The following is a 111,569-nucleotide window of genomic DNA, read 5'->3' on the forward strand; positions in this document are numbered from 1 at the left end:
GTGCTGGATGCGCTGTACATGCTTGATGCGGAGAACGCGTTGTCACGGGCGGACATCGCCAACTATGTTCAACTGTTCCCCTATAATCCCGTTGTTTTTCTTCTGCCGCCATGGGAAGACATTTACGGTACAGATTCAGAGCGTGATCAAACGTTCGAGGAGTCCCTCAAGGTATTCGAGGGGATGAAAAGCTGGTATTCGCAATGGGGTTACAAAACGCTGGAAGTGCCGCGTGACACTATTGATGAGCGCGTGAAGTTCGTTTTACAGCATGTAAATAGCCTTTAAATTGTCATTGTTGTTGACGGTTTTCTTCTCCACGCTTTACCAAGACTGCTGAACTACAGCATCATCACTATCGATATGCGCCGAGCCAAGAGAATCCTCTCGCTGGATGCCACCTCCATCCACCAAGCGAGCGTTGCCTAAAAACGCACAGCCTAAGGCTGGAGGAATCAGGTCAAGGAAGTGAATATGCCCACGACTGCTGAGTAAGGTCATGAAATATCCAGAGATCGGCCTGCACATACGTACCTATGATGATGAAGTTAAAAGTCACTCCCACGACCATCATCAACTGGTATTGCCACTGGTCGGCACGCTGTTCCTGTCAGTAGACTCCATGGCGGGGGAGGTGGCACAGCACCGTGCGGCCATCATCCCTTCAGGAAGCGGCCATGGGTTTGCTGCAACAGAAGATAATCGGTTTTTGGTGGCTGATTTGCCTGAGGGGCTGGCTCCTGCGTTAGATAAGCTGCCTTGTTTCGTGGAGCTTGATTCGGCTTTGCGCCATTACGTCCAGTTCCTACATGCTCAGGTCATGAGCGGGGCTGGAGCGGATGCTACCCAGCATCACATGCTGCTATTGCTGCTACAACTGCTGCAGGAGCGCCATGGAAGTCAATTGAAACTGGATCGCAGGGTTCACGCAGCGCAACAGTTTCTGGATGATCACTTCCACCAACCTATTTCCATGGCTGAGGTTGCTAACGTGGCCCATTTGAGTATTCGGCAGTTGAACGATCTTTTTCGCCATCAGGTGGGCGTGACGCCTCATCAATACCTCACAGAAGTGCGAATGAAAGAGGCGGTTCGGCTTCTGGAACAGTCAGGCCTCAGCGTTCAGCGGGTGGCTGATGCGGTAGGCTACTCGTCGTTATCAGCCTTCAGCGACCGCTTCAGACGTCACTTTGGCAAACCGCCTAGCCACTTCCGCCGTCTCTCGACATAATTCCGCCAGGATTCAAAAGATCCTCATTGATGCCATGGATACGCTCTCCCGCAACCGCTAACGCATGAGAATCTCGGGGAGAGTGACATGGCAACCGTGAATGCCGCTACCTGGATCGGATCCATTTCCGTTCTGCTTTGGGGTACGTTGGCTTTGCTGACCAAGCTATCCGGCGGAGATATTCCAGAGTTCCAGCTGATGGCCATGACTTTCGGCATTGCGTTTCTGTTGATGGGTGGGCGTTGGGTCTTGGCTGGCCATACGGGCGTTCGGTATATACGCCAGTCGCCGTTTGCCTGGTGTATCGGTATCGTCGGGTTATTCGGTTATCACTTTGCATATTTCAAGGCGATGACGCTAGCACCGGCGGTGGAAGTCAGCCTGTTGGCTTACCTCTGGCCGCTACTGATCGTTCTGCTGTCCGCCCTATTACCGGATGAGAGGATGCAAGCTCAGTCTATCGTTGGCGCCTTGGTGGCGCTGGTGGGTTGTTGGTTGTTGATCAGCCGAAATGCAGGCGGATTTGCTTGGGAGAACCTGCCCGGTTATCTGGTAGCGCTGGCGTGTGCATTGATTTGGTCTTCTTACTCCGTGCTCAGCAGATTGGTGCGTTCAGTGCCAACCGATGCCGTCGGTTGGTTCTGCGGCGTGACGGCGCTGCTGGCTTTAGGGTGCCATATGCTGTGGGAAAAGACGGTGTGGCCGGATGGCTTGATGCAATGGGTAGGCGTGGTTGGGCTGGGCCTCGGGCCGGTTGGATTCGCATTTTTTACCTGGGACTATGGCGTCAAACACGGGAACATCCAGCTACTTGGCACCCTAGCCTACAGCGCGCCACTCATTTCGGTGATGCTACTGATCCTGGCGGGATACGGCGAGGCCACGGTGGCCGTATTGAGTGCCAGCGTGCTCATCGTCATTGGTTCTTTGATCGCAAGTCGCGCGAAGCACCGGGGCGCGCAGCGCTAGAAATGATGGCAGACTGATAACGCTGGTGCTGCAAAAGACGACTTTCTGGCGTTATCGCCAACTCCGTTAAGGCAGAAGTGGTCACCGAGATTCAGCGTTCAAGTGGATAAGTAGTTGGTTGCAGGGGCGTGGTATAGCAAAACGTCATGGCAGCGGTTAGCCTAAACGGTTTGTTGATGACGCTCATTGAGCAAATAGGCGCAGCCATGGAACATTCATCCGCAGTCACGCTGGCGTTGGCAGACGCATCGGCATTTGATGCGTTCAAGCAAGAGCTAAAAGCCTCGTTTAGCGTGGCGGTAGAAGAGACCTTTGGCGCGGTGGAGCCGAGCTTGATTCCCTCTGACGCAGATATCGAGAACTCTCTTAATGCGCCAGATGCCATGGTGCATCACATCCTTTTAGATGGCGTTAAAGTGGGGGGCGCGATTGTAGTCATTGACGAATCCACTCAACACAACTCGTTGGATCTGTTCTATCTCTTGCCCAGCACCCACGGGCGTGGCGTGGGCTACCGTGCGTGGAAAGCCATCGAGCAGGCGTACCCCAAGACGCGGGTATGGATGACCCATACGCCTTACTTCGAAAAGCGAAACATCCACTTTTATGTCAACAAGTGTGGTTTTAAGATTGTCTCCTTTTACAACCGCTATTACCCCTTACCGGATGATGAGGAGGCAGGCGGTAAGGCACACAAGCTAGAGTTTTTTGGATTCGAAAAAGTCATGATGTAAGCCCCAGAAAGGGCGGGTATGAGCCGATAGCAACGGGCTCTCAAAGAAAAAAGGACTTTAGAATGACCGTAAGAGCAGCAGAAAAAAACGATATTGCCGCCATCGCCGAGGTGTACCAAGCGTGTTTCCCCCGTGAGAAAAATCACGCGCTGTGGATTGAGTCGTCGTTTAACACCTATCCACGGGGCGTTTACTACGTGGTGGAGGTGGAAGGCCAGGTGCGTGGCTATATCCTTTGGTGCGTTAAGAACGGCTTTCGGGAAAAAAGCATCATCGAGCTGGAGCAAATCGGCATTCACCCGGAAGCAGCAGGTAGGGGGCTGGGTAAGCGGCTCATTGTGGAGTCGCTAGCGCCGTTCAAGGCCCACGTGCGTCGCCAGGGCTGCGATGTGGGGGCGGTGATGGTGACCACCTCGGAAGGCAACTTCGCAGAGAAGCTGTATCAATCCACGCTGGGAGTCTCCCGCGCGGCCGTGATTAGCGGCTATGGGGCTGGAGATGAGGTGATCTTATATAACGCCAGCGTAGAGTAGCGCGAGAGCGGTTGCGTGCGAATTGGTGACGCAGCAAGCGGAACACAAACATTATTACAAGATACGGAGGTAGGTAATGTCAGGAGTGGAAATCCGGCAAGCTACCATTGAAGACTCGGCTTTAATCCATAAATTTGTCATAGAACTTGCGACTTATGAAAAAGCAGAACATGAAGTGTTAGCGACAGTCGCGGATATAGAAAACGCTTTGTTTGGCGATAATACGACGACTAAGGCCGTTATCTGTTATTTCAATAACGAACCTATTGGCTTTGCGGTCTATTTCTTCAATTTCTCAACATGGCTCGGTAAGCATGGGCTATATCTTGAAGATTTGTACGTTACTCAAAAATATCGTGGCGTCGGGGCTGGCAAAGCACTTTTGAAGTATCTTGCTAACATTGCAATATCGAAAAAATGCGGCCGTTTCGAGTGGAACGTACTTGACTGGAATGAACCTGCGATCCAGTTCTATGAGTCAATAGGCGCAAAACCGCAAAATGAATGGATAGGCTACCGTTTGACAGGAAAAGCGCTTGAAGACTTTGCAGTTAGTTAACAAGATATAACAAGTCGCAGCAGTTCGCGTCTGGTGGCCGCCCTTTCCTTGGCTTCTTCGTCGCCACTCCATAGGGCGAAACCCTGGAACATGATAAGGGCTAGGCCCAGCGTGGTAACTGCTGTGGGGGCGGCATGAATGCCGAACACTTCCGCCAGGTGCCAGGTGCCGCCGCTTAGCGGCGCCATCAGCGGCATTATGATCAGGCCGAAGAGGCTGATGGCTATACCTATAGCAACTGGTGAGTTTGTTGCGCGTGGCGCGTTATCCATTCCCCATCCCGTTAACGCCATCAATACCAGCAGCATGGCCTGGGCAATGAAAGCGTCTCCAATATAGCCCGGCCCAGTTGAGCGCTGCATAGCGCTGAAAGAAAAACGCGACGGCGACAAAGTCCTAAAGCGGGGCGGGTAGCAGGCAGTCTTCGTAAGAATCCTAGCTACGTTGTTGCGTCCGATACTCAGTAGGACTGACACCTGTCTCTGCACGAAAGCGGTTGCTGAAATGACTGCTGGAGCCAAAACCGCAGCGTAGTGCGATCTCAGTCATATTTAGCGATGTTTCCGCCAACAAGTATTGCGCCCGGATAAGACGACGGTGCAGCACATAGCGATGTGGTGGGTAACCAGTGGCTTGTTTGAACATGCGGGCGAAGTGGTAGTCACTTAAGCCAGTGATACCCGCCATGCATGCCAGCGTAAGGGGTTGGTTCAGGTGATGCTCAATGAACTCCACCACTCGTTTTAATTGCCACGCAGGTAGTCCACCGGTTGGGCGCAGAGTTGGCAGTCGGTGCTGGCTATAGTGGCGTAGGGTGTGTATCAATGCCGTTTGGGTGGCGGAATCCAGCGCTAATTGATCCAGCGGGTCTTGCCAGTTGCTCTGGCCAAGGGTGGTGCAAAACAGCTGAGTGAGCAGGGCATCCTGGGCGAAGTCGATTTCGTCCAGTTGCACGCTTCGGCCATCTTTATCCCATACCTGTTCGATCAACTGACTCAGGTGAGTGTCGCTGAAATAGAAATGCAGTAGTGAGATAGGCCCATGCACGTCCCAACTTGTGATCAGATTGGCGGGCATTAAACACACGCTATTGCTGGTCTCGCTGGCAATGGTTTGTGATCCCTGCCTGCGTAGGGAGTTCTCCGCGCCGTTCAGATAAACGCTCAGAGTGTGGTGGTTTGAGTGAATTTTCTCAATACGGTCTTCTTGGTTACTCCAACGGGCCAGCGCCATGCCATTTTTTAGCTGGGTGCTACTTACTAGACGCGCCTGTGTCTGTTTCATCCTGGGATAGTGGCTCAAAGTGTCGGTGAACATGGGCGGCTCCTGGGAACTGCGTTAACAGTACTCAGGCTCAGCACGAAACTCAATTCAGCGAACCATTCAACCGCAAGAATAGACAAACTGGCGCAAACGCAGGCAAGCTAGCCAGCCGGGGTGAGCCGATACTATGGCTGACACTAACCACTCTGGGAATGGCAAGCCATGAATAGTCTTCTGTATATCTCAACAGTTCTTATCTGGGGCTCGACCTGGCTGGCTATCGCTTGGCAAGTGGGCGAGGTGGCGGTGCCGGTCTCGGTATTCTATCGTTTTCTCATCGCCGCGCTGGTGCTGTTGGCCGGGCTTACATTGTTGCGCCGACGCCAGGCTCTGCATACCAGGGATCATCTTTTCTGCCTGTTGCAGGGGGGCTGTGTCTTTGGTTTGAATTTCTACTGCTTCTATACCGCTGCGGGTTATCTGCCCAGCGGCCTAATTGCCATCCTGTTTTCTATGTCGATACTGTTTAATGCGGCCAATGGCTACCTGTTCTTTCGCACACCGGTTCCGCGGGTATTTTACCTGGCTTTGGCCCTTGGTCTGCCGGGCATGGCGCTGATTTTCTGGCAGGATCTGGTCACAGTTGAGGCTACGTGGGAACTGCTGGGCGCCATTGGTTTGACGTTGCTGGGTACCTACGGGTTTTCGCTGGGTAACATGGTGTCGGTCAGGCACCAGCGATGCGGCTTGAAAATCAACACCACCAACGCCTTTGCTATGCTGTATGGGGGGATGTTGATGGGGCTGATTGCCTGGGCTCAGGGAGCCAGTTTCAGCCTGCCAGCGGAACCGAGATATCTAGGTGCCCTGGTTTATTTGGCGGTAATAGGATCGGTGGGAGGCTTTGGTGCCTACTTTATGCTGGTCGGCCGTATTGGTGCCGGTAAGGCGGCTTATGCGACGGTATTGTTTCCTTTGGTTGCGCTGGCGCTGTCAACGGTGTTCGAGGGTTACCAGTGGCATGCGGATGCACTTATAGGGTTAGCAATGATTGTGAGTGGCAACCTGCTGATGTTTAATGCCCATCGTTTGGTTTGGCGGTGGCGGCAGCCTGTTTAGTGACTAATAAAGAGGGCACTGCATTTCAGTTGCGGTGGTTGGAGGCGCCGAGCCATACATGGGCGAAGATTCGATCAGTCCGCCGTCATGCTCGAAGAATGCCTTAACTACTTCGGTACGCACATCGAGCAGCTTCGGATCACTGCCAACGTTGAATGTTCGCCAAGTGCCCATGCCGATAATGGCAGCGTTTTGTCCGTGCCCGCAAAGGTCTTCTGTTGCATCCCGCCCGTGTTGGCAAGAAGTGATACGGTTGGGAGCGTCATGGCGGTGAGCGTGGCGCCGATGAGCGTAAGGCTTTGTCTGCGCGTGATGCGATGCTTGATGTGATGCTTCATAGCGGTCGCTCCTTCAGGTTTTTTTGAACCGGCACCGTGGCAGCCAACACCAGCACAAAGCATGTCAGCACAAATACCTTATTCACAAACCAGTTGGTACGCCAGATCGACCACTCAGGGTCGGCGAGAAAACGGACGAACAGGGTACAGATGATGAGGATTTCAATGACGGACATGCCCACGCCAATGCACGCGTATAGCTAGGCCGTTCGAGCAGCGCCCAACCTAGCCAAACGTGCGCCAGTGGCCATAGATCCCAATAGATATGCCTTGCCCAGGGCTCGCCGTATGCCAGCCCGTACCCAATGGGAAACAGGTATTTAATGAACAGCGTCCACGCCGCCAGAATAAACAGCAGGTGGGCGAGAAAGCGAATCCAGGCGTTTGGTTGTGGGGCGGGCAGTGACATGACATCACTCCAGTGCTGGGCTGTTAATGACTCTTCTTCAAACCATCTTCAGAGACTGCTTGCGCATTGGGCGAGGATAGGCGGCATCGATCTGTGCCAGATCATCTTCGTCGAGTCTGACGTTATCTGCATCAAAGTTCTGTCTGAGGTGATCCAGTTTCACGGCTTTAGGAATAGCAATCACACCAGGGTGGCGCAGAGCCCAGGCGAGGGCGACTTGCGCGGTGGTGGCGCTGTGTTTGCCGGCGATGCGTTGCAGGGCGGCATCATGCAGTAGCGCGCCGCCTTGCCCGATCGGGCAATAGGCCATGAGCGGCATGTTTTGTTGTGCTTGCCAGGGCAGCAGGTCGTATTCAATGCCCCGTGCTTCGGGATTGTAGAGCACCTGATTGGTGGCGCAAGCTGGCTCGTTGAGCTCTGCTAAGTCGTCAATGTCGAAGTTCGACACACCCCAGCGCAGGATCTTGCCCTGCTCACGCAGCCGTTCGAAGGCTTCCACTGTTTCGCTCAGCGGGTACTGGCCGCGCCAGTGCAGCAGGTATAGATCGATAGTGTCGGTGCCCAATCGGCGCAGGCTGCGCTCGCAGGCAGCCTGAACACCCTTGGTGCTGGCGTTGTGCGGGTAGACCTTGCTGACCAGATACACCTCATCGCGCCGGTCACGGATCGCTTGGCCAACGACCTCTTCAGCACCGCCCTCGGCATACATCTCGGCGGTATCGATCAGCGTCATGCCCAGATCCAGCCCTTCGCGCAGCGCCCTGACCTCAGCCTGCCGCTGCCCTGCATTCTCGCCCATATGCCAGGTGCCCTGGCCGATACGGGGTACGCTTTCTCCGCCTAGTTTGATTGTCTGCATGTTCTCCTCCTGGTTGTTGGGTAAATGGATGAGAGGTGGGTTCTCGTCCTCTATATCATGCGAGAAGAGCGGAAGCATCGGGCGTACATGCTTAGGAGCAGCTAGCCAGGCGCGTCACTCGAATGCCTCCGCTTCGATACGTCAAAGTCATCGCTGCGCTTCAGGCAGGCCGTATAGCCGGGCCTAGGGGGAGCTTTGAATCTATTCCGGATCACTATGAGTTAATGCAGCTTGAACTCATTAAATTATTCAAGGAAAGAGTTCCAGAGTATGTACGATTAGCGACAGTCGAAAAATAGCTAGGTTAGCCACAGTGACCACTACCCTGGCAGCTAACCTCAGGTGGTCATAATACGATCAGTTCGGGTAAAGGTTGAGCTACTACAGCCTCTCGACAGCCAACGCCAAGTTGAGTGCCAAGGGTAGCCGCGGTATCAGTGTGGCCTGGTAAGCGTGGTAGAGATCGGGCTTGATGTCACCTTCGGCAGTGTCGATCTGCAGCTTACCGTCGAGCTCCTGATACCAGCCGCCCCGCGCGCGATCAATAAAGGTGGTGTCGATGAAATCCCAAAGCCGCCGATACCAGCGCTCGTAGTGGGCCTGATCGGTGCGTTGTAGAAACGCGGCAGCGGCGGCCAGTGCTTCGGCGTGAGTCCAGTGGCGACGCCGCAGGGAGTTTGGGCGACCCTCCCAATCCACGGTATACACTAGCCCTGGGGTGCCGTCGGTGGCCCAGCCGTCACGCAGGCTGGCGTCAAATAGCGCCGCAGCGTCAGCGAATAGCCAAGAAGGAGCTGCGCGGCCGCGAGATTCAAGCGCCGCCTCCAGTTGCAGCATCAGCCGCGACCACTCGAAACCGTGACCCGGCGTGGCGCCATAGGGATAGAACCCGTCGTCGGGGCAGTCGGCGTTGTGCTCCGGCCATTCTGACCAGTCGCCATGAAAATGCTCGAGGATGCGGTAATCCCGGGGAGCCGCGTGGTGGTGAATCAGCCGTTCAACGATGGCTAGCGCCCGGTCAAGCCATAGCGGTTCGTCGCGCACATCGGCTAGCGCCAAGCACAGCTCTACGCCGTGCATGTTGCTGTTACCGCCGCGGTAGTCGCTCAGTTCGCTCCAGTCCTGGCTAAAACTCTCGACAAAAGCTTGCTCATCCATCGACCAGAAGCGGGTGTCGATCACCCCAATGGCCTCTTCGAGCAGAGCAGCCGCGCCGGGAATGTCGGCGTGGGTCGCAGTGGCGGCACCGAGGGCGACGAAGTGATGGGTATAGCACTGCTTAGTGCGGTCGTCGCTGGTGGCGGGATCGGCCCCGAACCAGCCTCCGTGATGCTCGTCGCGCAGCTTGCCAGACAAAGCGCGAATGGCGTGCTCGGCCAGTGCTGCAGCACCTGGTAGGCCTTGTAGTGCCGCCAGGGCACAGCTGTGCGCCATGCGTGCGGTGAGCATGGTGTCGGCGCTGGCGCCGTCGGGAATGCGCCCGTCACCATCGAGTAGTGCGAAACCACCAGAGGCCAGACGCGCCTGGCGATGAAATTCGAACAATGCGAGCCCTTCGCGGGTCAGCCAGTGGTGATGGGTGGCACTATTGAGCCAGCGCCGGGGTTTTTGATCGGTGTCGTGGTTCATCGCAGCCATGCCTTATGTGATCGAGTGGGATCTTACCTCAGCCATTGACGATGGTGCCGCCGGTCTGACAGCTGGAAGGCTATAAGCGGTGCTTTGCTCAAGGGGCGTAGGTTATGTTTAATTGAGACACCGAGCCCTTTGTGGCCGCATACACAATCCATGCGCCAGATGCCAAAGCTACGTTATATGCTATGACCATGAATCCGACTTATAGAAAATGCAATCATAAAGACATACAACCTATCGCACCGTCAGGTGGCGCACTTCTCAGCCTGGTTCGCTTTTTTCATCGTCGCGCTTCGTTAGTTTCAGCGCAAAGTCTTTGCGCCAAAACAGTTGGTCAAGTATCGAATACCATAGCTTCTACATTTCCGCGTTTTTGCCACCCGTGAGAAGCGGCATTAAATATATATTGGAGTGCTATGTTTAGGCTCGAAGTCGCGGCATTAGTTACTGGTTTAGCAAGTATTGCAGTTGCTTTGCTCATCCCTTTTGCCTGGAGTTTGTTTCCCGAAATAATGCGCGCCTACTTTCTCGGTGGCGAGCCAGGGGCGATAGTCGTTGGAGTAGGTGTTTTAGTTGGGATAGTAGGAAGTATGCTGTTTGTTATAAACCTGTTTCGCAGGCAGTTCACTCTGTGGTGGGTGAGGCTATTAGCGGTGTTGGCTCTTTCCCTGGGCCTCGCCACGGTCGGTGCAACTGGAATTTAACAAACGTAAGCAGCAGACAGCTATCCGCAAATCACGAGCTTTTTTAGCGTGTGATTGGCTCTCCTTTACGCGCTCCACCAAGTTAGCCATAAAATGAACATCGTCTAATTTCTAATTGATTGATATTAAGCTTTATTAGAGTATGAGAGCGAATCGATTAGAATTGGACATATGATTAGCAACTTTACGATTGCCGGGTGGGGCAGCTATCGCCCTCACACCCTGTTAACTTCGCGCGCCCTGGACGAGCGTCAAGGTCAATCGGCCGGCTGGACAGAACGCCAGTTTGGCATCGCTGCGCGCCATGTCGCGAGCGAGGATGAGACCACCTCGATGATGGCGACTGAGGCAGCCCGTGAGGCGCTGAACCGCGCTGGCTGGGGCAATACACCGCCCGACGTCATCATTGGCGGTTGTGGCGTTATGGAGCAACCGATTCCGTCTACAGCCGCTTTAGTCCAGAACCGACTCGGCTTTGGCCAGTCCGGCGTGCCTAGCTTTGATGTTAACCAGACCTGTTTATCCTTTATGGTGGCACTGGATATCGCCGCCATGGGCATTGCCTGCGGGCGCTGGCGGCGCGCGCTTGTATTTGCGAGTGACATCGCGTCGGCAGGGCTTAACCCTGAGGAGCCGAAAACGCGGTCCATCTTTGGCGATGGCGCAGCGGCGCTGGCGATTGAGGCGACGTCAGACCCAACCTGCGGAATGCGCTCAAGCGTTACGGTTACCCATGGTGCTCACCACGCGCTAGCGCAGCTTCGGGCGGGCGGCACAAAGTTGCGCATCGCTGAAGGTTACCAGGCGCTGGTCGCCGGTTCCTATTTCGAGATGGACGCCTTTGGCATCTTCAAGGCCGCTGCCAAAGCGTTGCCTGGCGTCATTGAGCGTGCGCTCGAACAGGCGGAAATAAGCAAGGATGATCTTGCCTGCGTGATTTGCCACCAGGCGAGTGCGCCAGGGGTCGAGCATATCAAGCGGCTTTTCGCGCCCAACAGTGACCGCGTGGTCAATATCTTCCCAACGACCGGTAACCAGATCGCCGCCTCAATCCCGAGCGTGCTCGCCCACGCACTCACGACGGGGGTCGCCAAACCGGGTGACTATATCCTGCTGTTGGGCACCGCCGCGGGGATCAGTGCCAGTGCCATGGTGCTCAAACTATGAGTCAACGGCGCATCCTTATCACCGGGGCGACCGGCGGGCTGGGCATGGCACTGGTGCGCGAGGCGCTAAAACGCGGGCATGCTGTGCGTGCCACAGGGCGTTCGCAGGCGGCGGGCGAGGCGCTAACGTCACTCGGCGCGCAGTTTGTTAGGGCGGATCTTACCCAGCCAGAAATTGATTTTCGCGGGCTCTTAAAGGATGTCGATAGCGTGATTCATGCCGCCGCCTTATCGGCCAGCTGGGGCCCCCGGCGAGCATTTGAGATTCACAACATTCAACTGACCGAACGCCTGCTTGAAGCGGCCAGCTGCTCGAGCGTTGAGCGTTTCGTATTTGTTTCTTCGCCGTCAATTTTTGCTGCGTATCGTGACCGGATAGCCATCGGCGAATATGACGGCCCCGCGCTTCAGCCACTTAACCACTACGCACGTACCAAGCTGGCGGCGGAACGTCGCGTGCTTGCGCCGCGGGAAGACGCCATGGCCTGCTGTGCCATTCGCCCTCGCGCACTGGTGGGGCCGGGCGATCGGGTGATCTTGCCCAAGTTGGCCGAACTGGCGGGGCGCGAGCGGATGCCGCTTCCGCGTGGCGGCCGGGCGCTGATTGAGTTGACCGATCTGCGCGACGCCGCATGGGCCATCTGCGCCGCTGAGGAGCAGGCAGTTGGGCTTGCCGGAAAGGCAATCAACATATCGGGAGGTAACCCTATTGCGGTACGAGAGGTGGCTGGTAAGCTCGCCGATGCGTTAGGCAAAACACCGCAGCTTGTCTCACTGCCGGTTGGCTTGGCGCGTGCTATCGCTGTGCTCAGTGAAAACGCTGCGCTGCTGATGCGCTCCGCCCGCGAGCCGATGCTGACACGCTACAAGCTGGCGACGCTGGCCTACTCTCAAACCTTTGATCTTGAGCCTGCTCAACGATTACTCGGCTACCGCCCCCAGCATGATGCGATGGCAACCCTGCTGGCCGAAGCGCGGCAGCTTGCCATGCAGGAAAAGCAGCCATGATCCGCGTCGGATTTCGCTGGCTTGAACGCGGTTTATGCCGCCATCCAGAGATCGCCACTTTCTCAGGTGGGAGCCTATGTGCGGTTGATTTTCCCGCCATGGTGGGGGTGATTGATCACCCGACGCGGGGTATTTTGTTGTTCGATACCGGCTATGATCCTGCTTTTATCAATGCAACCGAGACGTTTCCCGAGCGGTTCTATCGCTGGACAACGCCGGTCAAAATCGATGCACAGCAGGCGTGGAGCGCCTGGCTCGCGACCCATGGGATTGAAGACAGCGCGATTGTCGGCACCATCATCTCGCATTTTCATGGTGACCACGTCTCGGGAATGAGCCACCTTGCCCAGCGGCCGGTCTATTGCGCCCGTGTGGGCCTTTCCGAATTGCGTCGGCCGGGTCGCTTTGGCCGCGTGCGCCAGGGCCTGCTGCCTGCGCTGGTTCCCCAGGCGGCCGATTCTAACGCTCGCTTTTTCGAAGATGCGCCAGCAGTGTCACTACCCAGCGGGTTCGCCCCTTCAGCGAAGGTCGTGACATCCTGGGTGATGGTAGCCTGATCGCCGTCGAACTGCCCGGTCATTGTGTCGGCCACTGGGGGCTGGCACTGCGCACCACCGACGATCGCCAGGTCTTGCTGGCTGCCGATGCGGTGTGGCTTGGCAAGTCAATCACGCAGCGCCGGCCACCGCCACGGCTTACTACCGCGCTTCTTGGCGATACCCGGCGTTATCGCGCAACGCTAAACCTGTTGAGCGAGGCAGCGTGCTGCAATGGCGACTTGGTCATCCTACCTTCGCATTGCGCTGCCAGTGCCAAGCGTTTTGGTGACCATGATGCGAACTGACCGGGTCTTAGCCGCGTGGATACGAACGCGGCGTGCGCTGAGCATGTCGTCGGGGCAACTGGCTGCGCGGCGAGCCAGCATGTGGCGCAAACTACAGCCTGTCATCGCCCGTACTCCCGCACTGGCAAGATATGCCGGTCGTGATCTGGCGGAGTTTCCAGTCACTGACATCGAGGATGTTCGTGCTGATTACGGCGCTTGGAATAGCCTAGGCATGAGCGATGAGGAACTGCGCGGGTTGGCCGCCGCCTCAGAGCAAGGCACAGCCGTCGGCGAATTGTCAGCAGGCTGGTCGACCGGAACGGGAGGCGGTGCGCGAGGGCTATTTCTCTCCAGCTCCGCAGAGCGTGCCGACTACATCGGCCAGAGCTTGGCCCGGCTGCTACCGGCGCGTGCTTTGCTCAAGCGCCAACGGCTCGCCCTGCATTTGCGCGCCAGTAATGCGCTCTACAGCGATGTTGGGCGAGGGCGGTTTACGTTTGCCCATTTTCCGCTCGAAGCGTCGATTGAACAGAGCATTGCAGAATTGGCGCAGTTCGAGCCGACGATCCTGATCGCACCGCCCCATCGGCTGGCCGCTTTCGCTGAAGCAGGGGAGCATTTCCCCTCGCTGCAGCATCTGTTTTGCGGCAGCGAACCCGCCGGTGAAGCTGAGCGCCACTTCTTTACCGAGCGGTTAGGGGTAAGGCCACGCCAAATATACCAAGCGACCGAAGGGTTTCTGGCCGCTGAGTGTGCCAACGGCAGGCTGCATCTCAACGATCATGCGATGGCTATCGAGCTTGAGCCGGTTCCCGGCACGCCCGGCTATCGACCGATCATTACCGACCTTCGCCGCACCAGCCAACCGATTGTCCGTGTTCGCGGCGACGATTATCTTGAGCTCGACGCTTGTTCCTGCCCGTGCGGTTTTGCGGGTCGCGTCATCCATGCGCCTCAAGGCCGGGTGAACGATATCTGGCGCTTTGCAGATCAGAGCGTTACGCCACCCCAAGTGGTAGCCGCGCTTGAGACGGTGCTGGGGGGCGACAAGATCTGGCAGGCTGAAGCGGGGCCTGAGCGCGTCGTGCTTCATCTGTCGCCGCCTTGCCCAGCCTCGATTTCCACCCCAAGCGCAACGACTGCTGCTCGGGCGCTGAGCCAGGCATGGGATTTGCCGGTGCCGGTTGAGGTCTTTCATGATCTAAGCGCGTGGAGCGGCCCGAAGCGCCGTAAAGTGGTGTGGCGCGATGGCTAGACGCGTACTTATCACCGGCGCCCGGGCAGTTGCCGCGCTGGATATTGCCCGGGATTTCGCCGCGGCCGGATGGGAGCCGCATCTGGCTGACAGCGTACCGGTGCGCATGGCGCGCTGGTCGAAAGCACCTGCGCGGGTTCACCGCTATCCCGCGCCACGGCAGCAGGGCGAAGCCTTTCACGCGCGTATTGTCGAGCTAGTCGATACCTTCGGTTTCGAGCGGGTGGTGCCGACCTGCGAGGAGGTTTTCCATCTTGCGGCGCCCGCCCTTCAGTGCCGATTGGGTGAGCGCCTGTTTGTGCCTAACCTTGCCACGTTACGCCAACTACACGACAAGCTCGCCTTTGCGCGCCACTGTGGCGAATGGGGCTTGCCCGTGCCGGAAAGCCATCCGATAGACTCCGTAGAAGACTTGACTCGCTTCGCTAGCAGAAGTCGCGAGTGGGTGTTCAAACCGCGCTTCAGCCGATTTGGTGATAGCGCGCTGGTCGCCCCTGACCGGCCTGCGTTGGCCGCTATTACACCCAGCCCCGACAAACCCTGGATGGCACAAGCGCGTATCCATGGTGAAGAAGTTTGCTTTCATGGCGTGGCGCATCGGGGAGAATTGGTTGCCTTTGCAGCCTACCGTTCCAGCTGGCGCCTGGGCGGGGGAGCTGGCTATGCTTTCGATCCTGTCGCTGATCACCATCGCGAAGCGCTGCGAACAATAGCTGCTCGCCTGGCGCAGTGTGCCAATATCCACGGGCAGTTCGCCTGCGATGCAATGTTCGATGCAGCTGGCGCTGCCTACTTGCTTGAGTGCAATCCGCGCGCGACTAGCGGCGTGCATCTGCTTACTGGTGCCGGTCATCTTGCCCATGCAATCGGTGACGGGATCGCCGCACCTGATGCCGCGCCACGCACTCTTTATCTTGGCCCGGCGATGGTCGCATTTGGCCTGCCGCAGGCGGTGTGTGGTGCGCGTATGCGCGATTGGTGGCGCTGCGTTGCTACCGGGCGCGACGTGGTGTCTCGGCCTGGCGATCGCTGGCCTTTGCTTGGTGCGCTTTGCGACGCCGCTTCCTTCTCCCTGATGGGTTTCAAACACAATATCTCGACTAATGCCGCCGCCACTGACGATCTCGAGTGGAATGGTGAGGAGCTGCCTTAATGACATTTCCCCAGTCAGTCCGCGATGCCTGGCACCTGGTTGCCTTATCGAAAGACCTGAAACGCGGCAAAGCGCAAAAGGTCATGTGTTGCGATACACCGATTGCACTCTTTCGCAGCGAAGAGGGGATTGGCGCCTTGGTTGATCGCTGCCCGCACCGCAATTACCCACTTTCTGAAGGGCGTGTGCACAAGGGGGCACTCGAGTGCCCTTACCACGGCTGGCGCTTCGCAAGCGATGGAACCTGTATCGAAGTGCCTGGTTGTTTGGTCGATACGGCCCATGATCAAAAGCTGAAGGCCGACGCACTGCGCGTAGTCGAACGGCACGGCGGGATCTTTGTGGCGCTTTCTGACGCGGCACCGCCCGAGCCCGTGTTACCGCCTGATTTTGGCAACCCTGAACTTGATCATTTCTGGTGGCAACAAGGCACCTGGGTGGGTCGCGCCTACGATGCGGTTGAAAATGTGATGGATCCGTTCCACACCAATCATCTGCATCATGGTTTTATTCGTCGCCGGGATCGACGCTTGCCAGTGGAGCTGATTGTTACCAGCCACGGCGACGGGATCGATATGGCCATCGAGCAAACCCAGCCTGACTATGGTCTGATGTCGCGCTTTTTGGAGCGCGACCGCTCGCGCAGTGTATCGCGCTATTATCCGCCCACTACGGTTCAAGTGCGGTGGGAAGGTGAGACCAAGCTAACCCTGTGTGTCACCGCCATTTTCACGCCAGCGACGGGAAACAGTTTCACGCCTTTCGCGCGCTTTTCGACACCCAAGGGGTTGGCGCCAAGCTGGCTCAAACAAGCAGCCATACGATTGTTCCTGGCCCCAGTGGTCTCGCAGGATCGTCGTGCACTAGAGCGCCAACACGAAGTGATGACTCACTTCGGACAACCTAAATTCATCTCTGGACCTGGCGATATTCTCAAAACCCGATTGCATCGGCTCTGGGTCGGTGAGCAGTTAGAGCCCGGCACTGATCCAGCCGTGGAGGTAAGGCTTTAGCCCCCGCGTAAACCGTAGTCAATGCGGGGAGCAGCCACCTTAATCAATCCGAACATCGCTTGCCTCTGCGCGGGCTTGTATTTGTTGCCTGACGCTTTCGAGGCTGGGCTGCAAGCTATATAGGCAGATACCACTCTGATAGGCGTTTAACGACCCTGGTATGGGCTGTAAATCGGTTGACGGTTTGGTATTTCGACAGCCGTCAGCATTTTCATCCTGCGCTGCGCCTAACTCAGTCAGCGTGCCTAGATGCTGCCAGCCTGCATTGTGCTCGGTATAGACCTGTCCATGCGAGCTGTAGGACGCGTAGATAAGCCATTGTAATTCATGCTCATTGCTTACCTGAAACGCTTGGCAGGGTTCAACTTGGCTTAGGCAGGCTGAGCCCTGCTCAATTAACAAGGCGAAGCAGTGGCTCGGGTAGCGTGGCGTCTTCAGGGTTCACGCTAAACTGCTGGGCGACATCATCCAGGTTGTGGGTATCCACGAGAGGATCCTGGTTCCAGCGATTGGTTTGCTTTAGCGAGAGATCAATACGCCGTATCAGCTCAGGTCGCGATTGGGCAAACTCGCTGTCAGCAAGTGCTTGTAATGCCAAACTGCCCGGCTGGCCGAGGTGAAAGCGTAGATAGCGGTAGTCGAAAGCATCCACAGTGGTGCGTCCGTCTATCAACCGCTTGACCTGATGCTGGGCCACCCAGTGGCGCATATCCGCCAGCGGCGTATTAACCACGATCAGCGCCCCGGCCACCAGCAGGGCCAAGCCAACATTGGCGCGCTGTAGATTGGGTAGTGCTGCTTGCCGTCGCCAAAGCAGAATCAAACTATAGCTGAAGGTAAAGGCCGCGGTTAGCACTTGCAGCAGTGCCGCCCAGAGCCTATCCAAGCTGAGTCCATATTGGTCGATTCGTAGCCAGAGCGCCCAGGCGGCCAGCAGGCTACCTATCGGCAGCAATACGACGGCGAGCATAATGGCGCTGCGTAACCATATAGGATAGGGCAGCTTGTTATCGGTTTGATAGAAAACGGCGTTGAAGAACAACAGCAGGGTCAACATCAGCGCCATAAGTATTTGCGCGGCTCTGCCGGTATCCCATATCGGCTGCAGGCCGGTCCAGGGCAGCACGGCAAAGAACATCAATATGATTAGGGCAACCAGCGGCAGTAGCGCCTTGATAAGCGCTTCGCACATCAGTCTTACGCTCGCGATAAAACGAAAGCGATTGCGGATCATCACCAGCCCCATGCCAATCACCAGCCAGGTGACTGGATAGAAAAAAGCGGGTGTTTGGAACAATGTTTTGAAAAAGTCTAAGCCAATGGCTGAAAAGAGCGCTGCCCACAAAGATAGCAAGCTCCAAAAAACGCCAATGAACAGGCCTAGTTGGGCGATTGTCAGGGCGTGCTCCCATGAATAATCCAACATGGGCTGATAGGTTTTTGGCCAAGTGCCACTGGCGGCGCTGCTACGAAAGAACAGCGCAAGAATAAACAAGGCAACTCCTACGGCCATGCAAAAGGCAAAGGTAAACGGGTGACCTCCCCACTGCTGTGGCTCGGGCACCTGCTCGACCCAGCCAAGGTGCCAGCCCAGCCAAAACAGTAGGGGGAGCTAGCAGCAGCGGTAGGAAGTTGATGCGATCACGCAGTCGTACGATGCTGATCAGATAAAAAGCTGGCAAGGCGACCGCGACGGTGTAGAGCGCCTTAAGCCAGCGCTGGTCGGCGACCAGCCAGTACTCATGGTCGATAGCCAAATGCAGCGCATAGAGCGCGCAACCCTGTACAACGGCGAAAAAATCAAGCCCAGGCTAGTGGCCCGATCCAGGGTATTTAGGCGATTATCGTCCATGACAGCTCTTCTACGGTTGAGTGGCGGCGTGAGGCCCGTAATTCTTCTAAGCAGCTAACGGGCTCTAAATAACTAGCTGGCCCTAGGTAATTAACTAGCCCTAAGCAACTATAATAACGCGAGGAAGTTACAAAGGTTGCAAAGTGCAAAGGTAGACGGCACGAAATACTGCTAATTAATTATGCTGTGCTTTAGGCACGTCGTAAAGCCGGGCCAGGGAGGAGTTTTGAATCTTCTGTTTATATGCAGCGCAAATAGACTCCGCAGTCCGACGGCTGAACGTGTCTTTTCAGCTTACCCCGGTATTCAAGCAATCGGAGCTGGGACAAGTTCGAGTGCTAAAACGCCCGTTTCTTGGCGCTTAATTGAGTGGGCTGACATCATCCTAGTGATGGAAAAGAGTCACCGGGATGAAGTCGCCAAGAAGTACGAGCAGTTACTCAAGGGGAAGAGATTAGTCTGCTTGGATATTCCCGACCACTACGAGTTAATGCAGCCTGAACTCATCACCTTGCTCAAGGAAAGGGTTCCGGAGTATGTGCGGTTGTCGGCAGTCGAAACATAGCGAGGAGCTGGTGCGCCGTAGTATTGATCATAGCGATGAAGAGTCGTTCTCCTCCCATTTCAGGTTTATATGAAATTATACTTATAAAAAACCTGGTTTTTTAAAGCTCTGGTCAGGTAAAGTTTACTTGGAATGCTATGAGCCATAACCAGGAGGGAAGCATGTATCGAGTAGTGATCGTTCTATGTATTTTTTTAGCGGGCTGCACCACAAAACTGTGGGAGCCCAAGCCAGAGAGAGTGATGGCCGTCAACGGCTTCTACGTTAATAAAGAAACGAACGATTTAGTGGTCACCACGCGGCGTGAAGCTTTTTTGTTTCCCTCTCAGCAGCAACTTGGCCAGGCGCTGATGCTTAGCCGAGAAGTTGAGTTTCTTCCCGAATTTAGCGGCTTCTCGCTCTCTAGCTCCAATGTGGTGACCGGCAGCATTAAGCTCACACTGCATAAACAGAACCCTTCAGCCGAACTTGTCAGTCAATTAGCCGCATTGGGCTTTACGAAAAACCCCGTCAACGATAGCTTTCACTTGATACGGGAGATTAGAGGCGAGCGATATACCATTGAAGGAAGTTTGCCGCTTGAAAAGCTCGAAAAGGAGTATCAAGTCAGTATGAGCATGCCCAGGGGCCCTATCGATACAGCCGGGCGTGTTATCGCAACGCCTGTTGCCATTACATTTGATGCGGCCGCAACGGTCGTGGCAATTCCTCTCTTCGCACTCTTGCGGTGTCACAGGGTTTGTTTGGGCCATAAGTAAACAGAGCGTCTTAACGAGCTCACAGGGGAAGTTTAAAAACAGTTGCCTACAGAGTCTGACTAATGCCTAGGCTTTTTCTGAAAAGTCGGCGTGCGCAGGCCAGGTAAGGACACAGCCTATTAAAAAGAATCGGATTCGCGTGCGAATTTACGGGTTGTAAATGAGTGCTTTGATTGGACTCGTGCACGAGCCGATTTTTAATAAGAGTATGGCCAAGCGTAATAGTTAACCAGAGGTTTCCTGGTATTTATTAAAGAACGGAGGTTAAGGGTGGGACTACTCGATAACTTTAAGAAGAAGCGTGCTATTAAAGGCTACATAGAGAAACTGCCTAACGTCTTGGTCAACGATTATGGCCGCCAGGAATATTACACACAGCTGCAGGTAAGGCGGAGTATTGAGCGTGCGGGGCTAAATAGCCAGCATCAGCACTACGCGCTGGCGATGTATGCTAATCGTCCAGAATTTGTCGCTTATCAGAGCGAGATACATGAAAATTTCAGCTATGAAAAACTGCGTGAAGAGGTCGGCGGTGCCTACTTTTCGGGTAGTACTGAGTTCAACTGTTCAAGCGTAATAGCAGCGTCAGCGAGTTTTGGAGGTGACGCGTCTAGCATCGATTGCTCTGGCGGCGGAGGAGATGGCGGCGGTCAGTGAGCCAGTAATAGCCCATGGCGAGGCTACTTGCATCTGTTTTAGCCAATATGTTAAAGCTGCCAATGCATTGTTCCAGCAAGCCGATAGCCATCTTAAAAGCTAAAGCTGTTTGAAAAGTCGTGTGTGCTGCCGCATCAAGCAGCCAGTGCTGGTCATCACAAAGCCGCCTATAAGCTCAGTCCCGTGGCCGATGAACTTGTCCAGCTTGTTTTTCATTAGGCCACTGTCCTGATGAATTATCTGCTCGTGATGCGTGAGAACATTCCTACTTTGGCTATGTAGATTGTGAAGGTTTCGCCGAGATTGTTCACGACTATCAGCGTCGTGGAGTTAATATCTTTTAGAGAATCACTGATAAACCGTGGGGCCTGCATGAGTTTGGGGTAGTAACACCCGAGGTCATAAGCTTATGTTTGATGAAGATATTGGGCCACCTAAAAACTCAAAAACACTCTCTATCTGGTTCGATTTTTACCATCGCCGCATTTCGTCAGTGTAGGAAACTACATTCCAGCAAAAGTGGTGTGACCCGTGATTCCATATGAAGCACAACAAGCGCAATCCATCGCGGAAGACGTGCTTGGCGAGTCGATTGTGGGTATTTATCTTTTTGGTTCTGCCGTTGCCGATGGCTTACAGCGTAACAGCGATGTTGATGTTCTGGTGGCAGTGAGCGACTCACCAACCTGTAAGCAGAGGGAGGCTCTGGTTGCGCAGCTGATGAAGGTCTCTGGCACGATTGGCAATGCACAAGCTACCAGGCCAGTAGAGCTGACGGTCATCACGATCTCTGATGTTGTGCCCTGGCGGTTCCCGCCGCGGGCGGAACTTATATACGGTGAGTGGTTGCGGGATGAGTTCGAGGCAGGGCACATCCCGAAACCAGCCTGTGATCCTGATCTGGCGATTGTGCTGAAAAAGGTGATCGATAACAGCCTGCCGCTATATGGGATCAACGCCGCTGAGGTGTTTGAGCCAGTGCCAATGGCTGATGTCCAAAGAGCGATTCGTGATTCCTTGCCTACGTTGCTGGCAGAGACAGCAGGTGATGAACGCAATGTGCTCTTAACCTTGTCTCGCATGTGGCTGACCGTAGCAACGGGTGATATTGCTTCAAAAGATGTGGCAGCAGAGTGGGCAAAGGAACAGCTGGCAAAGGAAGATGCGGCTTTATTGGACTACGCTAAGCAAGGCTACCTCGGAAAGGTCGTCGACCAATGGCAGGGGAAGCAGGGGGAGTTCCAGGCGCTAATTTGTTCCATGCGGCAATCCATCGAAACGTGCCTTGCCACCCCGCATTGATAGAAGCGCTGACCCTTACCGAAAGGGAGGTGACTATGGTGCTACTCAAGCACTGAGTCGGCTATTGGTATCAACCCATGAATTAGATCTTTCTGCGGAGCGAGAACAAACGGGCTTTAAAGAAGAAGGGCCAAATATGCCAACAACTAAACACCCTTTACCGCAAGTTGTCTCCCCTGAAGAGTGGGAGGCGGCACTCAACCGATTGCTCATTAAAGAAAAAGAACACACTCGGGCACGCGATGCCTTGAGCGCTGAGCGGCGCAAGCTACCCATGGTGAAAATGGAAAAGCCTTATGTCTTCCAGGGCGATGAGGGCAGTGTGTCCTTCCTTGACTTGTTCGCTGGGCGACGTCAACTGATTGTTTACCATTTCATGTTTGCCCCCGATTGGAAGGCGGGGTGTGATGGGTGCTCGTGGGTGGCCGATGCCATGACGCACCCGGCGCACCTCCATGCACGTGACACTTCGCTGGTCATGGTGTCACGCGCTCCGCTAGAGAAAATCAATCAATATAAGACGCGCATGGGCTGGACGATTCCCTGGTACTCCTCTTACGGAAGCGACTTCAACGAGGATGTCGGCGCAACGACAGAGGAGGGCGAAAGGCATGGCGAGTGTCTTCCTCCGCGATGAAACGACATTTATCGTACCTACTTTACGGTGCCCGTGGCGTCGAATATTTAGGTAGCCACTGGACATACCTGGATTTGACGCCGTTTGGTCGCCAGGAAACCTGGGAGGACTCACCGAAGGTTGGCCACAGACGAAGCCGTATGTGTGGAACCGCCGCCACGACGAGTATGGCGGCTGAAACTCATATGTGAGCTAAACAACCATTGAAGTGAGGCGTTTTTTTGCAGATTGTGCATGTGTTTCAAAGGCCGTTCTGTTCAAGCGTTAGTTTGCAATCAATGGCAATTTAAGAACACCTTCCCTCCAAATGAAATCGAGGAGTGAGGATTGCCCGGGGCCGCTTTTATCTAGAGCTTTGTTATGCAGCGTAATACGCAACCCTCCTTTAACACCAATCATCTAACGCTCCGGCCACGGAGGCTAAGTGATCTCGAAGAGTGTTTGAGAATGGATCGTGATCCAGAGGTAACGCGGTTCGTCCAGGGGCCTTGGCATAAGCCTAGCGCTCATAGAAGCTTTGTGGTTGAGCGGATTGAGCAAGTGTATCCCTCTGGGCTGGGCTATTGGACGATCCGTGATCGTGAAACAGAAAAATTCTACGGTTGGGTTCTTTTAATTCCTTACCATGTGCTAAAGCCTGAAGTAGAGATCGGTTGGCGCTTAGTCAGGGATGCGTGGGGTAAAGGGGTCGCTACAGAGGCAGCGAAGATTATTCTTGAGCATGGGCTCAACACCGTTGGGCTTCCTCGCATAGTTGCGGATATAGACCCACAGAATATTGCGTCAGCTCGCGTAGCCGAAAAAATTAGTATGAAATATGTCGAGGATCGCATCTTAGGTGGCAGTAAATTTCTTTCGTTTCAAAGCAGATCTATAGTAGCTGTATAACCTGAAGCTCAGTCTGATCACCTCGGTTTGCAATCTTATAAGGAACCGAAAAAACTAAGCCTTAAAAAGCTCTTCAACCATAATATCAATAAATACCCGTAGCTTGGGGGCCAAGTGTTTGCTGGAGGGCCATAGCTTATAGTGATCACCACTCTCCTAACGCAACCTCTCTCATCACCCAAATGCGTTGGCACGGAGGTCACCATCTATGACCCCGATCTTGATTCCTTAGGAGTGTGCGCTGATCGAATTGTGGCGTGTCTCACTGAAGCCTTTTCGACAGGTTAAAAATGTCTAAAGAGAGCTATGACAAAAAATGCTAACGCCCCCGAGCCTCCATACCATGTGGTTATTTTTAGCAGCCATCGCACTGAGGGAGGAAACGGAGGCGCGGAAATGGCTTCTTCGGATTATTGACACTTACTGATTTTCCCGTCGCAACGCCCAGACAGGATGTTCAGCTAGGCGCTCTTCCAGAAACGCTACAAACGCCCTTACCCGAGGCGGCACCAGCTGCCGCTGGGGCATCACCGCGTAGATACCGGTTTCCGTTAATCGGTAATCCGGCAATACCACGCTCAATTGACCGCTGCGCAGGTATTCGTGGATGTGCCACACCGAGTGCTGTGCGATGCCCAGGCCGCCGAGTACCGCCTCGGTGAGCATTTCACCCTGATTGCTGCGTATGCGGCCGCCTACCTGTACCGCCTCGCTTTGCCCTTGTTTGTCGGTGAGATGCCAGATGTCCTGCCGACGCCGACTGCTGGAAAGTACCAGGCATTGGTGATCGGCCAGGTCGCCGGGGTGTTGTGGGGTGCCGTGGCGTTTCAGGTAGTCGGGAGAGGCGCACAGTACCCGCTCGTCGTCGGCCAGGCGTCGCGCCACCAAACTGGAATCTTCCAGAATGCCGATGCGAATGCCCAGATCGTAGCCCTCGCCCACCAGATCCACTACTTGGTCAGTCAGGCCGACACACAGATCCAGCCGGGGATAACGGTTAAGGAACTCGGGCAACAGCGGCGAAATGTACTGACGCCCGAAGGAGTGGGGTAGGGTGACGCGCAGGGTGCCGGTGACGTTGTCGGCGCCGCTGCGTAGATCCTGAGTGAGTGCTTCCAGCCCCTCCACTAGATCGCGGCCCTGTTCCGCCAGTGCCAGCCCCTCGGGGGTGGGGTGAAGGCGTCGGGTTGTGCGGTGCAGTAGTCGTACATTGAGACCCTTTTCCAACCGCTGCAGACGTTGGCTGGCCAAGGCCACCGAGAGGTCAAGGCTGCGGGCGGCGGCGCTGATCGTACCCAGATCCACCACGCGAAGAAAGAGAGCGATGTCGCTTAGACGATCCATGATGGTCTCATTATCAATAAAATATTGAAAGTCATTAAAGATCCTAAAGGTATCAAGGAGGGTGATGCAGGTCTAGCATTCGCCTCATCATTCCCTGATGGACGTTTTGATGATGACTTCAACCTCTTCGCGCCCGATCCCCTGGGCGCTCTACGCTTTGACCATTGGTGCCTTCGGCATCGGCACCACCGAGTTCGTGATCATGGGGGTGCTGGAGCAAGTGGCCGCCGATCTGGATGTGAGCATCCGCCAAGCGGGCCTGCTGATCTCCGGATATGCCCTGGGTGTGTTCGTGGGCGCGCCGTTGCTCACCATTGCCAGTGCCCGCTGGCCTCGCAAGAAGGTGCTGGTGGCGTTGATGGTTATTTTTACCCTCGGCAACCTGGCCTGCGCGCTGGCTCCGAACTACTCGATGCTGATGGTTGCCCGGGTGGTGACCTCCCTAGCACACGGCACTTTTTTCGGCGTCGGTTCGGTGGTCGCCACTGGCCTGGTGGCGCCGGACAAACGGGCCAGTGCCATCGCCACGATGTTCACCGGCTTGACCGTGGCGACGCTGCTGGGCGTGCCCGCTGGCGCTTGGCTGGGGCACGAATATGGCTGGCGCACCACCTTCTGGGCAATCACCGGTGTGGGCGTACTGGCGACCCTGGTGATCGCCCTCATGGTGCCTCGCGACAGCGGTGACGGAGAGGTATTGGGTTGGCAAAAGAGTCTGGCGTCGATCGGTCGACCCACGGTGTTGCTGGGGTTGCTGATGACAGCGCTTGGCATCGCCGGGGTGTTCACCGTGTTTACCTACATCCAGCCGATGCTGACCGGCATCGCCGGTTTCTCCCAGGATGCGGTGTCGCTGATTCTGCTGGTATTCGGCGTTGGCATGATCGTCGGTAACCTGCTCGGCGGGCGTCTCGCGGATCGGGGGCTGGCACCGGCCCTGATTATCACATTGGCAGTGCTGGCGGCGGTGCTGGGTCTGTTTCCTTTTGCGCTCGGCTATCAGTGGACAACGGTGGTCTTCGTCGGCCTGCTGGGCATGGCCGGTTTCGCTACGGTGGCGCCCTTGCAACTGTGGGTACTTAACCGGGCGGAAGGCGCGGCCAGCCTGGCGTCCAGCTTCAATATCGGTGCGTTCAATCTGGGCAATGCCATTGGTGCGGGCTTGGGCGGTGTGGTGATTGAGCGCAGCGGCAGCTTTACCGCCGTGCCTGGCGCCGCCGCACTGGTTGCTCTTACCGGACTGGCGGTGGCCGTTTGGGCCATCAAACGTGAGCATGGCGAGTCCCTTCGGCCCGCCCCGGCAATTTCCTGCGAACAGGAGTGAGTGTGATGGAATATCGTTATCTAGGGCGGTCTGGTTTCAAGGTGCCTGCATTGGGTTTCGGGGCCGGCACCTTCGGTGGCAAGGGGCCGCTGTTCAGTGCCTGGGGCAATACCGATGTTGAGCAAGCGAAGCGGCTGATCGATATATGTCTGGACGCTGGGGTCAATCTGTTCGACTCCGCAGATGTTTATTCCGATGGTGCATCGGAAGCGATCCTTGGTGCGGCGATCAAAGGCCGTCGTGACCGGGTGATCGTGTCCACGAAACTGTCACTACGCAGCGGGGATGACGCCAATGACGTGGGCAGCTCTCGACACCACTTGATCCGCGCCACCGAGCGCGCACTAAAAAGGCTGGGAACCGATTATATCGATGTGCTGCAACTGCATCACTTCGATGCCATGACCCCGGTGGAGGAGGTGATGTCCGCACTGGATGATCTGGTGCGGGCTGGCAAGGTTCGCTACCTGGGGGCGTCCAATTTCTCTGGCTGGCAGTTGATGAAGTCCCAAAGCGTTGCTGAGCGTTATGGCTATGCGCGCTTCGTGGCGAACCAGACGTATTACTCCCTGGTGGGCAGAGATTACGAGTGGGAGCTGATGCCATTGGGGCAGGATCAAGGCCTGGGTGCTCTGGTGTGGAGCCCGCTGGGCTGGGGCCGCCTGATCGGTAAGATTCGTCGCGGCCAACCACTGCCCGTCGGGAGCCGTCTTCACGAGACCGAAGGATTCGCGCCACCTGTGCCGAATGAAAGACTGTACCGGGTACTGGACGTGCTATTCGAGATCGCTGACGAAGTCGGCAAGAGCGTGCCCCAGGTAGCGATTAACTGGTTGCTGCGCCGTCCGACGGTGTCATCGGTTTTGATAGGTGCCCGGGACGAAACCCAGTTACGGCAGAATCTTGGTGCGGTTGGCTGGCGCCTTGATGAGTCTCAGGTTGCACGATTAGACGTGGCGAGCGCGGTAACTCCACCTTACCCCTATTATCCCTATTGGAACGGCCAGTTCGCTGAGCGTAACCCACCACTGGTATGACTGAAATAAACTGAAAAAGCCGGGCCCACGACAGGCACGGCGACTGAGGGGGGACCACCTCGGGTGAACGTTGCACTATTTATTACAACCAGTTACAACCGGTGGACGGTTAACGCTAGGTTGGGGGCTAAGGGCAACCGTGGCAGCAACGTGGACTGGTAGGCATGGTAGAGATCGGGTTTGACGTCGCCTTCGGCGGGGTCGATCTGCAACTCACCGCTGAGCTCCTGGTACCAGCCGCCCCGTTTACGATCGATAAAGAGGGTGTCGATCGCATCCCAGAGTTGCCGATACCAGTGCTCGTAGTGGGCCTCGCCGGTGCGCTGTAGGAACGCGGCCGCCGCGCCCGCCGCCTTGGCGTGGGTCCAGTGGCGTCGCCGCAGGGAGTGCGGGTTACCCTCCCAATCGACGGTATATACCAGCCCCGGGGCGCCGTCGGTATTCCAGCCGTCGCGCAGGCTGGCGTCAAATAGCGCCGCAGCGTCGGTGAACAGCCAGGCAGGAACCGTTCGGCCGCGGGATTGCAGCGATGCTTCCAGGTGCAGCATCAAACGCGACCACTCAAAGCCGTGCCCCGGCGTAGCGCCATAGGGGTAGAAGCCGTCGTCAGGGCGGTCGGCGTTGTGTTCCGGCCACTCCGACCAGTCGCCGTGAAAATGCTCGAGGATGCGGTATTCCCGGGGAGTCGCGTGGCGGTGAATCAGTCGTTCGACGATGGCCAGCGCCCGATCAAGCCACAGCGGTTCGTCGCGCACATCGGCTAGCGCCAAGCACAGCTCTACGCCGTGCATGTTGCTGTTACCGCCGCGGTAGTCGCTCAGTTCGCTCCAGTCCTGACTGAAACTCTCGACGAAAGCTTGCTCATCCATCGACCAGAAGCGGGTGTCGATCACCCCAATGGCCTCTTCGAGCAGAGCAGCCGCGCCGGGAATATCGGCGTGGGTCGCAGTGGCGGCACCGAGGGCGACGAAGTGATGGATATAGCACTGCTTGGTGCGGTCGTCGCTGGTGGCGGGGTCGGCGCCGAACCAGCCGCCGTGTTGCTCGTCGTGCAGCTTACCTTCCAACGCGCGAATAGCATGCTCGGCCAGCGCGGCAGCGCCCGGCACGCCCTGTAGCGCTGCTAAGGCACAACTATGCGCCATGCGCGCGGTAAGCATGGTGTCGGCCACGGCGTCGTCGGGTATGCGCCCGTCACCATCGAGCGGTGCGAAGCCGCCGGAGTCCAGTCGCGCCTGGCGGTGGAACTCAAACAGCGCGAGCCCTTCGCGGGTCAGCCAGAAGGGTGGGTGGCGCTATCGAGCCAGCGCCGGGGCTTTTGATCGGTGTCATGGGGCTTTGTGCCGTGGTTCATTGCATCCATATCTTTATGTGATCAAGAGGGCGCTCGCCTCAGCCATTGACGATGGTGCCACCGTTGGGGTGGATCGTTTGGCCGCTGACGAAGGCGGCCTTGCTACCGGGCAGTGTCTGCGACTGGGCGTGGATCCTGAGCTTGCTAACAATATTCACCTCCGTGTGATGCGTGAAGGCACGGCAACAGGCTGCGCCTGCATCCAACGTAGACCTTGATCTATATCATCACAAGGTCGATGATCTCTTGAAGGCTATGCGCGTTGCGTCGCTCAGGTGTGCGGATCGAAAGTAACCGTTCGCTTTGAGACTGATTAATTCCAAAACCTAACAAGCCTGTTGAGCGACATTAGTCGCCCAAGTCCTAATTATTATTTACTGGATATGTTTCATGGCGAAGAAAGTAGTTATGTTTGAATACGAGAAAGAAACCAAAAACAGCGTTCGCTATAAAGAAGTGCCTGATGAAGGAACGGCGCCTATCGTGGGCACTCTGTATGTTCAGAAATGGTTTGCTGGCGATAGCAAATCGATTGAGGTAACGATAGACAAAAAAGACTAGCTGGCTGGCCATTTTTCAGTATAGTTAATGATCTTAACTATTTGAAAAATTAGTTATTTTTCTCCAGTCCTAAATAATGCTCTATGCCTGTTATCTGATCTTCCGCGTGGTGTTGACGTAGAGCACGGTGGTTTCTGAGCCCTGGCAGATTTTCTCGATCAGGGCGAGGACCAGTTGGCGGTTTATGTCGTCCAGGCCAAGGCAAGGTTCATCTAGAATCAACAGGGGCGGATGTTTGACCATGGCGCGGGCAATGAGTAGCAGGCGCTGGTCGCCGTACGAGAGCTTGTTAAATGGCTGGTCGGCGCGGTCTTTCATGGCGAGTAGTTCTAGCCATTGGTCGGCAATTTTTTTCTGGCTGTCAGTGGGCTTGGTGTACATGCCGATGCTGTCGTAGAAACCGGAAATAATCACATTTTTGCAGCTGGTGCTAACCCGGTATTCCCACTGCAGGTTAGTGGATACATAGCCGATAAACTGTTTAATCTGCCAGATGCTTTCGCCGTTACCGCGCTGGAAACCAAACACGAAAATATCGTTGGTATAGCACTGCGGATGATCGCCGGTGATCAATGATAAAACGCAGGTTTTGCCGCTACCGTTAGGCCCACTCAGTTGCCAATGCTGGCCCCGTTCTATCGTCCAATCGAGCTTATCGACAATCACAGTGTCGCCGTATTGGATGGTCGCTTGCGTTAGTTTTACTAATGGCTGGCTCGGGTTGAGAGCGGGTAGCTTACTGGTGGGATCGGCCTCCGGCACGCTTAGGTCGGTGGTTTTCAAATGCAGTAACTGGTAGAGCTCATTGAAGGTGGCGTCATCCAGACGATCTACCGTGAGCTTCAAGCGGCCTTTGTCGCCACTCTGTTTATCCCCTCTCTTTTTATTCCCACTATTGTTATCCGAACGGTCTTTATCCCCACGTTCTTTATCTAAGTAGGCCACATGGGTGATGAAGTCGGGCATTTCATCAAAGCGATTCAATACCATGACCATGGGAACGGTGTCGATGATAGAGGCTAGATGTGCTTGCAGCATGGCGAGCGTGTCTACATCCAGGCCATCGAACGGTTCGTCTAAAATGAGTAAATCAGGCTTGTTGGCCAGCGCGCGAATCAACATGACTTTGCGGGTTTCACCGGTGGAAAGTTTACGAAACGCGCGATCGAGCAGTTTCCCTAGGCCAAACTTTTCGACCAAGGATTGGGCAAGTTCAGTGTCTTGGCAATGGTCGAAAATCATTTCACTGACGGGAGTGCCGAGTGAAATGACGTCCATAATGTCGGCGTCGTCTTTTTCAACTCTTGGGCGATGAGCTCTGCCTGTGCTTCAAAAGAGACGATTTCCACGTTGTTGGGAAGGCCTTGAATGCTTCCGCTCTGGATGTCACCAATGCCCGCGAGCGCAGCCGCTAGGGCGGATTTACCCGTGCCATTGGGGCCAGTGATAACCCAATGTTGTTCTGGCGTAATGGTCCAATCAATCTCGCTTAGTGTGAAACGATCATCAAAGCTAACCGTCGCTTTTGATAGGCGAATATTGTCTAGGCGGGTTAACGAATCCATTACTCTCTTCCTTACGCTGTTCGGGGAACCAAAAAGCCGAGCATATCGTGATGATATCTCGGCTTTTTTTGACGGCTTAGGTTTTGATGACCTGAACGTCTATCGTTTAATCAGGCGATTAAACGATTTTTTTCATGTCAGCCATGTAGCCACGAAGAACCGAGCCAACGGCTTCTACGGGGTGTGAACGAAGGGCAGTGTTAACTTCGATCAGGCGTGCGTTATCAACGCCGTTGTCGTCTAGCGAAAGCCCTTTACCGATCACGTCGGATTTGATGCCTTTCATAAAGTCTGCCAACAGCGGCACACAGGCGTGGTTGTAGAGGTAGCAACCGTATTCCGCCGTATCAGAGATAGTCGCGTTCATTTCGTACAATTTCTTACGCGCGATGGTGTTCGCGATGAGCGGCGTTTCGTGTAGCGACTCGTAGTAAGCCGATTCAGCGATGATGCCCGCCGCTGTCATGGTTTCGAAAGCAAGTTCAACACCGGCTTTCACCATAGCGACCATCAAAATGCCGTTGTCGAAGAACTCTTGCTCAGAGATTTCTACATCGCCAGCGGGTGTTTTCTCGAAGTTCGTCTCAGCCGTTTCTGCACGCCATTTTAGAAGGTTCGCATCATCGTTCGCCCAGTCTTCCATCATCGTTTTAGAAAAGTGACCACTCATGATGTCGTCTTGGTGCTTGTTGTACAGCGGACGCATGATGTCTTTTAACTCTTCAGAAAGATCGAACGCTTTGATCTTCGCTGGGTTAGAAAGACGATCTAGCATGTTCGTCACACCGCCGTACTTCAGTGCTTCGGTGACTGTTTCCCAGCCGTATTGAATCAAACGTGAGGCGTAGCCCGGGTCGATACCTTCTTCGACCATCTTGTCGAAGCAAAGCAGGGAGCCCGTTTGCAGCATGCCGCAAAGGATCGTTTGCTCGCCCATCAGGTCGGATTTCACTTCCGCGATGAAAGAGGACATCAGCACGCCCGCTTTATGGCCGCCAGTACCTACTGCGTAAGCTTTGGCGAGCGCAAGGCCTTCGCCTTTGGGGTCATTGTCTTCGTGAACAGCGATCAAGGTGGGAACACCGAAACCACGCACGTATTCAGCGCGAACTTCAGAGCCAGGGCACTTCGGTGCCACCATGATGACGGTTAAGTCGTCGCGAATTTTCATGCCTTCTTCTACGATGTTGAAACCGTGAGAGTAAGACAGGCAGGCGCCTTCCTTCATCAGCGGCATCACTGTGTTCACTACTGAAGTGTGCTGCTTATCAGGGGTGAGGTTCAAAACAACGTCTGCGGTGGGGATCAACTCTTCGTAAGTTCCTACCACAAAACCGTTTTCAGTGGCGTTTTTCCAGGACTGGCGCTTTTGCTCAATGGCTTCAGGACGCAGTGCATAAGAAACATCTAGGCCGCTGTCACGTAGGTTCAAACCTTGGTTAAGGCCTTGTGCGCCACAGCCGATAACCACCATTTTTTTGCCTTTTAGCGCTTCGACGCCATCAGCAAACTCAGCGGTGTGCATGAAGCGGCATTGCGCTAGCTGAGCCAATTGCTCGCGTAGCGGTAACGTATTGAAATAGTTAGCCATCGTTAGCATCCTAATTTTATGATCAATGTGTCGGTGTAAGGTACACCGATATTAAAAAGGTGACACCGTCGCTAGGGAGAAACGCTAGCGCCATGTCAGTAAGAGCATGTGATGAGAGGTAATGTATAGAAGAGTGACTCTTTCTTAAATTGATATATTTGCAATAACACGTCCCATTTTTCGCAACTGTCGGTTAGTATTCGGACATCGCCACAAGCGCAGTCGCGGAGCGTCGGTCTTATTATGAATATTAAACTTTTAAAACAATTCCTTGTCCTGGCAGAAACGCTGCATTTCGGACGCGCCAGCGATGAATGTCATATCAGCATTTCTGCGCTGTCGCGCAACATTCGTCATTTAGAAGACGAGCTGGGTGTACCGCTGTTTAATCGCGACAATCGAACCGTGGCATTGACCCAGGAAGGCCAGAAATTTCTTAAATACGCGCGCGATACCAGCAGCCAGTGGAACTTGATCCGCCATGAGTTAACTGACAACTCTGATCAATTAAGCGGTGAAATCAGCTTGTACGGTTCAGTCACCGCGAGCTACAGTTTTCTGTACGAGCTGCTGCGTCGCTTTCGTATCGCCTATCCTGCGATTGAAATAAAGCTGCGCACGGGGGATCCAGAACACGCGATTGCGCATGTTCTGGACGGTAAAGAAGACCTCAGCATCGCGGCACGCCCCGCAAACTTACCTCGCGGGTTAGCATTCAAGCCCATTGCCACATCGCCTTTGTTATTTATCGCACCACTTGAGCAGCAAGTGCCAAATATTCCCACGACCTCGCCAACCGCACCCGGAGAGTGGGCGAATATCCCGATGATTTTATCTGAAAGCGGTGTCTCAAGAACTCGTGTGGACGAATGGTTTCGCCAACGCGATATTGCCCCGCGCATTTATGCACAGGTCACGGGCAATGAGGCGATTGTAAGTATGGTGAGCTTGGGATTCGGCATTGGCGTAGTGCCAAAAATTGTGCTTGATAACAGCCCATTGAAGGATCGTATTCGGGTGCTTGATGTGAAGCCTGAGCTGGAACCCTACGATATTGGCTTGTTTACGTTAAAGAAAAACTTAAAAAACCCGCTGGTCGATGCATTTTGGAGCTTGATGTAGGCCTGTAAGCCTGGATTCATAGAATAACCCCCTTATAAATCGATTCACTATAGGCTTGAAGATGGCCGAGCGATTGAGGTGCAATTTATAGAAACACAGCATGGCGTTTAGCTCATAGAAACGTTTGAAGTTGAAGATGAATATTCAGCGGATCTGCAAAAGCAGGGTTGGCTCGGTATTCTTAACAATGTTAAGAAGCACGTTGAGAGCAAAAGCAATTAACAATGGGGCTCGCCCTTGAGCGGCTGCTCCAAACAGAATGGCCCGGATATTATGGCGTAGGTAGCCCCGGTAATGCGCGCCGAGATCTTATGGCGTATTCAAACCGCAATCAATTGCCTGTCGGCCTCGTGGCATTTGTCGGCTCGGAACCTTGCGGTGTTGTAGCGCTTAAGTCAGAGTCCATCACAACACACAGACATCTTTCGCCGTGGGTAAGTGGGGGTATGGTCGCACCGCAGTACCGGCGCCACGGTATTGGTGCCTGTATGGCCTCTACCCTTGAGAAGGTAGCCCGCAACCTCGATTTCAAGGCTATCAATATCGATCCCCGGCGTCATCCTGCCCAACGCCGCTTCGGCCCTCTTCACTTTTCCGTGAGATTACAGACGATGGTCTCCGGCAAAGTCGTCTGCCAGGTGGCGCATCACCAGCTTGATGCGTTCCACCTGGCGCAGATCCGGGTGAGTTAGCAGCCACAGGTTCGATGTCTTTCCTGGCGGTAAAGCGAACAGGGCTTCCAGTTCTGGTCTCTGCTGATCGTTCGGCAACAGGGCCAAGCCGTGGCCACTCTGGGCTAGTGAAGACATAGCCACCAGATCGTCGCTGCGCGCCGACACACACTGCGCCAAATTGCGTTCCACCCAGACGAAAGCCGGTAAGTGCTGCATACCACCGCTGGCACCGATTAGGCGATGATGCTGTAAAGCGTCCAAGTCGTCCGGAAAGCCGTATTTTTCCCTGTAGGCCGCACTGCCGTAAACACTCCAACCTATAGACCGCACTTGTCGGCCAACTAGATGCTCTGGCGGAGCATCGGTAACGCGAACTGCAATGTCCGCTTGCCGACTGTTCATATTGACCTCGAGATTACTGACCAACAATTCGACCTTGATATCCGGATAGCTCCGATTGAAGTCGGCTAGATAATCCGGCAGGTACCTGTACGCGAGATTGTTGGGCGCGGTGATCCGTACTTTACCTTTCGGCTGCACGTCGCGACCCGCAATGTGACGCTCCATATCGTTGAAGGCGCCATCGACGCGATTGGCGATATCTCTCAGCTCCTCCCCCAGAGGTGTCAGCGCATAGCCGCCGGACTGGCGTTCGAACAGACGGGAGCCCAGATCCTTCTCGAGGGTGTTCAACCGGCGAAACACGGTCGAATGGTTCACACCCAGCGCCCGAGCCGCGCCAGCCAGAGACCCCGCCTGTTCGATGGCGAGAAATATCTTCAGTGCATTCCAGTCCATCAGGGTTTTTCCCAGTGTTTGCAAAAATGCAATTTTAACTTGCTGGTATCGCGAATTCCATTCGCCAGATGCAAGAGCGATATTGAACCCGAAACCAATGCCAAGGAGAACGCAGATGTTAGACAGATTAACCCCCCAACTGGCCGCCCTGATACTGCGACTATCACTCGGGTTGGTGCTTCTGGCTCACAGCCTCTATCTGAAAATGGTGGTCTTCACTCTGCCCGGTACCGCCGAATTCTTTGACAGTGTCGGCCTGCCTGGCCTGCTGGCGTACGGGGTATTCCTGATCGAAGTCCTGGCCGGAACAGGCCTCATCGCAGGCTGGCACAGCCGGGTATGGGCATTAGCGGTAATACCCGTCTTGTTGGGCGCTACCTGGGTACATGCCGGCAATGGCTGGCTTTTTACCAATACCGGAGGTGGCTGGGAGTACCCGTTGTTTCTGACCGCCATGGCCGTGGTTCAGCTGTGTCTGGGCGACGGACAATATGCGCTCAACGCCCGACAATCTTTTGTTCACCACAAGGAGCCTCACCAATGAGCCCAGAATTCGAACTCATCACCCATGTACTTTGCCCCTACGTACAACGCTCGGTCATTGTGCTGCATGAGAAACAAATTCCTTACCGTCGCACGGACATCGACCTGGCCGACAAGCCGGATTGGTTCCGGCAAATTTCCCCGCTGGGCAAGGTGCCGGTACTGGTGGTCGGAGCACGGCAGTCCTTGTTCGAGTCTGCTGTGATCTGCGAATACCTGAATGAGGTTACTCCGGGCTCACTGCATCCGGAAGATCCATTGGAGCGTGCCGATCATCGCGCCTGGATCGAATTCGGATCCGGCCTGCTGAGCAGCATCGCTCAACTCTATAACGCCCCGACACAGGAGAGGTTCAGTGCCGCGCTCGCGATGTTACGGAAGCGGCTTTTACAACTGGATGAACGGCTGGGCAATGGCCCCTATTTTTCCGGACATAACTTTCGGATCATCGATGCCGTTTATGGCCCGATTTTCAGGTATTTTGACGTATTTGATTCGGTAATAGGGCTGGATTTGTCTCGGGAAGCGGGGAACGTTCAGCGCTGGCAAGGCCATCTGCGATCTCGCGAGTCTATCCGGCAGGCTGTCACCGTTGACTACCCTGAGCGCCTGTTGGCCTATATTCAGAACCGGGGAAGCTATATGTCCACGCTGGTAACAGGCGTGGCTCATGAGTGATTGGGAACTTGCCAGGTCTTATGACTATATTGAGGATGCCGGACACTTGATTATTGAAGAGACGCCTGATGAATTGGTAAAGGAAATTCTGGATTTCACTCAGGCTTAGAAATACGTTGTTAAGAAAAAATTATTTCAAATTCCTAGTGACTGGAAAGTTGATGAAAAATTATTAAGAGATCTAGTAATAGCTCGGCTTGCTGAGCTGGAATGATTTTGACTCAACTTTCGTTTAAAGCGAAGTCAGTCCATTCCAGTCTTAATATTCCATACAATGCTGCTATGCAGTGCGGCTGAAATCGGATTTTAGGGTAATGAAAGCTACCAGCGAATTTATCGCAAACCTCAGCGACGTATTTGCGCTATTTGGTGCAATAGAAACTAAGCGCATGTTTGGAGGATATGGCGTTTATCGCGATGGTCTTATGTTTGCGCTCGTCGCCGATGATGTTCTTTACCTCAAAGCGGATGAAAGTTCGGTAGGCTCCTTTATCGAATTGGGCATGGAGCAGTTTGAATACGAGAAGAGGGGTAAAAGGGTGAAAATGGCTTATTACGCTGCACCCGAGGAAATCTTTGAAAATCCAGTTCATGCCAGGGAATGGGCCGATCGTGCTTATGAAACTGCATTGCGGGCGAAACGCCTGAAGGGTAAGGCCAGAGTCAAGAAAAGTAAATAGGTAATTATATCTCTATCAAAGAGTAGAATAGACTAAACATCCGTCCAAATTTTCGTTGTAATGACCCATATAAGCCGACACCTTTTAGTTACATCGTGGACTTATTCCGGAGCAGTATAAGCAACGGCTCGCTGCGCCATAACAGGACTCTGATGTAATCAGCATCTGCGTACCCGCGTAATATAGCAAGTTTCGGGTCGGCGCTGGGTAAACGACCTCTTATGATCTTCGCTGTTGGTGGAGGGTTGTTCCTTCTTTTGAACAGTGATGGAGGTCACAAAGATGAAAGTACTCGAAAATAAAGTCGCCATTGTTACTGGTGCCAGCGCAGGCATCGGTTATGCGACTGCCCGACTTTTCGCTAAGGAGGGGGCTACTGTAGTGGTAGCTGCCAGAAGAGAGGCAGAGCTGGATGCGTTGGTCGACGCTATAAAAGAGGAGGGTGGCCAAGCGTTAGCGGTTGCTGGCGACGTAGGTGATGAGGATTTCGCCAGAAAGCTCGTTGACGAGACGCTCGCGAGGTTTGGTCAATTGGACGCGGCATTTAACAACGCAGGCATTTTAGGTGCGATGGGGCCGGTGCCCGAGATGTCGTTGGCCGATTGGAATCAGGTGATCACGACCAATTTAACGAGCGCTTTTCTGGCAGCTAAGTATCAACTGCCGGCCATGCTAACGAGTGGCGGTGGTTCGTTAATTTTCACTTCAACATTTGTTGGCTATAGCGCTGGAATGCCAGGCATGGCTGCTTATGCGGCCAGTAAAGCGGGATTAATCGGGCTGACGCAAGTACTCGCTTGTGAATATGGCTCTGATAACATTCGAGTGAATGCGCTACTACCGGGAGGCACGGATACTGCTGCAGCCAGGGAGTTTGCCAACACTCCCGAAGCATTAGCGTTCGTAGCCAACCTACATGCAATGAAGCGGACGGCAAAGCCTGAAGAGATTGCTCAATCCGCACTCTACCTGGCTTCAGATGCATCCAGCTTTACGACCGGAACGGCACTATTGGCAGATGGTGGAGTATCAATAAATCGCGTCTGAATATAGGGCCTCACTCTGACTATAATCAGGATTAGGGGCCTTGAGCTATGCAGCAGCATGCCACAGGCAGCCCGTTCTGAAGGAGGGGCTGCCCCTTTTGATTGGAGTACTGTTAACTGCCACACTAAAAATAGGATACAAAGAGCTATGACATCTCAGTTTAAAGCAACGCTTCTTCGGCCCGCCAAGCAGGATAGCGATAATTCATGGGCTTTTGTCGTGCTGCCCAAAAGCGTGAGTGAGAAGCTCCCACGGCGAGGCAGGACAACGGTAGAGGGCACTCTCAATACTTATGCCTTCCAGGCTACTCTTGAACCGGACGGCCAATTGAGCCATTGGTTGCGGGTAAGTAAAGAGCTGCTTGAATCGGCAGGCGTTAACAGTGGCGACGATGTCACCTTTGAGATTACGCCCGTAGAGCAGGAGCCTGAACCCGAGGTGCCCGCTGATTTGCAGGATGCCCTTGCAGAGTCTCCAGAAGCTCAAGCCGTTTGGAGCGATACCACGACGATTGCTCGCCTGGACTGGATTCATTGGATTACGTCCGCCAAGCAGTCCAAGACTCGAGCGAAGCGGATTCTCGATGCTTGCGACATGCTTGCTTCTGGAAAGCGCCGCGTTTGCTGCTTCGATCCATCTGGCTATTACAGTAAAGCGTTTAGCCCACCTAAAACGGCAGGTTAGCGTTGCAGTTTCTGTATTACTGTTCAAGATTAATAGCTTTTAAGCAGGGCAGCGCATATTGCACTGCCCTACTACTGCTTAAGGATTTATGCTTTGCTAGCCAAATCAGTCGCTAGTAATCCTGCATTTTTAAGCGCATTAGCAACTGATTCCTGATGCCTTTCGTCCCCAAATTCTTGGTACTCTGACGTTATTTCATAAAATGACTCGACACCCAAGTATCTGCCCAATGTTTTAATGTGTGGCCCGAGGTGATTCATATGCTCACGTTCACCTCCTGGCCCAAACCCAAATTCTCCGCATGAGGTCACTAAAATAAGTGTTTTTCCAGACAAAAGTGGCTCTATAGGATGGTCGCCACGAGCCAAGTCAAAGCTAAATGTTTTATTTATACGCATTACCTGATCGAACCATGCTTTAAGAGGGGCGGGCATGCCGTAGTTGTACATAGGTGAAGATATTAAAATGACATCCGCTTGAGATAACTCGTTAAATAGCTGATCTGATAAAGCCAGTTTTTCGCGTTGCTCAGAACTTTTTCGGTCATCCGGAGTAAACACAGCGCCTATCCAGTCTTGGTCAATGAAAGCTGGTGGATTTAAGCCAATATCACGATAAATGTAATTATCTGTACTTTTAGCAGACCTCCATTTATCAACAAACTGCATAGCAATGCGCTTTGATATTGAGTTGTGGTCGGGGTTTGGGTTGGACGTCTTGCGTACGCTGGCGTCTATATGAAGTAATGTGTGCATAGTGGGCTCGACGGATAGTGATGTGGAGTGGCTATGCTGCCTTTTTGCCAATACTGCGGCAAATGAATAAACTGGCTCGATAGATGAGTAAAACTTACCTATTGAGAAACGAGTTTGAGTCCAAAATGGGAGGCTGGCGGTGAAGGCTTCATTGCAAGCGATTAAGGTGTTTGAAGCAGCAGCTCGACTGGGGAGCTTTAAAGATGCCGCTGAGGAGCTGTCGATAACGCCAGCAGGTGTGTCGCACCACATCAGCAACCTTGAGAGTAGGTTGGGAGTGCGGCTGTTTAACCGAAAAAACCGAAAAGTGATATTAACTTCAGAGGGGCACCAGCTCGCTGAGGCAACAACAGCAGGTCTGCAGAAAATTCAGACTGCGCTAGATAATATAAAGTCAGGGGCATCACGACTGAATGTTGATACCACTTCATCCTTTGCTGCCCTGGTGTTAATTCCGTTATTACATGATTTCAATAAAATCTATCAAAATATTGATGTTGAAATATCAACAGGTGAAGTGGTGGCATCTAAAATTAATGCCCTCTCTATCCGTTTGGGAGACGTAACCCGTGTTGATGAGTCAAGCTTATTGAAAAAAGAACGTTTTAACGTGTATGGAGGCTCTTCTTTTATCAACTCTATCACAGCGGATAAGCCTCCTATTGTCTACCTGACTAAATGGAAGAATAGTAAATTACCGGATTCACCTTGGGAAAGCTGGTTAATGGAAAATGGGGAGTCTCTTCCAAACTTTGAAATAAGATATTTTGATCAGGAGCTCTATGGCGTGTATGAAGCTATTGCTGGGAAAGGGCTGGTGTTTTGTTCAGAGACTCTGGTTTCTGACTTTGTGAAAGCTAACACATTGCAGCCAATGTCGTATCAAGGCGTTGATTCAATGCTGTGTTACTACATCCCGACCCAAAGTTGGCAGCATAGCGCCAAAATGCAGACCTTTGTCGATTGGCTTAAGTCTAAAGTTAATTAAATTTCACATTGTGTTTGCTAAATCTACCCTTATAAGAGTGAGTAAGGCATGGCAATTCAACACATACAAGCGAGCCTACATGCAGGCCCTTGAAAGCCTTTTGTTAAATAAAGGTGCGCTTACCAGCATTGAGCGAGCAACTGGTCTGTTGATTGCAACGTTTGAACGGAAAGGCCGTGTTCACTCTTGTGGTGGCGGGGGGCAATGTGCAATGCACTTTGCCGAAGAGCTTGCTGAGACAACGCTGGAAAATCGATGGTGTTGTCTCAGATTCCGCGCTATATGGAAAGACCCCCTACAACACACTGTTGGGCTCAGCTTGGTAGGCTTTATGAAGCAGACTGATGAACGGGTTATTTCTGCAAAAGCAGTGGTAGCAATGGCAGTGACTGCGATCCCAGGTGTCCATGAATTCATCACCGCGGCACCGGGCAGTTCCTGAAGACGCTCAATGGTGATCTCCTCGTGGCGCTGGGCAATACCGAGGCGGTTCAGTTGGCGTTGAACAATACCCATCATGGTGCCCTGCAATATCGTTGCCTGTGGCCAGATCACCGTCTCACCGTCCCAGAAGGCAAGGTTCCAGATGGTTGCCTCGCTCAATCGCCCATGGCGGTCGACAAAGGCTGCATCGTCGAAGCCCTGGCGCAGAGCTTGATGTAGATAGTAGGTTTTGCCCGCCTCACCAACGTGCTTGATAGAAGCCAGAGGTCGCTCGTGATCTACCCTACTCAGCCTCAACGGCCCTTTAGGGCCATTAGCCGGTGCGCTGCTACGGACGAGCACGTCTGGCTCTGCATCCATGCTGGCCGCGGTGAATTCACCGTGGCTGGAGAAGAGAGTAACCGTTAATGACTGGTCTTTCGGGCCTTCATCAATAGCTGTTCTGATGTAGGAGATTAGCTGCTCTTCGGGAAGCATCTTTCCAAAAAACTCTTTTGACGCTTTCTGCAGACGGGCAAGATGAAGATCTAGCCCTTTGATCTCTCGATCTCGTACCTGCATGGCCGTGAAATGGGCAAACCCTGCAAAGGCCAGGGGTATCAGCTCTGAAAGAGTGGCTGGCTGCCCATTAATATGGGCCTGAAAATTGCTGGCGTTAGTGGACATAGCAGTGACTCCTGATTGAACTTGCAGTGAAGAATCACTACCCTAAACCCTAACAGCGCTGTAAGAGTCAATAGAGTGAAATGAAAATAGGCGAGCTGGCAAAACGCACCGGAGTAAGCATTCGCATGCTGCGCTACTATGAAGCGGAAGGTTTGCTTAAGCCAACGCGCGCCACCAATGGGTACCGTCATTACGGGCAGGGTGAGATTCGCACTGTCGAGCGGATCAAACTGCTCGGTTCAGCAGGCATGACTCTGGCAACCATCAAGCAATTCCTACCGTGTGTGAGAGGGGAGGGCCCAGTCTTCGAGCCCTGTGACGAACTACGCAATGTCTTGCACGAACAAATTGAGTTTGCCGACCAGAAAGCAGCCAAACTGGCCCAAAGCCGTGCCATTCTGGAGAGTTTCCTGTGCGATATTGAACGGTGATGAACAGTGGGTAACGGGAACTGCAAGAGGCATGTAACGCTTGAATCACCGCATTTCCGCTGGGTGGTCTAGTCAACTGAGGAGCCGGGAAGTCTCACTACTCCCGGCTCTCTTGCTATCAGGCCGGGCCTTGTGAGCGTGGCCCAAATGACAGCACAAGCAGGGTTCCCAGGCTGGTAGTGATCAGGGCTAATAGGGGCCCACCCAGCGCGCCGAGGTAATCCACTAGTATGCCGCCGCCTATAGCGCCACTGGCGATAGCAACCTGAAAGGCGGCAACTATCAAGCCCCCTGCAGCTTCAACTTGATCCGGCGCGGCACGAACTATCCAGGTTTGAAATCCGATGGGAAAAGCGCCGAAAGCAAACCCCCACAGTGCGATAGACACGGCAGTAACGCTGGCCAAACTACCCGCGAACAGTAGCGTAATGGTGATCGCAATAATGAGTGCCCCACCAAACATAATGGCGTTGCGCTCGCTACGCTCCGCGATAAATGCACCGGCGAAATTGCCAAAAAAACCACCAATACCAAAGCCGAGCAGTACCGCAGAGATTGCACTGACGGATAATTGCGCCACCTCTTCAAGGAGCGGTCGTATGTAGGTAAATCCGGCAAAATGGCCTGAAATCATCAGCACTACGGCTAACAGCACAACGCGAACCTGCGTGCGTTTAAGCAGTTGGAAGAGAATGCGCAGGCTTGGGTTGTCTTTTGGCGGCATAGCGGGAATGGTGAAAAGCTGAGTCACGAGCGTTATTAGACTAAGGAAACCAGCGGCAATAAACGCACTTCGCCACCCCCAGAGACCACCGATATAGGCGCCCAAAGGTGCTGCACAAACGGTAGCGACAGACACGCCGGTCAAAACAATAGACATGGCGCGTGCAAACAGATTGTCGGGCACCATGCGCATTGCCAGGGCAGCGGCCATCGACCAGAACCCTCCCAAGGCAATTCCCAGCAGTACTCGAGCAAAAATTAAAACAAAAAAGCTATTCGCCGTTGCCGCCAAAGCGTTGGAAACGACAAGCAGCAGCGTTAAAAAAAGCAGCACAAACCTGCGATCAAAATTGTGGGTCAGAAGTGGGATTGTTAGCGCGGCAAGCGCAGCTACTGCAGCAGTAGCCGTGACCGCTTGGCCCGCGGCGCCAACGGAGATGTTGAGATCCGCTGCCATGGCCGTCAGCAGGCTGGCCGGTAAAAATTCGGCAGTCACTAAACCAAAAACCCCAGCGCGAGGCTGACAATGCCCATCCAATTGGCTGAGGTAGGTTCAGCGGTGGGTGTTGCCGTTAGTAATGACGGGCTAGCGGAGCAAGTAGTGTCGTTCATTGCAGGCCTACTAAAGTGTTAGTTGAAGCTGCAGTGTAAAATTAAGGGTTTGGCTTTTCTATGATATAAAATCCGTAAAGAATGACTATTTGTCCAAACCGGGTTCATTAATATGCGCGACACCTTAACTGAAATTCTGCTCGGCCTGCGCCTTGAGGGCGTGGAGTATGGGCGCTGCCTGCTGCGCGCCCCTTGGGCCGTCGCAACCTCTGCCCAGCCAGCAGCACTTTTTCTTTTTGTGGCTCAAGGCGGGTGTTGGTTGCGTACCGAGACAACCGAGTGGACATACCTGAACGCTGGCGATGCGGTGCTCTTTCCGCGTGGAGCGTCCTACGTAATGGCCAGCTCGCAGGACGTGCCTGCAGTGGATAAGGCTACGTTGGCTCGTAGGCCGGTCTCCGAGAATATTTATCTGGTGAACAGTGAGTCAAAAGAGAGTGATATTGAGCCGGATGTGCTTTTTTGTGGCGCCATGCACTTCAATCTCGACCCGCTACACCCTCTGATTGCGATAATGCCTGACATGATGCGCGCTAGCGATTTGGCTAAACGTGATCCCTCGGTACCTGCCTTATTGGAGGCAATGGAGCGAGAAATTAGCCTGGATCGAATCGGTGCCTGCGGCATACTTGCCCGTTTGGCCGATGTGCTGGCCGCCACTATTATTCGTGCTTGGATTGAGTGTGCCTGCAGCGACTCTAGCGGCTGGATTGCAGCCGTGCGCTGCCCACACTCGGCAAGGTGCTGGTAGCCATCCATACGCAGCCGGAGCGCGATTGGTCAGTCGCCGAGTTAGCGGATGTCATGGGAGCTTCGCGCTCAAGCTTTAACGATAAGTTCAGCCGGATGTTAGGGGTGACTCCCGCCAAGTATGTGGCGCGGGTAAAGATGTTTCAGGCTCGACAGTGGATAGCGCGGGACAATATGCGCATCGCCGTGGCCGCGAACCGGCTTGGCTATGACTCTGAAGCCTCATTCAGTCGCGCGTTCAAACGCATTATTGGACACCCGCCGAGTGAGGCACGTGAAGCAGAGACCGTGTGACGGTTGAGTCTTCTCTTCAATATTCCGTGAAAGAAGATGGCATAGGAACGATTTAGCTGTCGAAGTAAACAACCATCTTGAGATGACGGTGCTCATCAACGATTAGCGTCTCATGGGTATAAGTATGATGCCCGCCCTCTGTATCGAGGAGGCTGCTGATTCCTCGATGGTAGCCTTCCATACTTGAAGCTTCCCACCAGCGCCGAAAGTCTGGAGATAACTGACAAAGCTCGTCGATCAGCGTTTGCATGATCGGGTCTTCAGGGGCGACAGCTAAGTCACAACGAAACTGCGCCAGCATATGCGAGGCATCCAGTTGCCAGTCAGGAAGTCGTCGGCGTAGATCGGGGGCGGTAAATACCATCCTTAGCAGGTTGCGTTCAGACGCCTCTCGGCTGCTGAACTGAAGTAGCTTATCGGCCTGCGCATTCCAGCCAATAACATCCCAGCGCAGGTTCATGACGTAGCTAGGGCGAGAGAGATCATCCATCAGCGATCGTATCCGGGGAGATATGCTCTGCTCTTGATACGCTTCTGCTGGCGGCGCTCGGCGGTGTGCCAACAGAAAAAGATGACAGCACTCGGCATCATCCAGTTTCAGGGCACGGGAGATATTGAGCAGGAAGCGTTCGGAGACCTTAATGTCACGGCCCTGCTCAAACCACGTGTACCAAGTCAGTCCTACCCCAGCAAGCGCCGCAACCTCTTCTCGCCTTAGGCCCGGTGTACGCCTTCGCCCGCTGGTGGGAAGTCCAACGTCCGCGGGCGTCAATTTGCGACGATGCCGCAGCATGAATTCGGTGAGATCACTCTGTGTTCGTTCAAGCCTATGATTCGACATGCTATTACCTTTGGTAATAGGATAATTGGCTATATTGTAACCCCATATTGAGTGTCTGAGAATGCCTGCTTCCATGATGAAGTCGGAGGCTACATGTCATTCAATTGTGATGTTCACACCCCTCTCTATACGGTTGCAGGAGGACGGCCTTATAACAAGGCTGGCCTTAAAGAGTGGGCGGGGCTTGCGGTATTGGCACTGCCCACCATGCTGCTTGGGCTCGATGTAACTATTCTCTACTTGGCGCTTCCAGCCCTGGCGGTAGAGCTACAGCCAAGCAGTACCCAGGCGCTGTGGATTATGGACGCCTACGGCTTCATGATCGCCGGTTTTCTGATCACTATGGGCACGCTAGGGGATCGGATTGGCCGGCGTCGGCTACTGATGATGGGAGCCTCTGCGTTTGCGGTCGCGTCGGTGTTTGCAGCTTATGCATCCAATGCCGAGTGGCTCATTGTGGCGCGGGCAGCACTGGGTATTGCCGGAGCAACCCTGATGCCTTCTACGTTGGCCCTGATTAGCAATATGTTTTTTGATTTGCACCAGCGGGCACTGGCGATCGGTATATGGGCAACCATGTTCGCACTGGGTATGGCGTTAGGCCCGGTGGTCGGTGGGTTGCTGTTAGCACCCTTTTGGTGGGGAGCCGCTTTCCTAATTGCCGTGCCCATCGTCATCATACTGTTGTTAACTGCCCCATTACTCCTGCCGGAGTACCGTAACCCACAGGCAGGCCGTCTGGATCTTTTGAGTGTTCTGTTGCTGTTGATAGCAATTTTGCCAAGTATCTATGCCATAAAGGAGTTCTCTAAAGCAGGATTGACGCCACTGGTATTGGTTACTCTCGCACTAGGCGTAGTGGGAACACTGTTCTTTGTGCGTCGCCAAAAGCAGCTTCTCGATCCACTGCTTGATCTCAAACTGTTTGCCAGTAAAACCTTCACTGCCGCCCTTTTTATACTCCTGATAGGGCTGGTGGGCGTGGCGGGAATGATGCTCTTAGTTACCCAATATCTTCAGCTAGTGGCGGGCTACACGCCGCTGATTGCTGGGTTGTGGATGGGGCCGCCAGCGCTGATGATGGTACTAGCCGGTATCCTTGCCCCTATCTTTGCGCGCCGAATTCGGCCAGCGTTTGTTATTGCTTTAGCGTTTATGCTTTCAAGCATCGGTTGTGGTTTTCTGGCTCAAGTAGACCCACTCTCCGTTCAGGTACTCCAGGTCGTAATCGGATTTTCACTGGTATACCTGGGGCTGGGTACCATCGCCGCGCTGGGCACAGACTTGGTGGTAGGGTCTGCACCTCCGGAAAAAACCGGGTCTGCATCGTCGATGTCCGAGATGGTTCAAGAGTTGGGGGTGGCACTAGGCGTAGCACTTCTCGGCAGCATGGCGACCCTGTTGTATCGCGTGCAGATTGCCAGTGCGATCCCTAACGGGATGCCAGACGATATCTCCCGTGCCCTTGGAGAAAGCTTGTGGGCAACAACGTCAGTTGCTGAACGACTTCCCGATGGGATACTTGAACAAGCCCAGTCTGCGTTTACGCAAGGTATGAATATGGCCGCCGTAGTAAGTGGCGCCACCCTTTTGGCGCTTGCGTTGATATCAGCCGTTACTCTACGGCATGTGAAAGCCGTTGGAAAAGAGAGTGATTGAGTGGCCCACAGGGTAGGGGAGATAGCGATAAGTATCCGAAATGCCCTGGCCACTAGCCAATGCTTTGGCGTACTCCTCGTCTCCCAGGCGTTTTATTTTCTAAATTATTTCTCACCATGTCACAAACATTAAGGCTGTTCCGTCTACCTCTGTAGAACGACCGGTGGATAGCTTTCCACTCCATATAAAACAGAGGAGCAAGACAATGGAAACACGCCTGAACGCCTTTAAAGCCTCTCAAGAGGGCATTACCGCGATGACTAAGCTAGAGGAGTACGTTCGCCACTGTGGACTGGAGTTTAGTCTGATTGAGCTAGTTAAAACACGCGCCTCTCAGATCAATGGCTGTGCATTTTGCCTGCATATGCACACCAGCGATGCCCGCGCAGCGGGTGAGAGCGAGGCACGCCTTTACCTGCTGTCTGCCTGGCGCGAGTCCACTCTCTATACGCCACGGGAACGGGCGGCGTTGGCCTGGACCGAGGCATTGACAAAGCTACCCGACACAGGCGCTCCTACGAAGGATTACGAGCAGGGCGTGGCGAATTTTACCGAGAAAGAGTTCGTTGACCTTACCTTACTGATTGGAGCGATTAACGTCTGGAACCGCATTAGTGTGGGGTTTCGTTCGCTTCATCCGAATGAAACCCAAAGCCGTCAGTAATCAGAGCTGAGGGTTAGTGGTATGTTTTGTTGCATCATAAAACGCTTTAAATGGGGAATTATCGCTATGGCGCTGAACACAGCTCACGCAGGTGGAGTGACAACAACCATCGTCAATTCTGATGAACTTTATGATCCTGCACCTAACGGCTATAGCCACGCGGTGGTTGCCAGCGGAGGCAGCCGGGTTGCCTACATTGCCGGTCAGGGAGGCGAAAATGCCCAGGGAGTACTGCCTGAGTCGTTTGCGGATCAAGTTGCCCAAGCTTATCGCAACCTTAGAACTGTGTTGCAAGAACTTGATGCGAGCCCGTAACAGGTTACTCGTATTAACACCTATGTCGTCAATTATGATCCTTCGATGTTGGAGGTTATGACCCGCTATGTGAAGGAGACCTTTGGCGATGCGCTGCCTGCGCAAACACTTGTGCCGGTACCGCGGTTAGCGCTGGATGGTATGTTGTTTGAAGTTGACGCGACCGCCGTTCTTGAGTAACGGGAGTCAGGCACCATGACGGAACAATTCGCGCGCCAGTTTAATCACTGGCGCCGTTATCTGACCGGTATCGCCTATCGAATGCTGGGTTCGGTGAGCGAAGCGGAGGATGTGGTACAGGATGCCTACCTGCGCTGGCATGATGCTGACCACCTTTCGGTGAACGATGTGCGTGCCTACCTGACCACTGTCACCAGCCGGCTTTGTCTTGACCGCCTTAGGGTAGCTCATCGGCAACGGGAGGTTTATGTGGGCCCCTGGTTGCCTGAACCGCTGGTGGAAACGCTGGATACTCCGGTAGACCCCGAGGCGCTAGCCAGCGATGTCTCTTTCGCCCTGATGCTGGCGCTGGAGCGGCTGTCGCCTTTGGAACGGGCTGCTTTCCTACTGCACGATGTGTTCGGGCTGGATTTTGGTCAGGTCGCCATCAGCCTCGAACGTAGTGAAACAAGCTGTCGCCAACTTGCCAGCCGGGCTCGCAAAAAGGTGCGGGCCGCACGCCCGCGCTATCAGGTGGCGGCTGGAGAGCACAGCCAACTGACCCAACGCTTCTTTGAAGCAGCACGCAGTGGCGACGTCACCGAATTGAAGGCTTTGTTGAGCGCCAGCGCGACGCTGCATGCCGATGGAGGCGGCAAGAGAGTTGCTGTACGCAGACTCATTATCGGCGCAGATAAAATAAGCCGGTTCTTTGCAGGCTTGGCCCACAAGTCGACGTCATCCAACCCTTGCTGGGTAAGTCATGTAATTGTCAATGGGCTTCCGGGGTGGTTAACGATCGAACACGATGGGCTACCTCAGGTCATGACTCTGGAGGTCGTGGATAGTCGTATCCAGGCACTTTACGTTGTGCGTAATCCGGATAAATTATGCCACTTGGCTGACCAGCTACCGCAGCTTTAGTCTTTAGTTAAGTAAATAGATTTTTCTCAAGCTTTTCTTTTACGACAGCTTCATGTGTAAAAGCTCAATCGCTTAAGAAGGACTTTCAGGTTTAAAAGAGGTCAAGGTTATAAATTGCTGGTTAAGCATTAAAAAAAGCTGTGTGCTCGGCCAATACTGCTAAGCCAATTCCGATTAGCACAATACCGCCGATAAGTTCTGCCCAGTGACCGACGAACTTGCCAAGCTTATTGCCCAGAAAAGTGCCTATAGAGGCCATTACCGTAGTAGCGAGGCCGATAGCTAGGCTGATGGCGATGATATTGGCATCGATAAAGGCGAGGCTGGCGCCCACAGCCATGGCATCAATGCTGGTTGCTGTGGCGGTCAACACCAATAACCAGAGCGTCTGTTTGCGATGCTCTATCTTGTCTTCCTTTTTGAGCCCGGCATGCATCATGTGAAGGCCGATAAGCGTCAGCAGGGTAAAGGCCACCCAGTGATCCCAGGCTTGCACATACTGCTGAGATGCCTTGCCCGCTACCCAGCCGAGTACCGGGGTAATGGCTTCGATCACACCAAAGACCAGGCCAATCCCGATGGCGTGACGATACCGTGGCTTTTGCAGCTCGGCGCCTTTGCTGATGGAGGCGGCGAAGGCATCCGCCGACATGGATACGGCCAGAAACAGCAGGGTAATCGGTGTCATGGAGTGTGAACTCGCTCGCTGGAAAAGTACCGCGCACATTTACCCAGTGGCAGAGTAGTAATACTATGCTTGAGTGTAAAAGTCGGGTATTCAATAGCGATGAATCCTACCACGATTTATTAAACAAACAAGACAGAGTCTTAAAAATTAAGTTTGTAATAGTGAACTAATATAGCCTTGGCTAACAATGTGTGTGTTAGCTGATTTTGTTTGCTTTTAATATACTTTTTGCGGCTTGTGCGAAAGATGTGAACCTATTGTGTTTGTCATGTTTAATGACATTGTGATGTGCTTTTAAGGTTAAGGGTTTATAGTCATCTATAGCGTTATTGTTGCTGGTAATTTAGTTGCAATAATTCAATATTAAGTGGCTTGAAGTTATAAAAGACTAAATAGCCGTTATCAGAATCATCGGGAAAACCAGAAGCCGATCACACTGGAAGTCATGCAGTCTGCGGTGCTGTTCCCGCTGCCCGCAGTTGAATAACATCAGCTCGGGGTGGCGCACCGAACATGCGGCTGTATTCGCGGCTAAAGTGGGAAGGGCTTTCATAACCTACCCGGTAGCTGGCGGTAGCCGCCTCGAGCCCTTCGGCCAGCATGAGTCGTCGGGCCTCGTGCAGGCGAAGTTTCTTCTGGTACTGCAGGGGCGACATGCGTGTGACTTGCCGGAAGCTATGGTAAAGCGTCGATTCACTCATGTTGGCGGTTGCTGCCAGTTCACGGATCTTGAGCGGTTGCGTGTAGCGCTCTTTAAGCGCATAGATGACCCGCGCAATCCGGTTGGCCTGGGAGTCGGAGGCGGCAAACCGGCGCATGTGAGGCCCCATGGCACCCATGAGTGCCCGATAGATCAACTCCCGACGGGCCAAGGGGGAAAGCACCTTGATGTCTTCCGGGGAGTCGAGCAGGCTCAACAATCGATAAAGTGCACCCTGCATGCGTGCATCCATGGGGGCCGATTTTAATCCGCAGTCCGTCTCGGAGCAGATAGTATCATTTCCCGCGGGCGGCGCTGTGTCGCCCAGTTCCAGTATCAGTCCTGCTACCTCCTGGGGATCCACCGAGACTTTTACCGCCAAGTAGGGCTTTTCCGGGGTGGCATGGTCAATCCTGCCTACCACCGGTAGGTAAACGGCGCTACCCATGTAGCTGGGCCCGGTGTAGACGATCTCCTTGTCACCTAGTAGCACGGTCTTGCTGCCTTGAATGACAAAACACAGGCACGGCTCGTATACCGCACAGTGAAAGCTGGTAGGGGCGTCAGCGCGCACCAGTTGCACTTCGGCAATCGCCGTATCCTGAAGCTCTTCAAGTGGGCTCCAGCGACGGGCAACGCTGATTAACTGTTGCGACAGGTTGTCGCTGAGCTGGACAATCTGCTCAGGCAAGATAGTGGTCAATGGCTTTCCTCCCTATTAGTTCGCAGTATATGCCTTCGATTTATAAATCGTAGGCTTTTTCATTTGATTCTGCAGGATCAGGCAAGTACCCCGTAGAAATCGACAACCCGCATCAGCTGTCACCTGACCGTCATGCTGTGCAAGTCCGAAAATCGTTCGTTTGTTTGATTGGGCCTGCTTATTGGGCCGCTCTCTGCCCGTGACAGAAACAGGCAAGCTTTCCGCAGGAACACGATACCTCCCTCGCGCTCGTACCGCCTATTGTAGGTAGCGTCTGATGGGCGCTAAGCCCGCAGCTTGGTGCTGCGGGCTTGCCTGTCCTCCGTATGACCAGAGCGTCTTTCAAGAACGCTACCGGTCTGAGACTCCCCCTCACGGTGGAAGCCGTAGGGCAATGTCGAAATGGATCGTGCTGAACCGACTAATTAAATGCCAACCGCCAGCGCGGTGAGGCGTTATATAACGAATGCTGCTATCGGCGTCCGATAGCCACTGGAGCAAGTAATCATGGGAAGTCTGTCTCTAAGAACCCGCTTTGCAAGCAGCCGGGCGATATTCCTGTTCCTGCTGCTGATGGCCTTGCTTACCGGCTGCGAAGCCAAGAGTGAGGAGGCGGCTTCTGCATCGCCCCCGCCACCCCCAGAAGTCGAGGTGGCAGAAGTGACCGCTCAGCCAGTGGTGTTGAGTGAGTCATTCACCGGGCGGGTGGAAGCGGCTGAAACGGTTGAATTAAGGTCGCGAGTCAGCGGCTATATCCAGGAAGTCGCTTTCGAGGAGGGAGAGCTGGTAGAGCAGGGAGATCTGCTGTTCTTGATCGATCCACGCCCATACCAGGCCCGTGTTAACGCCGCCCAAGCGGATCTTGCCCAGGCCAGGAGCCAGCAGGTTCAGGCTGGCAGTGAAGCTGAACGCGCCCGGGTGTTGCTGGGGCGTCAGGCCATTTCCCAGGAAGTGCATGACCAGCGTCAATCGGCCCTGAGTAATTCGCGTGCCATGGTCGATGCTGCTGAGGCAGCGTTGCAGACCGCCGAGCTTGACCTTGAATACACCCGCATTACAGCACCGGTCAGTGGCCGCGTCGGTCGGGCGATGGTCACTCGCGGTAACTTAGCCAACGCCGACCAGAGTCTGTTGACCACGCTGGTCACCATTGATCCGATCCACGTCTACTTTGAGGCCGACGAGCAGGCCGCGTTTGCCAGCCAGACACTTCTCACCGGTGACGCGTCGAACAGCCTGAATATCGAGCTGGGCGGCGACCCGCAGCGCCAGTACAAAGGCACCCTGGACTTTATCGACAACCGCTTGAACCCCAACACCGGTACCCTGCAATTCAGGGCAGTGCTGGACAACCCGGATGGCCGCATTCGGCCCGGGAGTTTGCGCGGGTCGAAATGCCGGTCGCGCGGTTGGACCAAGCGTTGCTGGTGGATGGCAAGGCGGTCCTGACCGACCAGGATCGCCGCTACGTCTACGTGGTGGATGAGAACAACCTCGCCCAGCGTCGCCAGGTCGACACAGGGCGCCGGGTGGATGAACGCACGGTCATCAGCGAAGGGCTTGCTGCCGGCGACCGGGTGATCGTCAACGGGGTGCAAAAAGTCTTCATGCCGGGTATGGAAGTGAGCCCCCAAACGGTGCCCGCCGCCCCGGCTGCTGACGCCCAACCCGCCATTGCTGCCAGGGAGGACTAGACCGCCATGAATTTCTCGCGTTTCTTTGTGGATCGACCGATTTTTGCAGCGGTGCTGTCGATCATTATTCTAGCGGTGGGGCTGATCTCCATACCCAACCTGCCCATTAGCGAGTACCCGGACGTGGTGCCGCCATCAGTGGTCGTTCGCACGGTCTACCCCGGCGCTAACCCGAAGGAGATCGCCGAAACGGTCGCCACGCCACTGGAAGAAGCCATCAACGGCGTTGAGGATATGATGTACCTCAAGTCCGTGGCGGGCTCTGACGGTGTGCTGCAAATGACCGTCACCTTCCGCCCTGGTACCGATGCTGAGCAGGCCGCCGTTCGGGTGCAGAACCGCGTCAGCCAGGCGGAAGCCCGACTGCCGGAAGCCGTGCGTCGGCAAGGCGTCACCACCCAGAAGCAGTCGCCAACGTTTCTGATGGTCGTTCACCTGACCTCGCCCAGCGGTGAATACGACACCCTCTACCTGCGCAACTATGTGCGACTGAATGTCCGTGACCGGCTGGCCCGGATCGAAGGGATCGGGGACGCGCAAATCTTCGGCGGAGGGGACTACGCCATGCGGGCGTGGCTCGATCCTGATCGAATAGCTGCCCGTGGCCTGACGGCCAGTGATGTGGTGGGGGCCATGCGTGAACAAAATGTACAGGTCTCCGCCGGGCAGTTGGGAGCTGAGCCCATTGAAGATAGTGACTTTCTTACCCTGATCAACGCCCAAGGGCGGCTGGAAACAGTAGAGGAGTTTGGCGACATCGTGCTGAAGCGCGGCGAGGGCGGCGAGATACTCAGGCTTTCGGATGTGGCCCGGCTGGAAATGGGCGCCGGGGACTATACGCTGCGCTCGCAGTTGGACGGCAACAACGCGGTGGGGGTGGGAATATTCCAGGCACCGGGTGCCAATGCGCTGGATATCCGAGAGCAGGTGATCGCTACCATGGAGGAGCTGTCCGAGCAGTTCCCTGAAGGTGTTGAGTACGAAGCGGTCTACGACACTACGATCTTTGTTAATGACTCTATAAAGTCAGTGATAGCCACCCTACTGGAGGCCGTGTTGCTGGTAGTGTTGGTGGTCACGCTGTTCCTGCAGACCTGGCGGGCCTCCATTATCCCGCTGCTGGCGGTGCCGGTCTCGGTGATCGGCACCTTTGGGGCGCTTTACCTGCTGGGGTACTCTATCAACACGCTGACCCTGTTTGGGCTGGTGCTGGCTATTGGTATCGTGGTGGACGACGCCATCGTGGTGGTGGAAAACGTGGAGCGGAACATCGAGGAGGGCCTGAAGCCCCAGGCCGCTGCTCATCAGGCCATGAAAGAAGTCTCCGGGCCCATTATCGCCGTGGGGCTGGTGCTGTGTGCGGTGTTTATTCCCATGGCCTTCCTGTCGGGGGTGACCGGTCAATTTTATAGCCAGTTCGCGGTGACGATTGCCATCTCCACGGTGATCTCCACCGTCAACTCGCTGACCCTGTCGCCCGCGCTGGCGGCGATGCTGCTCAAGCCCCATGACGCGCCCAAAGATCGACTCACCCGAGTGATAGATAAGCTGTTCGGCTGGATTTTCCGTCCCTTCAACCGCTTCTTTAACGCCAGCTCCAACAAGTACCAGGGCGGCGTGGCTCGTTCCCTGAAGCATCGTGGCGCGGTGTTTGTGGTCTACGCGCTGTTGCTGCTGGGTACCGGCGTGATGTTCAAGGCAGTGCCGCCCGGGTTTATCCCGGTGCAAGACAAGCTGTACCTGATTGCGGGCGTCATCCTGCCGGAAGGGGCGTCTCTGGAGAGAACCGACCAGATGCTTCAGGATGTTGTGGATATTGCCATGGAGACCGAGGGCGTGGAGCACGCCATTGCCTTTCCCGGCCTTAACGCGCTGCAGTTCACCAACACCTCCAACACCGGAGTGGCGTTTCTTACCCTCAGTTCCTTTGGTGAGCGCAGCCTTAGCGCCGCGGAGATAAACGCCCGCATTAATCAGGGCATTGGCGGCCTGAAAGAAGGCTTTGCGTTCTCCTTCATGCCACCGCCGATTCTTGGCTTGGGCAATGGGTCGGGGTTTCAGCTGTTTATCGAGGATCGCGGCAATCTTGGCTATGGGGCGCTGCAGCAGGCGGTCAATCAACTCCAGGGCGCGATTGCGCAAACGCCCGGAATGGGCTTTCCGATCAGCAGTTATCAATCCAACGTGCCGCAGCTGGATGCAGAGGTGGATCGGCTAAGGGCCAAGGCCCAGGGCGTGCCGTTGACCGAACTGTTCGACACCCTGCAGACCTATCTTGGCTCGACCTATGTGAATGACTTCAACCGCTTTGGGCGCACCTGGCAGGTGATCGCCCAGGCGGACGCCCCCTTCCGGGCCAGCGTGGAGGACATCGCCCGGCTGCGCACCCGTAACGACCAGGGGGAAATGGTGCCCATCGGCACGATGGTGGATATCAAGCAAACCTTCGGCCCGGACCCGGTTGCGCTACAACGGCTACCCAGCAGCAGACCTGGCCGGCGAATTTGACCCCCGCGTGCTTTCTTCCGCCCAGGCGATGGATGCCATCAACGCCCTGGCGGAAGAGGTGCTGCCCCCGGGCATGGCGCTGGAGTGGACCGACCTGAGCTACCAGCAATCCACCCAAGGTAATGCGGCTCTAGTGGTCTTCCCGCTGTCGATCCTGCTGGTATTCCTGGTGTTGGCGGCCCTCTACGAGAGCTGGACGCTACCGCTGGCGGTGATTCTGATCGTGCCCATGTCGATGCTCGCGGCGCTGATTGGTGTCTGGTTTGGCGGAGGTGACAACAACATCTTCGTGCAGGTGGGGCTGGTGGTGCTGATTGGCCTGGCCTGTAAGAACGCCATCCTGATCGTGGAGTTCGCCCGGGAGCTGGAACTGCAGGGCAAGGGCGTAGTGGAAGCGGCCCTGGAAGCTTGCCGGTTGCGCCTGCGGCCGATCATCATGACCTCGATCGCTTTCACCGCGGCGGTGTTGCCTTCGGTAGTTGCCACCGGCGCAGGCGCCGAGGTACGGGCGGCGCTGGGAACTGCGGTGTTTGCCGGCATGATCGGCGTCACCCTGTTTGGCTTGTTCCTCACGCCGGTGTTCTACGTGGCGCTGCGTAAACTGTCTGGCCCATTGGTCAGCCATCATAGCGCTACATTGGACACTTCACCTCACCCTACCAGCCATGCCCAAAGTTGATGATAGAGAGGTATGCCCATTAACACGTTAAAAGGGAAGGTGAGCCCCAAAGATGCCAGCATGGCAAGGCCAATGTTGGCATCTGGAATGGCGGCGCGAATAGCAACGGGGGCGGCAATGTAAGAGGCACTGGCGGAGAGACTGGCTAGAATAACCGCTGATCCAGCGGGTAGCCCTAGCCAGTACGCCATTAGCAGGCCAAAGCAGGAAAGCACGATAGGTGCCGCGAGCGCGAATATAATCAGACGGCTGTGCCCCCACCGCAGGCTGCGCAGTGTTTCTGCCGCGACCAAGCCCATCTCCAACAGGAACAGCGCCAGAATGCCATGGAAGGCTTTGGTATACAGCCCGGTGACTGACTCACCTGCATTTGGGCCGTATAGCCAGCCAATAAGCACACCGCCCACCAACAGGATTACACCGCGATTGGTCAGAGTCTCGTGCCACAGCCCGGAAGTTTTGATCGGCTCTGACGTTGTGTCAGCGGCCTTTTTACGGCTGAAGCGCCGGTAGAGCAACAGGCCCAGCATGATGGCCGGTAGTTCGAGCAGTACCAGGTAAAGCGTCACCTGCCCACCTGTTATTAGGCTATGCGCTTCAGTATACGCCAGGGCCACGGCGAACGTACCGGCGCTAACGGAGCCATAGTGGGCTGCAAGGCTGGCGCTGTCGGCGATGGATAGCCGTACTAAATAGTGAACCACCGGAAAGATAAGCAGTGGAATGATGATCCCCAGCAGAGTGACGCCAGATAACTCGACCAGCAGCGATATGCTCAAACTGCCATGCAGCGCCATGCCGCCTTTAAGGCCAATGGTCAGCATCAGCAGTAAGCTCAATATGTCATAAGCGGCTTTGGGAATACTAAGATCGGAGCGCACCACACCGGCAACCACACCTAGCACAAAAAACATCACCACAATATCCGGCACGGACAATCTCCTTGATGGGTTTTAAAGCAGTTACTTTAGCGATCCAAAGAGATTGATGAAAACAAATAAGATTTATATAGTCATAGATGATTATCTATGGAGCTGGCTATGAAAGTACGACAACTCACTTTTCGCTTGCTACAGGTCTATGCCGACGTGGTTCGCACAGGCTCACTGACGGCCACGGCAAATCGGCTCCACCTGACCCAACCCACGGTGTCTCAGCAGCTAAAGCGGCTGAGAGAAATTGTCGGTGAACCGATTGTGCGCCACGAGGAAGGGCGCCTGGTGCCCACTGAGGTTGGTCAGGCGCTTTATCAACTCAGCCAGGACTTGCTTAGCCGTGCTGATGTGTTTAGTCAGTACCTGGAGGAGTACAACCGCGGAGGGCGCGGACACTTCAGTATTGGCTTGGTGAACACCGCGCAATATGTACTGCCACGGCTGTTAGGGCCGTTTGGTCAGGCTAACCCCCAGGTAGATGTCACGGTGGAGATAGGTAATCGCCAGCAGATGCTCAATCGTTTTGAGCGCCATGAGGATGATATCTACGTATTTAGCCACCCGCCCATTGATGACGATGTGTTAGCCGCGCCTTTTCTGAGCAATCCATTGGTAGTGGTGGGGCCGCAGCATTGCCGCTGGGCAGGCGTAGAAGGTCTCAGCATGGACGCACTCAAAGAGGAGCGATTTCTGCTGCGCGAACCGGGCTCTGCGACTCGGCATACCTTTGAAGCCTGGCTGTACAGTGCGGGTATTGAGCTACGCTCTACCCAGCAGATCGCCAGTAACGAGGCTATTCGGCTAGCGGTGGCGTCAAACATGGGTCTAGCGGTGCTGTCTCGCCACGTTGTTGCAGATTCGCCCAACGGCGTCCAAGAGCTGCCGTTGCCGGGCTTTCCGCTGAAAAGTCGTTGGCACTTTGTGGTCAGACGGCAACGCCGCTTACCCCCCGCCGCCATTCGTTTTTTGAGCTATGTACAAGCTTCGCTGGCACAAGCGTTTGACGAGCCCGAAGGGGAGATGGCCGTGGCTGAATTGCTCCAAGCCTTAAAGCCTGAACGCTGATGCATTGACTCACAAACAGCGTCAATTATCCCCGTTGAAAGCGACGTAGATCCTATGCGCTAAGCTAAGATATTAAGATAGAGCCTGAGAGCGCACTTAAGAGAGTACTAAAGAGAGTACTTAAGATCGCACTCGGTTCATGCAGTCGCACCTTGATATTTGTCTTGGGTAACCGCTGCAAACGGAGGTAACTATGCTGCTCAAAGGATCATGCCACTGCCAGGCAGTGACGTTCAGTGTGAAGTCAAACCACCCCTATCCTTTTAATCGCTGTTACTGTTCTGTGTGCCGCAAAACGGCTGGCGGGGGTGGGTACGCAATCAACCTCAGTGGAGAAAGCAAAACGCTCAACGTTAGCGGCGAAGAGCATATTACTGTCTACCGCGCCTTCATTAAGGGGGAGCAGAGCACGGGAGAGCGGCATTTCTGCAAGCACTGTGCATCGTCGCTGTGGGTTTATGACCCCGAATGGCCCGAGCTGGTACACCCTTTCGCTTCGGCGATTGATACGGACTTGCCGACCCCTCCCCGGAAAACGCACATGATGTTGGGAAGCCGGGCCGATTGGGTCGAGGTCAATGGGCATTTCCAAGATAAATGCTTCGACGAATACCCGGATGAAAGCCTGGCTGAATGGCACCAGCGCCTGGGATTGGAGTGCTAGCTTCGCTCGCTATGCTTTGATTTGCGGTATAGCCACCAAACGTCAAAGCCAAACGAATAGGTTAAAGAGATCAATGCGCTAACGGCGAGAAGGCTGGCAACAAGGTGGGAGGTTAGTGGCGTTAATGCTAGCAGTAGCGCCACCGCCTGCCAGACACAAACGGCTTTACGGCGAAAGCTTGCAAACAGCGGCTTTGAAAGCCACGGGAACTGCCAACTGGCGGCGATAAACAGGTAGCGCATTGCGCCTATCAACAGCACCCAAAACCCCAGTGATTCCAGCCGCAACAAACCTGCGCACAGTAGCAAAATCAGCAGGGCATCCAACTCCATATCAAAGCGCGCCCCGAATCGGGTGTGGCTTTTGGTGCGCCTGGCTATCCAGCCGTCAACGCCATCCAGCAGTAGGGCGATCACCGCGATCGCCAGCCATTGCCAGATTGCCCCTACAAAGGCATTGGCGGCGAGCGCACCTGCCACTAATGAAACCATAACCGCACGCACCAACGTGACCCGGTTAGCCCAACCCAGTGTGCCGTGGGGCCAGAAGATGATGACCAGAGCGGAAATAAACGTGTAGAAGGCAAAGGCCACCCACCAATTGGCCGGAGTAGCCATTAAAAGTGGTAAGCCTTTGCCTACAGCAATTAGCAGCAAGCTGCCCAGCAGTAGTTCTGCAGCGCCATAGAGACGCTTAGGCAGGGTGTAAGAAGAAGCGTTGGAAAAAAGCGGCATGGTGGCTCACGAAGCGGCGTCGCTATCCGCAGTTGAAATAAATGATGCAACTATTTTTATATGTACCATTCTTGTAGAAGAAGGTAGTGTTGTCCATAAGATCAAGAAATAGACGGGTTAGTTTCAATTGTTCCAAATGGTTAATCGAATATATTCTTTTCACCCGCTACGCTGAAGATGGTGAACCATTGAAAACTGTTCTGCCTAAGGCCATGCAATGCATGGCCACACATTATACTCGGGGGCTGAGACACACGGCGTGTCTCTTACCCCTAACTTGTCGCGCAATGGTGCCACGCCACATTCAACGGAATGAAAGAGAGCCCGAATCAAGTGGGCTCGTAACGAAAAGGAACGCTCATGTCGGCGCTTGACGATGTTGGCAAAGCTCCCAATGCCGCTAAAAAAACCTGGGCCACCGCCTTTTGGGTGACCAACCCAGCACAAGGCGAGATGAGGCGTGAACAACTAAGTCCTCCCGCCCAGGATGAGGTGCATATACGTACCTTATACAGTGGTATCAGCCGCGGCACCGAATCGTTGGTGTTCAATGGTCGTGTGCCTGAAAGCGAATTCTCGTGCATGCGGGCCCCCTTCCAGTCGGGTGAGTTTCCTGCCCCGGTCAAATATGGCTACTGCAGCGTTGGCCGCGTTGAGCAGGGGCCAAGCGTTCTCCTGGATAAAACCGTTTTTTGCCTGTTTCCCCACCAGGATCACTACATTGTGCCTGCTTCGGCAGTGCTGGAAGTACCCACCAATGTGCCTGCTAAACGTGCCGTCTTGGCGGCCAATATGGAAACCGCCATCAATGGCGTGTGGGACGCCGAGCCCATGCTGGGGGAGCGAATCACTATTATTGGCGCCGGTGTCGTCGGTGCGCTGGTTGCGTACCTGTGCGCCCAAGTGCCCGGCGTTACCGTCCAGTTAGTCGATATTAACCCTGAACGTCGCCAGCTTGCCGAGCAGTTGGACGTGACCTTCTGTACTCCCGAACAAGCCCTTCATGACCAAGATTGCGTGATCCACGCCAGCGGCCAGTCCGCCGGCTTGCGCCAAGCACTGGCGTTAGCGGGCAGCGAAGGGCGCATTATCGAAATGAGCTGGTTTGGCGAGGGGGATATTGCGATACCGTTAGGCGGTGCTTTTCACTCCCAGCGGCTGACGCTCAAGGCCAGCCAGGTAGGTCAACTGCCGCCCAAGTTACGCCCACGCTGGGACTACCAGCGCCGCCTTCAATTAGCGCTGAGCCTGCTGGTAGACGAGCGGTTGGATGCGCTAATCAGCGGTGAAAGCGACTTTGCACAACTGCCCACGCTTGCTCCTCAGTTGTTTGGCCGTGGTAGCGTTGAGCTCTGTCACCGCCTGCGCTACCCCTCATAACCTATTTACTTATGGAGCCTCTGATTAACGTAATGAGCGAAGGCCAGACAAGGCAAAAATCAACGAAAAAGCGGAGTTTACGGGTTGTAAATGAGCATTTTGAGGCGATTTTTAACGCCGTATGGTCGAGCGCAATAGTTAATCAGAGGTTTCTTATCATTTGGAGTCTCTATGTTTCGTTTATGTGTTCGTGACCACTTTATGATTGCCCATAGCTTTAATGGTGAGATCTTTGGCCCTGCCCAGCGTACCCACGGGCTACCTATGTTGTCGACGTAGTTTTTCAGCGCCCCGAGCTGGATGAGGACGGCCTGGTGATCGATATCGGCCTTGCCAGTGAAACAGTTAAATCGGTACTGGCGGGTTACAACTTCTGTAATTTGGATGAAGTGCCTGAATTTGCCGGTAAAAATACCACCACCGAGTTTATGGCCAAGGTGATCTTTGACCAGCTCGCCAAGGCGATTGGTGAGGGCAAAATGGGCATCACCGCCAAAGGGATTACCCATATGGAGATCAAGCTACATGAATCCCATGTAGCCTGGGCAAGCTATGAAGGCGCTCTATGAGTAAGCGGTTTAACCTTATCGTTGCCGGTGACCCTGCTCAGCGTACCGGCGGCTATATTTACGACGCCCAAATTGTCTCGGCCCTGCGTGACCAGGGATGGGAAATTGACGTCGTCGGCTTGGCTGGCACGTTTCCTGATGCGGATGCCGAGGCAGCAGAAGCGCTCACTCAGGCCCTAGCGTCGCTTCCCGATCAGGCGGCGGTGGTGATTGATGGCCTGGCCATGGGAGCGCTACCGGAGGTGGTTGCCCAACATGCCCAGCGGCTGGAAATCACAGCGTTGCTGCACCACCCCTTAGGCGATGAGTTGGGGCTTGATGAGGCTGATCAGCAGCGCTTTCATCGCAGCGAGTTAAACGCGCTTGCCCACGTGGCGCGGATTATCGTCACCAGTCACTTTACCGCCCGGCGCTTACCTGAGCTGGCGGCTCACTATGAAATGCCACTCAATCCCAGTGTCACTGTGGTTGAGCCGGGTGTTGCCCAGGCGCCGATCAGCTCCGCAGCAGAACCGGGTGAGCTACTACGTTTGCTATGTGTGGCAACGTTAACGCCGCGCAAAGGGCAGGATATTCTGGTAAAGGCATTGGCGGGCGTTAGCGGCGATCACTGGCAATGCGACTGCTACGGTGGCGCCCGGGATGCCACTTTTACCCAGCGTGTACAGCAACTGATTGATCAGAACGGCTTGCAAGACAGCGTACGGCTTCACGGCGAGTGCGATGGCGCTACGCTGGAAGCGGCCTATCGCAGCGCCCATGCGCTGGTACTGCCCTCTTGGTATGAAGGCTACGGCATGGTGGTCACCGAAGCCCTGGCCCACGGCCTGCCAGTGATTACCACTACCGGTGGTGCGCTTCGCGATACCTTGCCTGCAGGCGCTGGTTTGAGCGTTGAACCGGGTGACGTCGACGCGCTTCAAGATGCCCTCAGCCGTTTTTGCCATGACGACAAACTACGCCACCAACTGCGCCAGGGAGCGGCCCAGGCCCGGGATGCGTTAAGCGACTGGCAAGAAGCGGGGGCCAAGTTTGCCGCGGCGTTAACTGCGCCCGCCGATTCTCCAAATTTGCGCCCAGGCAGCCAGTTTGCGTCCGACTGGCTGACGCTGCGGGAGGCGGCTGATGTCGATTCCCGTAGCCAGCCCTTGGCTGAGCTTGCCGCGGAGTGGCTGAGCGCGCGTACTCCGGCGCCGCTGATAGCGGATCTTGGCTGCGGCCGGGGCAGTAATATGCGCTTTCTGGCGCCGCGCCTGAATGGCCAACAGCGCTGGAAGCTGATCGATCACGACGCCATTTTGTTAGCCCAGGCGCGCCAGCGTGCTGCCGGATTAAGCAATAGCCAAGGGCAGCCCGTGGCCGTTGAGACGCACTGCGTATCGTTGGAACTGCTTGCTGAGGTGCCGCTTGACGACGCGCACCTCGTCACCGCATCGGCGCTGCTGGATCTGGTCTCCGAGCAGTGGATCGATGCTTTTGTGGCTCGCATTGCCGGGCAGCAGCAGGCGCTGCTGATAGCGCTAAGCGTGACCGGTGAGTGGCACTTTATTGACCCTCAAGGCGCGCCGGTGCTGGATGACGAAGACCGCTGGCTGCAGGCGATGTTTATGGCTCACCAGCAGCGCGATAAAGGTTTAGGTGATGCACTAGGCGGGCAGGCGCACGGGGCATTAGTTGCCGCGTTAGAGAGGGCTGATTATCGCATTGAGCAAGCTGAAACACCGTGGCAGCTCGCTGCTGGCAGTCAAGAACAGCAGCCGTTAATGATGGCGCTACTCGAAGGCTGGGCCGAAGCTGCCACCGAGCAAGCCCCGGAAGCGGCGGCGCGTATTGCCACCTGGTTACAGCAGCGCCAGCAGGCGGTGGCCAATGGCGAACTGGGTATTTGGGTGGGGCACCGCGACCTGTTTGCTACGCCTCTGTTTGCCAATCCCAGGGAAGAGGCCTAATCCTATGGGGCCTGATCAAGGTATGTTCACTCGACTGGGTGCTTGTTCTAAAAAGCTGGCGCGGAGAAGCCCATGGCTACGCCGCGTGGTGGTCAGCCTAGCGTTGCTGGGTGCGGTGGCGATGTGGGTGGAGCCCCAGGCGATTGTGGCGGAGGTGCAACGTTTCTCCGCGGAGTGGGTCGTGCTGGCGTTAGCCATCAGCACGCTACAGATCATGCTTTGCGCCTGGCGCTGGCAGTTTACCGCGGGTCTTATTGATGTACCGCTGCGGTTTGCTTACGCGCTACGGGAGTACTACCTGGCCCTACTGGTCAATCAGCTGTTGCCCGGCGGTGTATTAGGCGACGCCGGGCGGGCGCACCGCCATGCCACTCAAGCGCAGTCTAGGGGACGCGCCTGGCGAGCGGTGATTATTGAGCGCGCCTCGGGGCAGGTCGCCGTGGTGATGCTAACGCTAACCGCGCTGCTTTTCTCACCGCTCTGGCATGCCGCGCTGGGTGGGGCAGTCATCACTGCGGTGGGTTTAAGCGCATTAGCTGCTCTTGCGGCGATCATCGTCAGCGGCCTACTGTTGCGCCAACGTTTTAGCCCTTGGTTAGCAGGGCTGCCCAGTTGGTGCCAAGCCCTGGCTCGCGATGTAAGGCGTGGCTTGCTGCGGCGCGGTGTGTGGCCCCAGCAACTGCTGTCTTCGTTGGCGATTGTGCTGAGCTATGGCCTGGTAATGGTCTGTGCGGCTCGGGCGATTGGCGTTGAGCTACCGTCGCTGCAAGTGCTGGCGCTGACACCGGTACTGCTACTGGCCATGCTGATCCCGTTTTCGGTAGCCGGATGGGGATTGCGTGAAGGCGCCGCTGCCGGGGTCTGGGCGCTGGTCGGCCTGCCACCCGCTCAAGGCGTGGCGGTGTCATTGGCTTACGGGGTGCTGGTGTTGCTGGCGAGCCTACCGGGTATCTGGGTGGCGCTGAGTCGTCGTGAAAAAGCGCAACCTTCAGGCGGTAGTATCCCGCAGTCGCAGATCGAACAGCGTATCGTCACCGCAGCGGAAAGTTCGCGCGGGCGGGCGCAGCGCACTCTCAAGGGTCTCGATGGGCGTCATTTGCAGCCCTGGCCTACCGGAGCCGATCAGCAGCGGGGCGACCAGCAGATGCAGTCGATCAACGGTTCCCGCTTCGATAAACTGAGACACCGTAATGCCGCCGCCTTCTATCAACACCCGCGGCAGGCCCTTCTTGGCCAGCAGGGTGACAACACCATGGGGAGCGAACTGACCGCTGGCGTTCAGGGGCAGTACGCAACGTTCAACGTGGGCCAGGCTCGTCGTTGCCTGCAGCTCAGACCTTACGTCAGACCCCACGATATGCAGCGTCGGGGCGCTATCGGTGTTCAGCAGTGCCAAGTCGCTGGGAATGCGGCCGCGTGGATCCAGCACCACCCGCGTCGGGTTAGTGCCGCTAACATGGCGCACGGTCAGCTGCGGGTTATCGGCGCTGGCGGTACCCGCGCCGACCACCACTGCGTCGACCAAAGCGCGCAGACGATGCAGGTGAACCAAACTTTCATGGCCGTTGATGTAGTGGGAGTGGCCGCTTTCCGTGGCAATGCGGCCATCCATACTCTGTCCCAGCTGCGCCACCACCCACGCCGGTCGACTGGCCAGCGGGGTCAGGCAATCGAGCAGCTCTCGCGCCTCAGCGGTGATCGCTTTAGCCGTTTGCCACTCGCCGGTTGGCGCCAAGGTGATCGCCACATCGCAAGAGCGCCGATGACGCAACGCCAACAGCCATTCCCAAGCATCGGACAGCGCAATAATGTTGACATGGGATTCGGGCATGACGCCTCCGTGCTAGAAAATCCGCTTCATCATGCGGGCTCTCGTCAGTTGAGAGCAAGTTGTTTAGAGCAAGCATGCGCCATCCCCCTCGTAAGGAAGCCAGGAGGCCTACATGTACCAGATTGAACGCGCTATTTTCGACATCCGCCGTGGATTGCCAGTGGTGGTGAATGCCAGTGGGCAGCGTTTGCTCGTGCAGGCGCTGGAAGGCAGTGAATCGGTCGAAGCGCTGGCTTTGCTAGCAGGCGAGCGGCCTTCGCTGGTGCTTACTCGTCACCGCCTGACGGCGATGGGCATGAACTTGTCCGCCGAGGCCGCCAGCCTACCGCTGGTAGCTCACATTAGCACCAATGAGCTGAATGGCTTGGCCACGGCGGAAACGCTTTCACAACCTGCGGGTGGGTTACTGAGCGGGTTAAAGCCCGCCGGAATAGCCGAACTAGGCGCCGTGACGCTGATGCGCAGAGCCCTGCTGATTCCCGCAGCGCTCTGCGCTTTTGTTAGCCAAGAGGCTACAGCGACCATTGAGCAGCAGTTGGCAGAAGGACGCCTGCTGCAAGTCAGCGCTGAAGACGCTACACAATGCCTTGCCGGGGCGCCGGGCATGCTCAAGCGGGTGAGCGAAGCGAATATCCCCCTCGAGGATGCTGCCGACAGCCGCTTTGTGCTTTTCCGTGAGCCGGACGGCCTGCGTGAGCACGTTGCTGTGGTGATCGGTAAACCGGAGCGCTGGGAAGGCGCGGTGCCGCTACGCCTGCACTCGGCGTGTTTAACCGGTGACCTGTTCGGCAGTCTGCGTTGCGACTGCGGCGAGCAGCTACGCAACGCCGTGGCGGATATTCAAGCCATGGGTGGCGGTGTGCTGCTCTATTTGGCTCAAGAGGGCCGGGGCATTGGCTTAGCCAATAAACTACGCGCCTACACCTTACAGGATGGTGGCCTGGATACCGTGGATGCGGATCAAGTACTCGGTTTTGGTGACGATGAGCGCCAGTATGCGGTGGCGGTGGATATGCTTAACGCGCTTAACATTGACCAGGTGCAACTGCTGACCAATAACCCCTTGAAGATGGAGGCATTGCGTCAAGGCGGTATCGAGGTGGTCTCACGCCAGGCGCTTTACGGCAGCGTTACCGACCATAACCAGCGCTACCTCAATGCCAAGGCCACCCGTGGCGGACACTTGTTGGAAGACGTATTAAGCGGCCAGCGCTAAACCGTACTAAGCGGTGAGCGCTAACCTAATGATGGGGATCTCGCTAGCTGGTTAGCGGCGGTAGGTGGGCGGTTTCCGTCACTACGGCCACCAGTTGGCGGGCATAGTGCTGAACCAGCCGTTCGCCTAGTTCAGCGCTGGCTTGGCTGGCATCGCCCGCCACACCTTGGATGCTTAAGTCTTCTGCCAGCCAGGCAACAGCTGCAGCACCTTCTGCGCTCACTAATGCATCGCCTTGGGGCGCTGCAGGCGGGGTGGCCTTGTAGCCGTCCAACTGCACCAGCGCGGGCGCTAAATAGCGCATCATCGCAGTTTCGAGCAGTCCCCCGTGTAAGCCGTAGCGCAACTCTTCCGCATTAATGGCACCCTCTAACGGTGGTAGTCGGGTATAGGTCGCTTTTACCACGCGCATGCTATGCCGCCGCCGTAGGGTTAAGCCTGCCAAATCCATCACCGCCTTATTGCCACCATGGCTGTTAAGCAGCACCAGTCGGCGTATGCCGGCGCGAGCCAGGCTATCCCCATAAGCCTCTAATGTGGCAATGGCCAGCGGTGCTGGCAGGCTAAGCGTGCCGGGGAAACTGGCGTGCTCATCGCTTGCTCCGACGGCAATGGCGGGCAGGCAGATGACATTAAGGTTCGGATCAAGCGCCTCCAGCATCGCGGCTTGCAGGCCCTCGCCAATGGTCAAGTCGGTGGCCAAGGGGAGGTGAGTGCCGTGTTGTTCAATGGCGCCGAGTACCAGCACCGCTACCGGGTCGCATTGGGCGAACTCGGCTAACTGCGGAGCGGTTAGGGTTTGCCAGTGGTGAATCATAAAATGAGAAGCCTTTAGGTATTAAGCATCATTCAGAAGTAATCGATGATCCGAGCGGCAGGCGTACAGGTCACCGGAAGGCAATCCTTCGGCCCCTGCGCTTAGCCACTCGCTAACCGCTTGTGGCGTTTGCCACTCGGCCCAGCGAAAGTGGCGCTGCTCACCAGCTACCACGTTGTAGCGGTACTCGCCAAGGCGGCTTAAGTGGTTCACGCAGGCGTCGTTTATTTCCAGGGCACCTGCCACAAACTCCACCGACAGCGCGGCCACCGGGCAATTTAGCCCCGCCAAAACCTCCGCCTCAAAGCCTTCAACGTCGATTTTTATAAAGCTGGGTTCGCCATACTCGTCAATTAACGCATCCAGCGTGGTCACTGGCACCCGTAAACGCTGCTCCCACCGTACCTGACTAAAGCCTGCGTTGCGTTCGCCGATCTGCTCCCGCCACTCGGTGGCCAGGGTGGAAAGGGTCGGGTTGCTGGGGCTGATCGCGATCTCGGCAAAGCCCACCGTAGGGCCGCCGCCATCGCAGCAGGGTAATGGTCGGCGGTTTTACCAGGCGTTTAAACCATTTGGCGAGGTCGGGCTGGGGCTCCAGCGCCACCACCTTGGCGCCGAGCGCATGAAAAGCTGCGCTACGGTCGCCTAGATGCGCGCCAATATCAAAGGCAACGGTGCCGGGTTGTATGAAAGGCTGATAGAGGCGCTGCAGGCCACGCTGACGCCCAGGCCGCCAATAAATAAACAGCGAGCGGGCTAGCCCACCCGCGCTGCGCAGTCGTCGTAGCGCCATGCGCCGCATTAGTTGGGCTCTCTGAATGGACGTGCCTTGATCCACACAGGCGCTGGCGAGATAAGGTTGGCTTGATAAGTGCTATTCGTCATCGGGATACCACACGTAATTCCAGGTTTCGCTAACTGGTTCGCCGTTTAAGGTGAGCCTTAGGCGAACATCGCTGGGTTGATCGCTGGCGGGTAGCCGGAAGCTGGCTCGCCAGCCATTGTTGGGCAGCGCGGTGACCTGGGGGAGCAGTACCTCGCCGTGTTGGGCGCTAATATCTAACTCGACGGGCTGGTCAGCGGTGAGCTCCTCTAAGGCACCTCCCTGAAAGTCGACAATAAACTGGCGCTGGCCTTGTGAGGCAGAGTCCGCTTGCCCGGCACCGCCGCATTGCCATGACGAGTGCGAATGGCGCGGCCAAGATTGTGCGCATCAGGCTGAGTGTTCAGCGTGTGAGTGAGATAGTGCAGGCGGCGCGATTCGCCGGCATCCAGGGTGTCGTCCGCCACCCAGTAGGCGACTATATTGTCGTGAGTCTCATCGGGGGTAGGGATTTCGACAAGTTCCACGTGGCCCGGCCCCCAATCATCCAGCGGGACAACCCATTGGCTGGGGCGACGGTGATACTGGGCTTCGGTATCCAAATAGCGGTTAAAATCCCGTTCCCGTTGCATTAATCCAAAGCCTTGAGGGGAGTCGTCTACAAAGGCGGATGTATGCAGGTGAGATGGGTTACTCAGCGGGCGCCAGATCCACTCACCGCTACCGGCATGTATCAGTAGGCCGTCGGAGTCGTGCACCTGTGGACGAAAATCGTCCGGCCGCTCGCGGCTTGCCTCACCATAAGTAAACATACTGGTGAGCGGTGCAACGCCCAGCTTGGTAATATCTTGCCGGGCAAACAGCTCCGCTTCGACCTCGACCTGAGTATTCTCACCGGGTTGGATAACAAAGCGATAGGCGCCGCTGACCGAGGGGCTATCCATTAACGCCAGCAGTTCAATCTGTTCGGCATCAGCCTCGGGTTTATAGAGCCAAAACTCGCGAAATGCCGGAAACTCTTCGCCATCTGGTGAGGCGGTATCGATCGCCAGCCCGCGGGTAGAGAGTCCGTAAGCCTGGTCACGCCCCACAATGCGGAAGTAGCTGGCACCGAGAAATACACCAAATTCGTCGGCGTAGTCATCGCTGTTAAGAGGGTAGTGGAGGCGAAACCCCGCATGGCCGCTGCCGGCTAAGTCTTGCTCTTTCAGTGCGGCGGCATTGCCATCGTAGGTGTAGTCCTCTGCTGAAAAGGGCAGGGGCGTTACCGTGTCGTTTTCGATAACGTTCAAGGCAATCGGGGTTTGAAACAGAAAGCCGCTATGAAATAACTGTAGGTTAAAAGGGCTCTCGTCTTTCCAGTAGGCGTGTTCGGGATCAAAGCGAATTTGCCGGTAGGTATCGTAATCAAGCTCACGCAATACCTCTGGTAAGGTCTCTTCCGGGGCTTGGTAGGTTTCTTGAGCAAGCTGTTTGGCGCGTTCAATAACCTGCCTGAAGTGCGCATCGTCTGCGGCCAACGCTGGCAAGGTCAGCGCGCAGCCAATTAACACTATCCATTTGCCAGGCCGCCACTTGGCAACCGGCTTCCTACCAACTTGATTACAACGCATGGGCGAAATCCTTTCCGGTGAGGGCCTGCAAAGCGCATGGCCTAAAGCCAAGCAAAGCGTGAAATTTTTACACAACAACTATACGATAAAATATTACAGTACATGATTATTGCGCTTTTCAGCAGCCTTATTCCTTGCTCTCTTATCTTGCGATTGGGTACAGCTACTCAACGAGACCAAGCGCTGACAGACTGTACCTTTGACACTGTAAGCTAAAGTAGGCACCTATGGGGATGCGATGAGTCGATTATTACTAATGCTTCTAACGCTGAATTTCTTACTCATCGCGCCGCTCTGGTGGCGTTTTGGCGAGATCAGCTCATATTTGCTCGCTTGGGAGGCGCTTATCATTGCGCCGCTCATGTTGCTGCTTCCCGTCGGTCAAGCGCGCCGCATAGTGTCCATCGGACTCGTTAGTTGGGTGATGTTGGCAACCGCCGCGAATCTAGGCGCAGCCGCCACCCAAATGGCCTTTGCCCGGCCACTTAATCTTTATCTTGATATACCTTTGCTGCGCTCAATTTATCACCTGCTAGTAGGTAATGTAGGTCAACTGTTGGCAGTTTGCGCAATGCTGCTGGGGGTTGCCCTGCTGATAGCCATCACTCTGGTTTTGGCACGCCTGATGATGCCACCCGTTGCCTACTCTGTTAAGCGCCTGCCTGGCGTGGTCGCGTTAACGCTGCTGGTCACTGCCACTACCGGCGCGGCGCTTGAACTCAATGGAGTACGGCTGATAGAAAGCGCGCGCTTGCCAGCGGTGGACACCACGCGTTTTCAGTGGCAGCAAATTACCGATACCCACGCCGCCCGCCTCGCCTTTACTGCACAGCTGGAGGCCGCACCCATGGAGGCGCGACCACTGCCGGGATTGGCGGGGCGCAATGTACTGCTCACCTTTATTGAGTCCTACGGTATCTCGGCGCTGGAAAACCCACGTTACTCCGACGTTCTACTGCCTACTCTAGCCGAGATGCAACAGCGCCTGGGGGAGCATAACCTTCACGTGGTCTCTGGCATGTTGGCCTCACCCATTCGTGGTGGGCAGTCATGGCTAGCCCACGCGACAGCCCTCAGCGGCCGCTGGATCGACAACCAGCTGTGGTATCAGCTGATGTTGGACAGCGGCCACTCCACTTTGATCGATGATTTTCGTGCCACTGGTCAGCGAACCCTCAGTGTGATGCCCGCCATTACCCTGGCGTGGCCGGAAGGGGAGGCCTACGGTTTCGATGAAATTGCCGCAGCGAAAGATATCGCTTACGCCGGGCCTACTCTCAACTGGGTAACCATGCCGGATCAATTCACTCTCGATTACACCCAGCGCTACTTGCTAGGTGAGACACCGGTGTTTGCCCAATTGGCACTGATCTCCAGCCATGCCCCATGGACGCCGATTCTGCCGGTACTGGACAATTGGTCATCCATTGGCGATGGGCGTATTTTTGCCCCCTGGGAGGATGCCGGTGACCCACCAGAAGTGCTGTGGCAGGACATTGAGCGCATTCGTGACCACTACGCCTGGTCGGTGGACTACGCTGTGAAAGTCACCGGCCGCTGGGCTGAACGTGTAGTGGATGATAATACCTTGATGATAGTGCTGGGGGATCATCAAGCCGCGCCGTTGATTACCGGTGACGATGCCAGCGCGGCAGTACCGGTGCATATTATTAGTGGCGACCCTGAACTATTGGCGCCCTTTATAAAGCGTGGCTTTGTTCCTGGCACGTTGCCTACGCTCAAAGAGTCGCGCGACGCGCCCAGAATGAGCCAATTACGCCACTGGCTGCAGGCCGATTTTGGAGAGTTAGCGGTGGATGTAGCCACTGATGTGGCAACAGGAATGACTGCTGGGGTAAGTGTTGCCTCTGATGTACGGCCAGTCACCGTTTCAAACACAATGACAAGGACGCAGGAATGATTCAGCCAGTGATTTTAAGCGGAGGCAGCGGCACGCGGCTCTGGCCGCTTTCCCGAGAGCAGATGCCGAAACAGTTTTTGCGCTTAACCTCCTCCCAGAGTCTGCTCCAGCAAACCCTAAGCCGCTTAGCCGGGCTAACCGACACAGCACCAATGCTGATGGGCCATCATAGTCACCGCTTTTAATGGCCGAACAGCTGCGCGAAATGGATCAAGCCGCTACCCTGGTGCTTGAACCTGAAGGCCGCAATACCGCTCCGGCAATTGCTTGTGCGGCGCTATTGGCGCGCCAGTCTGGCGATGACCCGCTACTGCTAGTGCTCCCGGCTGATCATGTGATTGGTGATGTCCAGGCGTTTCAATATAGCGTTTCACTGGCTGTGTCGTTAGCAGAAGCGGGTTATCTCGTAACTTTTGGCGTTGTGCCCACACAGGCTGAAACGGGTTACGGCTATATAGCTTGCGGGGAGCCGCTGGAAGGCGGCCATCATCTGGCGGCCTTTATTGAAAAACCCGATGCCAAGCGGGCGACAGCGTTAGTCGACAGCGGCGATTACCTATGGAACAGCGGCATGTTTCTACTTCGCGCTTCAAGTTACTTAGGTCAACTAAAACGGCTCCAGCCAAATATGCTGGAAGCCTGCGAAGAGGCGGTTAGCAGTGCGCATCATGACTTGGATTTTCTACGTTTGGGTGAAGCGGCGTTTCATCGCTGTCCTGCAGACTCCATCGATTACGCGGTGATGGAGCACTGCGATCGTGCTGCGGTAGTGCCATTGGCTGCCGCTTGGAGCGATATCGGCAGTTTCGATGCGCTGTGGTCAACCGTTACGCCTGACGCGGCGGGTAATGCTACCAAAGGCGATACGTGGTTGACCGACACGCAGGATTCGTTGGTGTTTGGCGAGCACCGCTTGGTGGCCACACTGGGCGTGAATAATCTGATTGTCGTGGAGACATCGGATAGCGTACTAGTGGCCCACCGTGATCAGGCGCAGCAGGTAAAGCAGCTAGTCACATCGCTTACCCAAGCGGGGCGTAGCGAACCCTGCACGGCAGCCCAGATCCAGCGTCCCTGGGGCAGCTTTCAGGCCATGGACAGAGGCGAGCGTTATCAGGTCAAACGCATTACCGTTAAGCCTGGTGGGCGTTTATCGCTGCAGCGCCACCATCACCGGGCTGAACACTGGATCGTGGTGAGGGGAACAGCGCAGGTAACGCTAGAAGAGAGTCGCTTTTTGGTAACTGAAAACCAGTCCACCTATATACCTATTGGGGCACTGCACCGGCTGGAAAATACCGGCAAAATACCCCTTGAACTGATCGAAGTGCAGTCGGGGAGTTATTTGGGCGAGGACGATATCGAGCGTTTAGATGATGTTTACGCCCGTGGCAGCAGTGAATGACGTCTAACTCACCAAAGCCAGCTATTAGGGCGTGCCGGTGTTAGCCCTTTGCGAACATCGACCCAGCCGAGTACGCAGCGCACGCCTAGCCATACCGCTAGCAGCGGCCAGAGCAGGGTGCCGACTATCACAATGCTTAGCAAAAAGGCGATGCAGGCATAGAGCGTGCCGATCCAGAAGGTGCGGATCAGATACCGGTAGTGCTGCTGCAGCCAGGGCGCCGCTTCTTTACGATAAACATAGGCGATGATTACGCCAATCAGCAGGGTGATATTGGCAGTGACAATACCCGCTAAGTAAAGCGCGTAGATAATCTGCGGAGCGCGTATCTCATCGCGGGGTATAGGGGGTTGTGCCATCAGTTCTCTCTTTTTCAGCCTAATAAAGACGATAGTCGCGGAAGTTGGCTAGATTTTGCTGCTCCTGCACTACTTTACGGTAGCGCTTGTACTCCCATTGATACTGTGCAGGCTCCAAGGCAATCGCACTCTCGACGCTGGCATTGACGCCTGTGGCAGACTGCACATCATCGTCGCTATAGACCCGCTCGTCGGCATCCAGAAAATGGATCTCAAACCCTTTACCAGGAATACGTAGCGCGACGCCGGTGACTACCCGTGCCTGGGTGCGGGCGACCAATTTCGGCAGCAGGGTGGCGGTGTAAGCCTCGCGACCAAAGAAGGGTGCAAAAACGCCGCTGCCCCAGTTGGGCTCCTGGTCAGGTAGTATGCCAATCGCTTCGCTGCGTTTAAGCGCTTTAAGTAGTGCCGCAACGCCGCGGGGGTTGGTGGGAACCAAACTTGCCCCCATACGCTCGCGGCCATGACGAATGACGGGATCGAGGGCGGTGATTTTGGGTGGCTCGTACATGGCGGTGAAAGGGAAATGGCTCGAGAGCCAAAAGTTAAGCACCTCCCAGTTGCCGAAGTGCGGGGCAAGCACAATCACGCCGCGGCTTTCGGTGCGGGCGTTATCGAGCTTGTCGCGACCGTGCACCGCTAAAATGCTGGTCTCTACCTTGTTTGGTTCCGCCATCAGGCGTGGCCCAGCTCCAACATCGTAGCCGTTGAGTGGCGTAAACTGTGCTGACCAAGGGTTTTACGTTCAGCAATGGAGAGGTCTGGGTAAACGATCGCTAAGTTGCGATCGGTTACCCAACGCTCACGCTTATTAAAGCGGTAAACCAGGGGGCCGAGCGCCGAAGAAATACGCCACAGGCGCGCAAGCGGCCAGCGTGACAGTTGACGCCACAGCCAACTGATCGCACTGGCTTTGGAAAAACGCCTAGCGTTATTAGCCCCCTGTGGTGTCATCGTTAAATCAACCAAGTATCTACATTGGAAGGTGCGCGCTTCTCTTGCAGCCCTTTGAAACCTTTAACACAGCGAATAATGAACCACACGGCTAGCGCCAGCAAAAGTGGGAAACCGATCACTGCAAAGAGCAATATCGAGAAAATAATGCCGTACACCAATCCTATCCAGAAGGTGCGGATCTGGTAGCGGTAGTGCTCGTCCAGCCACGTAGGGCCTTTGCCCTTATAGACATAGGCAATGACCACACCAATAATCGACGTAAAACCAAGGATAAAACTGGCCAGATAGAGCGCATAAATAACCATTGCCATGGTTGTGTCGGGCTGGGAGCTCTGCTCTTCGCTTACGACTTGGCCGTCGAGTGGGGATTCACTTTCGTTATCAAGCATAACGTTTCCTTTCATTCAATTGTATAGATGCTGAAGTGGGTGATGGTGCTTGGCACATCAGTGCGCGCTATTTAAGCGCGATATATAATACCTTGATTCATTAGACTTAGCATTAACGCGAAGAGGGGCGGCAAATCTCTAGCAGGTTACCGTCCGGGTCACGCAGATAAATCGACTCAATCGGGCCTGTGGCGCCTTGGCGGGCGACGGGGCCTAGCTCTACGTCTATCGCCAGCGCATCTAAATGCTGCTTGAACTCATCCAGCGGCAGCTGGCAGCGCAGGCATAAGTCCAGGCTGCCAGGGGTGGGTGTGGCTGAAATGGGGGCAATATCGGTGTCGGTTTGATGTAGGCGAAGTGCCGTATCACCGAGCATTAAATCGACCCGTTGGGCATCGCGATAGCGCACGTCTAGGCCCAAAACACGTGAGTAAAAATCGACTGCGCGACCCATATCGGTCACGGTTACAACAAGATGATCCAGACCTGATAGCATGCCACCTTCCTTAATACGTAACGATAAGCCAGAGAATACGATGATGCGCTGCTGTCCGCTCTGTGTGGAGCCCACTACTGCGCCCTACCACCGGGATCGGCGTCGTGACTACTACCAGTGTGCCACGTGCAAGCTGGTATTTGTCCCCCCGAGCAGCATTTAAGCGCCGCTGCAGAAAAGGCCGAATACGATAAACATCAAAACTCGCCGCATGATACGGGATACCGGCGCTTTTTAGGGCGTTTATTTACCCCGCTGTTAGCTAAGCTCGAACCCAACGCCCGCGGTCTTGATTTTGGTTCAGGGCCAGGGCCGACGCTGTCGGTTATGTTCGCAGAGCAGGGGCACTCGATGGCTATTTACGACCTTTTTTACGCCCCCGATGCCTCAGTTTTGACACAAATATATGATTTTATCACCGCCACAGAAGTTGTTGAGCACTTGGTGCAGCCCGGCAAGGTGCTTACGCAGTTGGCGGCTCAGCTCTCGCCAGGTGGCTATCTGGGCTTAATGACCAAGCGCGTCACTTCGCCGGAGGCTTTTGCCCGCTGGCACTATATTAGCGACCCCACCCATATCAGCTTTTTTAGTGAGGAGACCTTCCGTTGGTGGGCACAAAAGAATAGTTTAGTAGTGGAATTTCCTGGGCCAGACACGGTTATTCTACACAAAACGCTAACGTGAATAATTATAACGTTAGAAAAGCATTGACTTTGCCCCCTTTGGGTAATAATTGCGCGCCGCTATCCCGGCCTGACTCGATGTGCCAGGTGAGATGACGGTTCCTGTGAACACGCTTAGTAGCGTTTTTACGCCTGTTTTCAGTCCTTTGTTTCACCACTTTTAGGCAAGACGAGGTTTTCATGTCGCGGCAACTGCTAGCCATGGCGCTGGCGCCCCTGTTAGGGCTCTTCATTCTCGGGATTGGCAACGGTTTTCTTGCCACCTTAATTACCGTGCGCTTGGATGCTGCCGGTGAGTCGGCCACGGTCATCGGTATTGTCTCGTCGGCTTACTTTATCGGTTTAGCGTTGGGCGCAATGGTGAATGACCGCCTGTTGCTGCGCATTGGCCATATTCGCGCTTACGGCAGTTTTGCCTCATTAGTGGCCGTCACGGTGCTGCTGCAAGGCTTGTTCTTCGACCCCTGGGCCTGGTTTGTACTGCGCCTTATCGGCGGCTGGGCCACGGTTGGGGTTTATCTGGTTATCGAAAGCTGGCTGCTCACGTCAGGCGACCAGAAGGTTCGCGGCCGCCTGCTGGCGCTTTATATGATTTCACTTTACGCCGCCGGTGTATTGGGCCAACTGCTGCTGGGTGTTACCAACGCCATGGGCGTCACTGCGCCCTTTATGGTGATTGGGCTACTGGCCTCGCTCTCTGTGCTACCTATGGCGATGATTCCTCGCGTGTCACCGATTATGGAGCACGCCGAACCGCTTCCCCCGCACCGTTTGATCACCCTGACGCCCACCGGTGTGATGGGTAGTTTAGGCTCTGGGATGGTGGTAGCCGCAGCGTACACACTGCTCCCGCTCTATTTACAGCGTATTGGCATGAGTGTCAGTCAGGTGGGGCAGATGGCGGTGGTGATTATGGGCGCGATGCTGCTGCAGTACCCGATTGGCCGTTGGTCGGATCGCCATGACCGACAAATGGTACTGATTGGCATTAGCGGTTTCTGCGTGCTGATCTCGGCGGCGATGCTTTGGCTGCCGCTCTCTACGCCGCTGTTGGCGGTACTGCTATTCTTGCTTGGCGGTGGGGTATTTGCGCTCTACCCGGTGGCGGTGAGCCACGCCGCCGACCGCGCCCCCGCAGGGGCGCTGGTGCGTATGAGCCAGGGCCTGTTGCTGATCAACTCCATTGGCGCCACGATCAGCCCGCTAATGATTTCTCCGGTGATGACCGCGATGGGCGATGCGGGTCTGTTTTGGGCCTTCGGCTCACTAAGTCTGTTCTTTGTTATGTTCTTCTCCTGGCGGCGTAGCGTGCGCCCGGCGCCTGTGCCTGTGGCACCCTTTACGCCGACTACGCCAATGACCGCTGCTGGTGCTGAGCTGGTGGTCACCGAGGAGTTGATGCAGGGGGCACTGGAGCACGAGCACTTGGAGGATCTCTCAGATGCCGTATGGGACGTCGACGCCGCTGAACCGGTGGTAGGGCCGCCTGCGGAAGATGAGAGCCATATCACTTATTATGATGATGTGGAGCAAGCAAGTGAGCGAAAGTAAAGACGGGTGAGGACGCTAATCATAGCGGGTGATACCTTGGGCTAATGGTGTGGGCAAGAGAGTGTTACTACTATCAAGGGTACACTTTCAAACAATTGTTTAATTTTCAGCCCGAGGTTCGCTATGAATGTTTACGCCGCACCGGTACGCGATTTGCGCTTTGTGCTTGAAGAGCTGCTAGCGCACCGTTCGCTTAGCCTGCCGGGCTTTGAAGAGGCCACGCCAGACTTGGTCGAGGCGGTACTCGAAGAGGCCGCAAAACTGGCCGGTGACATTTGGGGCCCGCTTAATAAGATTGGTGATCAGCAAGGGGCCAAGCGCCACTCCGATGGCAGTGTGACGACGCCAGAAGGCTTCGCGACGGCTTACCAGGCTTATGTCGAGGGTGGCTGGAACGGTATTGGTGTATCAGAAGCACTAGGTGGTCAGAACCTGCCAGAAGTGGTTGCCAGTGCGGTGCAGGAGATGCTTCACGGTGCCAATATGGCGCTGGGGCTCTGCCCCATGCTGACCGCTGGCGCTATCGAAGCGCTGGCCCATCACGGTAGCGATGCGCTCAAAGCGACCTACTTGCCCAAACTGGTGGAAGGCACCTGGACGGGCACTATGAACCTGACCGAATCCCAAGCGGGCTCGGATCTCTCCCAAGTACGCACTCGCGCGGTACCTGAAAACGACCATTACCGCATCAGCGGCCAGAAGATCTATATCACCTGGGGCGAACACGATGCCGCCGAAAATATTATCCATCTTGTGCTAGCCCGCAAACCCGATGCGCCGGAAGGCAACAAAGGTATTTCCCTGTTTCTGGTACCCAAGTTCCTGATCAATGAAGACGGCTCCTTGGGCGAGCGCAACGACGTCACCTGCGCCTCTATCGAGCACAAACTGGGCATTCATGGCTCGCCCACCTGCACCCTGAGCTTTGGTGAAAACGGCGGGGCGATTGGCTACCTTGTTGGCGAAGAAGGGCGTGGCCTTAATCATATGTTTACCATGATGAACGAGGCGCGTCACAAAGTCGGTATTCAGGGTATTGGCGTGGCCGAACGTGCCTGCCAGCACGCCTTTGCCTATGCGTTGGAGCGTCGCCAAGGGCGCTCTCCCAAAACCCGTGGCGGCGCTGAATGCAGTATCAGCGATCATTTAGACGTGCGCCGCATGCTGCTCTCCATGCGTTCCCGCACCGATGCGCTGCGCGCCCTGGCGCTCTACTGCGCCGCAGAGTTGGATACCGCCCGCCGCGCTGAAAGTAACGATGCCCGCCAAACCGCCCAGGCCCGCGCGGATATTTTGATTCCCGTGATCAAAAGCTTCTCTACCGATCAGGCAGTGGATATCGCCTCCATGGGGATTCAGGTGCACGGTGGGATGGGCTATGTGGAAGAGACCGGAGCAGCGCAGCTACTGCGCGATGCCCGCATTGCGCCTATTTACGAAGGCACCAACGGTATTCAGGCACTCGACTTGGCGGGACGTAAACTCCAGCGTGACAATGGCGAAGCGCTCGCTGCGCTGCTTCACGACGTTTCCGCCACCGTGGAGCAACTCAATGCCGACCCCGCTTTGTCAGCGTTGGGCAGTAGTTTGGCCGCAGGGCTTGAGGATTTGAAAGCTGCCCAGGCAATTGTGCTGGAACAAGGCAGTGACCCTGAAATCGGCGCAGATGCGGTGCAGGCTTACGCAACGCCGTTCCTGAACTTGGCGGGCCACGTGCTGTGTGCTTGGCAGATGGGGCTGGCGGCTCTCAGCGCCCATGCTGCCCTTAACAACGGCAGTGATGATCCCTTCTATACTGCCAAGATGCGCAGCGCCGAATTTGCCATCACTCAATGGCTGCCGGTAGGCCGCGCCCAGCGCACGGTGATTGAGGCGGGTATGCAGTGCTTAAGCGATTTTGAGGTTCACTAACGCTAATTTTCAGCTTCACGCCGCCGCCTCTTGAGGCGGCGGCGCTGTTTCTAAGCGATCAAAACAACCATTTTAAACAAACTCTTAAAACGAACGCTTTCAAAAACATCAACAAAAGTCAGGAGCCGACCATGACCGCTATCTTTGAGCAAGGCTTGCCCAAAACCGTTGCCAACCACGTGCCGCTTTCACCGCTGACCTTTATTGAGCGCTCGGCGTCGATCTATCCCGACTACCCAGCGGTGGTACATGGCAGTACGCGACGCACCTGGAGCGAAACCTGGGCGCGCTGCCGCCAGCTTGCCTCTGCGCTCGAAAAGCGGGGCATTCAGCCGGGCCAGACAGTGGCGGCGATGCTGCCCAATATCCCCGCCATGTTTGAAGCACACTTTGGCGTGCCGCTGGCCGGCTGCGTGCTTAATACGCTGAATATTCGCCTGGATGCTGAGGCGATCAGCTATATGCTGGAACATGGCGAGGCGAAAGCCATTCTGGTTGACCCCGAGTTTGCCGAGGTCATCCAGCAAGCCGTAGCCAAGCTACCCCACAAGCCGCTTATCATCGATGTGGCCGATGTGGAGTTTCTTGGCGAGACCCCGAGCATTGGGGAAGTGGAGTACGAAGCGCTGCTTCAAGAGGGCGACGCTGACTTTGCCTACCAGCTTCCTGCCGATGAGTGGGATGCGATCTCGCTCAACTATACCTCTGGCACCACCGGCAAGCCCAAGGGCGTGGTCTACCACCACCGCGGCGCTTACCTCAATGCGGTGAGCAATATCATGGAGTGGGCGATGCCCCACCACCCGATCTACCTGTGGACGCTGCCGATGTTCCACTGCAACGGCTGGTGCTTCCCATGGACGATTGCCGCCAACGCCGGGGTAAACGTGTGTCTGCGCCGCGTCGATCCTAAAAAGATCATGCAGCTCATTGCCGAAGAGAAGGTCACCCACTTCAGCGGGGCGCCGATTATTCTTAATGGCCTCGTGAACCTGCCTGCGGAAGATAAGCATCAGTTCGATCATCCGGTCAAAGTCACCACCGCCGGTGCCGCGCCGCCTGCCTCGGTGATCGCCGGGGTGGAGAAGCTGGGCATTGAGGTAACCCACGTTTATGGCCTGACGGAAGTCTACGGGCCGGTAACCGTCTGCGCCTGGCGGGAAGCGTGGGATGAATTGCCGCTGGAAGCACGAGCCAAAATTAAAGCCCGCCAGGGGGTGCGCTACCACATGCTCGAAGCGCTGTGCGTGGCTGATCCGCTCACCATGGAGCCAGTGCCCAAGGATGGCCAAACCATGGGTGAGATACTGATGCGTGGCAACAACGTCATGAAGGGCTATTTAAAGAACCCGGAAGCCACCGAGCAGGCGCTGGAGGGCGGCTGGTACCACACCGGCGACCTGGCGGTTTGGCATCCGGATGGCTATATCGAGATTAAAGACCGCTCCAAGGACATTATTATTTCTGGCGGTGAAAATATCTCCACCATCGAGGTGGAGGACGCTATTTATGGCCATCCCGCCGTTGAAGAGGCCGCGGTGGTCGCTAAGCCCGACGAGAAGTGGGGTGAAACGCCCTGTGCCTTTGTGAAGCTCAAAGTCGGTTACGGCGAAGTCACCGAAGCTGACATTATCGCCCACTGCCGCGAACATTTGGCGAGCTACAAAGTCCCCAAAACGGTCATTTTCAGCGAACTCCCGAAAACCTCAACGGGCAAGATTCAGAAATTCGTATTGCGCGAAGAAGCCAAGCAGCATTGATACCCCCCCAGTGGTAATAATAGATAGTAGTGATAATAGATAGTGGAGAGCGTGCATGAGTGATCAACAAATTGGCGTTGTAGGGGCTGGCACTATGGGGCAGGGAATTGCCCAAGTAGTGGCTGCCAGTGGTTTTCAGGTGCACCTTTACGATGTGGCCGAAGAGCAGCTTGGCCGTGCCAAAACGAACATCGAAAAAGGCATGGCAAAGCTGGTGGCGAAAGAGAAAATCAGCGAGGCGGATAAAAGCGCCGCTCTAGCCCGTCTCTCTACCACTACCACACTCAATGCCCTAAGCGACTGCGCAATTATTATCGAGGCCGCCCCCGAACAGCCTGAACTAAAAGAGAAATTGTTTCGCGATCTTAGCCAAATGAGCAGCACGGCTATCTTAGCCTCCAACACCTCATCGCTGTCGCTCACCCGGCTGGCTGCAGTATGCGAACACCCCGAGCGCGTAGTGGGTATGCACTTCTTTAACCCGGTGCCAGTGCTCAAGTTGGTGGAGGTGATTCGCGCCGAGCAAACCTCAGACGCTACCGTAGCCGAGGTTGAAACCCTCGCTAAGGCGCTGGGGAAAACCGCTGTACCGATAGGTGACGCGCCGGGCTTTGCAGTGAATCGCCTGCTGGTACCGATGATCAACGAAGCGGCGTTTATTGTTCAGGAGGGCACCGCGACCCCCGAAGCGATTGATAACGCCATGAAACTAGGCGCGGCTCACCCCATGGGGCCGCTGGCGCTGGCGGATTTAATTGGGCTGGATGTCTGCCTGGCGATTATGGACGTGCTTCAAGAGGGCTTTGGCGACCCCAAATACCGTCCTTGCCCACTGCTTAAGCGCATGGTCGCAGCGGGCTACCTAGGCCGTAAAAGTGGGCGCGGCTTCTACTCTTACGATTAGCTTGTACTGAAGGGAAGAGTGCGGCGTAAAGAAGTGATTGCCACTCAACCAAGCGTTCGCTAGGGTTGAGTGGTGTTCACTTTAATATTCCATAACAAATCAAATAAGGAGCCCGCCATGAGCGAAGCAGTCATCGAGAAGGTTGATAACGATGGGATGGTGCGTCTGACCATCAATCGTCCCAAAGCACTGAATGCGTTAAACAGCGAAGTGCTTGCCGCACTGGAAGCGCACTTAGTAGAGCTTGAGGCTCACCCGAACCTGCGCGCCGTGCTGATTACCGGTGCGGGCGAGAAGTCTTTCGTCGCGGGTGCTGATATCACTGAAATGCGTGAAAAAACGCCCGAAGAAGCGCGAGCTTTCGCCAGCCAAGCGCTGCGTACTATTAAACGCCTAGAGACTCTCCCCGTGCCGGTGGTCGCGCTGGTGAACGGGTTTTGCCTTGGCGGCGGCTGCGAATTGGCGCTGGCCTGCGACTGGGCCGTAGCCAGTGACAACGCTGTATTCGGCCAGCCTGAAGTACTGCTGGGCGTCATCCCCGGCTTTGGCGGCACCCAGCGCCTACCACGTCGCGTTGGCCCTGCCATGGCGATTGACCTGGTGACTACCGGGCGCAAAATCGATGCCCAAGAGGCGCTGCGTATCGGCCTAGTCAATCGCGTGATGCCGCAAGCGGAGCTGGAAAGCTACGCTGAGGAGCTTACCAAGCAACTCAAAGGCAACGGCCCGCAATCAGTGCGTGGTGCCAAGCAGGCCGTTCACGATGGAATGGATCAGGATCTGGATAGTGCACTGGCACTGGAAACCAGCTTGTTCGCCTTCTGCTTTGCCGGTGACGAGCAGAAAGAGGGCATGTCAGCCTTTGTTGAAAAGCGTAAACCTAACTTCTAAACCACGCCTCATTCCAGCTTTACTTATTTAGGGGGTGGCGCTTACGTCACCCCCGTTTTATTCTCGAAACCTAACCATTACCTTCAAGAGAATCGCCAATATGCAATGGGCCGCATTCATCCTCGCCGCGCTGGGTTTCGCCTATCTCCCTGGGCCTGCAATGCTGTATACCGCAGCGCAAACCCTGGGGCGCGGCCGACGAGCAGGATGGTTAGCGGTCATGGGTGTGCATATGGGCTGCTACGTTCATGTGGTGGCGGCCGCATTGGGCTTGGCGCTGCTGTTTGCAGCGATTCCGCCTGCTTATATCGCCATGAAAATCATCGGTGGGCTTTATTTACTCTGGATGGGGCTGAGGCTATGGCAGCAGGGCATTCGTGCCCATAATGATGAGGTGCCGCTGGCAACCACTAAACGCGTGCTTCGCGACAGTTTTTTGGTGGAGGTGCTCAACCCTAAAACCGCGCTTTTCTTTGTCGCGTTTCTGCCTCAATTTGTGCAGCCCGAGAGCGCTATGCCGGTAGCGTGGCAACTGCTCTGGTTAGGTATCGCCACTAATGTGCTGTTCTCATCAGCGGATGTTGTTGTGGTGCTGCTGGCCAGCCCGTTGCGTGAGTGGCTAAAAAAATCCCATGGCTCCTCCCAGCTCATACAGCGCATTGGCGGTGGCGTATTAATGGGATTAGGCGGTAATACACTGGCTCAGGCAGCACGTTAAGGTGGCTGCCTAATTGATCGGCTAATTCGATTTCCCACATAAGGAGCGCTGCATGTTTGATCTCTATATTGCCAACAAGAATTACTCTTCTTGGTCGCTGCGCCCTTGGGTGCTGATGAAAGCGCTGGAGATTCCGTTTAACGAATACCTGATGCCGTTCGAGGGTGGTTTGGGTGCAAGCCATGCCACCTTCATTCGCTTCTCACCTTCAGGTTTGGTGCCCTGCTTGGTGGATGTGACGGATGAAGGCGAGCTGGCGGTGTGGGACTCCCTGGCGATTATCGAGTATCTGGCCGAGCAGCACGCTAATGTTTGGCCGAGTGATAAAACCGCCCGCGCCTGGGCGCGCTCAGCCACAGCCGAGATGCACAGCGGCTTTAGCGCCCTGCGCGACGAGTGTCCAATGAACTGCGGTATGCGGGTGGAATTGAATAGCTTATCGGCCAATCTTAAGGCCGATGTGGCACGCTTGGATGCGCTATGGCAGCAGGGGATTGAGCGCTTTGGCGGGCCGTTTTTAGCGGGTGAGCACTTCTCAGCAGTAGATGCGTTTTATGCGCCTGTGGCGTTTCGCGTGCAGACATTCAACCTGCCGATTCATGAAAAATCCCAGGCATATGTCGAGCGCTTGCTAGCGCTGCCAGCAATGCAAGCGTGGTATCAAGCCGCGCTCGAAGAGCCATGGCATGAGCCCATGCACGAGGCCGATACGCTGAAAAACGGCAGCGTAACGGCCGATCACCGCAAAGCTTAACCTGTCGGACTATTCACCAGAGACACCCACCATCGGGTACACTGACGCAAATTTCGTTTGGACATTTCCATGGCTCTTAGCGCAACGCCCTACAAAGTTGATATCAATCTGACCGATCTGGATCGCGGGGTGTATGAAACGCTGCGCTTTACCGTGGCTCGCCATCCGTCAGAGACCGAAGAGCGCATGACCGCGCGCTTGCTTGCTTATGTGTTGTGGTACAGCGAGACGCTGGCCTTCGGGCGTGGGCTTTCCGATGTAGACGAACCGGCACTGTGGGAGAAAAGCCTAGACGGTCGCCTACTGCACTGGATCGAAGTGGGTTTGCCCGATGCCGAGCGGATTACCTGGTGCTCACGTAGGGCAGAGCGCGTGTCGCTACTTGCTTACGGCCGGATAGATCAATGGGAGAGTAAAGTGTTGCCCAGCGTGGCATCACTGAAAAATGTGCATGTGGCGGGGCTGCCACAAGAGGCCCTAGCGATTATCGCTAAAGACCTGCCTCGGGCGATTAACTGGGCAGTAATGATCAGCGAAGGATCGCTGTTTATTACCGATGAAAACGGCCAACATGAAATCACTCCGCAGTGGCTGCTGCGCGACAGATAGTGATTCAACTAAGTCATTAGCCTACCAACTTTCGTCTAGTCGACTACGCTAATAAATCTAAACAAATGACAGCAGAAGGGGTGGCCTACGAGCCACCCTTTGATGTTAGTGACTTAGCTCTTTTCTGTAGAAGACAGTAAAAGTATGCTTGCTATCTTTTTGCACAATTACATACAATCAACAATGTTTGTTGATGTTCTTCAAAAGTGGCCTCAAAAAACAGCCCCAAAAAAACACTCCCCAGGACAATCTCAAGGAACGAGCAATGAAAGATACCCCCCTCTACGATGGCAGCTGCTACCGCTAGTGGCTGTAGTAACCCTGCTGTCAACGCTGGCACAAGCCGACGATAGTGTCCTCTCGATTAAGCACGCAAATGATGGCATGGCCAGCAGCGATGATGGCCACTTTACCAGTGGCTTTGAGATTAATTGGACGTTTCAGCCTGAAGCACAAAGCTGGACGCAACGCTTGGCCACCGCTTTACCCGATAGCCTTATTGGCAGCGCTGATATGGCAGCTTTTCGTTTGGTGCATCAGATTTATACGCCAAACAATATTGAGCAGCGTGGACTGATTGAAGATGATCGCCCCTACGCCGGGATTGTTTACGGCGGTATCTCACTTTACGAAGACGTGCCCATGGGCAATTGGCGCCAAGCGACTGACCTGCACCTGGATATTGGTTTGGTAGGGCCTTCGTCGCTTGCCGATAGCATTCAACGCGAAGTGCACCGCATCACCGAAAGCGACCGCCCCAGCGGTTGGGATAACCAGCTTGGCGATGAAGCCATCGTCAACGTCGCCATGCGTCGCCAGTGGTGGTATAGCTCCCCTTTGATGGGTAAGCAGTTTGCCCATGGCCCCAGCGTTAGCGCCGCTTTGGGCAACCTTTACACCTATGCAAGCGCCGGGTATAGCGTTCGCTGGGGTGATGAGGCGCCTAGCATTCCTACGCTAACGCCAAGCCCTGGTAGCCGCTACCACATGACCGGTAAAGAGGGGTGGCAGTGGTACCTGTTTGCCAGCGTAGACGGTTACTACATGGCGCAAAACCTGACGCTTGACGGCAATACGTTTAGAAATAGCCACTCGGTTGATCGCAAAGAGTGGGTAGGCGACGTATCAGCAGGGCTGGCGCTGGCCTGGGAAGATTGGCAAGTCACTTACGCGGCAGTTCAGCGCTCACGTGAATTTGACGGCCAGGAAGAGCAGGATAAATTCGGCTCTATCACGCTATCTAAGCGCTTCTAAACGGTTAGGTGAAATGAGGTGAGTAGAAGCGCCCAACGGGAAAGGAGTATTGCTTATGGCTAACAAGTATCCTCACACTCCCGATGGACGCTATTTTGTCGCCAAAAATCGGCTTTGGCGCTGCACTGACCCGCGCTTAGATGAAGACGAAAAGCGAACCCATATCAAAGCATTGATGAAAGCCCGCCGGGCGGTTAGGACAGCCCAGCAGCAAGACGATGAAGATGCGCTTCGCCAAGCCCGCAACATGGTGCAGAACGCCAAAGAAGCCCTCGGAGAGCGTGGCCCGGTATGGTGGGATGATGACGCCCCCGATGAAGGCGGTTTGGCGCCCCATAACAGTTCCTATGCCGAGTGGTGGGAGAGTAAACGACAGCTTCCCTAATTTATATTAATTTATAATTCACGGTTGGGGCTTGCGGTGTTACTCTCTGCCGCTTTCCACGCATACTAAGGGCAACCTGTGAAGATCAAAGCAGACCTCTCCATTTTAGATATCATTGGCCATCTACTTGTCTGGGTGGTGTTGAGTATTATCACGTTTGGCATAGCGTTATTTTTCTTTCCCTATTCGTTTGCGCGGTTTGTCATCAATCGCACATCGCTAGTTGATGCCAGCACTGGCGTCGAGCGAAAAATGGTTTGCGATATCAACCTGTTCAGCAATATCGGCCATATCATCCTATGGATGTTGATTTCGCTGGTCACCTTTGGTTTAGGGTATATTTTCTACTTCTATCGAGTTTGGAATTACGCGTTGAATAACTCGCGGATTGAGTCAGTTTAGTTTTTCTCGTTAAACAGAACTCGGCTTGGAGTATTGATGCTGCACCGGGGCCTACGCTGAGAGTTCAAGCGTAGGCCCTTTTTTGGGTGACTAATTACTCGCTATCAGCCAGCTTATCTTGTGTGCGAAGCTCAAAGTCGCTGGCATCATGACGTTCATGCAACTGCTCGTGCGGCTCGCCAAAAGAGCGGTTGACCATACGGCCACGTTTAACGGCGGGACGTTCATCAATCTCTTCTGTCCAGCGCAGAACGTTCTTGTAGGTATGGGCTTCCAAGAATTCAGCCGCTTCGTAAACGCGATTTTTCACTAGTGCGCCATACCAAGGGTGAATCGCCATATCGGCAATGGTGTACTCATCACCTGCCATAAAGCGGTTTTCCGCCAAGTGGCGGTCAAGCACATCAAGCTGGCGTTTTACTTCCATGGTGTAGCGGTCAATCGGGTACTGATACTTTTCCGGTGCGTAAGCGTAAAAGTGGCCAAAGCCACCGCCTAACATCGGTGCGCTGCCCATTTGCCAGAACAGCCAGGAGAGACACTCGGTGCGTTTCGCCGGGTCGCTGGGTAAGAACTCGCCAAATTTTTCAGCCAAATAGAGTAGGATTGCGCCAGACTCAAACACCCGCTGGGGGGGATTGGTAGAGTGATCCATCAGTGCGGGAATTTTGGAGTTGGGGTTCACCTCGACAAAGCCGCTGCTGAACTGACCGCCTTCGCCAATTTGAATCAGATAAGCGTCGTACTCGGCGCCTGCTACGCCTTTCTCCAGCAGCTCTTCCAGCATCACGGTGACTTTGACACCGTTGGGTGTGGCAAGGGAGTAGAGCTGAAGCGGGTGTTTGCCTACCGGCAGCGCCTTGTCATGGGTAGGGCCTGCGATTGGGCGATTGATATTGGCAAATTTACCGCCGTTGCCAGGTTCCCACTTCCAAACGCTCGGGGGAGTATAGGTGTTGTCGCTCATTAGTTTCCTCGCTATAAATATTCTATCGGTGACAAAGCGGCTACAAGGGTTAGCTAGTGCTTAGCCTGATAATAAAGTAGTGCATTTTCTCAAAGAGGTGGCGGATGCGTGTTATTGGTGTGCTAGGCGGTATGAGTTGGGAATCTACCCAAGGCTACTACCGAGCCTTAAATGAGGGCGTAAAAGCAGCGCTAGGTGGCTTCCATTCGGCTAAGATCGTGATGGTTAGCGTCGATTTTGCCGAAATTGAAGCGCCAGCAGCAGGGCGATTGGCACGCTGCTGGTGAATTGCTGGCCAGCGCTGCCCAAAGCGTCGAGCGCGCGGGTGCCGAATGCCTGCTGATTGCCACCAACACCATGCATAAAGTGGCGCCCGCTATTGAGCAGGCAGTGACTATTCCGCTGCTGCATATTGCCGATGCCACGGCTGAACAGCTCACCGCCGACGGAATCACTCGCGTTGGCCTATTGGGTACGCGCTTTACCATGGAGCAGGACTTTTATATTGGCCGCTTAGAAAAGCAGTTCGGTATTGAAGTCGTGGTGCCCGATCAGTCTGAGCGCGACACTATTCATCGGGTGATCTTTGATGAACTCTGCCAGGGCCGTATAGAAGATGTATCGCGGCAGCGCTACTTGGCAATCATTGACTCCCTGCATGCTCATGGCGCCCAGGCGGTGATTTTAGGCTGTACTGAAATCGCCATGCTGGTGGGCCAGCGTGATACCAAGGTACCCCTTTACGACACCACCGCTCTGCATGCCCAGAGAGCGGTGGCGTGGGCACTAAATGATTAATCTAGGTAACGACGCTTAGACCAGTGTCAGGGTGACATTAATATTGCCACGGGTGGCATTGGAGTAGGGGCAGACAACATGGGCTTTCTCGACCAACTGCTGGGCAACGTCTTGCTCAAGGCCGGGCAGACTGATTTTTAGCTCGACTTCGATGCCAAAGCCGGTAGGAATGGCGCCGATACCTACGTGGCCATCAATTTTCGTATCCTGAGGAAGCTTTACTTTCTCCTGGCCAGCGACATGCTTAAGCGCACCTAAAAAGCAGGCCGAGTAGCCAGCAGCAAATAGCTGCTCAGGATTGGTGCCATCACCGCCTGCGCCGCCCAGCTCTTTGGGCGTGCTGAGTTTAACATCCAGCGCGCCATCGGACGATTTGGCCTGGCCTTCACGGCCGCCAGTAGCAGTGGCGTGGGCACGATAAACAACGTTTTCAATAGTGGTCGTCATTCTGTATCTCCTGTCGGTGTTTTCATTATGAATCTGCGCTATTAACTTAGCGCAGCTTTATTTTGCGCGCAATATAAATGGTAAATAAATCTCTATGCCCTGCGCTAGAAAGCGAAGGCTATTGGTTCTTTTGCAGGCTATCACGCAGCCGCACTAAGTCCTCTTTCAGCGTGGTCAGCGCCTCGATCGATTGCTCGCTGGCATGCACCACACAGCTTGGAATATGGCACGCCTGTTCGCGCAACGCTTTGCCTTTTTCAGTGAGATAAAGCTCGACCACGCGTTCGTCTTCGTGGCTGCGTTTGCGATTCAACAATTGATCGGCTTCAAGGCGCTTGAGCAGTGGCGTCAGTGAGCCAGGATCGGTTAGTAGGCGCTTACTCATTGTGCCTACCGTGATGCCATCGTTTTGCCACAGCACTAGCATGGCTAGGTATTGCGGGTAAGTAAGCCCCAGCTTTTTGAGCAAGGGTTTATAAACTTTGGTCATCATCAACGAGGTTGAATAGAGCGCAAAGCAAAGTTGGTGATCGAGCTCTAATTCGCTACAAGATGGTTGCACAAGTATGGTTCCGATCCGAAATACATCGCCTAATGTAGCGCGGGAAGCAGTTAGTGGCTATCCCTAGACGTTGGTCGTAAGTTGGCAGTTTTGTTTTGACACGCACAAGGCAGGTAGCTAGCCTTCGCATACTCAATGTTACCGGTAACAAATTGCCGTTCATTGAATCGGCCATTAACAACATCGCTATTAACGACTCAGCTATTAACAACCCAGTCATTAACAACAATGAGTATTTGGAGACAACGCTATGACCTCTATTTGGCGCAACACGCTGACCTTAGTCGGCGCGACCACCCTGACATTTGGTATGGCCCATGCCCAAAGCCCGGAGCTCTCTGATCCGCCTGAAATTGAAGGCGAGGTAGTCGGCGACCACGGCTCGCATACTTTGCGCATGGGTATCGGCCTGGCGGAAAGCTCTCCGCAGTACCTATCCAGCCAATACTTTGGTGAGATTCTGGAGCAGCGCACCGACGGCCGCATCACTGTTAACGTTTTCCCTAACAGTCAGTTAGGCGACGACGTTCAAATGATGGAGATGCTACAAACCGGTACGCTGGATATGACCTATCCGTCGAGCTCAGCCACCACGGGTTACGTTGAAGAACTGGCCGCTTTTGATCTGCCCTTCCTGCTACCTAGTCGTGAAGCCGCTGTAGCGGTCATGCAGAGCGATGTTGCCCAGGACATGCTGGACGCCTTTGAAGGCACCGGTCTGAAAGCACTCGCTTTCTCTGAAAATGGCTATCGTCAGCTTTCGAACAGCGCTCGATCGGTGGCTAGTCCTGATGACGTTGCAGGTCTAGATGTGCGCGGTTTAAGCGTTCGTACCATGGAAAACCCGGTACACCTAGCGATTTGGGAAGCCTTAGGTGCCAACCCCACGCCAATGGCCTTTGGTGAGCTGTTCTCCGCCATGGAACAGGGCGTGGTTGATGGTCAGGAAAACCCCTGGAGCACCATCCTGACCTCTAACTTCAACGAAGTGCAGGACTATGGCACTGAAACACGCCACGTCTATACTCCCTTTATCATGATGCTTTCCGAGCGTACTTGGGATCGCATGGCGCCTGAGTATCAAGAGTTGGTGCTGGAAGCCGCTCGCCAGTCCGCTGAATATGAAATTCAGCTGTCTGCTGAGTATGATGACTGGTCTCGGGATCAGCTAGCAGAGCGAGGAATGGAAATTACTCGCCTGGACGACGAGCAGTTAGCCGCGTTCCAAGATGCCGTTCAACCGGTTTATGAAGAGTGGGCGCCGCGTATTGGCGAAGACCTGATCGCCGACATTCAAAAGATCGTTGAAGAGAGGCAGCAACTAAACCTTACGTTTAGCGCACCGTTGGGCAGGCCATCGAGCCTGCCCAACGTGTCAGTGCTTCTGGAGCTCCTATGTCACTCTCCTCTACACCCCCAAATACCCCCACGCCGATTGAAGATCCATCGGTGTATCTGGATGACCCCAATCGCAAGTTGCTGGAAATCGATACCGATACCCGCCAAGGCCCTGCACTGTTCCGCTGGCTAACCTTAGGTATGGAGTATCTTATCGGCGTTATTTTAGTGGCGTTGATTGTGTCCGTTTCTTGCAACGTGGTAGGGCGCGCGCTGTTTAATTACTCACTGCCCTGGGCCGATGAGCTGGCGCGCATGCTGTTTATATGGCTGGTGTTTATCGGGGCCGCTGCGGCGTTTTCCCGTTACGAGCACATTGCCGTTGATGCCTTAGTACGGCGCTTGCCGCTGCGCTTGGCACACATGCTCTATTTACTGCAGCACCTAATTATTACCGGCCTAATGGTGGTAATGATTTGGGGTGGCTACCAAGTGCTGTCGCGTTCAAGCGGGCGCTCAGCGATTATGGATGTGCCATTGAGTTTTATCAGCCTTTCTCTGGTGCTGTGTGTCATCTTTATTGCGGTGGTAGCGGTGTGGCGAATGTGGGTCAGCCTTAACGTTATTCGCCACTCTGAGCGGGAGCGCTAATCATGCTATGGATTTTCCTGGCCATTTTATTGGTCTCTATCGTTATTGGGCTGCCCATTGCCTTTGGTTTAGGCGTGGCGGCGCTGGTCATGGCGGTACTCTCAGATATTCCGCTGTCGATTATGATCGAGCAGTCGATTCGTGGGGTGAACAGCTTTCCGCTGCTCGCCATTCCGTTCTTTATTTTAGTCGGTGAGGTGATGAGTAATGGCGGTATTGCTCGTCGCTTGATGGAACTGGCTGGCGCTATGGTCGGCTTTATGCGCGGCGGGCTAGGGCAGGTTGCCATTACCGGTTCGATGTTCTTTGGCGGCATCAGTGGGTCAGCGGTGGCCGATACGGCCGCTACTGGTGCGATGATGATTCCCTCTATGAAAGAGCAGGGCTACACCGCAGCTAATGCTACCGCAATCAATACCGTGTCGTCGGTGATCGGAATTATTATTCCGCCCTCCATCCCGCTGATTCTGTACGGCATCGTCACTGAAACCTCGATTAGCCGCCTGTTTATAGCCGGTATCATTCCAGGGCTGTTGATTGGCTTTGCGCTGATGGTGACCACCTATATTCTTGCCAAAAAGGATGGCGGCGGCGTGCAGCAGTTCCGCTGGGATCGTCTCTGGAAAGCCTTCAAAGATGCTTGGCTTGCACTTGTTCTGCCGGTCATCGTGATTGGCGGTATTATTGGCGGCGTATTTACCGCCACCGAAGCGGCCGTGGCGGCGCTGCTTTATGCGCTGGCTATTTCTGGTGGTTTACCGTGAGTTCAAGATCAAAGAGCTCGGCGGTATGCTGATTCGCACTGCTCGTTTGACCGGCATGGTGATGATGCTGCTAGCGTTTGCGACGGTTATTGCTTGGTTCCTTACCATCAATATGGTGCCACAAACCCTGGTCAGCCAAGTGCAAGCGATCACTCAAGATCCGTTTATGCTGCTGCTGATTGTGGCGACTTTGCTGCTGTTGGTAGGTTTCGTAATGGACTTAACGCCGGCCATGGTCATCATGGCGCCCATGCTGGCACCGATCGTGACTTCGGTAGGTGTTGATGCCGCTTACTTTGGCGTACTGATGGCGTTTGTATTGGGCATTGGGCTGCTAACCCCGCCGGTAGGTACCTGCCTTTACGTAGGTTGTGGTGTGGGTAAAGTCTCCATGGAGTCGTTAGTCAAAGCCATGCTGCCTTACTATGTGGCGCTCTTAGTCGTGCTGGTAATTCTGATCGCTTTCCCTGGCATCGTGACTTGGCTGCCTGATCTTACCGCCGTGCGCGGCAATTAAGGTTCTTGGTAATGAATAGGAGAGCCGCAGTGAAGACCCACTCGCATCGTATTTTGGTGATGGGCGTGTCCGGCTCCGGAAAGTCGCACATTGGTCACCAGTTGGCGTTGACTCTGGGTGCCACGTTTATCGATGGTGATGACTATCACTCACCCGCCAACGTGGCCAAAATGGCCAGTGGCAAGCCGCTCAACGACGATGATCGGAGTGAGTGGTTGGACACCTTGGCGGCGCTGTTTGCCGAGTATCGGGCAAGGGGGGAGTCACTGGTGATTGCCTGCTCCGGATTAAAACAGCGCTACCGTGATCGGCTGCGGCAAGGCGACCCAGCGCTGCAGATTCTCTATTTAGAGGGCAGCCGGGAGCTACTGCTTGAACGGCTTGAAACCCGGGCTGGACACTTCTTCAAAGGCGATACCATGTTAGCCAGTCAACTGGCCGACCTGGAACCGCCCAGTGAAGAGGAGGCCTTCAATGCCTCGATTGCCTTATCGCCCCAAGCGATCATTACGCAATTTGCTGCCACGCTACCGACGCCCAGCCGCTCGCCCATTTAAAGGAAGTAAGTTAAAGGAAAAATAAGCATTGGGGTCAGCTTTAGGGAAGACCTCAATGCTTACACCTTGAATAAGGCAGTTACTTTTTGAAGAAAAAACGTCCCACCCTGCAGGATATTGCCGACCACGTAGGGCTACCAAAATGACGGTAAGCCGCTGCCTACGTGACCCTGAAACGGTCTCGGAAGGCCTGCGCGAACGCATCTTCTCGATTGCCGAACAGATTGGTTATATTCCCAACCGTGCGCCGGATCTGCTTTCCAGATCGACCAGCCACTCTATCGGGGTGCTGGTACCATCGCTTACCAACCAGGTATTCGCCGATGTTATCCTCGGTATCGAAACGCTGACGGAGCCGGCGGGGTATCACCTGATGCTTTCTCACTATGGCTATAGCCCCGAGCTTGAAGAACGCAGCCTGGCCTCGTTGCTCTCCTATAATGTCGACGGCATTATTCTGTCAGATCGTGACCATACTTCGCGCAGCCTGCGAATGCTGGAAACCGCCGGTATTCCAATTGTGGAAATCATGGACACCCACCGCCCCCCGCTACAACAGGCGGTGGGCTACGACAACGTTCAAGCCGCCTACGACATGGTCAGCGAGATGATCTTACGGGGTCGGCGCCAGGTGATATATCTGGCGGTACGTTTGGATGAGCGTACTCGCCAGCGCGAACAGGGCTACCGCCGTGCCATGGAAGAGCACGGCTTGACGCCCGTTACCCTGCAGAGCACCCAGCGCTCCTCTTACAGTGTGGGAGCGGCGCTGCTGCAACAGGTGATCACTGACTACTCCACGGCGGATGGTCTGTTCTGCACCAACGATGACGTCGCGGTTGGGGCATATTTCGAGTGTCAGCGGCGGGGCATTGACGTACCAGGGCAGATGGCGCTGGCGGGCTTCCACGGCCACGATGTAGGCCATGTAATGACACCACGCCTAGCCAGTGTGGTCACCCCCCGTCAGGCCATCGGTGAAGCAGCTGCGGGGGAGCTATTAGCGCGGCTTCGCGGTGAGAAGCAGACCCAAAAAGTGGTTGATTTGGGCTATCGTATTGAAGTGGGGATGACCTTATAGAGCGCGTTATCAAGTAGCCGTTAGCGGCGTAAATGACTAAAGTAGCCTTTTACTTTTGTCGCGAGGCCGTCGTGCAGATTACTCAACTCAATATTTACCCCGTCAAATCGCTAAAAGGTATCAGCGTGACTCAAAGCGAGCTGCAAGAGCACGGGCTAGCCTGGGATCGCCGCTGGATGCTGGTAGACGCGCAGCAGCGTTTTGTGACCCAGCGCCAACTCCCGGCGCTTGCCACCGTTGAGGTCGCGCTGACCGATGAGCACTTGGTGCTGTCGCATCCTAACGTCGAGCCTATGAGCGTACCGCTGGCCGAGCCAGAGGGAAATTTGCGCCTGGTCAGCGTGTGGAATGACCACTGCAAAGCTCTGCCGGAGAGCGATGAAGTATCGCGCTGGTTGGTCGCCGCCCTAGGCGAGCAGGTTCAGGGGTTTAGCATGGTGCGCTTTGCTACCGAGTTTACCCGTGCCGTTGAAGAGGATTTCCTTGATGGCGGGGCGGCGCATACCTACTTTTCCGACGGTTACCCTTTTTTGGTTGCCACTACGGGGTCGTTAGACGCTCTAAATCAAGCGTTAGTGGCAGGCGGGCATGCTCCTGTGCCCATGAACCGCTTTCGGCCTAATATCGTCGTAGAGAGTGACGAGGCGTGGGCGGAAGATCGCTGGGCAACGTTGACTCAGCAAAACGGCACCTTTCAGCTAGCGTTACGTAAGCCCTGTAAGCGCTGCAAAATCACCACCATCGATCAGCATACGGCGGCAGTGCCTGCCCCTGCTGAACCGCTAAAAACCTTGATTGAACTCAATACGCAACCCAACCTTAAAGGCGCGCATTTTGGCCAAAATGCCACGCTGCTTGAAGGCGCAGGCAGCGTTATTCGTGTGGGGGATAGACTGGCGGCGGCGACTCGCGACGCTTAATGCGCAGCAGCTTAGTGGCAATCGCCGTGCCGATAAGGGTTATCACCATACCGGCGATAATCTGAAGGTTGAGCGTTTCGCCAAGCAGCAGATAGCCCCATATCAGCGCGCTCACCGGCACCAGAAAAGTGACCGTTGAGGTGGCAGTAGCGCCCGCGCTGGCGAGTAAGCCAAAGTAGAGCAGAAAAGCCAGCGTGGTGCTAAGCGCAGCCAAGGCCAAGGCATTGCCCCACGCCAGTGGGCTAATGGGTTCGCTTGGCCACAGCAATATGCCGGGAATCATCAGCACCAGCGCCGACATGGCGCTGCTGCCTGCGGCCAGCACACGGGTTGGTAGATGGCCAAGGCGTGTTTTTGAGTAGTTGCCCGCAATACCGTAGCAAAACGTGGCGCCTAAAACGGCCAAAATGAACCAGCCGTCGCCGCCCAGGGCAAAATCGAGCCGATCGGCAGAGAGCACATAAACACCCAGGAGTGCCAAGGCAAGTCCTAGGTACTGCTGGCGCTGTATCGCGGTAGCGTAGCGAGAATAGCGCACCAATTAGTGCAGTGAAAATCGGCGTGGTGGCATTAATCAGCGAGGTAAAGCCCGCTTCAAGGCGCGTGGTGGCAAGTGCCAGCAGTGAAAAAGGCAGTACGTGATTGACTACCCCTAAAAACAGCAGCGGCCCCTTATGCTGCCAGATGAGTCTCAGGTAGTGCAGGCTGATCAGCAGCGGCATCAATAGCAGCGCGCCAATGCCCATGCGCACCAGCACTAAAGGCACTGCACCGAATTCGGGGGCGGCCACGCGCATAAAGATAAATGACAGGCCCCATAGCGAAGAGAGCAGTAGCAAGCGCAGCGCATCAGCCGACGACATGGCGAGTCCTTAACGTTCAAGAGGTGATCCAGTTAGGTAGCTAACTAGCTTAAGGCCGAATAGAAGGGGATGGAAGTGATTGAAGCACGGGTTCGGCAGAACAGGAGAAAATCAGCTACGCTGGTTAGGTGGTCGAGCGGCAACTGCCGTTAGGCCTTGTCTGATAACATGTCTATGCATAATCGCACACACAAGGAGTTGTTCATGGATCGTAAAGCTAGCGCACGTTGGGAAGGTGGTCTCAAGGATGGTAAAGGCACCGTTTCAACCGAAAGTGGCGTTTTAGATGCCAAGTACTCCTTCAGCAAGCGCTTTGAAGATGAAAAAGGTACCAACCCCGAAGAGCTGATTGGCGCAGCGCACGCCAGCTGTTTCTCAATGGCGCTCTCAATGATTTTGGGCGAGAAAGGCTATACCGCTGACGCCATCGAAACCAGCGCCAAAGTGACTCTTTCCCAAAGCGATGCTGGGTTCAGTATCTCGAAAATTCACCTGGACGTGGAGGCTGAGATCAGTGGCGCTGACGACGCCGCATTCCAGGAAGCAGCGGAAACGGCTAAAGCGAATTGCCCAGTTTCCAAAGTACTTAATGCGGATATTAGCATGACGGCTAAACTGAAGGCCTAAATTTTTTTTAGACTGTGATTTGCTTATAAGAAGATAGTTTTTTAATAGAGATGGCTCGCGTATAAACAGTGTGCGCGAGCCATTTTGTTGACTAAACTAATTTTAGCCTCTTAGGTATTTTTTTAAGTTATAGGCATTAAAAAAGCCTTGGCAATTGCCAAGGCTTTTATTTGCTGACTGGTGCTTATTTGTTGTCTTCGTCTTCGTTGCGATTGTACTCTTCAGCTGCTTCTAGCGCATCTTCTGACGCATTAACGGTAATGACATAATCATCGTCATCTTCGTTTTTGGTCAGCTCAAGCGAGTCCCATTCAATAGCGACGTTTTTCTCGCCCATACCTAAGAAGCCACCAACGCCAACAACAACAGCATTGATTTGGCCGTCTTCACCGATTACCAGATCAGTGATGGTGCCGATATCTTCGTCATCTTCGACGCTGCTTTTGACTTGGTTGCCGGTTAAAGCGTCAGCATGGAAAGTGTTTTCTGGCGTTTCCGTCAGGTAAGTTGCTTCCATGGTGGTACTCTCTTCAGCATTTACACTGCCAGCGGCAAACATAAAGGCCGGAACCATGAGCGTACCTAGAATAGCGGGTTTGATCGTTTTCATTTTGCTTGCTCCTTGCGATTTTATTGGGCTTAACGACTCCGCGTAACAACCCGAATAAATCAATAGTGGCGGTATTGGCTTCGTCTAAAATAAGCGATAGCAACGCCGATACTATTATTCCTAAGTGTGTTAATTACCCTGGTTATTTAATGCACTAGGATAATTGACGCTATCTTGCGCTTCACTGCGCCAAGACGACTATCAGATTAGTCGCTGTGTTCAAAAATACAACCTTTCAAGTGAAACTTTTAAGTAACATAACCGCTGCTGTTCCGCCCTCATGGGCCTACACCGCGCCGTCGTGCGGCAGTCTGTCGAGTTGACCCGCCCTCGTTCAGTGTTCATATTCGTCCCCAAATGGCTCACTTTTTATTCTTGGTTTGATAAAAGTGAGGTCGCATAAAAAGGAGACCCCAGACCATGACTTCCCACCCTTTGCAGATTATTAAGCAGCTCTGCGTCAGTAGCGTTGCGCTAGGCGCTTGGCTATTAGCCTCAAGCGCAGTGGCCGATAGCAGCGAGCTGCCCAAAGGGCATTTTCTGCTGCCTGAAGAGGGCAATATGGTGGGCCAGATGTATACCGTCACGGCGACCGAAGAGGATACGCTGCTGGATATTGCCCGGGCACACAACGTGGGCTACGAAGAGATTCGTATGGCCAACCCGGATACCAGCCTCTGGGTACCGGGAGAAGGCACCGAGGTGACGATCCCGGGCAGTATATTCTTCCCGATGAGACGCGTAGCGGCATTGTGATTAACGTGGCAGAGCTACGCCTTTACTACTACCCCGAGGTAGCAGAGGGCGAGACGCCGCGGGTCGAAACATACCCTATTGGTATCGGGCGGGATGCTTATAACACCCCGCTGGGAATTACCGAAACCACCATGCGGCTTGAAAACCCGGCCTGGTATCCACCTGAGTCGATTCGTCGTGAAGCCGCCGAGCGGGGCGACCCAGCCCCTGCGGTGGTTCCCCCTGGCGCCGATAATCCCTTGGGTGAATACGCTATTTTGCTGGATATTCCCGGTTACCTGATCCATGGCACTAACCAGCCAGATGGCATCGGTATGCGTGCCAGCCGTGGCTGTATACGAATGCACCCGGAAGATATTGAGTCGGTCTTCTGGCGGGTACCGGTAGGCACCCAGGTCAATATTATCGATTCACCAATCAAAGTCGGCTGGGGTGAAGGGGGGAAGCGTTACATACAAGCCTTCACTGCGACGGATGAACAAGTATTTGGTATGGAAACGCTGTTAAACGTTGTTGGCTTAATTGAAAAGCATGACGGTAGTGGTGCCTCCAGCGCCAACTACGAGCAGGTAAGTGAAATATTAGAGCGAGCGAATGGCCAGATTGTGCCGATTAGCTAAACGATCGTGCAGCGCTAGCGTGCTGGATCCAACACCCCACCCAGCGATGCATTGCGCCGAAACCAGCCCGCGATGCTGGTACGCGGGCAGCGAGTAGGCAGTACTTCGTGGGGAATGGTCTCAGACAAGAAGCAGGCGAAGGTACCCGCTTCGGGTACCACCCGGGCGACCTCTTGGCTGGGGTCGTCCGGATGGTAGATCACCATCTCACCGCCACCGTCGCTGGGCCAGTCCGGCGTCAAATAGCCGACCGTGGATATCACGCGGTTAGCGCGACCACGAAAGCTATCCAGGTGGCGCTGATAAAAAGCCCCGGGCGGGTAGTGGGCAAAGTGGGCTTCGTACTCAAATAAGCCCAAAAACAGCGCGTGGTTAAGCGCCTGCTGTAGCTCGCTCATGGCGTCTAAGTAACGCCGCTGGGCAGCGCTTTCTCGATCAAGCCAGTGAATAGCGTCACCGCGGATATCTTTACGCAGCAGGTGCTGTTGACCGCGGCCAATGCCCGCTTCATCCAGTCCGTTATAGGCCGCCCGGTGTAGAAGCTCATTATTCAGCGCGCCGCATAGCTCCAGGTCAATAACCCCGCGGCCCACATACCAGCCCTGTTCAACCAGCGCATCCACAAGAGCGACCTGCGTCGTGGGCTGAAGCGCAGGTGAAGATGTAGCAACACTGGGTGTCATTGGTTGGATCTCGATGGCGCCGAACTGGAAACGGTTGTCGAGGGTGTCGATAGGCGGTTTTTGCGCTCAGGGTGGTGGCGCAGCGGCCCCTGGGGGCGCTGATATAAATCAATTGGCATACCGAAGCCCTCGGCCAGTAACTCGACCAGCATCATGGCAGATAATCCCCAGATCACATGGCCGTCCACATGATAGCTGGGCACGTAGTGGGCAACGCCATCCACGGTAATCACGTCGGTATGGGTGCGGTGATCGTCTAGAAAGTGACTTAGCGGCACTTCAAAAATAGCGTCTAGCTCGCCGGGGTCGGCAATCAGCGGTAAATCCGGCGGAATAATGCCCACCCAGGGGGTAACGCGAATACCGTGCAGCGAAATAACGTCCGACAGCCGCCCCAGGGGTTGCACCAGAGCGGGGTCGAGGGCAATCTCCTCTTCTGCCTCGCGCAGTGCCGTGGCGTAAAGGTCGCTATCAAAGGGCTCGCGCTTGCCGCCTGGGAACGCCACTTGGCCGCTATGGGTGCTCAAATGGCTGGCCCGCCGGGTAAACAGCAAGGTAGGCGCTGGGCGCTCGACAATCGGCAACAGCACGGCGGCCTCGGGCATCACGATGTGATCCAAGCGTTGAGGAGTCAGCTGTTGCAGCTGTTTACGCAGTTTCTCTAACATGGGGTATCCCGTTACTTTGTTCTCTTTTACCCAGCAGCGGTCATTGGCGTCAAGCGCGTCGAGGCTTCTATTCACTAGCCGTTGAGAATACGCGATGAACTTTTGCAGCCAGTGTGGTGATAAAGTACGTTTTGCCGTCCCGGAAGGCGATGACCGGCCTCGCTACTTGTGCGATGCCTGCGGCACGATTCACTACCAGAACCCTCGCATCGTGGCCGGCACGCTGCCCGTCAGCGGTAGTAAAGTACTGCTCTGTAAGCGGGCGATTTCACCGCGCAAAGGCTACTGGACACTGCCCGCCGGCTATATGGAAAATGCCGAATCAACCCAGCAGGCAGCTTCCAGAGAGACCCGTGAAGAGGCCTGTGCCGAGGTCGAACTGGCCAACCTCTACACCCTGATTGACCTGCCGCATATCAATCAGGTGTATATGATTTTTCGTGCCGAGCTAGTCGGCGGCTTCAGCGCCGGGCCGGAAAGCCTTGAAGTCGCGCTGTTCGAAGAGCATGAAATCCCTTGGGATGAGCTGGCCTTCATGACGATTGAACGCACCCTCAAGCATTTTTACGCCGACCGCCCCCGCAATGAATTTCCGCTGCATATCAGCATGGTAACGCCAGAAGATCGTGAGCGTTACTTTGGCAGTGCGTAATACTTTATTTAAAAGTCTGGTTATAGGTCGGCGAGTTGCCACACATCATAAGCGACTTCTTCGTAGGGGTGGGCAAGCTTCAAGGCCGCGATGGCGCCGTGAATGTGCGCTTCATCGCAGAGCAGTTCGACTTTGAACTCTTCGACCTTTTCCAAGCTGCCCACCGAGCCGATGTGCGGGTGGGCGCCTTCCGTTGGGCGAAACTGCCCCGTGCCTCGGGTTTGAAAACAGGCGTGTTCGTACGCTCCTATACGCCCGGCTCCGGCTTCGAATACCGCCTGCTTAACGCTTTCGGCATCTTCTACGGGGACAAAAAATGCGAGCTTATACATACTGTACCTCCAAACGATCAATCCAGTGTGAAACGTTGAACTCTGGCTATGTTAGCGGATAGGCGACTACTGGTCGCGGGCTTGGCTTTGTATGATGATGCTTTTATGACGTTTACCCACGACTGTTAGATGAGCCATCCTATGGATAAATTTGAGGTAAAGCTGGATCAGGCGGCCAGAGCCGCGTGGATGTCCTATGTAGGTGGAATGACTCAGGATGAGATCGCCAGCCAACTGGGTGTCTCAAGACCCGGTGTGCAGCGTTTATTGGCGTTGGCTCGCCAGGAGGGGTTAGTCAAAGTACATATTGATCATCCTATCTCTAACTGTATGGCGCTGGGCAGCACGCTGCGTGATCACTTTGGCTTGACCTTCTGTGAAGTGGTACCTGCCGATAGCCACGCAGCCGACGGCGCCGCCTCCTACCTGGCAGTCGCCGCTGCCGAGCGCATTGCGCAGCTGGTTGAACGCAGCGAACCGTTGACTCTGTCGCTAGGCACCGGGCGTTCGGTGCGGGCAGCGGTGGAAGCACTTAGTCGTGTTGAGCGGCCCCAGCATCGCTTTGTGTCGCTGGTGGGTAATGTCGCCCGAGATGGTTCGGCCAACCGCTACGATGCAGTAATGGTGATGGCGGATAAAACCGGTGGTGAGCGCTTTTTACTGCCCGCGCCGGTGGTGGCAGAGTCGCTGGCTGAAAAAGAGGCAATGCTGGCCCAGCGTCTCTTTACGGCGATTGCCGATGTGGCGCGGCAGTCAGAAGCTGCCTTTATCGGCGTTGGGCGCATCGACCGCCAAGCCACGCTGTTTCAAGACCATTTTATTAGCGAAAGCGAGCTGGATGAACTGCTGGGACTGAAAGCGGTAGGGGAGTTGCTAGGCTGGCCGCTGAACCGTGACGGCGAGGTGATCGACTGTTCGATTACGCGGCGAGTTACCAGCCTTCCCCTGGAACGTTTTGGTAAGCATCATATGGTGGCGATTGCCGGTGGCCGCGAAAAAGCCCCGGCGATTCACGCCGCGTTGCGCGGCGGCTGGCTGAAGGGCTTGGTGACTGACGAAGTGGCTGCTCGGCAGATCGTTGAAGCACTCTAGGGCTTTCAAACCGCTCTAGGTCTTTAAAACCTAAGTGGGTGCACTGCAACATGCGTTAGGGGTAATGAATTAGCGTAAAGTCTAAGCTAATCGGCTTTGCTTTTTTTGGGCTTACGTACGATCATTTGTTCGATAGATGATCAATAAGATCAAGGCGACAACAATGCCAATACCAGCCCATAGGAGTGCTTTATGCGACTCGCACGTCACTTGCCCGTTACCACGCTAGCGGCCGCCATTGCCATGTCGGGCCATGCCCAGGCGCAAACCGAAATTACCGTGGCTACGGTCAATAACAACGATATGGTGATCATGCAGAGCCTCACCGAGGCTTTCGAAGAAGCTCACCCCGATATCACCCTGGACTGGGTGGTGCTCGAGGAGAACGTGCTACGTCAGCGGATGACCACCGATATTGCCACCGATGGCGGCCAGTTCGACGTGATGACCATCGGCACTTACGAAGTGCCTATCTGGGCAGAGCGCGGCTGGCTGTCCCCCCTGGATAATCTGCCCGACGACTATAACGAAGACGATCTACTGACCTCAGTGCGCGATGGTTTGAGCTTGGATGGCACGTTGCATGCGCTGCCTTTCTACGCCGAAAGCTCAATGATGTACTACCGTCAGGATCTGTTTGAGAAAGCGGGTATTGAAATGAGCGATCAGCCCACCTGGGAAGAGGTGCGTGAGTGGGCGGGCGAGCTGCACGGCAGTGAAGAGGGGGTAGCAGGGATCTGCCTGCGTGGTAAACCAGGTTGGGGCGAAAACATGGCCTTTGTTTCCACACTGGTGAATACCTACGGCGGTCGCTGGTTTGACGAAGAGTGGAACCCTGAACTCAACTCTGAAGCCTGGGTCAACGCTATCCAGTTTTATGTCGATCTGCTCAACGACTACGGCCCGCCAGGCGCTAGTTCCAACGGCTTTAACGAAAACCTGGCGCTGTTCTCCCGCGGTAATTGCGCGATGTGGGTAGATGCCACCTCGGCAGCGGGCAAGCTGTATGACGGCAATGAGTCCGATGTGGCGGACAGCTTAGGCTTTGCCCCAGCACCCGTGGCAGAAACACCCAAAGGCTCACACTGGTTGTGGTCCTGGGCGCTAGCTATCCCAGCCTCTTCAGAGAATCAGGAAGCGGCGCTTGAGTTTATTACCTGGGCGACCTCACAAGAGTACATTGAGCTGGTCGGTGAAACCGAAGGCTGGACCAGCGTACCCCCAGGCACCCGTGAGTCGACCTACGCCAATGAGCAGTACACCGAAGCAGCCCCCTTTGCAGACTTCGTGCTGAAGGCTATTCAAGACGCCGATCCTACCGACTCCACCCTGGAGCCCAATCCCTATGTGGGCGTGCAGTTTGTGGGCATTCCAGAGTTCCAGTCGATCGGCACTCAGGTAGGCCAAACCATTGCCGCGGCGTTGACCGGTGACACCACGGTGGAGCAGGCGCTAGACAGTGCTCAGCGTGCCACCGAACGCACCATGCAGCGTGCCGGTTATCTAGACTGATGTGACCCGCAGTGCCTGCCTTGGCTAACCCGGCAGGCATTGCCCCCACACTGTTTCTGCAGGTATTTCCATGAATAAAACACGTGCTTCTGGCCGGACGGTCGGCGGGCTACGGACGCTTTCGCTTCAAGCGCCTGCTGTAACGTTGCTATTGCTTTGGATGATTGTGCCACTGGGTATGACGCTATGGTTCTCCTTCCAGCGTTATAACCTGCTAATGCCCGGTATGACTGGCTTTGCCGGGTTGGAAAACTATGAATACCTTCTCACCGACCCTGCCCTATGGGCCGCTATGGGCAACACGCTGTTGCTGGTGGGATGGGTACTGGCGATTACCGTGGTGGGCGGTACCCTGCTGGCGGTGCTGTTTCAGCAGGAGTTTGCGGGACGCGGGATCGCTCGTGTGCTGGCGATCTCACCGTTTTTTGTAATGCCCACCGTGAGTGCCCTAGTGTGGAAAAACATGATGATGCATCCCTCTAACGGGGTGCTGGCGTGGTTGTCTGAGTCCATTGGCCTGCCCGCTGTCGATTGGTTCTCCTCGCTACCGCTGACGTCGATTGTGATCATCGTTGCATGGCAGTGGCTGCCATTTGCACTGCTGATTCTGCTTACTGCGATGCAATCGCTGGATGAGGATCAGGTGGAAGCGGCGCGGATGGACGGCGCAGGGCCGGTGGCGATTTTCTTCTTTATCACTCTGCCGCATCTAAAGCGTGCCATCAGCGTGGTGATCATGATTGAGATGATCTTCCTGCTGACCATCTTTGCCGAAATTTTCGTCACCACTTCCGGTGGGCCTGGCTTGGCGACGACCAATCTGGCTTACCTGATTTACATTCGTGCGTTGCTGGATTTTGACGTAGGCACTGCCTCCGCCGGTGGGGTGATTGCGATCATTCTCGCCAATATCGTGGCGATCTTCCTGGTTCGTATGGTAGCCAAGAACCTGGAAGATTAGACCGGCACTTGTGTCTTGGGAGTACTTCGATGACAACATTAAGTTCCAAAACCGCAGCGCCACGCTCGGTGTCAGGGTGGCGGTCGGCGCAAAGCAAGCGCATCTTGCTGACACTTTTGGGGTGGTCGGTGGCGCTGGTGATCTTCTTTCCGATTTTCTGGATGATCCTGACTGGCTTTAAAACGGAAACAGCGGCGATTGCCGACCCCTCGCTGATTTTTTCGCCCACCTTAGAGAGCTACCAGGACGTGCACGCGCGTTCCGGCTATGCACGCTTTGCGCTCAACAGCGTTGCGGTGGCATTTGGCTCAACGTTCTTCGCGCTGCTGATTGCGATTCCTTCAGCCTACGCCATGGCCTTTTTGCCCACTAAACGCACCAAAGGCACGCTGCTGTGGATGCTCTCTACCAAAATGCTGCCCTCGGTGGGTGTGCTGGTGCCGATTTATCTCATTTTCCGTGACGTTGGGCTGCTCGACACCCGCACCGGGTTAATCATCATCTATACCCTGATGAACCTGCCGATTGTGGTGTGGATGCTCTACACCTTCTTCAAGGATATGCCCAAAGACATTCTTGAAGCAGGGCGTATGGACGGCGCCTCCACCTTCCAGGAAGTGTTCTTTCTGCTGCTGCCACTCACGCTGCCGGGTATCGCCTCAACGGGCCTGCTATCGGTCATTTTGAGTTGGAACGAGGCGTTCTGGAGTCTCAACCTAACGACCTCAAGTGCTGCGCCGTTAACCGCCTATATCGCCTCATTCTCAAGCCCTGAGGGGCTGTTCTGGGCCAAATTGTCCGCCGCTTCCACCATGGCGATTGCGCCGATTTTGATACTTGGTTGGATGACCCAAAAACAAATGGTACGTGGCCTGACCTTTGGTGCCGTCAAGTAAAGGATATTCCTCATGGCAACACTACAACTGAACAATATTACCAAGCGTTTCGGCGACACCGAGGTGATCAAGGGCATCGACCTTGAGGTCAATGACCGAGAGTTTGTGGTCTTCGTTGGTCCCTCCGGCTGCGGTAAATCGACCCTGATGCGTATGATCGCCGGGCTGGAAAGTGCGACCGACGGTGATATTTTGATCGACGGACAGCGCATCAATGACGTTGGCCCCGCCGACCGTGGCCTCGCCATGGTGTTTCAGAGCTACGCGCTTTACCCGCATATGACGGTCGAGGGCAACATGGGCTTCAGCATGCGCCTGGCCGGGGTGCCCAAGGAAGAGCGACGCGCCAAGGTGCTGGAGGCGGCCAAAATTCTGCAGCTGGAGCCGCTGTTAGACCGCAAGCCCAAAGCGCTCTCCGGCGGTCAGCGCCAGCGGGTGGCGATTGGTCGGGCGATTGTGCGTAACCCCAGCATCTTTCTGTTCGACGAGCCGCTCTCCAACCTGGATGCCGCGCTGCGGGGTGCAGATGCGTATCGAGCTGGCGCGTCTGCACGATGAGCTGGACGCCACCATGATCTACGTCACCCACGACCAGATCGAAGCCATGACCATGGCGGATAAAATCGTCGTGCTCCACGACGGTGTGGTCGAGCAGGTGGGCTCGCCCATGGCGCTCTACCATCATCCGCGCAATCGCTTTGTAGCAGGTTTTATCGGCTCGCCGAAAATGAACTTTCTGTCGGTAACGCTGACCAGCGTTTCGCCTGAAGGCGTGGGGATTCGTATGCCCGGCGGCGGTGAACGCAGCGTGCCGGTGGACGGTCAGCACCTGGAGGCCAACGCCCCTCTTGAGCTGGGTGTTCGCCCGGAACACTTAGTGCTCGAAGAGCAGGGGCCCCTGAGCGGCGAGATCAAAGTGCTGGAGCGGCTAGGTGGCCAAACCTCGCTCTATGTCCAGATGGACGACGAACTGATCACGATTATGGCCGATGGCGACGTGGCCTATCGGGTCAACGATACAGTGCATTTCGGCTTTGCCCCCGAGCGCGCCCACCTGTTTGACGCTGGCGGCCTGGCCTTGCCTAGCTTGCAACAGCACCCCTTGGCAGGGCTAACCCGACACGATAACCGCGCGCCCGGTTCGCCTTCTGAGGAGCCTGCATGAGGACACTCATCTTTGACTGTGATGGCGTGCTGGTCGACAGCGAGGCGCTGGCTGAAGGTACGCTGGTGGAGTATCTCTCCCGCTGGCTGCCCGATCTGAATATCGACCAGGAACTAGGCCAAGCGCTGGGGATGACCACGGCGGCTATTCTCGCTCATCTCGAAGCGTTAAGCGCCCACAGGCTGCCATTGGACGCCACCGAGCAGGTGGATACGGCTATCGAGGCCCGCTTGGCGCAGGAGCTTAAAGCTATAGACGGCGCCGACAAGGCGGTTCGTGGCATTACCTTGGAAAAGGCAGTGGTTTCCAACAGTCGACGCAGTCGCGTATTGGCATCACTGGCAAGCACAGGGTTGGCCGATGCGTTTGGCGAGGTGCCCATTTTTACCGCTGATCAGGTAGCGCACCCCAAGCCCGACCCTGCACTCTACCGATTGGCGGCATCTCACTTAGGCCAAATGCCGCGGGACTGCTTAGTGGTAGAAGATAGCGTGGCCGGGGTGACCGCCGCCCGTGCCGCGGGTATGTGCGTGATTGGGTTTGTCGGCGCCAGCCATGTGGATGTTGATCAAGCGGCGCGCCTTACTCAAGTCGGTGCCTGGCGTATTTTAGAGCATATGCACGGCCTGGAAGCTCTGGTGAACGAGTGGCAAGCCAAGGCTTCCAGCTTTTTGCCTTAACGAGAGCATGACGATGAAACTAACCAATAAAATCGCGGTGATTACCGGCGGCGCGCGGGGTATCGGCTTGGCTATTGCTCAGCGTTATTTAAGCGAAGGCGCCAGCGTGGTAGTGGCAGATATTGATCGAACCGCTGTCGATGATGCTTTAGCTACGCTGGAGCAGCAGGCGCCTGCCGAAAAAGTGATGGGGGTCGAGCTGAACGTCTGCGATCAGACATCGATTGACGCCATGGTCAAAACGGTAATAGAGCGCTTCAGTGGTATCGATATTTTGGTCAATAACGCTGCCATCTTTGATATGGCGCCGGTACTTGAGGTGACCGAGGAAAGCTTTGATAAGCAGTTTGCGGTCAATACCAAAGGTATGTTTTTTACCCTGCAGGCGGTTGCCCGTTCGATGGTGGCCCGTGGTCAGGGGGGCAAAATTATCAATATGGCCTCCCAGGCAGGTCGCCGCGGTGAAGCCCTGGTAAGCGTTTACTGCGCCAGCAAAGCGGCTGTCATCAGCCTTACCCAATCCAGTGGGCTGGATCTGATCAAACACGGTATCAACGTTAACGGCATTGCCCCCGGGTTGTGGATACGCCGATGTGGGAAGAAGTCGACGCAATGTTTGCCCGTTACGAGAACCGTCCGCTCGGCGAGAAAAAACGCTTGGTAGGCGAAGCGGTTCCCTTCGGGCGCATGGGCCTGCCGGAAGATCACACTGGCGCGGCGGTGTTTTTGGCCAGCCAAGACAGTGATTACGTGGTCGCCCAGACGCTCAATGTCGATGGCGGCAACTGGATGAGCTGAGATGGCCATGACCCCTGATCTTGATACGTTAGCCCATCAGATTATTCGCGCCGCCGAAGGCGCCTCACGCTATCTAGTAGCGCTGGCAGGGCCGCCGGGGGCGGGGAAATCCTATCGCAGCGCCCAGCTCTGTGATGCGATTAATCAGCACCTACCAGGCCAGGCTGGGCTAGTGCCCATGGATGGCTATCACTTCGATAACGCTGTGTTGGGCGAGCAACAGGTGCCGGTAAAAGGCGCGCCCCATACCTTCGATGTAGAGGGTTTGCGCTGTGACCTCGAACGCATCCGCCAAGGGGTTCATCCGGTAGCGGTGCCGGTTTTTGACCGCCCGCTGGATCTAGCCCGTGCCGGTGGACGACTAATCACCCTTGAGCAGCGCATCGTCATTGTCGAGGGCAACTACCTGCTGCTTGACCGCTCCCCCTGGCGCGAACTGCGCCCGCTGTTTGATTGGACGCTATTTCTAGACGTCGATGACGTCGTGTTGGTCGATCGGCTGATCAATCGCTGGCTTGAGATGGGCCAGGATCGCACCGGTGCGCTGGAGCGCACCCACCACAAAGACATGCTTAACGCTCAATTAGTGAAGAGTTGCTGTTTAACGCCTGACCAGCGCTGGCGCTAGTACTTTGTGTTAGCCCCTTTGTGTTAACCCATTGATAGCGTCACTTGTTACCTGCCTTTATTCACCCCATCGCGCCAAGAAGGCCTTGGCTGGAGAGTCCCATGACCCGACTTAACAATCACAACCTGGGCAAGCTAACCGACGATGTTGCCAAATCTAATTACGTTGCCAAACCTCAATATGACCGCAAGACGCTCACCCCCGGCATCGTACATATCGGCGTCGGCGGCTTTCACCGCGCCCACCAAGCGATGTATCTGGATGCATTGATGAACCAGGGCGAGGCGCTGGATTGGGGATTGTTGGCGTGGGTGTGATGCCTGGCGACAAACGCATGCAGCAGGCGCTGGCAGCGCAGGACTATCTCTATACCCTGGTGGTCAAACACCCCGATGGCCAGTATGAGCCACGGGTCATTGGTAGTATGGTGAATTACCTGTTTGCACCGGAAGACACCGAGACAGTTATCGAGCAGATGGCCGATCCGGCGATTCGCATTGTGTCATTGACGGTGACCGAAGGCGGTTACAATTTTCACCCGGTGAGCGGCGAATTCGACCTCGATAACCCCCAGGTACGCGCCGATCTTGCTAACCCCACCCAGCCCACCACCAGCTTCGGGCTGGTGGTGGAAGCGCTCGCCCGCCGCCGTGCGCGAGGTATCCCGCCATTTACCGTGATGTCTTGCGATAATATTCAAGGCAACGGCGACGTGGCCAAGCGCATGTTTGGCGCCTATGCCCTGGCGCGGGACGCCGAGTTAGGCGCCTGGCTTGCCCGTGAGGTGGCGTTTCCCAACGCCATGGTGGATCGCATTACTCCGGTGACGTCGCCCACGGATATTGATGAACTGAGTCAGCGCTTTGGCGTAGAGGACGCCTGGCCGGTAGTCTGCGAACCCTTCACCCAGTGGGTGTTGGAAGATCACTTCCCCCTTGGGCGTCCGGCGTTTGATAAAGTGGGTGTCCAAGTCGTGGAGGATGTCGAACCCTACGAACTGATGAAGCTGCGCCTGCTCAACGCCAGTCACCAGGCATTGACCTATTTTGGCTATTTAGCCGGATACCGCTACGCCCATGAGGTGTGCCAAGATCCGCTATTCGTTGATTTTTTACTGGGCTATATGCGCGCAGAGGGCACGCCGACCTTGGAGCCGGTACCGGGGGTTGATTTGGAAACCTACCGATTAACGTTGATTGAGCGCTTCGCCAACCCGCAAATCAAAGATACCCTGGCACGGCTTTGCGCCGAGAGCTCTGACCGCATTCCTAAATGGTTAGTGCCGGTGATTCGCCAACAGTTGGCCCAGGGTGGTGAAATAGAGCGCAGCGCCGCCGTGGTGGCCAGCTGGGCGCGCTACGCTGAAGGGGTCGACGAGCAGGGCCAGTCCATTGAGATCGTCGATCGCTTGAAAGCGCCGTTAATGGCGATTGCTGCCGAGAACCGCCAACGGCCAACGGCCTTTATCGAAAACCGCGAGCTGTTTGGTGACTTAATCGACAGCACTCGCTTTGTTGAAGCCTATTTAGCGGCCCTTAGTTCACTGCACGAACGTGGCGCACGCGCTACGCTAGAGGGTCTGGCGTCGTCCAAAGGAACAGTGTGATGTATATCGGGGTGGATTGCGGTACCCAAAGTACCAAAGTAGTGGTGGTAGACGTTGAGCGAGGCAAGATTCTCGCTGAAGCAAGCCGTCCTCACCGCTTGGAAGAGGGCGAAAATGGCCGCCGGGAGCAGGCGCCTGCGGAGTGGTTAGCCGCATTGAAAGCGGCGTTTTTTGCCGCGTTGGATAAAGCCGCTGTATCGGCTAGCCAAGTGCGCGGCATTGGTGTCTCAGGCCAACAGCACGGCATGGTCGCGCTCGATGGCGAAGGCGTGCCGGTCTATCCCGCCAAGCTGTGGTGCGATACTGAGACCAGCGCCCAGAATGCCGATTTAGTTACCCGCCTGGGCGGCGAGCCGGGCTGTTTGGAGAAGCTGGGGCTGGTGCTACAAACCGGCTATACCGCGTCTAAAATCGTTTGGCTGCGCGAGCATCATCCGGATGCGTATCGGCGCATCGAGAGCCTGCTGCTGCCCCACGACTACCTTAATTTCTGGCTCACCGGCGAACGGGTCACTGAGGCGGGCGACGCCTCCGGTACTGGCTACTTCGATACTCGTAAGCGTTGCTGGCAGCTGGATGTTTTTGCCGAGATGGCCCCAGAATTAGACCCGGCGCGGGTATTGCCCCGGGTGCTGGAAGCCCATGAACCGGTAGGCTTTGTACGCCCGGCCGTGGCCCGCGAGCTTGGGCTTGGCGACCAGGTTGTCGTCTCCTCCGGCGGCGGTGACAATATGTTGGGCGCCATTGGCACCGGCAATATTACTCCAGGGCTGATCACGCTGAGTTTGGGCACCTCCGGCACCGTTTGCGCTTACTCGGCTAACCCTGTTGAATGCGATAACGCCATGGTCGCCAACTTCTGTTCCAGCACCGGTGGCTGGCTGCCGCTGATCTGCACGATGAATGTTACTTCGGCCACCACGCGGGTGCGCGAACTGTTTGGCTTGGATCTGGCAGCCTTTGGCGAAAAAGTAGCCAGCGCGCCGATAGGCGCCGAGGGCGTTACCGTATTGCCGTTTTTCAACGGTGAGCGAGTGCCGATGTTGCCCGACGCCTCCGCGGACTTTCTTGGCCTGACCAGTCTGAATACCACCCAGGCTAATTTGTGCCGGGCCGTGGTGGAGGGGGCCACTTTCGGGCTACGCTATGGGCTGGAATTGTTGGGCGATTTAACCGCCGGAGCCAGCCAGATTCGTTTGATCGGTGGCGGCGCTAACAGCCCCGTTTGGCGCCAGATGGTC

The 111,569-nt window shown here is 55.3% G+C and carries 104 protein-coding genes and 18 pseudogenes (2 of these 122 running past the window's edge); 84 read left to right on the forward strand and 38 right to left on the reverse strand.

From position 1 onward, the window contains the following. Nucleotides 1-288, forward strand: partial view of an AAA family ATPase gene (locus FDY98_RS05745; RefSeq protein ID WP_027959852.1) — the 3' portion only. 246 nt of this gene lie to the left of the window's left edge; 288 of the gene's 534 nt are visible here — the last part of the coding sequence; the start codon falls outside the window, past its left edge; the stop codon is at nucleotides 286-288. Between the two features lie 36 nt (nucleotides 289-324). Here FDY98_RS05745 and FDY98_RS05750 read toward each other — a convergent pair whose 3' ends face one another. Then, complete coding sequence (locus FDY98_RS05750) at nucleotides 325-501, reverse strand: hypothetical protein (protein ID WP_155705713.1); 177 nt, start codon at nucleotides 499-501, stop codon at nucleotides 325-327. Between FDY98_RS05750 and FDY98_RS05755 the strand changes: the two genes are divergently transcribed. The 5 genes from FDY98_RS05755 to FDY98_RS05775 all read left to right on the forward strand — a co-directional run bounded on the left by FDY98_RS05755 (nucleotide 500) and on the right by FDY98_RS05775 (nucleotide 4,026). Next, nucleotides 500-1,231: an AraC family transcriptional regulator gene (locus FDY98_RS05755; protein WP_027959851.1), complete on the forward strand. Its 732-nt coding sequence runs from the start codon at nucleotides 500-502 to the stop codon at nucleotides 1,229-1,231. The genes FDY98_RS05750 and FDY98_RS05755 overlap by 2 nt on opposite strands. Nucleotides 1,232-1,318: 87 nt before the next feature. After that, a complete protein-coding gene (yddG, locus tag FDY98_RS05760) occupies nucleotides 1,319-2,200 on the forward strand; it encodes an aromatic amino acid exporter YddG (protein ID WP_035538575.1) in 882 nt (293 codons plus the stop codon). A 206-nt stretch (nucleotides 2,201-2,406) separates the two neighbouring features. Then, nucleotides 2,407-2,934 (forward strand): GNAT family N-acetyltransferase, encoded by a 528-nt coding sequence (locus tag FDY98_RS05765; RefSeq protein ID WP_035538687.1) that lies wholly within the window; start codon nucleotides 2,407-2,409, stop codon nucleotides 2,932-2,934. Nucleotides 2,935-2,996: 62 nt separating this feature from the next. Continuing rightward, the gene (locus FDY98_RS05770; protein ID WP_027959848.1) at nucleotides 2,997-3,467 is read left to right on the forward strand and encodes a GNAT family N-acetyltransferase; all 471 of its coding nucleotides are present in this window, start codon (nucleotides 2,997-2,999) and stop codon (nucleotides 3,465-3,467) included. Nucleotides 3,468-3,543: 76 nt separating this feature from the next. Continuing rightward, on the forward strand, nucleotides 3,544-4,026 hold the full coding sequence (locus FDY98_RS05775) for a GNAT family N-acetyltransferase (RefSeq protein WP_027959847.1): 483 nt from the start codon (nucleotides 3,544-3,546) through the stop codon (nucleotides 4,024-4,026). On the opposite strand, the gene FDY98_RS05780 is transcribed toward FDY98_RS05775, so the two are convergent. Further along, on the reverse strand, nucleotides 4,023-4,388 hold the full coding sequence (locus FDY98_RS05780; protein WP_051430562.1) for a hypothetical protein: 366 nt from the start codon (nucleotides 4,386-4,388) through the stop codon (nucleotides 4,023-4,025). The genes FDY98_RS05775 and FDY98_RS05780 overlap by 4 nt on opposite strands. A 73-nt stretch (nucleotides 4,389-4,461) precedes the next feature. Next, nucleotides 4,462-5,343, reverse strand: coding sequence for a helix-turn-helix domain-containing protein (locus FDY98_RS05785; protein WP_009287226.1), 882 nt, complete (start codon nucleotides 5,341-5,343; stop codon nucleotides 4,462-4,464). Nucleotides 5,344-5,511: 168 nt separating this feature from the next. On the opposite strand from FDY98_RS05785, the gene FDY98_RS05790 reads away from it, so the two are divergent. Beyond that, entirely contained in the window at nucleotides 5,512-6,408 is an 897-nt protein-coding gene (locus FDY98_RS05790) for a DMT family transporter (protein ID WP_009287227.1), read from the forward strand. Nucleotides 6,409-6,515: 107 nt separating this feature from the next. Here the strand turns inward: FDY98_RS05790 and FDY98_RS05795 are convergent, their stop codons facing one another. From FDY98_RS05795 to FDY98_RS05810, 4 genes are all read right to left on the reverse strand, one after another. Beyond that, nucleotides 6,516-6,746: a hypothetical protein gene (locus FDY98_RS05795; RefSeq protein ID WP_027959846.1), complete on the reverse strand. Its 231-nt coding sequence runs from the start codon at nucleotides 6,744-6,746 to the stop codon at nucleotides 6,516-6,518. Further along, nucleotides 6,743-6,922 carry a hypothetical protein gene (locus FDY98_RS26020; protein ID WP_196518158.1) on the reverse strand — a complete coding sequence of 60 codons (180 nt, stop codon included), beginning with the start codon at nucleotides 6,920-6,922 and terminating at the stop codon, nucleotides 6,743-6,745. The genes FDY98_RS05795 and FDY98_RS26020 overlap by 4 nt, the downstream gene beginning before the upstream one ends. A gap of 270 nt (nucleotides 6,923-7,192) precedes the next feature. Next, complete coding sequence (locus FDY98_RS05805; RefSeq protein WP_027959844.1) at nucleotides 7,193-8,014, reverse strand: aldo/keto reductase; 822 nt, start codon at nucleotides 8,012-8,014, stop codon at nucleotides 7,193-7,195. 381 nt (nucleotides 8,015-8,395) lie between these two features. Then, nucleotides 8,396-9,643 (reverse strand): AGE family epimerase/isomerase, encoded by a 1,248-nt coding sequence (locus tag FDY98_RS05810; RefSeq protein WP_027959843.1) that lies wholly within the window; start codon nucleotides 9,641-9,643, stop codon nucleotides 8,396-8,398. Nucleotides 9,644-10,065: 422 nt separating this feature from the next. Between FDY98_RS05810 and FDY98_RS05815 the strand changes: the two genes are divergently transcribed. The 8 genes from FDY98_RS05815 (at nucleotide 10,066) to FDY98_RS05845 (ending at nucleotide 16,774) form a co-directional block, all read left to right on the forward strand. Then, a complete protein-coding gene (locus FDY98_RS05815) occupies nucleotides 10,066-10,353 on the forward strand; it encodes a hypothetical protein (protein ID WP_027959842.1) in 288 nt (95 codons plus the stop codon). 171 nt (nucleotides 10,354-10,524) lie between these two features. Continuing rightward, entirely contained in the window at nucleotides 10,525-11,520 is a 996-nt protein-coding gene (locus tag FDY98_RS05820) for a 3-oxoacyl-[acyl-carrier-protein] synthase III C-terminal domain-containing protein (RefSeq protein ID WP_027959841.1), read from the forward strand. After that, nucleotides 11,517-12,527, forward strand: a complete 1,011-nt coding sequence (locus FDY98_RS05825) for an NAD-dependent epimerase/dehydratase family protein (protein ID WP_027959840.1) — start codon at nucleotides 11,517-11,519, stop codon at nucleotides 12,525-12,527. The genes FDY98_RS05820 and FDY98_RS05825 overlap by 4 nt, the downstream gene beginning before the upstream one ends. Continuing rightward, nucleotides 12,524-13,084 (forward strand): MBL fold metallo-hydrolase, encoded by a 561-nt coding sequence (locus tag FDY98_RS05830; RefSeq protein WP_196518160.1) that lies wholly within the window; start codon nucleotides 12,524-12,526, stop codon nucleotides 13,082-13,084. The genes FDY98_RS05825 and FDY98_RS05830 overlap by 4 nt, the downstream gene beginning before the upstream one ends. A 74-nt stretch (nucleotides 13,085-13,158) precedes the next feature. Further along, nucleotides 13,159-13,371, forward strand: a complete 213-nt coding sequence (locus FDY98_RS26025; RefSeq protein ID WP_196518162.1) for a hypothetical protein — start codon at nucleotides 13,159-13,161, stop codon at nucleotides 13,369-13,371. Nucleotides 13,372-13,450: 79 nt separating this feature from the next. After that, nucleotides 13,451-14,608, forward strand: a complete 1,158-nt coding sequence (locus FDY98_RS05835; RefSeq protein ID WP_155705714.1) for a cell division protein FtsA — start codon at nucleotides 13,451-13,453, stop codon at nucleotides 14,606-14,608. Further along, entirely contained in the window at nucleotides 14,601-15,761 is a 1,161-nt protein-coding gene (locus tag FDY98_RS05840) for an ATP-grasp domain-containing protein (protein ID WP_051430560.1), read from the forward strand. The genes FDY98_RS05835 and FDY98_RS05840 overlap by 8 nt, the downstream gene beginning before the upstream one ends. Further along, entirely contained in the window at nucleotides 15,761-16,774 is a 1,014-nt protein-coding gene (locus tag FDY98_RS05845; RefSeq protein ID WP_051430559.1) for an aromatic ring-hydroxylating oxygenase subunit alpha, read from the forward strand. The genes FDY98_RS05840 and FDY98_RS05845 overlap by 1 nt, the downstream gene beginning before the upstream one ends. 391 nt (nucleotides 16,775-17,165) lie before the next feature. Here FDY98_RS05845 and FDY98_RS27190 read toward each other — a convergent pair whose 3' ends face one another. Then, entirely contained in the window at nucleotides 17,166-18,287 is a 1,122-nt protein-coding gene (locus FDY98_RS27190; protein WP_340146860.1) for a DUF4153 domain-containing protein, read from the reverse strand. 565 nt (nucleotides 18,288-18,852) lie between these two features. Here FDY98_RS27190 and FDY98_RS05855 point away from each other — a divergent pair. The 6 genes from FDY98_RS05855 to FDY98_RS05880 all read left to right on the forward strand — a co-directional run bounded on the left by FDY98_RS05855 (nucleotide 18,853) and on the right by FDY98_RS05880 (nucleotide 23,433). Further along, complete coding sequence (locus FDY98_RS05855) at nucleotides 18,853-19,191, forward strand: low molecular weight protein tyrosine phosphatase family protein (RefSeq protein WP_027959838.1); 339 nt, start codon at nucleotides 18,853-18,855, stop codon at nucleotides 19,189-19,191. Between the two features lie 161 nt (nucleotides 19,192-19,352). Continuing rightward, nucleotides 19,353-19,949 (forward strand): hypothetical protein, encoded by a 597-nt coding sequence (locus FDY98_RS05860; protein WP_155705715.1) that lies wholly within the window; start codon nucleotides 19,353-19,355, stop codon nucleotides 19,947-19,949. Nucleotides 19,950-20,219: 270 nt separating this feature from the next. Then, nucleotides 20,220-20,606: a DUF6559 family protein gene (locus FDY98_RS05865; RefSeq protein ID WP_027959836.1), complete on the forward strand. Its 387-nt coding sequence runs from the start codon at nucleotides 20,220-20,222 to the stop codon at nucleotides 20,604-20,606. 531 nt (nucleotides 20,607-21,137) lie between these two features. Further along, nucleotides 21,138-21,908: an aminoglycoside nucleotidyltransferase ANT9 gene (locus FDY98_RS05870; RefSeq protein WP_027959835.1), complete on the forward strand. Its 771-nt coding sequence runs from the start codon at nucleotides 21,138-21,140 to the stop codon at nucleotides 21,906-21,908. Nucleotides 21,909-22,044: 136 nt separating this feature from the next. Next, a complete protein-coding gene (locus FDY98_RS27195) occupies nucleotides 22,045-22,545 on the forward strand; it encodes a DUF899 domain-containing protein (protein WP_340146782.1) in 501 nt (166 codons plus the stop codon). 447 nt (nucleotides 22,546-22,992) lie between these two features. Further along, nucleotides 22,993-23,433: a GNAT family N-acetyltransferase gene (locus FDY98_RS05880; protein ID WP_231500702.1), complete on the forward strand. Its 441-nt coding sequence runs from the start codon at nucleotides 22,993-22,995 to the stop codon at nucleotides 23,431-23,433. 420 nt (nucleotides 23,434-23,853) lie between these two features. On the opposite strand, the gene FDY98_RS05885 is transcribed toward FDY98_RS05880, so the two are convergent. Continuing rightward, a complete protein-coding gene (locus FDY98_RS05885; RefSeq protein ID WP_027959832.1) occupies nucleotides 23,854-24,777 on the reverse strand; it encodes a LysR family transcriptional regulator in 924 nt (307 codons plus the stop codon). Nucleotides 24,778-24,886: 109 nt separating this feature from the next. Between FDY98_RS05885 and FDY98_RS05890 the strand changes: the two genes are divergently transcribed. Then, nucleotides 24,887-26,101 carry an MFS transporter gene (locus FDY98_RS05890; protein ID WP_340146784.1) on the forward strand — a complete coding sequence of 405 codons (1,215 nt, stop codon included), beginning with the start codon at nucleotides 24,887-24,889 and terminating at the stop codon, nucleotides 26,099-26,101. Nucleotides 26,102-26,106: 5 nt separating this feature from the next. Continuing rightward, complete coding sequence (locus FDY98_RS05895) at nucleotides 26,107-27,138, forward strand: aldo/keto reductase (RefSeq protein ID WP_027959830.1); 1,032 nt, start codon at nucleotides 26,107-26,109, stop codon at nucleotides 27,136-27,138. 92 nt (nucleotides 27,139-27,230) lie between these two features. On the opposite strand, the gene FDY98_RS05900 is transcribed toward FDY98_RS05895, so the two are convergent. Beyond that, nucleotides 27,231-28,298 carry an AGE family epimerase/isomerase gene (locus tag FDY98_RS05900; RefSeq protein WP_231500701.1) on the reverse strand — a complete coding sequence of 356 codons (1,068 nt, stop codon included), beginning with the start codon at nucleotides 28,296-28,298 and terminating at the stop codon, nucleotides 27,231-27,233. Between FDY98_RS05900 and FDY98_RS27205 the strand changes: the two genes are divergently transcribed. Beyond that, nucleotides 28,282-28,710 (forward strand): hypothetical protein, encoded by a 429-nt coding sequence (locus FDY98_RS27205; RefSeq protein ID WP_231500700.1) that lies wholly within the window; start codon nucleotides 28,282-28,284, stop codon nucleotides 28,708-28,710. The two genes, FDY98_RS05900 and FDY98_RS27205, sit on opposite strands and share 17 nt — an antisense overlap. A 172-nt stretch (nucleotides 28,711-28,882) precedes the next feature. Further along, nucleotides 28,883-29,053 carry a hypothetical protein gene (locus FDY98_RS26030; protein ID WP_022520572.1) on the forward strand — a complete coding sequence of 57 codons (171 nt, stop codon included), beginning with the start codon at nucleotides 28,883-28,885 and terminating at the stop codon, nucleotides 29,051-29,053. A 49-nt stretch (nucleotides 29,054-29,102) separates the two neighbouring features. On the opposite strand, the pseudogene FDY98_RS05910 reads toward FDY98_RS26030, so the two are convergent. Then, nucleotides 29,103-30,618 (reverse strand): annotated as a pseudogene (locus FDY98_RS05910) (ATP-binding cassette domain-containing protein). Nucleotides 30,619-30,736: 118 nt separating this feature from the next. Further along, nucleotides 30,737-32,209: a ketol-acid reductoisomerase gene (gene ilvC / locus FDY98_RS05915; protein WP_027959828.1), complete on the reverse strand. Its 1,473-nt coding sequence runs from the start codon at nucleotides 32,207-32,209 to the stop codon at nucleotides 30,737-30,739. 243 nt (nucleotides 32,210-32,452) lie between these two features. On the opposite strand from ilvC, the gene ilvY reads away from it, so the two are divergent. Together ilvY and FDY98_RS29355 are read left to right on the forward strand one after the other, a co-directional pair. Then, nucleotides 32,453-33,331 (forward strand): HTH-type transcriptional activator IlvY, encoded by an 879-nt coding sequence (ilvY, locus tag FDY98_RS05920; protein WP_027959827.1) that lies wholly within the window; start codon nucleotides 32,453-32,455, stop codon nucleotides 33,329-33,331. A gap of 224 nt (nucleotides 33,332-33,555) precedes the next feature. Beyond that, a complete protein-coding gene (locus tag FDY98_RS29355; protein ID WP_442905397.1) occupies nucleotides 33,556-34,023 on the forward strand; it encodes a GNAT family N-acetyltransferase in 468 nt (155 codons plus the stop codon). On the opposite strand, the gene FDY98_RS05925 is transcribed toward FDY98_RS29355, so the two are convergent. Next, nucleotides 33,934-34,803, reverse strand: a complete 870-nt coding sequence (locus FDY98_RS05925) for a LysR family transcriptional regulator (RefSeq protein ID WP_035538572.1) — start codon at nucleotides 34,801-34,803, stop codon at nucleotides 33,934-33,936. The genes FDY98_RS29355 and FDY98_RS05925 overlap by 90 nt on opposite strands. Nucleotides 34,804-34,918: 115 nt before the next feature. Between FDY98_RS05925 and FDY98_RS05930 the strand changes: the two genes are divergently transcribed. From FDY98_RS05930 to FDY98_RS05950, 5 genes are all read left to right on the forward strand, one after another. After that, entirely contained in the window at nucleotides 34,919-35,347 is a 429-nt protein-coding gene (locus FDY98_RS05930) for a DoxX family protein (RefSeq protein WP_035538570.1), read from the forward strand. Beyond that, entirely contained in the window at nucleotides 35,344-36,024 is a 681-nt protein-coding gene (locus FDY98_RS05935; protein WP_027959825.1) for a glutathione S-transferase family protein, read from the forward strand. Before FDY98_RS05930 ends, FDY98_RS05935 begins: the two co-directional genes overlap by 4 nt. Nucleotides 36,025-36,338: 314 nt before the next feature. Continuing rightward, on the forward strand, nucleotides 36,339-36,704 hold the full coding sequence (locus FDY98_RS05940; protein WP_027959824.1) for a TfoX/Sxy family protein: 366 nt from the start codon (nucleotides 36,339-36,341) through the stop codon (nucleotides 36,702-36,704). Between the two features lie 282 nt (nucleotides 36,705-36,986). Then, nucleotides 36,987-37,751 (forward strand): SDR family oxidoreductase, encoded by a 765-nt coding sequence (locus FDY98_RS05945; protein WP_027959823.1) that lies wholly within the window; start codon nucleotides 36,987-36,989, stop codon nucleotides 37,749-37,751. A gap of 147 nt (nucleotides 37,752-37,898) precedes the next feature. Continuing rightward, a complete protein-coding gene (locus FDY98_RS05950) occupies nucleotides 37,899-38,435 on the forward strand; it encodes a YdeI/OmpD-associated family protein (RefSeq protein WP_027959822.1) in 537 nt (178 codons plus the stop codon). Nucleotides 38,436-38,521: 86 nt separating this feature from the next. Here FDY98_RS05950 and FDY98_RS05955 read toward each other — a convergent pair whose 3' ends face one another. Then, nucleotides 38,522-39,103, reverse strand: coding sequence for an FMN-dependent NADH-azoreductase (locus FDY98_RS05955; RefSeq protein WP_340146785.1), 582 nt, complete (start codon nucleotides 39,101-39,103; stop codon nucleotides 38,522-38,524). Nucleotides 39,104-39,329: 226 nt separating this feature from the next. Here FDY98_RS05955 and FDY98_RS05960 point away from each other — a divergent pair, with 226 nt between their 5' ends. Then, nucleotides 39,330-40,178, forward strand: a complete 849-nt coding sequence (locus FDY98_RS05960) for a LysR family transcriptional regulator (protein WP_027959820.1) — start codon at nucleotides 39,330-39,332, stop codon at nucleotides 40,176-40,178. A 180-nt stretch (nucleotides 40,179-40,358) separates the two neighbouring features. On the opposite strand, the gene FDY98_RS05965 is transcribed toward FDY98_RS05960, so the two are convergent. Beyond that, nucleotides 40,359-41,288 carry an aminotransferase class IV family protein gene (locus FDY98_RS05965; RefSeq protein ID WP_340146786.1) on the reverse strand — a complete coding sequence of 310 codons (930 nt, stop codon included), beginning with the start codon at nucleotides 41,286-41,288 and terminating at the stop codon, nucleotides 40,359-40,361. 125 nt (nucleotides 41,289-41,413) lie between these two features. On the opposite strand from FDY98_RS05965, the gene FDY98_RS05970 reads away from it, so the two are divergent. Further along, complete coding sequence (locus FDY98_RS05970) at nucleotides 41,414-41,719, forward strand: MerR family transcriptional regulator (RefSeq protein ID WP_340146787.1); 306 nt, start codon at nucleotides 41,414-41,416, stop codon at nucleotides 41,717-41,719. Between the two features lie 118 nt (nucleotides 41,720-41,837). Here the strand turns inward: FDY98_RS05970 and FDY98_RS05975 are convergent, their stop codons facing one another. After that, complete coding sequence (locus FDY98_RS05975) at nucleotides 41,838-42,938, reverse strand: MFS transporter (protein ID WP_196518166.1); 1,101 nt, start codon at nucleotides 42,936-42,938, stop codon at nucleotides 41,838-41,840. 228 nt (nucleotides 42,939-43,166) lie between these two features. Here FDY98_RS05975 and FDY98_RS05980 point away from each other — a divergent pair, with 228 nt between their 5' ends. Together FDY98_RS05980 and FDY98_RS26035 are read left to right on the forward strand one after the other, a co-directional pair. Beyond that, the gene (locus tag FDY98_RS05980) at nucleotides 43,167-43,805 is read left to right on the forward strand and encodes a cupin domain-containing protein (protein WP_196518167.1); all 639 of its coding nucleotides are present in this window, start codon (nucleotides 43,167-43,169) and stop codon (nucleotides 43,803-43,805) included. After that, complete coding sequence (locus tag FDY98_RS26035; protein ID WP_196518168.1) at nucleotides 43,796-44,098, forward strand: helix-turn-helix domain-containing protein; 303 nt, start codon at nucleotides 43,796-43,798, stop codon at nucleotides 44,096-44,098. Before FDY98_RS05980 ends, FDY98_RS26035 begins: the two co-directional genes overlap by 10 nt. Before the next feature lie 52 nt (nucleotides 44,099-44,150). Here FDY98_RS26035 and FDY98_RS05985 read toward each other — a convergent pair whose 3' ends face one another. Further along, nucleotides 44,151-44,939, reverse strand: coding sequence for a helix-turn-helix transcriptional regulator (locus FDY98_RS05985; RefSeq protein WP_022520558.1), 789 nt, complete (start codon nucleotides 44,937-44,939; stop codon nucleotides 44,151-44,153). A 93-nt stretch (nucleotides 44,940-45,032) separates the two neighbouring features. Here FDY98_RS05985 and FDY98_RS05990 point away from each other — a divergent pair, with 93 nt between their 5' ends. The 5 genes from FDY98_RS05990 (at nucleotide 45,033) to FDY98_RS06005 (ending at nucleotide 48,660) form a co-directional block, all read left to right on the forward strand. Beyond that, a complete protein-coding gene (locus FDY98_RS05990) occupies nucleotides 45,033-46,598 on the forward strand; it encodes an MFS transporter (protein ID WP_081742629.1) in 1,566 nt (521 codons plus the stop codon). Between the two features lie 205 nt (nucleotides 46,599-46,803). After that, complete coding sequence (locus tag FDY98_RS05995) at nucleotides 46,804-47,262, forward strand: carboxymuconolactone decarboxylase family protein (RefSeq protein WP_027959817.1); 459 nt, start codon at nucleotides 46,804-46,806, stop codon at nucleotides 47,260-47,262. 66 nt (nucleotides 47,263-47,328) lie between these two features. After that, on the forward strand, nucleotides 47,329-47,577 hold the full coding sequence (locus FDY98_RS26040; RefSeq protein ID WP_196518170.1) for a Rid family hydrolase: 249 nt from the start codon (nucleotides 47,329-47,331) through the stop codon (nucleotides 47,575-47,577). Nucleotides 47,578-47,622: 45 nt separating this feature from the next. Beyond that, nucleotides 47,623-47,757, forward strand: coding sequence for a hypothetical protein (locus FDY98_RS27210; protein WP_269318618.1), 135 nt, complete (start codon nucleotides 47,623-47,625; stop codon nucleotides 47,755-47,757). Between the two features lie 15 nt (nucleotides 47,758-47,772). Further along, nucleotides 47,773-48,660: a sigma-70 family RNA polymerase sigma factor gene (locus tag FDY98_RS06005; RefSeq protein ID WP_027959816.1), complete on the forward strand. Its 888-nt coding sequence runs from the start codon at nucleotides 47,773-47,775 to the stop codon at nucleotides 48,658-48,660. A gap of 121 nt (nucleotides 48,661-48,781) precedes the next feature. On the opposite strand, the gene FDY98_RS06010 is transcribed toward FDY98_RS06005, so the two are convergent. Together FDY98_RS06010 and FDY98_RS06015 are read right to left on the reverse strand one after the other, a co-directional pair. Continuing rightward, nucleotides 48,782-49,348: a manganese efflux pump MntP gene (locus FDY98_RS06010; RefSeq protein ID WP_027959815.1), complete on the reverse strand. Its 567-nt coding sequence runs from the start codon at nucleotides 49,346-49,348 to the stop codon at nucleotides 48,782-48,784. A 443-nt stretch (nucleotides 49,349-49,791) separates the two neighbouring features. Continuing rightward, on the reverse strand, nucleotides 49,792-50,751 hold the full coding sequence (locus tag FDY98_RS06015; protein ID WP_022520552.1) for an AraC family transcriptional regulator: 960 nt from the start codon (nucleotides 50,749-50,751) through the stop codon (nucleotides 49,792-49,794). A 507-nt stretch (nucleotides 50,752-51,258) separates the two neighbouring features. Here FDY98_RS06015 and FDY98_RS06020 point away from each other — a divergent pair. Together FDY98_RS06020 and FDY98_RS06025 are read left to right on the forward strand one after the other, a co-directional pair. Next, nucleotides 51,259-52,445, forward strand: a pseudogene (locus tag FDY98_RS06020) (efflux RND transporter periplasmic adaptor subunit). A 6-nt stretch (nucleotides 52,446-52,451) separates the two neighbouring features. Further along, nucleotides 52,452-55,632: pseudogene (locus FDY98_RS06025) on the forward strand (efflux RND transporter permease subunit). On the opposite strand, the gene FDY98_RS06030 reads toward FDY98_RS06025, so the two are convergent. Next, the gene (locus FDY98_RS06030) at nucleotides 55,605-56,564 is read right to left on the reverse strand and encodes a sodium-dependent bicarbonate transport family permease (protein WP_027959812.1); all 960 of its coding nucleotides are present in this window, start codon (nucleotides 56,562-56,564) and stop codon (nucleotides 55,605-55,607) included. The pseudogene FDY98_RS06025 and the gene FDY98_RS06030 sit on opposite strands and share 28 nt — an antisense overlap. Nucleotides 56,565-56,672: 108 nt before the next feature. Here FDY98_RS06030 and FDY98_RS06035 point away from each other — a divergent pair, with 108 nt between their 5' ends. Both FDY98_RS06035 and FDY98_RS06040 read left to right on the forward strand, forming a co-directional pair. Then, entirely contained in the window at nucleotides 56,673-57,632 is a 960-nt protein-coding gene (locus FDY98_RS06035; protein ID WP_027959811.1) for a LysR family transcriptional regulator, read from the forward strand. A 193-nt stretch (nucleotides 57,633-57,825) separates the two neighbouring features. Then, complete coding sequence (locus tag FDY98_RS06040) at nucleotides 57,826-58,296, forward strand: GFA family protein (RefSeq protein WP_027959810.1); 471 nt, start codon at nucleotides 57,826-57,828, stop codon at nucleotides 58,294-58,296. Here the strand turns inward: FDY98_RS06040 and FDY98_RS06045 are convergent. Further along, complete coding sequence (locus FDY98_RS06045) at nucleotides 58,293-59,030, reverse strand: CDP-alcohol phosphatidyltransferase family protein (RefSeq protein ID WP_027959809.1); 738 nt, start codon at nucleotides 59,028-59,030, stop codon at nucleotides 58,293-58,295. The two genes, FDY98_RS06040 and FDY98_RS06045, sit on opposite strands and share 4 nt — an antisense overlap. Nucleotides 59,031-59,390: 360 nt before the next feature. Between FDY98_RS06045 and FDY98_RS06050 the strand changes: the two genes are divergently transcribed. From FDY98_RS06050 to FDY98_RS27215, 4 genes and pseudogenes are all read left to right on the forward strand, one after another. Further along, entirely contained in the window at nucleotides 59,391-60,410 is a 1,020-nt protein-coding gene (locus FDY98_RS06050) for a zinc-dependent alcohol dehydrogenase (protein WP_051430557.1), read from the forward strand. Nucleotides 60,411-60,581: 171 nt separating this feature from the next. Next, nucleotides 60,582-60,979 (forward strand): annotated as a pseudogene (locus tag FDY98_RS06055) (6-pyruvoyl trahydropterin synthase family protein). After that, entirely contained in the window at nucleotides 60,976-62,928 is a 1,953-nt protein-coding gene (locus FDY98_RS06060) for a glycosyltransferase (RefSeq protein WP_027959806.1), read from the forward strand. The pseudogene FDY98_RS06055 and the gene FDY98_RS06060 overlap by 4 nt, the downstream one beginning before the upstream one ends. 121 nt (nucleotides 62,929-63,049) lie before the next feature. Continuing rightward, a pseudogene (locus FDY98_RS27215) lies at nucleotides 63,050-63,811 on the forward strand (lysylphosphatidylglycerol synthase transmembrane domain-containing protein); the annotation flags it as partial. 105 nt (nucleotides 63,812-63,916) lie between these two features. Here FDY98_RS27215 and FDY98_RS27220 read toward each other — a convergent pair. Then, a complete protein-coding gene (locus FDY98_RS27220; RefSeq protein WP_161463351.1) occupies nucleotides 63,917-64,759 on the reverse strand; it encodes a dihydrofolate reductase family protein in 843 nt (280 codons plus the stop codon). A 112-nt stretch (nucleotides 64,760-64,871) separates the two neighbouring features. On the opposite strand from FDY98_RS27220, the gene ribA reads away from it, so the two are divergent. Continuing rightward, complete coding sequence (gene ribA / locus FDY98_RS06070; RefSeq protein ID WP_027959804.1) at nucleotides 64,872-65,975, forward strand: GTP cyclohydrolase II RibA; 1,104 nt, start codon at nucleotides 64,872-64,874, stop codon at nucleotides 65,973-65,975. Between the two features lie 43 nt (nucleotides 65,976-66,018). Here the strand turns inward: ribA and FDY98_RS06075 are convergent, their stop codons facing one another. The 4 genes and pseudogenes from FDY98_RS06075 to FDY98_RS06085 form a co-directional block, all read right to left on the reverse strand. Then, nucleotides 66,019-66,792, reverse strand: a complete 774-nt coding sequence (locus FDY98_RS06075; protein ID WP_027959803.1) for a creatininase family protein — start codon at nucleotides 66,790-66,792, stop codon at nucleotides 66,019-66,021. 21 nt (nucleotides 66,793-66,813) lie between these two features. After that, complete coding sequence (locus FDY98_RS27225) at nucleotides 66,814-67,302, reverse strand: FkbM family methyltransferase (protein ID WP_340146788.1); 489 nt, start codon at nucleotides 67,300-67,302, stop codon at nucleotides 66,814-66,816. After that, complete coding sequence (locus tag FDY98_RS27230; RefSeq protein ID WP_340146789.1) at nucleotides 67,202-67,594, reverse strand: hypothetical protein; 393 nt, start codon at nucleotides 67,592-67,594, stop codon at nucleotides 67,202-67,204. Before FDY98_RS27230 ends, FDY98_RS27225 begins: the two co-directional genes overlap by 101 nt. A gap of 72 nt (nucleotides 67,595-67,666) precedes the next feature. Then, nucleotides 67,667-69,228: pseudogene (locus FDY98_RS06085) on the reverse strand (glucan biosynthesis protein). A 238-nt stretch (nucleotides 69,229-69,466) separates the two neighbouring features. Between FDY98_RS06085 and FDY98_RS06090 the strand changes: the two are divergent. Together FDY98_RS06090 and FDY98_RS06095 are read left to right on the forward strand one after the other, a co-directional pair. Then, on the forward strand, nucleotides 69,467-71,149 hold the full coding sequence (locus FDY98_RS06090; protein WP_081742627.1) for a sulfatase-like hydrolase/transferase: 1,683 nt from the start codon (nucleotides 69,467-69,469) through the stop codon (nucleotides 71,147-71,149). After that, nucleotides 71,146-72,554, forward strand: a pseudogene (locus tag FDY98_RS06095) (mannose-1-phosphate guanylyltransferase/mannose-6-phosphate isomerase). The gene FDY98_RS06090 and the pseudogene FDY98_RS06095 overlap by 4 nt, the downstream one beginning before the upstream one ends. Before the next feature lie 8 nt (nucleotides 72,555-72,562). On the opposite strand, the gene FDY98_RS06100 reads toward FDY98_RS06095, so the two are convergent. From FDY98_RS06100 to FDY98_RS06115, 4 genes and pseudogenes are all read right to left on the reverse strand, one after another. Further along, nucleotides 72,563-72,913: a DUF4870 family protein gene (locus FDY98_RS06100; protein ID WP_027959799.1), complete on the reverse strand. Its 351-nt coding sequence runs from the start codon at nucleotides 72,911-72,913 to the stop codon at nucleotides 72,563-72,565. A gap of 19 nt (nucleotides 72,914-72,932) precedes the next feature. Continuing rightward, nucleotides 72,933-73,867: pseudogene (locus tag FDY98_RS06105) on the reverse strand (lysophospholipid acyltransferase family protein). Nucleotides 73,868-73,869: 2 nt separating this feature from the next. Beyond that, the gene (locus tag FDY98_RS06110) at nucleotides 73,870-74,259 is read right to left on the reverse strand and encodes a DUF4870 family protein (protein ID WP_022520530.1); all 390 of its coding nucleotides are present in this window, start codon (nucleotides 74,257-74,259) and stop codon (nucleotides 73,870-73,872) included. A gap of 112 nt (nucleotides 74,260-74,371) precedes the next feature. Next, a complete protein-coding gene (locus tag FDY98_RS06115; protein WP_022520529.1) occupies nucleotides 74,372-74,755 on the reverse strand; it encodes a VOC family protein in 384 nt (127 codons plus the stop codon). 40 nt (nucleotides 74,756-74,795) lie between these two features. On the opposite strand from FDY98_RS06115, the pseudogene FDY98_RS06120 reads away from it, so the two are divergent. The 12 genes and pseudogenes from FDY98_RS06120 to FDY98_RS06175 all read left to right on the forward strand — a co-directional run bounded on the left by FDY98_RS06120 (nucleotide 74,796) and on the right by FDY98_RS06175 (nucleotide 86,577). Then, nucleotides 74,796-75,439, forward strand: a pseudogene (locus FDY98_RS06120) (class I SAM-dependent methyltransferase). Nucleotides 75,440-75,618: 179 nt separating this feature from the next. Further along, on the forward strand, nucleotides 75,619-76,989 hold the full coding sequence (locus FDY98_RS06125; RefSeq protein WP_155705716.1) for an MFS transporter: 1,371 nt from the start codon (nucleotides 75,619-75,621) through the stop codon (nucleotides 76,987-76,989). Between the two features lie 123 nt (nucleotides 76,990-77,112). Next, on the forward strand, nucleotides 77,113-78,900 hold the full coding sequence (locus tag FDY98_RS06130) for an acyl-CoA dehydrogenase (protein WP_027959796.1): 1,788 nt from the start codon (nucleotides 77,113-77,115) through the stop codon (nucleotides 78,898-78,900). A 131-nt stretch (nucleotides 78,901-79,031) separates the two neighbouring features. Further along, the gene (locus FDY98_RS06135) at nucleotides 79,032-80,660 is read left to right on the forward strand and encodes an acyl-CoA synthetase (protein ID WP_027959795.1); all 1,629 of its coding nucleotides are present in this window, start codon (nucleotides 79,032-79,034) and stop codon (nucleotides 80,658-80,660) included. A 55-nt stretch (nucleotides 80,661-80,715) separates the two neighbouring features. Continuing rightward, nucleotides 80,716-81,564, forward strand: a complete 849-nt coding sequence (locus FDY98_RS06140; RefSeq protein ID WP_027959794.1) for a 3-hydroxybutyryl-CoA dehydrogenase — start codon at nucleotides 80,716-80,718, stop codon at nucleotides 81,562-81,564. A gap of 117 nt (nucleotides 81,565-81,681) precedes the next feature. Then, the gene (locus FDY98_RS06145; RefSeq protein WP_027959793.1) at nucleotides 81,682-82,455 is read left to right on the forward strand and encodes an enoyl-CoA hydratase-related protein; all 774 of its coding nucleotides are present in this window, start codon (nucleotides 81,682-81,684) and stop codon (nucleotides 82,453-82,455) included. A gap of 100 nt (nucleotides 82,456-82,555) precedes the next feature. After that, entirely contained in the window at nucleotides 82,556-83,173 is a 618-nt protein-coding gene (locus tag FDY98_RS06150) for a LysE family translocator (RefSeq protein WP_027959792.1), read from the forward strand. Nucleotides 83,174-83,225: 52 nt separating this feature from the next. Continuing rightward, on the forward strand, nucleotides 83,226-83,927 hold the full coding sequence (locus tag FDY98_RS06155; RefSeq protein WP_027959791.1) for a glutathione S-transferase family protein: 702 nt from the start codon (nucleotides 83,226-83,228) through the stop codon (nucleotides 83,925-83,927). A 69-nt stretch (nucleotides 83,928-83,996) separates the two neighbouring features. Continuing rightward, the gene (locus FDY98_RS06160; RefSeq protein WP_027959790.1) at nucleotides 83,997-84,536 is read left to right on the forward strand and encodes a YaeQ family protein; all 540 of its coding nucleotides are present in this window, start codon (nucleotides 83,997-83,999) and stop codon (nucleotides 84,534-84,536) included. 306 nt (nucleotides 84,537-84,842) lie between these two features. Next, on the forward strand, nucleotides 84,843-85,790 hold the full coding sequence (locus tag FDY98_RS06165) for a lipid A deacylase LpxR family protein (protein WP_340146791.1): 948 nt from the start codon (nucleotides 84,843-84,845) through the stop codon (nucleotides 85,788-85,790). A 55-nt stretch (nucleotides 85,791-85,845) separates the two neighbouring features. Beyond that, nucleotides 85,846-86,175 carry a hypothetical protein gene (locus tag FDY98_RS06170; RefSeq protein ID WP_027959788.1) on the forward strand — a complete coding sequence of 110 codons (330 nt, stop codon included), beginning with the start codon at nucleotides 85,846-85,848 and terminating at the stop codon, nucleotides 86,173-86,175. 78 nt (nucleotides 86,176-86,253) lie between these two features. Next, on the forward strand, nucleotides 86,254-86,577 hold the full coding sequence (locus FDY98_RS06175; protein ID WP_022520517.1) for a DUF6693 family protein: 324 nt from the start codon (nucleotides 86,254-86,256) through the stop codon (nucleotides 86,575-86,577). Nucleotides 86,578-86,671: 94 nt separating this feature from the next. On the opposite strand, the gene yghU is transcribed toward FDY98_RS06175, so the two are convergent. Continuing rightward, nucleotides 86,672-87,544 carry a glutathione-dependent disulfide-bond oxidoreductase gene (yghU, locus tag FDY98_RS06180; protein ID WP_027959787.1) on the reverse strand — a complete coding sequence of 291 codons (873 nt, stop codon included), beginning with the start codon at nucleotides 87,542-87,544 and terminating at the stop codon, nucleotides 86,672-86,674. Between the two features lie 104 nt (nucleotides 87,545-87,648). Here yghU and FDY98_RS06185 point away from each other — a divergent pair. Continuing rightward, a pseudogene (locus FDY98_RS06185) lies at nucleotides 87,649-88,342 on the forward strand (aspartate/glutamate racemase family protein). A gap of 15 nt (nucleotides 88,343-88,357) precedes the next feature. On the opposite strand, the gene FDY98_RS06190 reads toward FDY98_RS06185, so the two are convergent. Together FDY98_RS06190 and FDY98_RS06195 are read right to left on the reverse strand one after the other, a co-directional pair. After that, nucleotides 88,358-88,789: an organic hydroperoxide resistance protein gene (locus FDY98_RS06190; RefSeq protein WP_022520514.1), complete on the reverse strand. Its 432-nt coding sequence runs from the start codon at nucleotides 88,787-88,789 to the stop codon at nucleotides 88,358-88,360. A 118-nt stretch (nucleotides 88,790-88,907) separates the two neighbouring features. Next, on the reverse strand, nucleotides 88,908-89,351 hold the full coding sequence (locus FDY98_RS06195) for a MarR family winged helix-turn-helix transcriptional regulator (protein WP_022520513.1): 444 nt from the start codon (nucleotides 89,349-89,351) through the stop codon (nucleotides 88,908-88,910). A 250-nt stretch (nucleotides 89,352-89,601) separates the two neighbouring features. Here FDY98_RS06195 and FDY98_RS06200 point away from each other — a divergent pair. The 6 genes and pseudogenes from FDY98_RS06200 to FDY98_RS06225 form a co-directional block, all read left to right on the forward strand. Continuing rightward, nucleotides 89,602-90,663: pseudogene (locus tag FDY98_RS06200) on the forward strand (TRAP transporter substrate-binding protein); the annotation flags it as partial. 83 nt (nucleotides 90,664-90,746) lie between these two features. After that, a complete protein-coding gene (locus tag FDY98_RS06205; protein ID WP_009287267.1) occupies nucleotides 90,747-91,340 on the forward strand; it encodes a TRAP transporter small permease in 594 nt (197 codons plus the stop codon). Between the two features lie 2 nt (nucleotides 91,341-91,342). After that, nucleotides 91,343-92,621 (forward strand): annotated as a pseudogene (locus tag FDY98_RS06210) (TRAP transporter large permease). A gap of 29 nt (nucleotides 92,622-92,650) precedes the next feature. Beyond that, entirely contained in the window at nucleotides 92,651-93,178 is a 528-nt protein-coding gene (locus FDY98_RS06215; RefSeq protein ID WP_035538563.1) for a gluconokinase, read from the forward strand. 86 nt (nucleotides 93,179-93,264) lie between these two features. Continuing rightward, nucleotides 93,265-94,259 (forward strand): annotated as a pseudogene (gntR, locus tag FDY98_RS06220) (gluconate operon transcriptional repressor GntR). Between the two features lie 71 nt (nucleotides 94,260-94,330). Beyond that, nucleotides 94,331-95,179, forward strand: coding sequence for an MOSC domain-containing protein (locus FDY98_RS06225; protein ID WP_027959783.1), 849 nt, complete (start codon nucleotides 94,331-94,333; stop codon nucleotides 95,177-95,179). On the opposite strand, the pseudogene FDY98_RS06230 reads toward FDY98_RS06225, so the two are convergent. Then, nucleotides 95,133-96,042 (reverse strand): annotated as a pseudogene (locus tag FDY98_RS06230) (DMT family transporter). The gene FDY98_RS06225 and the pseudogene FDY98_RS06230 sit on opposite strands and share 47 nt — an antisense overlap. Nucleotides 96,043-96,246: 204 nt before the next feature. On the opposite strand from FDY98_RS06230, the gene FDY98_RS06235 reads away from it, so the two are divergent. Next, entirely contained in the window at nucleotides 96,247-96,669 is a 423-nt protein-coding gene (locus FDY98_RS06235) for an OsmC family protein (protein WP_027959781.1), read from the forward strand. 184 nt (nucleotides 96,670-96,853) lie between these two features. Here FDY98_RS06235 and FDY98_RS06240 read toward each other — a convergent pair whose 3' ends face one another. Next, on the reverse strand, nucleotides 96,854-97,279 hold the full coding sequence (locus FDY98_RS06240) for a PRC-barrel domain-containing protein (RefSeq protein WP_027959780.1): 426 nt from the start codon (nucleotides 97,277-97,279) through the stop codon (nucleotides 96,854-96,856). Nucleotides 97,280-97,699: 420 nt separating this feature from the next. Here FDY98_RS06240 and FDY98_RS06245 point away from each other — a divergent pair. Then, a pseudogene (locus FDY98_RS06245) lies at nucleotides 97,700-98,655 on the forward strand (L,D-transpeptidase family protein). 14 nt (nucleotides 98,656-98,669) lie between these two features. Here the strand turns inward: FDY98_RS06245 and FDY98_RS06250 are convergent. Both FDY98_RS06250 and FDY98_RS06255 read right to left on the reverse strand, forming a co-directional pair. After that, entirely contained in the window at nucleotides 98,670-99,338 is a 669-nt protein-coding gene (locus FDY98_RS06250) for a 2OG-Fe(II) oxygenase (protein WP_022520504.1), read from the reverse strand. Next, nucleotides 99,335-100,006, reverse strand: a complete 672-nt coding sequence (locus FDY98_RS06255) for a CoA pyrophosphatase (protein WP_022520503.1) — start codon at nucleotides 100,004-100,006, stop codon at nucleotides 99,335-99,337. The genes FDY98_RS06250 and FDY98_RS06255 overlap by 4 nt, the downstream gene beginning before the upstream one ends. Nucleotides 100,007-100,100: 94 nt before the next feature. Between FDY98_RS06255 and FDY98_RS06260 the strand changes: the two genes are divergently transcribed. Next, nucleotides 100,101-100,658 carry an NUDIX hydrolase gene (locus tag FDY98_RS06260; protein WP_022520502.1) on the forward strand — a complete coding sequence of 186 codons (558 nt, stop codon included), beginning with the start codon at nucleotides 100,101-100,103 and terminating at the stop codon, nucleotides 100,656-100,658. A 20-nt stretch (nucleotides 100,659-100,678) separates the two neighbouring features. Here FDY98_RS06260 and FDY98_RS06265 read toward each other — a convergent pair whose 3' ends face one another. Further along, nucleotides 100,679-100,990, reverse strand: a complete 312-nt coding sequence (locus FDY98_RS06265; RefSeq protein ID WP_022520501.1) for a hypothetical protein — start codon at nucleotides 100,988-100,990, stop codon at nucleotides 100,679-100,681. 141 nt (nucleotides 100,991-101,131) lie between these two features. Between FDY98_RS06265 and FDY98_RS06270 the strand changes: the two genes are divergently transcribed. The 10 genes and pseudogenes from FDY98_RS06270 to xylB all read left to right on the forward strand — a co-directional run. Further along, on the forward strand, nucleotides 101,132-102,082 hold the full coding sequence (locus FDY98_RS06270; protein ID WP_022520500.1) for a sugar-binding transcriptional regulator: 951 nt from the start codon (nucleotides 101,132-101,134) through the stop codon (nucleotides 102,080-102,082). Nucleotides 102,083-102,274: 192 nt separating this feature from the next. Then, entirely contained in the window at nucleotides 102,275-103,594 is a 1,320-nt protein-coding gene (locus FDY98_RS06275; protein ID WP_022520499.1) for an ABC transporter substrate-binding protein, read from the forward strand. 70 nt (nucleotides 103,595-103,664) lie between these two features. Next, entirely contained in the window at nucleotides 103,665-104,555 is an 891-nt protein-coding gene (locus FDY98_RS06280) for a carbohydrate ABC transporter permease (protein WP_009287276.1), read from the forward strand. A gap of 29 nt (nucleotides 104,556-104,584) precedes the next feature. Further along, nucleotides 104,585-105,451: a carbohydrate ABC transporter permease gene (locus FDY98_RS06285; protein ID WP_035538561.1), complete on the forward strand. Its 867-nt coding sequence runs from the start codon at nucleotides 104,585-104,587 to the stop codon at nucleotides 105,449-105,451. A gap of 12 nt (nucleotides 105,452-105,463) precedes the next feature. After that, a pseudogene (locus FDY98_RS06290) lies at nucleotides 105,464-106,616 on the forward strand (ABC transporter ATP-binding protein). Continuing rightward, on the forward strand, nucleotides 106,613-107,296 hold the full coding sequence (locus FDY98_RS06295; RefSeq protein WP_027959776.1) for an HAD family hydrolase: 684 nt from the start codon (nucleotides 106,613-106,615) through the stop codon (nucleotides 107,294-107,296). Before FDY98_RS06290 ends, FDY98_RS06295 begins: the two are co-directional and overlap by 4 nt. Before the next feature lie 13 nt (nucleotides 107,297-107,309). Further along, a pseudogene (locus FDY98_RS06300) lies at nucleotides 107,310-108,094 on the forward strand (L-iditol 2-dehydrogenase). 7 nt (nucleotides 108,095-108,101) lie between these two features. Then, nucleotides 108,102-108,722 (forward strand): nucleoside triphosphate hydrolase, encoded by a 621-nt coding sequence (locus FDY98_RS06305; protein WP_035538672.1) that lies wholly within the window; start codon nucleotides 108,102-108,104, stop codon nucleotides 108,720-108,722. A 101-nt stretch (nucleotides 108,723-108,823) separates the two neighbouring features. Continuing rightward, nucleotides 108,824-110,328, forward strand: a pseudogene (locus tag FDY98_RS06310) (mannitol dehydrogenase family protein). Further along, on the forward strand, nucleotides 110,328-111,569 hold the 5' portion of the coding sequence (gene xylB / locus FDY98_RS06315) for a xylulokinase (protein ID WP_027959772.1). 246 nt of this gene lie beyond the right edge of the window; only the first 1,242 of its 1,488 coding nucleotides appear in the window; the start codon lies at nucleotides 110,328-110,330; its stop codon lies beyond the right edge, outside the window. The pseudogene FDY98_RS06310 and the gene xylB overlap by 1 nt, the downstream one beginning before the upstream one ends.

Origin of the sequence: Halomonas sp. PA16-9 (assembly GCF_009728585.1) — a bacterium.
GTDB classification, from domain to species: Bacteria; Pseudomonadota; Gammaproteobacteria; order Pseudomonadales; family Halomonadaceae; genus Vreelandella; species Vreelandella titanicae.

What these genes read in the sequence shown, in the direction of transcription:
- FDY98_RS05755 (WP_027959851.1), top strand. Translation starts at nt 500, where the DNA reads ATGAAATATCCAGAGATCGGCCTGCACATACGTACCTATGATGATGAA.
- FDY98_RS05750 (WP_155705713.1), bottom strand. Translation starts at nt 501, where the DNA reads ATGACCTTACTCAGCAGTCGTGGGCATATTCACTTCCTTGACCTGATT.
- yddG (WP_035538575.1), top strand. Translation starts at nt 1,319, where the DNA reads ATGGCAACCGTGAATGCCGCTACCTGGATCGGATCCATTTCCGTTCTG.
- FDY98_RS05765 (WP_035538687.1), top strand. Translation starts at nt 2,407, where the DNA reads ATGGAACATTCATCCGCAGTCACGCTGGCGTTGGCAGACGCATCGGCA.
- FDY98_RS05770 (WP_027959848.1), top strand. Translation starts at nt 2,997, where the DNA reads ATGACCGTAAGAGCAGCAGAAAAAAACGATATTGCCGCCATCGCCGAG.
- FDY98_RS05775 (WP_027959847.1), top strand. Translation starts at nt 3,544, where the DNA reads ATGTCAGGAGTGGAAATCCGGCAAGCTACCATTGAAGACTCGGCTTTA.
- FDY98_RS05780 (WP_051430562.1), bottom strand. Translation starts at nt 4,388, where the DNA reads ATGCAGCGCTCAACTGGGCCGGGCTATATTGGAGACGCTTTCATTGCC.
- FDY98_RS05785 (WP_009287226.1), bottom strand. Translation starts at nt 5,343, where the DNA reads ATGTTCACCGACACTTTGAGCCACTATCCCAGGATGAAACAGACACAG.
- FDY98_RS05790 (WP_009287227.1), top strand. Translation starts at nt 5,512, where the DNA reads ATGAATAGTCTTCTGTATATCTCAACAGTTCTTATCTGGGGCTCGACC.
- FDY98_RS05795 (WP_027959846.1), bottom strand. Translation starts at nt 6,746, where the DNA reads ATGAAGCATCACATCAAGCATCGCATCACGCGCAGACAAAGCCTTACG.
- FDY98_RS26020 (WP_196518158.1), bottom strand. Translation starts at nt 6,922, where the DNA reads ATGTCCGTCATTGAAATCCTCATCATCTGTACCCTGTTCGTCCGTTTT.
- FDY98_RS05805 (WP_027959844.1), bottom strand. Translation starts at nt 8,014, where the DNA reads ATGCAGACAATCAAACTAGGCGGAGAAAGCGTACCCCGTATCGGCCAG.
- FDY98_RS05810 (WP_027959843.1), bottom strand. Translation starts at nt 9,643, where the DNA reads ATGAACCACGACACCGATCAAAAACCCCGGCGCTGGCTCAATAGTGCC.
- FDY98_RS05815 (WP_027959842.1), top strand. Translation starts at nt 10,066, where the DNA reads ATGTTTAGGCTCGAAGTCGCGGCATTAGTTACTGGTTTAGCAAGTATT.
- FDY98_RS05820 (WP_027959841.1), top strand. Translation starts at nt 10,525, where the DNA reads ATGATTAGCAACTTTACGATTGCCGGGTGGGGCAGCTATCGCCCTCAC.
- FDY98_RS05825 (WP_027959840.1), top strand. Translation starts at nt 11,517, where the DNA reads ATGAGTCAACGGCGCATCCTTATCACCGGGGCGACCGGCGGGCTGGGC.
- FDY98_RS05830 (WP_196518160.1), top strand. Translation starts at nt 12,524, where the DNA reads ATGATCCGCGTCGGATTTCGCTGGCTTGAACGCGGTTTATGCCGCCAT.
- FDY98_RS05835 (WP_155705714.1), top strand. Translation starts at nt 13,451, where the DNA reads ATGTGGCGCAAACTACAGCCTGTCATCGCCCGTACTCCCGCACTGGCA.
- FDY98_RS05840 (WP_051430560.1), top strand. Translation starts at nt 14,601, where the DNA reads ATGGCTAGACGCGTACTTATCACCGGCGCCCGGGCAGTTGCCGCGCTG.
- FDY98_RS05845 (WP_051430559.1), top strand. Translation starts at nt 15,761, where the DNA reads ATGACATTTCCCCAGTCAGTCCGCGATGCCTGGCACCTGGTTGCCTTA.
- FDY98_RS27190 (WP_340146860.1), bottom strand. Translation starts at nt 18,287, where the DNA reads ATGGCCGTAGGAGTTGCCTTGTTTATTCTTGCGCTGTTCTTTCGTAGC.
- FDY98_RS05860 (WP_155705715.1), top strand. Translation starts at nt 19,353, where the DNA reads ATGTATCGAGTAGTGATCGTTCTATGTATTTTTTTAGCGGGCTGCACC.
- FDY98_RS27195 (WP_340146782.1), top strand. Translation starts at nt 22,045, where the DNA reads ATGCCAACAACTAAACACCCTTTACCGCAAGTTGTCTCCCCTGAAGAG.
- FDY98_RS05880 (WP_231500702.1), top strand. Translation starts at nt 22,993, where the DNA reads ATGGATCGTGATCCAGAGGTAACGCGGTTCGTCCAGGGGCCTTGGCAT.
- FDY98_RS05885 (WP_027959832.1), bottom strand. Translation starts at nt 24,777, where the DNA reads ATGGATCGTCTAAGCGACATCGCTCTCTTTCTTCGCGTGGTGGATCTG.
- FDY98_RS05890 (WP_340146784.1), top strand. Translation starts at nt 24,887, where the DNA reads ATGATGACTTCAACCTCTTCGCGCCCGATCCCCTGGGCGCTCTACGCT.
- FDY98_RS05895 (WP_027959830.1), top strand. Translation starts at nt 26,107, where the DNA reads ATGGAATATCGTTATCTAGGGCGGTCTGGTTTCAAGGTGCCTGCATTG.
- FDY98_RS27205 (WP_231500700.1), top strand. Translation starts at nt 28,282, where the DNA reads ATGCGCGCGGTAAGCATGGTGTCGGCCACGGCGTCGTCGGGTATGCGC.
- FDY98_RS05900 (WP_231500701.1), bottom strand. Translation starts at nt 28,298, where the DNA reads ATGCTTACCGCGCGCATGGCGCATAGTTGTGCCTTAGCAGCGCTACAG.
- FDY98_RS26030 (WP_022520572.1), top strand. Translation starts at nt 28,883, where the DNA reads ATGGCGAAGAAAGTAGTTATGTTTGAATACGAGAAAGAAACCAAAAAC.
- ilvC (WP_027959828.1), bottom strand. Translation starts at nt 32,209, where the DNA reads ATGGCTAACTATTTCAATACGTTACCGCTACGCGAGCAATTGGCTCAG.
- ilvY (WP_027959827.1), top strand. Translation starts at nt 32,453, where the DNA reads ATGAATATTAAACTTTTAAAACAATTCCTTGTCCTGGCAGAAACGCTG.
- FDY98_RS29355 (WP_442905397.1), top strand. Translation starts at nt 33,556, where the DNA reads ATGGGGCTCGCCCTTGAGCGGCTGCTCCAAACAGAATGGCCCGGATAT.
- FDY98_RS05925 (WP_035538572.1), bottom strand. Translation starts at nt 34,803, where the DNA reads ATGGACTGGAATGCACTGAAGATATTTCTCGCCATCGAACAGGCGGGG.
- FDY98_RS05930 (WP_035538570.1), top strand. Translation starts at nt 34,919, where the DNA reads ATGTTAGACAGATTAACCCCCCAACTGGCCGCCCTGATACTGCGACTA.
- FDY98_RS05935 (WP_027959825.1), top strand. Translation starts at nt 35,344, where the DNA reads ATGAGCCCAGAATTCGAACTCATCACCCATGTACTTTGCCCCTACGTA.
- FDY98_RS05940 (WP_027959824.1), top strand. Translation starts at nt 36,339, where the DNA reads ATGAAAGCTACCAGCGAATTTATCGCAAACCTCAGCGACGTATTTGCG.
- FDY98_RS05945 (WP_027959823.1), top strand. Translation starts at nt 36,987, where the DNA reads ATGAAAGTACTCGAAAATAAAGTCGCCATTGTTACTGGTGCCAGCGCA.
- FDY98_RS05950 (WP_027959822.1), top strand. Translation starts at nt 37,899, where the DNA reads ATGACATCTCAGTTTAAAGCAACGCTTCTTCGGCCCGCCAAGCAGGAT.
- FDY98_RS05955 (WP_340146785.1), bottom strand. Translation starts at nt 39,103, where the DNA reads ATGCAGTTTGTTGATAAATGGAGGTCTGCTAAAAGTACAGATAATTAC.
- FDY98_RS05965 (WP_340146786.1), bottom strand. Translation starts at nt 41,288, where the DNA reads ATGTCCACTAACGCCAGCAATTTTCAGGCCCATATTAATGGGCAGCCA.
- FDY98_RS05970 (WP_340146787.1), top strand. Translation starts at nt 41,414, where the DNA reads ATGCTGCGCTACTATGAAGCGGAAGGTTTGCTTAAGCCAACGCGCGCC.
- FDY98_RS05980 (WP_196518167.1), top strand. Translation starts at nt 43,167, where the DNA reads ATGCGCGACACCTTAACTGAAATTCTGCTCGGCCTGCGCCTTGAGGGC.
- FDY98_RS05985 (WP_022520558.1), bottom strand. Translation starts at nt 44,939, where the DNA reads ATGTCGAATCATAGGCTTGAACGAACACAGAGTGATCTCACCGAATTC.
- FDY98_RS05990 (WP_081742629.1), top strand. Translation starts at nt 45,033, where the DNA reads ATGTCATTCAATTGTGATGTTCACACCCCTCTCTATACGGTTGCAGGA.
- FDY98_RS05995 (WP_027959817.1), top strand. Translation starts at nt 46,804, where the DNA reads ATGGAAACACGCCTGAACGCCTTTAAAGCCTCTCAAGAGGGCATTACC.
- FDY98_RS26040 (WP_196518170.1), top strand. Translation starts at nt 47,329, where the DNA reads ATGGCGCTGAACACAGCTCACGCAGGTGGAGTGACAACAACCATCGTC.
- FDY98_RS27210 (WP_269318618.1), top strand. Translation starts at nt 47,623, where the DNA reads ATGTTGGAGGTTATGACCCGCTATGTGAAGGAGACCTTTGGCGATGCG.
- FDY98_RS06005 (WP_027959816.1), top strand. Translation starts at nt 47,773, where the DNA reads ATGACGGAACAATTCGCGCGCCAGTTTAATCACTGGCGCCGTTATCTG.
- FDY98_RS06010 (WP_027959815.1), bottom strand. Translation starts at nt 49,348, where the DNA reads ATGACACCGATTACCCTGCTGTTTCTGGCCGTATCCATGTCGGCGGAT.
- FDY98_RS06035 (WP_027959811.1), top strand. Translation starts at nt 56,673, where the DNA reads ATGAAAGTACGACAACTCACTTTTCGCTTGCTACAGGTCTATGCCGAC.
- FDY98_RS06040 (WP_027959810.1), top strand. Translation starts at nt 57,826, where the DNA reads ATGCTGCTCAAAGGATCATGCCACTGCCAGGCAGTGACGTTCAGTGTG.
- FDY98_RS06045 (WP_027959809.1), bottom strand. Translation starts at nt 59,030, where the DNA reads ATGCCGCTTTTTTCCAACGCTTCTTCTTACACCCTGCCTAAGCGTCTC.
- FDY98_RS06050 (WP_051430557.1), top strand. Translation starts at nt 59,391, where the DNA reads ATGTCGGCGCTTGACGATGTTGGCAAAGCTCCCAATGCCGCTAAAAAA.
- FDY98_RS06060 (WP_027959806.1), top strand. Translation starts at nt 60,976, where the DNA reads ATGAGTAAGCGGTTTAACCTTATCGTTGCCGGTGACCCTGCTCAGCGT.
- FDY98_RS27220 (WP_161463351.1), bottom strand. Translation starts at nt 64,759, where the DNA reads ATGCCCGAATCCCATGTCAACATTATTGCGCTGTCCGATGCTTGGGAA.
- ribA (WP_027959804.1), top strand. Translation starts at nt 64,872, where the DNA reads ATGTACCAGATTGAACGCGCTATTTTCGACATCCGCCGTGGATTGCCA.
- FDY98_RS06075 (WP_027959803.1), bottom strand. Translation starts at nt 66,792, where the DNA reads ATGATTCACCACTGGCAAACCCTAACCGCTCCGCAGTTAGCCGAGTTC.
- FDY98_RS27230 (WP_340146789.1), bottom strand. Translation starts at nt 67,594, where the DNA reads ATGCGGCGCATGGCGCTACGACGACTGCGCAGCGCGGGTGGGCTAGCC.
- FDY98_RS06090 (WP_081742627.1), top strand. Translation starts at nt 69,467, where the DNA reads ATGAGTCGATTATTACTAATGCTTCTAACGCTGAATTTCTTACTCATC.
- FDY98_RS06100 (WP_027959799.1), bottom strand. Translation starts at nt 72,913, where the DNA reads ATGGCACAACCCCCTATACCCCGCGATGAGATACGCGCTCCGCAGATT.
- FDY98_RS06110 (WP_022520530.1), bottom strand. Translation starts at nt 74,259, where the DNA reads ATGCTTGATAACGAAAGTGAATCCCCACTCGACGGCCAAGTCGTAAGC.
- FDY98_RS06115 (WP_022520529.1), bottom strand. Translation starts at nt 74,755, where the DNA reads ATGCTATCAGGTCTGGATCATCTTGTTGTAACCGTGACCGATATGGGT.
- FDY98_RS06125 (WP_155705716.1), top strand. Translation starts at nt 75,619, where the DNA reads ATGTCGCGGCAACTGCTAGCCATGGCGCTGGCGCCCCTGTTAGGGCTC.
- FDY98_RS06130 (WP_027959796.1), top strand. Translation starts at nt 77,113, where the DNA reads ATGAATGTTTACGCCGCACCGGTACGCGATTTGCGCTTTGTGCTTGAA.
- FDY98_RS06135 (WP_027959795.1), top strand. Translation starts at nt 79,032, where the DNA reads ATGACCGCTATCTTTGAGCAAGGCTTGCCCAAAACCGTTGCCAACCAC.
- FDY98_RS06140 (WP_027959794.1), top strand. Translation starts at nt 80,716, where the DNA reads ATGAGTGATCAACAAATTGGCGTTGTAGGGGCTGGCACTATGGGGCAG.
- FDY98_RS06145 (WP_027959793.1), top strand. Translation starts at nt 81,682, where the DNA reads ATGAGCGAAGCAGTCATCGAGAAGGTTGATAACGATGGGATGGTGCGT.
- FDY98_RS06150 (WP_027959792.1), top strand. Translation starts at nt 82,556, where the DNA reads ATGCAATGGGCCGCATTCATCCTCGCCGCGCTGGGTTTCGCCTATCTC.
- FDY98_RS06155 (WP_027959791.1), top strand. Translation starts at nt 83,226, where the DNA reads ATGTTTGATCTCTATATTGCCAACAAGAATTACTCTTCTTGGTCGCTG.
- FDY98_RS06160 (WP_027959790.1), top strand. Translation starts at nt 83,997, where the DNA reads ATGGCTCTTAGCGCAACGCCCTACAAAGTTGATATCAATCTGACCGAT.
- FDY98_RS06170 (WP_027959788.1), top strand. Translation starts at nt 85,846, where the DNA reads ATGGCTAACAAGTATCCTCACACTCCCGATGGACGCTATTTTGTCGCC.
- yghU (WP_027959787.1), bottom strand. Translation starts at nt 87,544, where the DNA reads ATGAGCGACAACACCTATACTCCCCCGAGCGTTTGGAAGTGGGAACCT.
- FDY98_RS06190 (WP_022520514.1), bottom strand. Translation starts at nt 88,789, where the DNA reads ATGACGACCACTATTGAAAACGTTGTTTATCGTGCCCACGCCACTGCT.
- FDY98_RS06205 (WP_009287267.1), top strand. Translation starts at nt 90,747, where the DNA reads ATGTCACTCTCCTCTACACCCCCAAATACCCCCACGCCGATTGAAGAT.
- FDY98_RS06235 (WP_027959781.1), top strand. Translation starts at nt 96,247, where the DNA reads ATGGATCGTAAAGCTAGCGCACGTTGGGAAGGTGGTCTCAAGGATGGT.
- FDY98_RS06240 (WP_027959780.1), bottom strand. Translation starts at nt 97,279, where the DNA reads ATGAAAACGATCAAACCCGCTATTCTAGGTACGCTCATGGTTCCGGCC.
- FDY98_RS06250 (WP_022520504.1), bottom strand. Translation starts at nt 99,338, where the DNA reads ATGACACCCAGTGTTGCTACATCTTCACCTGCGCTTCAGCCCACGACG.
- FDY98_RS06255 (WP_022520503.1), bottom strand. Translation starts at nt 100,006, where the DNA reads ATGTTAGAGAAACTGCGTAAACAGCTGCAACAGCTGACTCCTCAACGC.
- FDY98_RS06260 (WP_022520502.1), top strand. Translation starts at nt 100,101, where the DNA reads ATGAACTTTTGCAGCCAGTGTGGTGATAAAGTACGTTTTGCCGTCCCG.
- FDY98_RS06265 (WP_022520501.1), bottom strand. Translation starts at nt 100,990, where the DNA reads ATGTATAAGCTCGCATTTTTTGTCCCCGTAGAAGATGCCGAAAGCGTT.
- FDY98_RS06270 (WP_022520500.1), top strand. Translation starts at nt 101,132, where the DNA reads ATGGATAAATTTGAGGTAAAGCTGGATCAGGCGGCCAGAGCCGCGTGG.
- FDY98_RS06275 (WP_022520499.1), top strand. Translation starts at nt 102,275, where the DNA reads ATGCGACTCGCACGTCACTTGCCCGTTACCACGCTAGCGGCCGCCATT.
- FDY98_RS06280 (WP_009287276.1), top strand. Translation starts at nt 103,665, where the DNA reads ATGAATAAAACACGTGCTTCTGGCCGGACGGTCGGCGGGCTACGGACG.
- FDY98_RS06285 (WP_035538561.1), top strand. Translation starts at nt 104,585, where the DNA reads ATGACAACATTAAGTTCCAAAACCGCAGCGCCACGCTCGGTGTCAGGG.
- FDY98_RS06295 (WP_027959776.1), top strand. Translation starts at nt 106,613, where the DNA reads ATGAGGACACTCATCTTTGACTGTGATGGCGTGCTGGTCGACAGCGAG.
- FDY98_RS06305 (WP_035538672.1), top strand. Translation starts at nt 108,102, where the DNA reads ATGACCCCTGATCTTGATACGTTAGCCCATCAGATTATTCGCGCCGCC.